General features: G+C 61.5%; 79 protein-coding genes and 2 pseudogenes (1 of these 81 cut by a window edge). 27 read left to right on the plus strand and 54 right to left on the minus strand.

The window, feature by feature from the left end; translation table 11 throughout:
- The 10 genes from ACQKPZ_RS02340 to ACQKPZ_RS02385 form a co-directional block, all read right to left on the minus strand.
- A protein-coding gene (locus ACQKPZ_RS02340; protein ID WP_427535317.1) for a WecB/TagA/CpsF family glycosyltransferase crosses the window boundary here: on the minus strand, positions 1-501 show its 5' portion. It extends 258 nt beyond the left edge of the window; 501 of the gene's 759 nt are visible here — the first part of the coding sequence; its start codon is at positions 499-501; its stop codon lies beyond the left edge, outside the window.
- Positions 501-1688, minus strand: a complete 1188-nt coding sequence (locus tag ACQKPZ_RS02345) for a glycosyltransferase family 2 protein (protein ID WP_427535319.1) — start codon at positions 1686-1688, stop codon at positions 501-503. Before ACQKPZ_RS02345 ends, ACQKPZ_RS02340 begins: the two co-directional genes overlap by 1 nt.
- Positions 1685-2887, minus strand: a complete 1203-nt coding sequence (locus ACQKPZ_RS02350) for a glycosyltransferase (protein WP_427535321.1) — start codon at positions 2885-2887, stop codon at positions 1685-1687. The genes ACQKPZ_RS02345 and ACQKPZ_RS02350 overlap by 4 nt, the downstream gene beginning before the upstream one ends.
- Before the next feature lie 49 nt (positions 2888-2936).
- Positions 2937-3941: a VirK/YbjX family protein gene (locus tag ACQKPZ_RS02355; RefSeq protein WP_427535323.1), complete on the minus strand. Its 1005-nt coding sequence runs from the start codon at positions 3939-3941 to the stop codon at positions 2937-2939.
- 9 nt (positions 3942-3950) lie between these two features.
- On the minus strand, positions 3951-4928 hold the full coding sequence (locus ACQKPZ_RS02360; protein WP_427535324.1) for a glycosyltransferase family 2 protein: 978 nt from the start codon (positions 4926-4928) through the stop codon (positions 3951-3953).
- Positions 4925-5458, minus strand: coding sequence for a serine O-acetyltransferase (locus ACQKPZ_RS02365; RefSeq protein WP_427535326.1), 534 nt, complete (start codon positions 5456-5458; stop codon positions 4925-4927). The genes ACQKPZ_RS02360 and ACQKPZ_RS02365 overlap by 4 nt, the downstream gene beginning before the upstream one ends.
- A gap of 8 nt (positions 5459-5466) precedes the next feature.
- Positions 5467-6423: a glycosyltransferase family 2 protein gene (locus ACQKPZ_RS02370; RefSeq protein WP_391125838.1), complete on the minus strand. Its 957-nt coding sequence runs from the start codon at positions 6421-6423 to the stop codon at positions 5467-5469.
- Positions 6416-7033, minus strand: coding sequence for an acyltransferase (locus ACQKPZ_RS02375; RefSeq protein ID WP_391125841.1), 618 nt, complete (start codon positions 7031-7033; stop codon positions 6416-6418). Before ACQKPZ_RS02375 ends, ACQKPZ_RS02370 begins: the two co-directional genes overlap by 8 nt.
- A gap of 105 nt (positions 7034-7138) precedes the next feature.
- Positions 7139-8605, minus strand: coding sequence for an FAD-dependent oxidoreductase (locus tag ACQKPZ_RS02380; RefSeq protein WP_427535328.1), 1467 nt, complete (start codon positions 8603-8605; stop codon positions 7139-7141).
- Between the two features lie 236 nt (positions 8606-8841).
- Positions 8842-10218 (minus strand): oligosaccharide flippase family protein, encoded by a 1377-nt coding sequence (locus ACQKPZ_RS02385; protein ID WP_427535330.1) that lies wholly within the window; start codon positions 10216-10218, stop codon positions 8842-8844.
- Positions 10219-10313: 95 nt separating this feature from the next.
- Between ACQKPZ_RS02385 and ACQKPZ_RS02390 the strand changes: the two genes are divergently transcribed.
- From ACQKPZ_RS02390 to galE, 3 genes are all read left to right on the plus strand, one after another.
- Entirely contained in the window at positions 10314-11840 is a 1527-nt protein-coding gene (locus ACQKPZ_RS02390) for an O-antigen ligase family protein (protein ID WP_427535332.1), read from the plus strand.
- Positions 11840-14434, plus strand: a complete 2595-nt coding sequence (locus tag ACQKPZ_RS02395) for a cellulase family glycosylhydrolase (RefSeq protein WP_427535334.1) — start codon at positions 11840-11842, stop codon at positions 14432-14434. The genes ACQKPZ_RS02390 and ACQKPZ_RS02395 overlap by 1 nt, the downstream gene beginning before the upstream one ends.
- Positions 14435-14540: 106 nt before the next feature.
- Positions 14541-15506 (plus strand): UDP-glucose 4-epimerase GalE, encoded by a 966-nt coding sequence (galE, locus tag ACQKPZ_RS02400; RefSeq protein WP_427535336.1) that lies wholly within the window; start codon positions 14541-14543, stop codon positions 15504-15506.
- Between the two features lie 117 nt (positions 15507-15623).
- On the opposite strand, the gene ACQKPZ_RS02405 is transcribed toward galE, so the two are convergent.
- The 9 genes from ACQKPZ_RS02405 to ACQKPZ_RS02445 form a co-directional block, all read right to left on the minus strand.
- Complete coding sequence (locus ACQKPZ_RS02405) at positions 15624-16430, minus strand: CpsD/CapB family tyrosine-protein kinase (RefSeq protein ID WP_427535338.1); 807 nt, start codon at positions 16428-16430, stop codon at positions 15624-15626.
- Positions 16431-16441: 11 nt separating this feature from the next.
- The gene (locus ACQKPZ_RS02410) at positions 16442-18004 is read right to left on the minus strand and encodes a GumC family protein (RefSeq protein ID WP_427535339.1); all 1563 of its coding nucleotides are present in this window, start codon (positions 18002-18004) and stop codon (positions 16442-16444) included.
- 19 nt (positions 18005-18023) lie between these two features.
- Positions 18024-19139: a hypothetical protein gene (locus ACQKPZ_RS02415; protein ID WP_427535341.1), complete on the minus strand. Its 1116-nt coding sequence runs from the start codon at positions 19137-19139 to the stop codon at positions 18024-18026.
- 24 nt (positions 19140-19163) lie between these two features.
- Positions 19164-19721: a polysaccharide biosynthesis/export family protein gene (locus ACQKPZ_RS02420; protein ID WP_427535343.1), complete on the minus strand. Its 558-nt coding sequence runs from the start codon at positions 19719-19721 to the stop codon at positions 19164-19166.
- A gap of 264 nt (positions 19722-19985) precedes the next feature.
- Positions 19986-20162: an EPS-associated small membrane protein EppA gene (gene eppA / locus ACQKPZ_RS02425; RefSeq protein ID WP_284353647.1), complete on the minus strand. Its 177-nt coding sequence runs from the start codon at positions 20160-20162 to the stop codon at positions 19986-19988.
- Between the two features lie 250 nt (positions 20163-20412).
- On the minus strand, positions 20413-20955 hold the full coding sequence (locus tag ACQKPZ_RS02430; RefSeq protein WP_427535345.1) for a helix-turn-helix domain-containing protein: 543 nt from the start codon (positions 20953-20955) through the stop codon (positions 20413-20415).
- Positions 20956-21033: 78 nt separating this feature from the next.
- Positions 21034-22452 (minus strand): short-chain fatty acid transporter, encoded by a 1419-nt coding sequence (locus ACQKPZ_RS02435; RefSeq protein ID WP_427535347.1) that lies wholly within the window; start codon positions 22450-22452, stop codon positions 21034-21036.
- Positions 22453-22645: 193 nt separating this feature from the next.
- Positions 22646-23302: a CoA transferase subunit B gene (locus tag ACQKPZ_RS02440; protein WP_016499568.1), complete on the minus strand. Its 657-nt coding sequence runs from the start codon at positions 23300-23302 to the stop codon at positions 22646-22648.
- Positions 23303-23337: 35 nt separating this feature from the next.
- A complete protein-coding gene (locus ACQKPZ_RS02445) occupies positions 23338-24036 on the minus strand; it encodes a CoA transferase subunit A (protein WP_427535348.1) in 699 nt (232 codons plus the stop codon).
- A 140-nt stretch (positions 24037-24176) separates the two neighbouring features.
- Between ACQKPZ_RS02445 and ACQKPZ_RS02450 the strand changes: the two genes are divergently transcribed.
- On the plus strand, positions 24177-25082 hold the full coding sequence (locus tag ACQKPZ_RS02450; RefSeq protein WP_427535349.1) for a LysR family transcriptional regulator: 906 nt from the start codon (positions 24177-24179) through the stop codon (positions 25080-25082).
- Positions 25070-25891: an aldo/keto reductase gene (locus ACQKPZ_RS02455; protein WP_427535350.1), complete on the plus strand. Its 822-nt coding sequence runs from the start codon at positions 25070-25072 to the stop codon at positions 25889-25891. The genes ACQKPZ_RS02450 and ACQKPZ_RS02455 overlap by 13 nt, the downstream gene beginning before the upstream one ends.
- 275 nt (positions 25892-26166) lie before the next feature.
- Here ACQKPZ_RS02455 and ACQKPZ_RS02460 read toward each other — a convergent pair whose 3' ends face one another.
- The 4 genes and pseudogenes from ACQKPZ_RS02460 to lexA form a co-directional block, all read right to left on the minus strand.
- A complete protein-coding gene (locus ACQKPZ_RS02460) occupies positions 26167-29244 on the minus strand; it encodes an error-prone DNA polymerase (protein ID WP_427535352.1) in 3078 nt (1025 codons plus the stop codon).
- Positions 29241-30658, minus strand: a pseudogene (locus ACQKPZ_RS02465) (Y-family DNA polymerase). Before ACQKPZ_RS02465 ends, ACQKPZ_RS02460 begins: the two are co-directional and overlap by 4 nt.
- Positions 30659-30664: 6 nt before the next feature.
- Positions 30665-31285 (minus strand): translesion DNA synthesis-associated protein ImuA, encoded by a 621-nt coding sequence (gene imuA, locus ACQKPZ_RS02470; protein ID WP_391125893.1) that lies wholly within the window; start codon positions 31283-31285, stop codon positions 30665-30667.
- Positions 31285-31902 (minus strand): transcriptional repressor LexA, encoded by a 618-nt coding sequence (gene lexA, locus ACQKPZ_RS02475; protein ID WP_391125896.1) that lies wholly within the window; start codon positions 31900-31902, stop codon positions 31285-31287. Before lexA ends, imuA begins: the two co-directional genes overlap by 1 nt.
- A 92-nt stretch (positions 31903-31994) precedes the next feature.
- Here lexA and ACQKPZ_RS02480 point away from each other — a divergent pair, with 92 nt between their 5' ends.
- A complete protein-coding gene (locus tag ACQKPZ_RS02480; protein ID WP_427535353.1) occupies positions 31995-32651 on the plus strand; it encodes an HAD family hydrolase in 657 nt (218 codons plus the stop codon).
- A gap of 16 nt (positions 32652-32667) precedes the next feature.
- Positions 32668-33579, plus strand: coding sequence for a LysR family transcriptional regulator (locus tag ACQKPZ_RS02485; protein WP_427535354.1), 912 nt, complete (start codon positions 32668-32670; stop codon positions 33577-33579).
- A 115-nt stretch (positions 33580-33694) separates the two neighbouring features.
- Here the strand turns inward: ACQKPZ_RS02485 and ACQKPZ_RS02490 are convergent, their stop codons facing one another.
- From ACQKPZ_RS02490 to ACQKPZ_RS02505, 4 genes are all read right to left on the minus strand, one after another.
- On the minus strand, positions 33695-34468 hold the full coding sequence (locus ACQKPZ_RS02490) for an IclR family transcriptional regulator (protein ID WP_427535355.1): 774 nt from the start codon (positions 34466-34468) through the stop codon (positions 33695-33697).
- Positions 34469-34533: 65 nt separating this feature from the next.
- Positions 34534-35988: an amidase gene (locus tag ACQKPZ_RS02495; protein WP_427535356.1), complete on the minus strand. Its 1455-nt coding sequence runs from the start codon at positions 35986-35988 to the stop codon at positions 34534-34536.
- Positions 35988-37298 carry a citrate-proton symporter gene (locus ACQKPZ_RS02500; protein WP_427535357.1) on the minus strand — a complete coding sequence of 437 codons (1311 nt, stop codon included), beginning with the start codon at positions 37296-37298 and terminating at the stop codon, positions 35988-35990. The genes ACQKPZ_RS02495 and ACQKPZ_RS02500 overlap by 1 nt, the downstream gene beginning before the upstream one ends.
- Positions 37299-37379: 81 nt before the next feature.
- The gene (locus ACQKPZ_RS02505; RefSeq protein WP_427535358.1) at positions 37380-38555 is read right to left on the minus strand and encodes a M20 aminoacylase family protein; all 1176 of its coding nucleotides are present in this window, start codon (positions 38553-38555) and stop codon (positions 37380-37382) included.
- Between the two features lie 240 nt (positions 38556-38795).
- Here ACQKPZ_RS02505 and ACQKPZ_RS02510 point away from each other — a divergent pair, with 240 nt between their 5' ends.
- Positions 38796-41312, plus strand: a complete 2517-nt coding sequence (locus ACQKPZ_RS02510) for an excinuclease ABC subunit A (protein WP_427535359.1) — start codon at positions 38796-38798, stop codon at positions 41310-41312.
- Between the two features lie 37 nt (positions 41313-41349).
- On the opposite strand, the gene ACQKPZ_RS02515 is transcribed toward ACQKPZ_RS02510, so the two are convergent.
- The 5 genes from ACQKPZ_RS02515 to ACQKPZ_RS02535 all read right to left on the minus strand — a co-directional run bounded on the left by ACQKPZ_RS02515 (position 41350) and on the right by ACQKPZ_RS02535 (position 46488).
- A complete protein-coding gene (locus ACQKPZ_RS02515; protein WP_427535361.1) occupies positions 41350-42321 on the minus strand; it encodes a 2-hydroxyacid dehydrogenase in 972 nt (323 codons plus the stop codon).
- A 10-nt stretch (positions 42322-42331) separates the two neighbouring features.
- Positions 42332-43624, minus strand: coding sequence for an MFS transporter (locus ACQKPZ_RS02520; RefSeq protein WP_427535362.1), 1293 nt, complete (start codon positions 43622-43624; stop codon positions 42332-42334).
- A gap of 54 nt (positions 43625-43678) precedes the next feature.
- Positions 43679-44629, minus strand: coding sequence for a sugar kinase (locus ACQKPZ_RS02525; RefSeq protein ID WP_427535364.1), 951 nt, complete (start codon positions 44627-44629; stop codon positions 43679-43681).
- On the minus strand, positions 44622-45401 hold the full coding sequence (locus ACQKPZ_RS02530; RefSeq protein ID WP_427535366.1) for a sugar phosphate isomerase/epimerase family protein: 780 nt from the start codon (positions 45399-45401) through the stop codon (positions 44622-44624). The genes ACQKPZ_RS02525 and ACQKPZ_RS02530 overlap by 8 nt, the downstream gene beginning before the upstream one ends.
- A gap of 67 nt (positions 45402-45468) precedes the next feature.
- Positions 45469-46488, minus strand: coding sequence for a LacI family DNA-binding transcriptional regulator (locus tag ACQKPZ_RS02535; protein WP_427535367.1), 1020 nt, complete (start codon positions 46486-46488; stop codon positions 45469-45471).
- A 296-nt stretch (positions 46489-46784) separates the two neighbouring features.
- Between ACQKPZ_RS02535 and ACQKPZ_RS02540 the strand changes: the two genes are divergently transcribed.
- From ACQKPZ_RS02540 to ACQKPZ_RS02550, 3 genes are all read left to right on the plus strand, one after another.
- Positions 46785-47474 (plus strand): histidine phosphatase family protein, encoded by a 690-nt coding sequence (locus tag ACQKPZ_RS02540; RefSeq protein WP_427535369.1) that lies wholly within the window; start codon positions 46785-46787, stop codon positions 47472-47474.
- A 2-nt stretch (positions 47475-47476) separates the two neighbouring features.
- Complete coding sequence (locus ACQKPZ_RS02545) at positions 47477-48295, plus strand: phosphatase PAP2 family protein (RefSeq protein WP_427535370.1); 819 nt, start codon at positions 47477-47479, stop codon at positions 48293-48295.
- 90 nt (positions 48296-48385) lie between these two features.
- The gene (locus tag ACQKPZ_RS02550) at positions 48386-48607 is read left to right on the plus strand and encodes a hypothetical protein (RefSeq protein ID WP_391125951.1); all 222 of its coding nucleotides are present in this window, start codon (positions 48386-48388) and stop codon (positions 48605-48607) included.
- A gap of 252 nt (positions 48608-48859) precedes the next feature.
- Here ACQKPZ_RS02550 and ACQKPZ_RS02555 read toward each other — a convergent pair whose 3' ends face one another.
- From ACQKPZ_RS02555 to ACQKPZ_RS02625, 15 genes are all read right to left on the minus strand, one after another.
- Positions 48860-49168, minus strand: coding sequence for a hypothetical protein (locus tag ACQKPZ_RS02555; protein WP_427535431.1), 309 nt, complete (start codon positions 49166-49168; stop codon positions 48860-48862).
- Between the two features lie 95 nt (positions 49169-49263).
- Entirely contained in the window at positions 49264-49752 is a 489-nt protein-coding gene (locus ACQKPZ_RS02560) for a DapH/DapD/GlmU-related protein (RefSeq protein ID WP_427535372.1), read from the minus strand.
- Between the two features lie 182 nt (positions 49753-49934).
- Positions 49935-50303 (minus strand): hypothetical protein, encoded by a 369-nt coding sequence (locus ACQKPZ_RS02565; protein ID WP_427535373.1) that lies wholly within the window; start codon positions 50301-50303, stop codon positions 49935-49937.
- Positions 50304-50467: 164 nt separating this feature from the next.
- Positions 50468-50608, minus strand: a complete 141-nt coding sequence (locus tag ACQKPZ_RS02570) for a hypothetical protein (RefSeq protein ID WP_427535375.1) — start codon at positions 50606-50608, stop codon at positions 50468-50470.
- A gap of 361 nt (positions 50609-50969) precedes the next feature.
- Positions 50970-51434 carry a hypothetical protein gene (locus tag ACQKPZ_RS02575; protein ID WP_427535376.1) on the minus strand — a complete coding sequence of 155 codons (465 nt, stop codon included), beginning with the start codon at positions 51432-51434 and terminating at the stop codon, positions 50970-50972.
- 158 nt (positions 51435-51592) lie between these two features.
- Positions 51593-52240 carry a DUF6988 family protein gene (locus ACQKPZ_RS02580; protein WP_427535378.1) on the minus strand — a complete coding sequence of 216 codons (648 nt, stop codon included), beginning with the start codon at positions 52238-52240 and terminating at the stop codon, positions 51593-51595.
- A 93-nt stretch (positions 52241-52333) separates the two neighbouring features.
- Positions 52334-53059: a hypothetical protein gene (locus ACQKPZ_RS02585; protein WP_427535379.1), complete on the minus strand. Its 726-nt coding sequence runs from the start codon at positions 53057-53059 to the stop codon at positions 52334-52336.
- Between the two features lie 481 nt (positions 53060-53540).
- A complete protein-coding gene (locus ACQKPZ_RS02590; RefSeq protein WP_427535380.1) occupies positions 53541-53768 on the minus strand; it encodes a hypothetical protein in 228 nt (75 codons plus the stop codon).
- Between the two features lie 212 nt (positions 53769-53980).
- Positions 53981-54316 (minus strand): hypothetical protein, encoded by a 336-nt coding sequence (locus tag ACQKPZ_RS02595; RefSeq protein WP_427535382.1) that lies wholly within the window; start codon positions 54314-54316, stop codon positions 53981-53983.
- A gap of 109 nt (positions 54317-54425) precedes the next feature.
- The gene (locus ACQKPZ_RS02600) at positions 54426-54905 is read right to left on the minus strand and encodes an Imm50 family immunity protein (RefSeq protein WP_427535384.1); all 480 of its coding nucleotides are present in this window, start codon (positions 54903-54905) and stop codon (positions 54426-54428) included.
- On the minus strand, positions 54898-55410 hold the full coding sequence (locus tag ACQKPZ_RS02605) for a DUF2199 domain-containing protein (RefSeq protein WP_427535386.1): 513 nt from the start codon (positions 55408-55410) through the stop codon (positions 54898-54900). Before ACQKPZ_RS02605 ends, ACQKPZ_RS02600 begins: the two co-directional genes overlap by 8 nt.
- Before the next feature lie 538 nt (positions 55411-55948).
- A complete protein-coding gene (locus ACQKPZ_RS02610) occupies positions 55949-56293 on the minus strand; it encodes a hypothetical protein (RefSeq protein ID WP_427535388.1) in 345 nt (114 codons plus the stop codon).
- Between the two features lie 65 nt (positions 56294-56358).
- Positions 56359-56568 (minus strand): hypothetical protein, encoded by a 210-nt coding sequence (locus ACQKPZ_RS02615; protein WP_391137306.1) that lies wholly within the window; start codon positions 56566-56568, stop codon positions 56359-56361.
- Complete coding sequence (locus ACQKPZ_RS02620) at positions 56562-57836, minus strand: Y-family DNA polymerase (protein ID WP_427535390.1); 1275 nt, start codon at positions 57834-57836, stop codon at positions 56562-56564. The genes ACQKPZ_RS02615 and ACQKPZ_RS02620 overlap by 7 nt, the downstream gene beginning before the upstream one ends.
- Positions 57826-58254 (minus strand): LexA family protein, encoded by a 429-nt coding sequence (locus ACQKPZ_RS02625; protein ID WP_391137272.1) that lies wholly within the window; start codon positions 58252-58254, stop codon positions 57826-57828. The genes ACQKPZ_RS02620 and ACQKPZ_RS02625 overlap by 11 nt, the downstream gene beginning before the upstream one ends.
- A gap of 100 nt (positions 58255-58354) precedes the next feature.
- On the opposite strand from ACQKPZ_RS02625, the gene ACQKPZ_RS02630 reads away from it, so the two are divergent.
- Positions 58355-59074, plus strand: coding sequence for an SOS response-associated peptidase family protein (locus tag ACQKPZ_RS02630; RefSeq protein WP_427535392.1), 720 nt, complete (start codon positions 58355-58357; stop codon positions 59072-59074).
- 28 nt (positions 59075-59102) lie between these two features.
- Positions 59103-59423 (plus strand): hypothetical protein, encoded by a 321-nt coding sequence (locus ACQKPZ_RS02635; protein ID WP_391137277.1) that lies wholly within the window; start codon positions 59103-59105, stop codon positions 59421-59423.
- A gap of 1006 nt (positions 59424-60429) precedes the next feature.
- Here the strand turns inward: ACQKPZ_RS02635 and ACQKPZ_RS02640 are convergent.
- Positions 60430-60831, minus strand: a complete 402-nt coding sequence (locus ACQKPZ_RS02640) for a hypothetical protein (RefSeq protein ID WP_427535394.1) — start codon at positions 60829-60831, stop codon at positions 60430-60432.
- A 716-nt stretch (positions 60832-61547) separates the two neighbouring features.
- Here ACQKPZ_RS02640 and ACQKPZ_RS02645 point away from each other — a divergent pair.
- Positions 61548-62367: pseudogene (locus ACQKPZ_RS02645) on the plus strand (site-specific integrase).
- A 20-nt stretch (positions 62368-62387) separates the two neighbouring features.
- Positions 62388-63974: an ABC-F family ATPase gene (locus ACQKPZ_RS02650; protein ID WP_391137280.1), complete on the plus strand. Its 1587-nt coding sequence runs from the start codon at positions 62388-62390 to the stop codon at positions 63972-63974.
- A 95-nt stretch (positions 63975-64069) separates the two neighbouring features.
- Here the strand turns inward: ACQKPZ_RS02650 and ACQKPZ_RS02655 are convergent, their stop codons facing one another.
- The 6 genes from ACQKPZ_RS02655 to ACQKPZ_RS02680 form a co-directional block, all read right to left on the minus strand.
- Positions 64070-64984 carry a site-specific integrase gene (locus ACQKPZ_RS02655; protein ID WP_427535396.1) on the minus strand — a complete coding sequence of 305 codons (915 nt, stop codon included), beginning with the start codon at positions 64982-64984 and terminating at the stop codon, positions 64070-64072.
- 139 nt (positions 64985-65123) lie between these two features.
- Positions 65124-67382 (minus strand): ATP-dependent DNA helicase, encoded by a 2259-nt coding sequence (locus ACQKPZ_RS02660; protein ID WP_427535398.1) that lies wholly within the window; start codon positions 67380-67382, stop codon positions 65124-65126.
- Positions 67379-69028: a VRR-NUC domain-containing protein gene (locus ACQKPZ_RS02665; RefSeq protein WP_427535400.1), complete on the minus strand. Its 1650-nt coding sequence runs from the start codon at positions 69026-69028 to the stop codon at positions 67379-67381. Before ACQKPZ_RS02665 ends, ACQKPZ_RS02660 begins: the two co-directional genes overlap by 4 nt.
- Positions 69029-69122: 94 nt before the next feature.
- The gene (locus tag ACQKPZ_RS02670) at positions 69123-70478 is read right to left on the minus strand and encodes a GntR family transcriptional regulator (RefSeq protein WP_427535402.1); all 1356 of its coding nucleotides are present in this window, start codon (positions 70476-70478) and stop codon (positions 69123-69125) included.
- Positions 70478-71863, minus strand: coding sequence for a hypothetical protein (locus tag ACQKPZ_RS02675; RefSeq protein WP_427535404.1), 1386 nt, complete (start codon positions 71861-71863; stop codon positions 70478-70480). The genes ACQKPZ_RS02670 and ACQKPZ_RS02675 overlap by 1 nt, the downstream gene beginning before the upstream one ends.
- 463 nt (positions 71864-72326) lie before the next feature.
- On the minus strand, positions 72327-73349 hold the full coding sequence (locus ACQKPZ_RS02680) for a zinc-dependent alcohol dehydrogenase family protein (RefSeq protein ID WP_427535405.1): 1023 nt from the start codon (positions 73347-73349) through the stop codon (positions 72327-72329).
- A gap of 206 nt (positions 73350-73555) precedes the next feature.
- On the opposite strand from ACQKPZ_RS02680, the gene ACQKPZ_RS02685 reads away from it, so the two are divergent.
- The 12 genes from ACQKPZ_RS02685 to ACQKPZ_RS02740 all read left to right on the plus strand — a co-directional run bounded on the left by ACQKPZ_RS02685 (position 73556) and on the right by ACQKPZ_RS02740 (position 88434).
- Positions 73556-74470 carry a LysR family transcriptional regulator gene (locus tag ACQKPZ_RS02685; protein WP_427535407.1) on the plus strand — a complete coding sequence of 305 codons (915 nt, stop codon included), beginning with the start codon at positions 73556-73558 and terminating at the stop codon, positions 74468-74470.
- A 690-nt stretch (positions 74471-75160) separates the two neighbouring features.
- Positions 75161-75982, plus strand: coding sequence for an ABC transporter permease (locus tag ACQKPZ_RS02690; RefSeq protein ID WP_427535409.1), 822 nt, complete (start codon positions 75161-75163; stop codon positions 75980-75982).
- A gap of 4 nt (positions 75983-75986) precedes the next feature.
- Entirely contained in the window at positions 75987-76781 is a 795-nt protein-coding gene (locus tag ACQKPZ_RS02695; RefSeq protein ID WP_427535410.1) for an ABC transporter ATP-binding protein, read from the plus strand.
- Positions 76782-77127: 346 nt separating this feature from the next.
- A complete protein-coding gene (locus ACQKPZ_RS02700) occupies positions 77128-78723 on the plus strand; it encodes an FAD-dependent oxidoreductase (RefSeq protein ID WP_427535412.1) in 1596 nt (531 codons plus the stop codon).
- Positions 78720-79073, plus strand: coding sequence for a 4Fe-4S binding protein (locus ACQKPZ_RS02705; RefSeq protein WP_427535413.1), 354 nt, complete (start codon positions 78720-78722; stop codon positions 79071-79073). Before ACQKPZ_RS02700 ends, ACQKPZ_RS02705 begins: the two co-directional genes overlap by 4 nt.
- A 16-nt stretch (positions 79074-79089) precedes the next feature.
- A complete protein-coding gene (locus ACQKPZ_RS02710; RefSeq protein ID WP_427535433.1) occupies positions 79090-80073 on the plus strand; it encodes an ABC transporter substrate-binding protein in 984 nt (327 codons plus the stop codon).
- A 25-nt stretch (positions 80074-80098) separates the two neighbouring features.
- On the plus strand, positions 80099-81433 hold the full coding sequence (locus ACQKPZ_RS02715; protein ID WP_427535414.1) for an LLM class flavin-dependent oxidoreductase: 1335 nt from the start codon (positions 80099-80101) through the stop codon (positions 81431-81433).
- Positions 81430-82116 carry a peroxiredoxin-like family protein gene (locus ACQKPZ_RS02720; protein ID WP_427535416.1) on the plus strand — a complete coding sequence of 229 codons (687 nt, stop codon included), beginning with the start codon at positions 81430-81432 and terminating at the stop codon, positions 82114-82116. The genes ACQKPZ_RS02715 and ACQKPZ_RS02720 overlap by 4 nt, the downstream gene beginning before the upstream one ends.
- 191 nt (positions 82117-82307) lie before the next feature.
- On the plus strand, positions 82308-84800 hold the full coding sequence (locus tag ACQKPZ_RS02725; protein WP_427535418.1) for a TonB-dependent receptor plug domain-containing protein: 2493 nt from the start codon (positions 82308-82310) through the stop codon (positions 84798-84800).
- Positions 84801-84818: 18 nt separating this feature from the next.
- Positions 84819-85679 (plus strand): TauD/TfdA dioxygenase family protein, encoded by an 861-nt coding sequence (locus tag ACQKPZ_RS02730; protein ID WP_427535419.1) that lies wholly within the window; start codon positions 84819-84821, stop codon positions 85677-85679.
- Entirely contained in the window at positions 85679-87049 is a 1371-nt protein-coding gene (locus ACQKPZ_RS02735) for an LLM class flavin-dependent oxidoreductase (protein WP_427535420.1), read from the plus strand. Before ACQKPZ_RS02730 ends, ACQKPZ_RS02735 begins: the two co-directional genes overlap by 1 nt.
- A gap of 35 nt (positions 87050-87084) precedes the next feature.
- Positions 87085-88434, plus strand: coding sequence for an LLM class flavin-dependent oxidoreductase (locus ACQKPZ_RS02740; RefSeq protein WP_427535421.1), 1350 nt, complete (start codon positions 87085-87087; stop codon positions 88432-88434).
- Positions 88435-88666: the final 232 nt, after the last annotated feature.

Genomic DNA, 88666 nt, shown 5'->3' on the forward strand with positions numbered 1-88666 from the left:
CTTGGGCATGCCCATGCCCAGCACGATCAACTCTGGTTGGTGATCCTTGGCCAGGTTCAGGTAGGTGTCGACGCTGGCAAAGCCATCGTGGACTGAAACCGGTAGCACGCCAAACAGTGCCTCACAGCGTTGCACGGCCTGGTTCAGGTACGGCTGCTGCGTGCCCCAGAACGCAACCCGGCGCCCGCGATAAGCCGCCATGAGGCTGGGAATAAAGTCGGTGCCGTTCATGTTCAGCCCGGGCTCCAGCCCCATACGCCGATACAGGATCGCCATGCCGGAGCCGTCGCGCAGCAGCACGTCGGCCGCCGACAACGCCTGGCAGTACGCAGCGTCGCGCACCACCAGGTTCATCGCATGGGCATTGACGAACCCCAGCACGGTTGCGCACTGCGGGGCAGCCAGCCTGTCGAGCAAACGCTGCGCTGCGCTGCTGTCTGGCACTACCTCGAGCCCGTTGATGATGCCTTGCCAGCGTTTCTGCCATTGCCATGCAGCCATCAGTCGTCATCCCGTTTGGAGCGCACCCATTCAACCTGGCGCTTGATCAGAAACCCCAGGTACAAGGGGATTTTCCTGGCAGCGTAGAATGGCGCGTACAGCAGCACCGAAAACGGTATCAGCTCCCGGCAGAACCGTGCCCACGCCAGCAAAACCGCAACGCCGAGCATGGCCAACGCCGCCAGGGCAATCCACGCAGGCGCCGCAATACCCAGCAGCAGGTACGCAAGCCAGGCCACCACGTTTAGCCCGAGCAACGTCAGCACCAGCAGCGCCAAGGGTGGCACCAGCAAGTCCAGGGTCATGGCCAGCAGGCTGCCATTACGTTGCTTGATGGCTGCCAGCGCACGCTTGGGTGCGTCGGCCAGCATCAACCCCAGGTGGCCATGCTCCCAGCGAGTGCGCTGGCTGTTCAGGCCTTGCTGGCTGGCGGGAAACTGGCTGGTGACCAGCGCCTCAGGGCAAAACAGTGGCGGCTTGCCGTGCTGGCACAGGTCCAGGCCCAGTTTCACGTCTTCCACAAGGTGCCCATTGGCCAGGTTGATCAAGGCAAGATCATGCCAACCGAATGCCATCCCGGCCCCCATCAACTGGCACGGCAGGCCAAGCCGCGCCCACCCGCGCGGACGCACCAGGTTCTTTACCCGCCAGGCAAACTCGGCCACCTGTACTTTCAGCCCGCTGCCTGCGGGCGCGCGCATCAGGTACAGCGCCTGTATCGGGCGTTGTGCCTGCTTGCAACGGCGCGCCAGGCATTCAATTGCCCCCTCGCCTACCTGGCAGTCGGCATCCACTACGATCACCACCTCAGGTGGCTGGCCAGCCAAGTGGCGTACGCCAAAGTCCAGGGCATAACCTTTACCACGCCGCACTGCATCAAAGCGCTCCACCACCTCTGCACCCGCCTCGCGGGCGAGGCGAGCCGTTTCGTCGGAGCAGTTGTCGGCCACCACCAGCAAGCGGTCGCCTTCCTGCAATTGCGGGGTAATGCTCGCCAGCGTCGTGCGGATGATAGCCGCCTCATCATGTGCGGGCACCAGCACCGCAACGCGCGGGCGCACGCCATTGCCCAGGGGCCGCGAACGCGGCGGCAGGCATGCCATGAGCACCTGCACGAAAAACACCGACACCGGCACCCAGGCGGACACCGCCAGCAGGCCCAGCAACCAACCCAGTACACTCATCATGCGGATGCCTTGAAATAGCCGGCCAGCCTGGCCGCCTCAGTGTCTATGTCATGCCGTTGCAATACCCGCTGGTAGGCCGCCTCGCCCATGCGCTGCAGCACGTCGGCGGGTTGCGCCAGGCAGTCGGCCATGGCGGCTGCCAATTCGTCCACAGCACCGGCGGGGAACAGCCAGCCATTCTCGCCCGGGCGCACCAGCTCGGGGATACCCGCTACAAAGGTGGTGAGTACCGGCCGGCGCAAGGCCATGGCCTCCATGATCACCACCGGCAAGCCTTCGGCGAAGCTGGGCAATACCAGCGCGCGGGCGGCAAGGACCTCCTCGCGCACCCGTGCACTACTGATCCAGCCGGTGATCCGCACGTGCTGCTGCAAGCCGTGCCGGGCAATCAAGGCCTCGACCTGCTGGCGCATCTCGCCGTCACCAGCCAGCACCAATTCGAACTCGATCGACTTTGCAGCAAGCTGACGTGCCGCCTCAAGCAGCAGCAACTGGCCTTTCTGTTCACACAGGCGCCCCACGCACACCAGCCGTGGCGCTGACGGCACATTGACCGGCACCACCTCATGGAAGCCCCGCTCAAGGCCACAATGCACCACCTTCACTTTGGCCCAGTGTTCGTGCGCCACCCAGCGGAACAGCTGGCTGCGCCCATAAGAACTGACTGCCGCTACAAAGGCGGCGCGCCGCACCTTTTCGCCCATGTGCAAGAACTGCGGCTTGTCGAACTCTTCCGGCCCATGCACGGTAAAACTGTAGGCAGGCCCGCCCAGCCGGTTGGCCAGCATCACCACCTCGGTGGAGTTGGTGCCGAAATGAGCATGCACGTGCCTTGCCTCACTGGCCTGAAGCCACTGAAGCACCTGGCACGCTTCGGCGAGGTAGACCAGGTGGTAGGGCCAGGCGCGGTCGGCACGCAGGCCAAGGCGCATGGCCAGCCACAAAGCCTGGAAGAACCGCCCGGGCTGTGCACGCAGTACCTGCAACGTTGGCCTCAGCAAGCCCTTCACGCCTGCCTGCAACACATAGCGGGTCTTGCCCCGCTCGGCCGCATCCTCGGCGTCCTGCAACTCGGCATCCCACCCTCGCAGGGCAATGCGTTGCACCTCTACGCCCAGCCGCTCCAGCGCCAGGATCTCGCGGCGGATGAAACTGTGGCTGACTTTCGGGTATTGATTGATGAAGTAAGCAATGCGCATACGAATTCAGATCCCAACCCGCTTGATGACCGGCCTCCCCTGCCAACCTTCACTTCAGGCTGTCGACTACGGGTGGTCTGTCTACTGCCGATGCACTCACAGCAAATGCATCCCCCTGTTTTCCTTGTAGTCCAAGGTTGTGACTGCTGCCCGGCAATGCAGCCTGCAAGCGCAGAAAAACATCGTCCAGCAGCGCCTGGCGACGGCGGTACATTGCGCGTTTCTTTGCCGGAATGTCCTGTTCGGCCCGCTGGGCCGGTGCCAACGGGATGATGAAGAAGTCCTCGCGGTTCGACGCAGTAGCGCCGTTTTCCTGCCAGATGACGTCGTAGTTGGCCGCCAGGTCCTGGGCCTTGTCGCTGCCGAAATACGGGTGGCGATGGTGCCGACAGGCATCGCTGACGGCATACAGGCGCACAACGCCCAGCGTGCGCGCCAGGCACTTCAATGCTTCTAGCAGCAGGCTGCGCGGGCGCAGCCCCTCGAAGTCCTTGGTCAGGTCGCGGTAGATGGCAAGCGAGGTTTCGCTGTCGATGCCCTTGTGAATGCCCTGCACGGCACCGATGAACATCAACAGCTCACCTTGGTGGCGGCACAGGGTAAACGCCAACGACGCCACACGCAGGTCGCCCTGAAACAGGTTCAGTACCAGTTCACCTTCACGCTTGAACCAGATGGGGCGGTCCAGTACCAGTCGGCAGCCCGGCGAATAGCTGGCCAGGTCGCACAACGTCAGGCTTTCGTCCCGCCCCAGCAGCAACAGTGCCGGAAATTCCCCGGCCAGCACTTCAAAGTGCGAAGCCACCACCTCCAGGCGCTGCGGGGCCTCCCAGCATTTGCTGAGGTAAGGCCACTGCACCATGCCGATGCAATCCACGCCCAGCCGCTGCACACCTTGCGGGCCCAGCGCTGCCGTCATGCGCTGCATGAAACCACTCAGCTCAGGCCATTGCCTGGCAATGTGCCGCGTCAACTTGTACTTGTTGTTCAACGCCCGCAACGAGTAGCCCGGTTGCAAGGTGAACACGCTTTTCACGAGGGTGCCGAGCATCATGGGTCTCTCTCACTTGTACTCGATCAAAGCCGATTTGCCGGCCGCCAAGCGGTGGCGCAGGAATTTCAGTTGGCCGAGCATTTCCGGAAACTTGCCCAACACCAGAAACACCGCCTGCAGCCAGTTCTCGCGCGCCGATTTACCGCCGCGGCGCGCCAGGCGCACAGCCTGCAACGGGTAGATCAACAGCAATAGCAAGCCCCAACTACCCAGCAACAGGCAGGCCAGCACGATCACCAGGGGGATGCCCAGGCCCCACAGCCAGGCCCGGCGCGACTCACGCAGCCAGTGTTGTTCAGGCGGCTGGCCATGTAGATAGGCGCCTTCGGCATAAGCATGGCCGGCACGCAGGCTGCGCCGCCACCACTGGCTGAAACGGGTCATGGCCGCGTCGTGCAAGGTCATCTCGGCAGCCAGGCGCCAGACCTTCCAACCCTTGGCCCGCAAGCGCACGCACAGTTCCGGTTCCTCGCCAGCGATCAGCTCGGCGCGAAAACCGCCAACGGCGGCAAAGGCGTCTGCACGCATCAGCGCATCGCCACCACAGGCCTTGGCCTCACCGACCGGGGTGTCCCATTCCAGATCACATAACAGGTTGTAAACCGAATGCTCCGGGAAGCGCTCACGCCGACGGCCACACACCACCGCTACCTCTGGATGTTGGTCGAGAAATGCCTGCGCCGTGGCCAGCCAGTGGGCATCCACCTCGCAATCGCCATCGACGAATTGCACCCATTGCATCGACGGCAATAGCTGTTGCAAGGCGCTAAAGCCTTCGTTGCGGGCGCGTGCGGCGGTGAACGGCACCCCCATGTCCAGCGCAAGCACGTCCACCCCCAGGCTGCGCGCCAGCTGCGGCGACCCGTCGGTGGAGCCCGAATCGACGTACATGACCTTGCCCGCCCCCTGCACCAGCGAACGCAGGCAGCGCTCCAGACGCGAGCCTTCGTTGCGGCCGATGACCACCACGCCGATGCCTGCCGTCATGGTGTTCGCTCGACCGGCGCCGTGGCAGCCGGCACCCTGGTCTTGATGGTGGCCGGTACCCCTACCGCCAGCGAGTTGTCCGGCACATCCACCAGTACCACCGCATTGGCGCCAATGATCACGTTGTTGCCAATGCGAATGCTGCCCAGCACCTTGGCGCCGGTACCAATATCGACGTTGTTGCCGAACACCGGGGCAATGGGCTCGTTGACATTCTTCAAGCCCACCACCACACCGTTGCGGATACGGCAGTCGTCGCCGAACCGTGCATAGCCACTGATGACGATGCCGCCAAAATGATCGATGACAAAGTTGCGCCCGATCACCACTTCGCACGGCAACTCGATGCCGGTGATGATCTGCACGAATTTGAACAACCCCTTGTAGACCAGCGAGCACAGCTTGCGCAGCAGCGCCGGGCGGACGGTATAACGCCAGCGACCAAAGCGATACACCAGCAGTACCCAGAAGCCCTGCGCGCCCCAGTCACCGCCGTGGGCCCGCAGGTCAGCACGAATATTCTCGAACATGGCTCCACCTACCTTGTCGCTTGGCTGGCGTACCGGGTCTTGAACAACAATGACCAGGTCGCCTGGCAATGACGCCAGCAGGCCTGTATCGCGCCCCAGCCGCGTCGTTTCAACAGCGCCTTGAGTGCCAGCACCAGGTCACCCAGGGTAACCAGCAGCATGTGCAGGGCCAGCCCTGCCACCCCATGATGCTTGCGGAAGTACAACAACTCGCTTTCGATCTGGTACGCCGAGATCTGCCGGCTTGCCGCCTCCAGCTCGGCCACCGACTTGGAGCTTTCGCCGCCGATGTGCACCACCGTGGTATGCGGGTAGAACACCACTTTCCAGCCCGCCTCCTTCACCCGTTTGCAGTGGTCCACCTCTTCGTAATAAAGGAAGTAGCGCGGGTCGAACAGCCCCACCTTGTCGAGCACTTCGCGGCGCACCAGGTAGAAGCAGCCGGGCAGCCAGTCACACTCGCGCACCGACGCGTGGTCCCAGTTCATTTCGTCGACCATCTTCAACCCCGGGAAGAACCGCCCCAGCCCGGTACGCCCGACGAACACGTTGAGCGGTGTGGGGAAGTAGCGGCAGCTGGGTTGCAGGTCACCGTCGCGCCCCTCCAGGCGCACCCCCAGCACACCGCAATCTGGATGGGCCTCCATGTAGTCGAGGGTTTTCTGCAGGGAGTCGGCGGCCACGAAGGCATCGGTATTGAGCAGCAAGGCGTACTTGCCTTTCAGGTGCGCCAGCAGCTGGTTGTTGGCCCGGCCGAACCCTACGTTCTGCTTGTTGCTCAGCAGCAGTGCCTCGGGGCACACCTGGGCCATGCGCTGCACCGAGTCATCGCGCGATGCGTTGTCCACCACCAGGTAACTGGCCAGGCGCTCGCTGTCGGCGCGGCGCAGCGCATCGAACATTGGCTGCAGCAGCCCGGCGGTATTGAAATTGACCACCATGACATCCACAGGTTTGCTAGCCATTTTTGCTGTCCCCGAAGAAATACTGGCGCCTTTGCGCCATCAGCTGCGGCTCCACTTGCGGGTCGTAGGCGCCATTGCGCTGCTTGACCAGGTCGATCCAGGGGTAGGCTTCGCAGCGCTCCTCCACCCGCTTGATCAATTGCTCGGTGGTACAGATGAACACGGCCGGGTTGCCCCCATACACGGTGCCCGGCGGCACGTCCTTGGTCACCACCGCGCCTGCAGCCACGATCGACTCCGGGCCGATGGTCACACGGGGCATGATGATGGCTCCGTGGCCGATGAAGCAGTTGTCCTTGATATCGATATACCCGACCGAGTCCAGGTGCTTGCCGAAGCGATGCTCAATCAGCAATACCACCCCGTCATGACCGATCAACGTGCAGTCGGACAGGCCCACGCTGTTACCGATGCGCACCAGCGACGGGTCAAGGAACTTGCAGCCTGTATTGACAAAGAAGTTGGTGCCGACCGAGTGAAAATTGCCCCAGCGGGTGAGGTAGGCGCCCCATTCAAGCCCCGAAGGCCTGCAGAACCGCCTGTAGAACGTGCCCCCCCGCCCGGTTGCATGGGCATAGTGCGCCACTGCCTTGCGTATCCATCCCTTCATACTGCCTGGCCTCGCGATCAAAACCTTCTGGAGTGTCCCTGAGGCGTTCCGGTCTCGTTCTTCTGGTTGCTGACCGCAGCGCTCTCAACCCATGTACAGCGTGCATCACGCCACGGCGCCCCTGGCCGCCGTCATCCTGGCATTGAGGTGGTCGGCCAGCCGCACGGCAAACTGCAGCAGCGGCATGGTCGGGTTGGAGGCGCCGCCCTTGGCAAAAATACTGCTGCCGGCGACGTACAGGTTTTCGGTACCAAACACCTTGCAGTTGGCATCAACCACACCGAATTGCGGCGAAGCGGCCATGCGCGTGGTGCCCATGTGGTGGGCATGGGGTGCCATCTTCAGCGGTATCGATGTGTCGTAGACAAAGTCGTTGAGCTTGACGAACCCCAGGTCCATATCGGCGAACTGCTTGGCCAGTTCGGTGCCGATGCACTTGATGGTATGCCTGTCATCGGCGCTCAGCGCCCAGTTGACATTGACCTTGGCCATGCCCAGGGCATCCTTTTCGTTCAGCAGTGAAATGCGGCTGTGCAGGTTGGGGAACTGCTCGATCATGGTGCTGATCACACCGTCACCGGGGCAGCTGAACTTGGCAACGAAGGACACCTTGCTGGCGAAGCCCCAGTCACAGGCAAGGTTCTCGAGAAAATGCTTGACCTCGGCGGTACGCCCATAGGTTTGCACATCAGCCAGCAAGGCGGCGGTGACGTTGCCTTTACCGGCTTTGTACTCGTCGACAAAGGCATCGGTGGTGTAGTACTGGCGCGGCTCCGGGTCTTGCCCGGACTTGAGGATGAAGGTGCCCAGGTCAATGTTCAGGTGCTCCATGAAGCACCCGCCAACCAGGCCATCCTTGTTAATCACGCCCGCTGCCACCAAGGTTTCACTGTTCAACAGCTGCCGGGCATTTTCGATGGCGCCCGTGGCCAGGATGAAATGGCTGGCCACCAGGCGCTGCCGGTTGCGCTGGTAATCGGACAGCACCACTGCAGCAAGGTGGCCGGAAGCCTTGTCGAACTCCAGGTCCACACAATTGCAGTTGATGAACACGTCCAGGCCTTTGGTCTGCTCGAGCGCCGTGGCGTATTTCTGCGCAAAGCGCGTGGGTGGGCTAAGCAGAAAGCGATCGGGCTCGAAGTCGCCGCCATTGAGGCCGGTATTCATGGCACGAAAATCCGAACCTGGCGGCAGGTCGACGATATCCATGGCCGCAGGCAGATAGCCCTCTATCTCCGAATAGGGAATCGGCCACCCAGGCAGCTCGCCAGGCGGGGCGATGGAAAAGTCCGAAGGGGTGAATGGGCGGCAACGGCCCGCCCAATGGTTGGACGTACCGCCCAGGTAGCGCAGGCGGGTTTCTTCGGCATACAACTCAAGGCCTGTGGAGGTGCATGCATACAAGCCTTGCGAGTGCGGCGCATACTCACGCCCGCCGCCTTCGGCGAGCAACACGCTCCAGCCAGCCGCAGCCAGCCGCAGGCCCAGGGTGATACCTGCCGGGCCGGCACCAATGATGCAGAAATCGTAATGATCACGCAGCGTCTTCTGCTGCTCGAAGTCGTTGATCATGCTTGCTCGTTCCGGAAGTAGCGGGACGGCAATACCCAGCCGTTGATGACCACGAACCCTGACTGTTCAACAGGTTTGCCGGCAACGGTTGCAGAAGTGCCGAACACGGCGCCACCGACGCCCAGCAAGACACAGCTCTGGAGAAACCCCCTACGCCCCACCTGCGCACTACAAAAAGTAAGCTTCCCCATGATCCCGTGACCTGTACTCATGAAAGTTACACCCAGCACGCTGCCTCACAACCAGTTGAAAAAGGCCGTCAGCAACGCCCCGCACAGCGCCCCGACCAGCAGCATCGGCAGCACCACCAGTTCACGTTTGAGGCTGAAGATTCCCAGCTTGCAATTCACATACACAATCAGCACCAGCGTTGGTACGGTATGCAAGGCAACCCCCCAGATCGCCCATTCCACACCACCGATCGCCTGCAACAGCGGCAGCAACGCCCATAGCGAGACCAGGCGGATGATGTTATCCATGGCCTGGTACTTCGTCAGACCCAAGGCAATCCACACCTGATGTGCCAAGGTATAGCGCAATACGATGAACGACAGCGAGAGAATTGCCAGCATCGGCCCTGCTTCGCTGTAGCGATCGTCGTACATCCAGCCGATCAGCAGTGGGCTGGCAGTGAGAAAACCGCCGCAGATGAACAGCACCAGCAGGTCGACCAGCAGGCGGAAACGGTGATACAGCGCTTTCAGGCGCTCCTTGTCATCGGCCCGGGCCGCTTCGCTGAAGGCGGGCAGCGCGACCGCGCCGACAATTTTCATCAATGCCGTCTGCACCGCACCCAGGATCAGCACTGCAATCGAATAAACCCCCAGTTGCGCTGCCGACATACTGGCACCGAACAGGATGCGGTCACCGTACATGGCCAGCACCCCCACCATCGACGACAACAGGATCCAGCGGCCGAACACAATCAGTTCGGTAAGCGCGGTACGGTCCCAGCGCAGGTGATTGTTCGGGCCCTCCAGAGCGGTATGGCCCAGTACGGTCCAGGCAACGGCAGACACCAGCCCGGCAATGACCAACGCCCATATCGAATGGGTCAGCAAGCCCAGAACCAGCATCACGACCAGGCCGGCCGCTTGTGACGCCAGGTCGACCAGCACCACGCGCTTTTGTTGGAAAGTACGCACAGCCACGTCTATCTTGGTGGACTGGAAGCCCCAGATGACTGCCGACAGCCCGGTAAATGCCAACACCATCGGCAACACGGGCGCGGCATACGTGGAATCCGCCGGCCACAACTCTTCCACCTGTGCCACCCAGGCACACAAGGCCAGCAGCAGGGTGAGGCCAAACAGCAAGAAGCCGCGAATGATCTGCACGGTCCATGCAGTATTGAGAAAGTCCGGGTCGTCACCCCGGTGGCTCTGGATGATGTTCTGCCGTAGCCCTACGTCCGACAACAAATGCAGGAGTACCGAGACCGTGGTGGCAATGACCATCACCCCGAACATTTCGGGCAGCAGCAAACGGGCCATGATCAGGTTGCCGCCAAGGCGCATGACCTGTGAAGCCACCTGGGAAACCAGGTTCCATGACCCGGCTCTCATGGCTCGCTTGCGCAAGCTTGCGGCAGCTGACACATCAATCGACGGCATGACTTCAATCTCTGACTGATTGGCTAAAAGTCACTATAGTTTCAATTAGCCACGATGCTAGCCGTTGCCCACCGAGGGAAAGGTGTACATAGCCGATGCCTGAACATTTTCGTGCGTTGATCGTCATTCTGTTTTTGGCGAGCGTGGTCTTCCTGCTGGCGCGGCGCCCTGCCACCGACCTGATTCCGCTCGGTGACTTCAAGCGCCGGCGCAACTTGTGGTTCCTGCTTACCGTGCTGGCCTTCGTATCGCACAGCTTCTGGCTGTACCTGGGCGCGGGTGCCGTGATCCTGTTGATTGCCACGCGCCGCGAACACAACCCCATGGCGCTGTTCTACATGCTGCTGTTCCTGATCCCGCCGGCGTCGGTGCAGGTGCCCGGGTTCGGCGTGGTCAACTACCTGGTCGACCTCAACCATATCCGCTTGCTGACCCTGTGCGTGCTGTTGCCGGCAGCGTTGGAGCTGCGCCGGCAAAGTGACACTCTGCGCTTCGGGCGCACCTGGCCCGACAAGTTGCTGGCGGCCGGCCTGCTGCTGATGAGCGTGCTGTACCTGCGCGAGACCACCCTTACGGATACCCTGCGCCAGGCACTGTACCTGTTTGTCGATGTGTTCCTGCCGTACTACGTTGCCAGCCGTGGGCTGCGCCAGGTCAGCGACTTCAAGGATGCGTTGCTGGCCTTCGTGCTTGCCTCTTTTGTGCTGGCACTGATCGCAGTGGCCGAATACGTGCGCCATTGGCTGCTTTACAGCGCCCTGGTGGATGCCATGGGCGTGCCCTGGAGCATGTCCGGCTACCTGAGCCGGGGTGGTGCGCTGCGTGCCAGCGCCACTACCGGGCAAGCTATTGCCCTGGGTTATGTGATGAGCGTGGCCATCGGCCTGTTCCTGTTCGTGCAGGGTTATGTCCAGCGCCCCTTGCAGCGGGCAATGGGCGCCCTGTTGCTGGCCGCCGGGCTGTTCGCGCCGTTGTCTCGTGGCCCGTGGATAGGCGTGGTGGTGATCGTGGTGGTATTCATTGCCTTGGGCAAAGGGGCCGTCCGGCGACTGACGCTGCTGGCAGCTGCCGGCATGCTCGCCCTGCCCTTGCTGACCATCGTGCCCGGCGGCGAAAAGGTACTGGACCTTTTGCCGTTCATTGGCAACCTGGAAAAAGAAAACATCACCTACCGCGAGCGGCTGATGGACAACTCGTGGATCGTCATCCAGCGCAACCCGCTGTTTGGCTCGTTCGACTTCCGCAACACCCCGGAAATGCAGTCGATGATCCAGGGCGAAGGCATCATCGACATCGTCAACACTTACATCAACCTGGCGCTGCGGGTCGGGCTGGTCGGGCTTGGCCTGTTCGTGGCGTTTTTCGCCGTGGTGCTGTGGGGCATCCGCAAGGCCATGCGCAGCTTTGCCGACAAGGATGACGAGCGAAGGCAGCTGGGGCGGGTGTTGCTGGCAACGCTGATCGGCATTCTGGTCATTATCTTCACCGTCAGCAGCATCACCTTCATCCCGGTGGTGTACTGGTCAATCGGCGGGCTGGGCGTGGCCTACATCCAGATGGTCCGCCGTCTGCACAACAGCCAGGCACCCGAGCTGGCCGAACCCGGCCTTCAACCCAGGTAATGCCCATGAATGTGTTTGCCCTTGTGCGGGTTTCGGTCATGGCTGGCCTGGCGGTGCTGCCTTTGGCCGGCTGGTCATCGGACTGGCAGGTCAGCGTCGAGGAACAGAACGGTTTGCCCATGGTGACCCGCGGCGGCGGGCCGGTGATGAAGGCCAAGTTCGACTTCTGGGCGGCCAACTGGAGCTGGACCGGCTTCTACACGGACTTCAAGGTCAACGGCCCCTACCACTACACATTGCAGGGCAAGAACAAGGAGCTGGATTTCGACCTTACCGCAGACATCCGCAAGCAACAGCCGCAAACCCTGAGCTGGGCCTTCGACCTTGACGCGCATAGCCGCCAGAGCGGGGTCATGGGCGGCGGCATGGTGTTCCAGTTCGACACGGAGCAAATCGCAGAGATGGGCGCCCCGATCTTGCTGCCCGACAACCGTGGCTGGTCATGGGGCAAACCTGACCAGGGCAGGCGCATAGAAATGCGCTTCGAGCCGCCTCTGGCCAACGTGTACTTCGAGCGCGGCAACCCATCCGAGCTGCGCGCATTTTTCTACACAGACCCGATCAGCGCTGGCCGGCAGCAGATCAACGCGGTGCTGAACATTACCGGCGACATCGACCTGGGCCCCACCCCCACCGAACGCTTTGGCCTGGCCGACCCCGCCAGCTGGCCCGACGACCAGCTTGACTGGCGCACTTCGCCTGTGGACCTGTCATTCCTCAACGCTGCGGAAAAACCGGCCGGCAAGCGCGGCTTCGTCAAGGCAGTGGGCGAACAACTGAGGTTCGAAGACAACACACCGGTGCGTTTCTGGGGCACCAACCTGTCTGCCTATTCGCTGTTCAAGAGCCCCGATGAGGAAATCCGCCAGCAGGCCAAGCGTCTGTCGGCGCTGGGCTTCAACCTGGTGCGCCTGCACCACCACGATTCGCCCTGGGTCAGCCCGAACGTGTTTGGCGATGGCACCCTGGTGCGCGATACCCAGCAGCTCAGCGCCGAGTCGCTACGCAAGCTCGACCTGTGGATCAAGGCGCTCAAGGACGAAGGCATCTATATCTGGCTGGACATGCACGTGCAACGCGCACTCACTGCCAACGACAAGATTGAAGATTTCGAGGAACTGCCCAAAAACGATGATCGCGTCGACTTGAAGGGCTACGCCTATGTGAACACCAGTATTCAGCAGGCGATGAAACGTTTTGCCGAGCAATACCTGACCCATGTGAACGAATACACAGGCCTTGCCTACAAGGACGACCCGGCCATCGCCGCGGTGCTGATCACCAACGAAAACGACCTTACCCAGCACTACGGCAATGCCTTGATGCCGAACAAGGATGTGCCCCGCCACAGCGAACGCTACATGGCAGCGGCCAAAGCGTTCGCCCGGCAATACAACCTGCCCGTCGACCAGACCTGGCGCGCCTGGGAGCACGGCCCCTCGAAGCTGTGGCTCAACGAACTGGAGCAGCGCTTCAACGCCGACATGATCGCCCACCTCCGTGGTCTGGGTGTGAAGGTACCGATCGCCACCACCAGCACGTGGGGTGGCAATGGCCTGAGTGCACTGCCCGCGCTGACCGTAGGGGATGTCGTCGACGCCCACAGCTACGGCGCCATTGGCCAGCTGGAAAAGAACCCGTTGACCAGCGACGGCATGATCGACTGGATCGCCGCTGCCCAGGTGGTCGGCAAACCGCTCACCGTCACCGAATGGAACGCCGAGCCATTCCCCCTGCCCGACCGCCATTCGCTGCCGCTGTACGTGGCCGGTACCGCCAGCCACCAGGGCTGGGATGCGCTGATGCAATATGCCTACAGCCAGCAAGGTTTCAACCCGGGCTGGCGCACCGCGGATAACTGGCACGCTTACAACGACCCGGCGATGATCGCCACCTTGCCGGCAGCCGCCCTACTCTACCGGCGTGCCGATGTGAAGCCTGCCACCACCCATTACGTGTTCGCACCGACACCCGCCACGCTGTACAACCAGGAGATCACCCCGCGAAATTCGCCGTTGTTGCGCACCGCCATGGAGAAGGGCCAGCTGCAGATCGCGCTGCCGCAAACACCGGAGTTGCCGTGGTTGAAACCGGCCGCCATTCCCGCGGGAGCGCAAGTGCTGCAAGACCCGGGGCAATCATTGCTGGCCGCTGATGCCACCGAATCGGTGACCGACACCGGCGAACTCAAGCGCAACTGGCAACAAGGCATCTACACCATCGACACTCCGCTGACCCAGGCGGCCACGGGCTGGCTGGGTGGCCGTGCAATCAGCCTTGGGGCCATCCAGGTGCAGACAAAAACGCCTTACGCCAGCGTCGCGGTACAAAGCCTGGACGGTAAACCGCTGGGCCAGTCAAGGGAGCTGCTGTTGTCTCTGGGTACCCGCGCCCTGCCCAAAGCCGATGACAAGACGCCGTTCAACGTCGAACCACTCGAAGGCAGCCTCACCGTCAAGGCGCCCGCGGGGCTGAAACTGTTCGCCCGGGATGCACAGGCACAACTCAAGCCGCTGCCGGCAACGCACAAGGACGGGCATTACCTGATTACGTTCGACAGCAATTACATGTCCAACTGGCTGTTCTTGAAATAGGGCATCTGGCCATCTACGCTCAAGTCACCTGTAGCTGGCCCACTCACCTGTACTTTTCAGGGACGGTTCACTGCGTCTGTAAAACAGCAGGTCACAGGAGGTGCGGATGAAGTTCCTGGTTGTCGGTGGCGCCGGCTATATCGGCTCGCACATGGTCAAGCACTTGCTCGCTGCAGGCCACGAGGTGGTGGTGGCCGACCTGGTTGAACCTGCACCTGGCGTTCAATGGGCCAGGCTGGACATCGCCGACGAGCGCGCACTGGATGTGTTGTTTGGCGTGTGCCGCTTCGATGCCGTGTTCCATTTTGCCTCGTTCATCCAGGTAGGTGAGTCAGTCAGCGCACCTGGCAAGTACTACCAGAACAATGTCGCCGCCACCCTCAGCCTGCTCCAGGCCATGGTGAATGCAGGCATCAAGCATCTGGTGTTTTCTTCCAGTGCGGCCGTTTACGGTAACCCGCTTTATGTACCCATCGATGAAGCGCATGCCAAGGGGCCAATCAATCCGTATGGGCTGAGCAAATGGATGGTCGAGCAGATTCTTGAGGACTTCGACCGCGCCTATGGCTTGAAATCGGTTTGCCTGCGCTATTTCAATGCGGCAGGCGCAGACCCGGAAGGCCAACTGGGCGAGCGCCACGAGCCGGAAACCCACCTGATCCCGTTGATCCTGCAGGCGGCCTCAGGGCGCCGCGAGGCGGTGACGGTGTTTGGCCGGGACTACGACACGCCGGATGGCACCTGTATTCGTGATTACGTGCATGTGGCCGACCTGGCGGCGGCGCATGCGTTGGCGGTGGATTATCTGCTGGCGGGCGGTGAACGTACGGCGTTCAACCTGGGTAATGGCCATGGGTTTTCAGTGCAGCAGGTGATCGATACTGCCCGCGCCGTAACTGGCCGGGAAATCCGCGTGCTCGATGCGCCACGTCGCGCCGGAGACCCGCCCAGGCTGGTGGCGGATGCCGGCAAGGCATTGAGCGTACTGGGCTGGCGGCCGGAGTTCGTTTCGCTGGAGCAGATTGTGCGGCATGCCTGGCAGTGGGAATTGCAATATCCCTGGAGTCGTTGAGCATCCCATGAGCAGCCTTGTGCTGCGAAGAGGCCGGTGGTGACTGCAAATTTCGTGTATGCCAGTGCCGGCCTCTTCGCAGCACAAGGCTGCTCCTACAAGGGTGGGATTTTCAATTCAATAGTAGGTGCGTGGCTGCTCGTCCGCCTTGTTCAACACCGTCCCCACCAGGTTCACTGTCGCCAGGTAATGCAGGCAATCCTCGATTTCCTTCTTGTTGTTCATGCCGTTGGCCACCACCAGCAATACACAATCGAACTTGGGTATCACGGTGATCGCATCGTCAGAGCTTAACAACGGCGGCAAATCGAAAATGCAGATGCGCGACTCATAGCGATTGCGCAACTCGTCGATCAGGGTGTTTACCTTGGGCGAAGACAGCATCTCGGTTGACAACGGCACCGGCACCCGCGTCGGTAGCACCACAAAGCGTGGCAGGGTCGGGTTCACCAGGCAGTCTTGCAGTTCTGCCTTGTCCGTCAGGAACTCGTTCAGTGCCTGCTCCATTGGCAGGCCCAGGCAGCTGCCTACCTTGGGCCGGCGCAGGTCGAAATCCACCAGTAACGCAGTCTTGGTGGTGTGGTGGGCGATACTCATGGCCAGGTTGATCGCCAGCACCGTCTTGCCCGCTTCAGGGGTTGGCGAGGTGATGGCGAGGGTACGCCAGCCGTTCTCGTCCATCATCCTGAGCACTTGCGTGCGCAGCAGGTCGATCGGCCCGTTCATGTTGGAATTCTTGTTGAACGCCACAATGCGATGGCGCTCCAGGTGGTCCGGGCGTAGCGGCACCACTTTGGTGGTTACGTAGTCGAACTGGCCTGGCACTTCCGCCAGCGCCGTACCTGGTGGGGGTGATAATGCCTGGGGGGTACCAGGGGTGACCTGATGAAGATTGTTGCCAACAGCCGGCTTGATCCTGTCCATCACTGCTTTCCCTATGCAAACCGAGATAGGACTTTGAACAACAGCACATCCAGTGGCATGTAGAACACGTGCACCAGCACTACCATGATAGCCGCCAACGCCAGTGCCGCCAGGATCAGCCAGTTACGCCAGCGCTTGCGCCGGGCAACATCGGCCCGGGTATCGATATAGGGCACTGCCACCAGCACCCGTTTGCCCAACAGGTTTTCCAGGGCGCCGACGCCGCGGACACGCTGGTTGAGCATTTCCAGCAGCATCACCAACGCACCGCCGCCTGCCGGTGCCAGCACCAGCCCCAGGGCGGCAATTTTCTTGCGGTTGGGCTTGATCGGTTTTTCAGCCAGCAGCGGTGGTTCCAGCAAAACAAAGCGTTCGGCCTTGTTCTCCTGCTCCAGGCTTTCGGTAATCTTGGCGCCCATTTCCTTGGCCCGGATTTCTTCGTACTTCTTGCGCGCGTTGTCGTGGTCACGCATCAAGGTCACCAGGCCACGCTCGACCTGAGGTGCCTCCAGGATCTCGGCCTCGTAGCCTTCCATCTTCTTGGTCAGTTCGCGCTTTTGATCGGCCAGTGAAGTGATACGTTCCTGGGCAGCGCTCATCTTGGCGCGAACGCGAGCGACGTCGAGGCTCACCGAGGAGGCCGCCGTTGTGCGACCACCGGTGGCTTCCAGTGCCTGGATCTTGCGCTTGATCGCCACCACATCCGGGTGGGCATCCTTGTAGCGGGTGAGCAAGCGGGCGTACTCGGCTTTCAGGCTGGGCAAGTCCTCGGGCTGATCGGCAGTGGCCTGCCGGGTGCCATCAGTGACCTTGGTGGCCAGCCCGGCATTGGCCGCCGACAGCTCCAGCTCCAGGTAGCGCAGCTCTTCCTGGGCAGCCTTGTAGTCACGGTCGACCTCGCGGAACTCCAGCTCCGAACGCGACAACATGTTCATGCGCAGGGTCTGGTGCTCGGGCAAGGCATTGGCATGAGCCTGCTTGAAGTCGGCCAGCTGGTTTTCCAGGCTGGCAAGCTCCGCCCCCAGTTTGTTGGCCTCCTGGGTGAGGAACTCGGTGGTTTCGTTGGCGCGTTCGGTACGCTGCTTGAGGTTTTCGTTGAGGAACAACGTTACCAGTTCGTCGGCCACTTCCTTGGCCACCTGCGCCTGTTTGTGCTCGAAAGATACATTGAACGCCACGGTGGCTTCACCGCGCCCGCGCACGAATGTGGTAAGCGTTTCAACCACGATGGCGTTGCGCATCTGGTCGATCTTGTCGCTTTCGCTCAGGCGCTTGTCAGCGAACAAGTCGTACTTGCCGATGATGCGCAGCAGGTTCTCGCGGGTCATCACCCGCTGGCGAATCACCTCGATGCGCTCATCGGCAAAGCTGGTGTTGTTGGTCGACACCAGCTCGGGGGAAATCTGCTGTGACTCCACCAGGATGGTGCCGGTCGACTGGTAGATCGGCGGCACCATCAACGCGACAGCCACGGTCGCGGCAAGAATGACTGCGGCACTCACCCCTAACACCAGGGCCCTGTCCTTGATAATGGCGATGTAATCTCTGATGGAGAGTTCGTAGTCAGACTTCATGGGGCCACCTGCCTGAAGTTCAGATGTCGGGGTACCTGTACGTCAACGTCAAACCAACGATCGTAGCGGTTGCATCTGCTACATGGTCCTGCTGCCGTTCCTTGTACATCAGCGACAGGCGCAGGTCCCAGTACGGCGAAAACTGGCGGCTGGCCCAAACGCTGTAAGTCTGCAATGTGTTGGGGCTCTGCCCTTTGCTGTCTTGCCAGGCCGCGTTCGCACCTACCCGGTTCAGCTCGCTGACCGCGTAGCTCCACACGCCGCGTACCTGGTCCAGCTCAGCGAAACCACCTTCGGCGCTGGCCACCGTGCTGCGTTCGGCGGTAAAACTGGCGTCAGCGCGCACGCCGGTGTAAAGCAACGAAACACCGCCCTCCCCGCGTCGGCCACCTTCATCGCCAGACACTTCGTTGACGCCTACATGCGCGTCGGCACTCAGGCGCTCGGAGAGCTGGTACTTGATCCCCACCGCCGGGGTGTAGCTGTTGGAAGCCGTGGCAGTAAGGTCTTGCTCGGGCTCGTAGCGCCGGGCGCCAAAACGCGTGTACAGATCAGCCCGCTCGTTCCAGGCGTAGGTCCAGGTAAAGACGTTCGCCAATTCGTCGTACCCCGTCAGCGAACTGATGTCATAACGGGCACGGTTGTAGGTGGTTTCGTTGCTCAAGGTGCTGCGTTCGGTGACCGCCTGGCTCCAGTTGCCAGTCAGCGTATACAGCTTTTGCGTGCCGTCGGTGGTGATGACGCCAGTGTCCAGCACCGTCCCCGACAGGGTCGAGCTTTCGTTGTAGCGTGCCACCAGGCCAAAACGCCCACGCTCGGTCGTGCGTTGCCAGCCCAGGCTCAGGTCGGGGTCTTCACGGTCATCGACCACGTCCGTGTCGGATGAGCGCAACACATGCATGCCCAACCCCAACCTCAATTCGTCACGGTCGAAGGTTCCGATCAAGGTGTAGTCCGGCGCAATGATCGTGCGCGTTACGCCTTTTTCCCCCGAGGTCAGCAACAAGGGGTTGCTGTCGTATTCGACGGATGTCGGTACCACCACCGTAGACTGCCAATTTGCCGCCAGGACCGCGTCCGTAAACGGCAAGACCAGGATTGCCGTTGCAATGCGTGTTGTTTTAAGAAGTGGCATTAAATGTTCTTATTAAAGGCAAGATCAAGGAACGACCAGCGTATCGCCAGCCTGAAGTTGGATGTTGGTGGACATGTCCCGCCCAGACACCAGGTCCTTATATCGCACGGGCAGGATCTTTTGTGAAGCGCCCGTGCCGCGGACCACCTTGATTTCGCTTTCGTCAGCAAACTTGTCCAGGCCACCCGACATGCTCAGGGCCTGAAGTACCGCCGTAGGGCCTGCCATTTGCACGGCGCCCGGCTTGATCACTTTGCCTTGGACATAGACCAGGTTGCCAGCGATGCTCTTGACGACAACGCTGACGTTCGGGTCGGGGAGGAACTTTTCGAGTTTGGCAGCCACCTGTTTTTCAACTGCCGTTACATCCTGCCCGGCAACATTGATGCGCCCCGCCAAGGGGAACGTGATACTGCCATCGGGTAGTACGGTGGCTTCTTGACGCAAGCTGTCTTCCTGCCACACCGAAACCATGACGACATCACCGGGGCTGAGCAGGTAAGTCTCACTGCTCTGGTCAGCGTTGCCCACACCGGACCACACTGTCAGCATGCAGAATGCAGCAATCAATGAACGCTTCATGAGGGTCCCTCCGGCCAAATGGCCCGACAAAGAGCACTGAATGAGAACAGCACACCAACTCTCGCTCCGCTTCACGGCTTATGCCCGCCGCGATGGCCTCGACCTTCCTGGAGGCCTTTGCCTTGACGCTGTAACCTGGGTGCAACGCCCTGCAAACCTGGGCCTTCTTGGGCTACTGGGAATATAGCAACGGCTGGGAAATTCACAAGCCGGGCCCCGGGCTTGCGACAACCAGTATCTACTTACGGGTGGGCTGGTCAGACCTCAGATCTTTCTTCTATTGGCCACCAGCACAAAGCCAACTACGGCAAATGCCATCAACCAGCCTGCGGTTGAAACAGGAATGATACTGTTTTGATTTACATACGAATCTGCGGCGCGCGCAGCACCACTCAGCAGCACGAGCAAAAACATCGATTTGATAATCAGAGTCGTGCGCATACGCCCCTCCAAAAATTCAGGATAATCAATTAGTTATTTGCGTGTTACGGCGGGAGTTGTTTCGCTGTTGACTTGAGCTTATGGGCACAATGACACTACGTCAATGATCCGACACCATAATAAAATTCAATGGGCGATGGGCAGATTCGTCAAAATATCGACATGCAAATTATGCAAGGGCTTGCGGGTTGATGCGGCCTGCGTTTCAGGGCTGAGAACGGTGGGGAGCCGTGCTTGCCCCCCGGTCTATTCATTCTTCTGCGTGGTGAACCACGACCAGCAATTGCGCCGGCTGGGCACCCACCGAGCGTAGGCGGTGCGGTGTCTGGGCGTTGAAATGCAAGGCATCGCCCTGCTCCAGCAGTACCCGTTCGCTCATGAAGTCCACTTCCACCTGGCCGGCATGCACGAACAGGAACTCCTCGCCCTGGTGTTCCTTGAAGGTGGGGTCGCTGAACTCGGACGGCGGCTGGATCAGGAACGGCAACAGGCTGCGTTGCCCGATCTGGCTGGTGAGGGCCGCGTAGCCCGGCCCTTGCCCATCCCCCACCAAGGCCTGGCGTTCGCCATGGCGCACCAGGCTGTAGCGGCTCTGGCCAACCTGTTCTTCAGCGAACAGCTCTTCAACATTCACGTTCAACGCCCGCGCCAGTTTCAACGCGGCGGCGATCGAGGGGGTATTGAGGCCGCGCTCCACCTTGGACAGGTAGCTTTTGGTCATGCCGGTCTTCTCGGCCAGCACTTCCAGGGTCATCCCCAGTTTCTTTCGCAGCAGTTTCAATCGGATAGACATGTGAAGCAGGTTTCCCAGGCTGAGGCAGCCATGATACGCATCTGACGGCTGCCGCCAAGCCTGTAGGCCCACGTTGGGCTACGGCATTACCGGGGGCACGTACTGCAACGTTGTACCCAATGCCCACAGCAACACCAGAACCAGCGGCACATGCACCAGCAACTGCACGAACGAAAAGCCGATCAGGTCGCGCGCCTTCAGCCCCAACACACCCAGTAGCGGCAGCATGTAGAACGGGTTGATCAGGTTCGGCAAGGCTTCGGCAGCGTTGTAGATCTGCACCGCCCAGCCCAGGTGATACTGCAGGTCGTTGGCCACCAGCATCACATAGGGCGCTTCGATGATCCACTTGCCCCCACCCGAAGGAATGAAGAAGCCCAGCACTGCCGAATACACGCCCATCAGCACGGCATAGGTGTCATGCGTGGCGATCTGGGTGAAGAACAGCGAAATGTGATGGGCCAGGGTCTGTTCATCCACACCCTTCACCTGAGTGAGGATGGCCGCGATCGAGCCATACAGCGGGAACTGGATCAACACCCCGGTGGTGGTCGGCACCGCACGCGCAACGGCGTCAAGAAAACTGCGCGGCCGCCAGTGCAGCAAGGCACCGAGCATGATGAACAGCAGGTTGTAGGTGTTCAGGCCAGAAATGGCGGTAATCGCCGGCTTGGTGGCGAACTCCTGGTACAGCCAGCCAGCGGCAAGGGCTACCAGCATCAGGATCAGAATGGGGCTGTGTTCCAGCCACTCCCCCGGGCGGGTGCGCTGCGGTGTGGGTGGCGCGGTGAAGCTGGGGTCTACACCACAGTCTTCGGCGCTACGTGCACTGTTCGGGCCTGGGGCCGTGGCGTAGGCGATCACCAGCGAAACCACCACAAGCGCCCCCAGCATCACGCCGGACTGCCAAAGGAAGATGGTTTCGGTAAATGGAATGACGCCGGTAATCGACAGGATCGAGGGTGGCAGGCTGGCCGGGTTGGCTTGCAGTTGCGCTGCCGATGACGACAGGCCCAATGCCCACACGGCGCCCAGGCCCAGGTAAGCTGCAGCACCGGCTGCGCGGTAGTCCATCTTCAAGTCGGTGCGCCGGGCCAGGGCGCGGACCAGCAGGCCACCAAATACCAGCGACAGCCCCCAGTTGAGCAGCGACGCCAGCATCGAGATCAGCGCCACCCAGCACACCGCAGAACGGCCATTACCGGGGATGCGTGCCAGGCGGTCGATCAACCGTGCAGCAGGTGGCGAGCTGGCCACCACATAACCGCCGATAACCACGAAGGCCATTTGCATGGTGAACGGGATGAGGCTCCAGAAGCCATCGCCAAAGGCCTTGGCGGTGTCGGTCGGTTTGGCCCCCATGGCCAGGGCACCGATACACACCAGCAGTACGGCCAGGGCGGCGAAGACCCAGGAATCGGGGAACCAGCGTTCGGCCCAGTTGGAGCAGCGCAAGGCAAAGCGGGCGGAGCGGCTGTCTTGGATTTCAGCGGCCACAGTTCAATTCCTTTTATTGGTTTTATCGGCTAAATCAGCAAAAACGCAAAAACCCTGTAGGAGCGGCCTTGCGTCGCGATAGGGCCGCAGAGCGGCCCCACGATCTCAGCGTTGATACCGGAATCGTGGGGCTGCTCTGCAGGCCTTTCGCGACGCAAGGCCGCTCCTACAGGGGCAGTGGATAACGGGTGCCTTAGAAGGTCATTTCCTTCACATCATCCGGCACGATCAGCTTGCCGGCGGTTTTCGCGATGATTTCCTCAACGCTCACACCGGGTGCGGTCTCGCGCAGGATGAAAGCGCCGTCTTCGATTTCCAGGTAGGCCAGGTCGGTCAGCACCTTGCGGATGCAGCCGGCGCCGGTCAGGGGCAGGCTGCACTGCGCCAGCAGCTTGGACTCACCGTCCTTGGAGGCGTGGGTCATGGTGACGATGATGTTCTCGGCGCCAGCCACCAGGTCCATGGCACCGCCCATACCCTTGACCAGCTTGCCGGGGATCATCCACGAGGCAATGTTGCCCTGCACGTCTACCTCGAAAGCCCCCAGCACGGTCAGGTCGACGTGGCCACCACGGATCATCGCGAACGACTGGGCCGAATCGAAGATCGAGGCGCCGCGGCGCGCGGTGACAGTTTGCTTGCCGGCGTTGATCATGTCGGCATCGAGGGTGCTTTCGGTGGGGAATTCGCCCATGCCAAGCAGGCCGTTTTCCGACTGCAGCATTACATCCATATCGGCGGGTACGTAGTTGGCCACCAGGGTAGGAATGCCGATGCCCAGGTTGACGTAGTAGCCGTCCTTCAGTTCACGGGCAACGCGTTGTGCCATCTGTTCGCGGGTGAGTGCCATGGTCAGGATCTCTTTGTTGTTCTGGTGGAGGGCGCTCAGGCCTTGACGGTGCGCTTTTCGATACGCTTTTCGAAGGTGCCGACGATGACACGGTCCACGTAGATGCCCGGGGTGTGGATTTCGCTGGGCAACAGCACGCCAGGCTCGACGATCTCTTCCACTTCGACCACGGTGATCTTGCCGGCGGTGGCTGCCAGCGGGTTGAAGTTTTGCGCGGTGTTGCGGTACACCACGTTGCCGTAGTGGTCGGCTTTCCAGCCCTTGACGATGGCGAAGTCACCGGCGATGGATTCTTCGAGGATGTATTTGCGCCCGTTGAACTCGCGCACCTCCTTGCCCTCGGCTACCGGGGTGCCGTAACCGGTGGCGGTGTAGAACGCCGGGATACCGGCGCCGCCAGCGCGCATCTTCTCGGCCAGGGTGCCCTGCGGGGTCAGTTCCACCTCCAGTTCGCCGCTGAGCAACTGGCGTTCGAACTCGGCGTTTTCGCCCACATAGGAGGCGACCATCTTGCGGATCTGCCGGTCTTCCAACAGCACGCCCAGGCCAAAGCCGTCGACGCCGCAGTTGTTGGAGACCACGGTCAGGCCCTTGACGCCAAGCCGCTTGATTTCGCTGATGAGGTTTTCCGGGATGCCGCACAGGCCAAAACCACCGGCCAGTACTGTCATGTTGTCGGTCAGGCCTTCAAGGGCCTGTTCATAGGTTGCAACGCGCTTGTCCAGTCCGGCCATGCTGATCCGCCTTTTGTAGTTGTTGAACCGACGAGGCTGTCGGTGAGCGTGTGCAGACATCTTCACCGCAAGCGACTGATTTGTTAATTTTGTTTTCGTCATCGATTGATAACTTTTGCAAAACAAACAATAGGCCTGTCATGAACGTCAAGCAACTGCGTGCCTTTGTCGCCGTGGCCAAGTACCAGAGCTTCGCCCAGGCCGGTGAGCACCTGCATGTCTCGCAACCGGCGCTGAGCCTGACCATCAAGGCCCTGGAAGAAAACCTGGGCGGCGCCCTGCTCAGCCGCACCACACGCAGCGTCAGCCTGACCGCCGAAGGCGAGGTACTGTTGCCGCTGGCACGGCGCCTGCTGGCCGATTGGGACGATACCGAAGAAATGCTGCGCCAGCGCTTCACCCTGCAACTGGGCCGGGTGGCGGTGGCGGCCATGCCGGCTTTCGCCGGCAACCTGCTGCCCCACTCGCTCAAGGTATTTCGCCAACGTTACCCCAAGGTCAACGTCACCGTGCATGACGTGATCAACGAACAAGTGCTGGAACTGGTACGCCATCGTCGCGTCGAACTGGGCATCGGCTTTGAACCGGACAACATCGATGGGCTGCACTTTCACCCTTTGTACATGGACCGTTTCGTTGCGGTGGTACCCGCAGACTCGCCCTTGGCACTGCAGCCCCAGGTCAGCTGGGCACAATTGATGGCCGAAGACTTCGTAGCCCTGCAACGCCCTTCGGCGGTACGCCTGTTGATGGAGCAGAATGTGGCTGCCCAGCACGGCAAGTTGACGGTGGCCTTCGAGAGCCACCAGCTGGCAACGATTGGCCGCATGGTTGCCAGCGGCCTGGGGGTGAGTGCCGTACCGGCGCTGTGCATCAGCCAGATGCAGGAGCTGGGTGCCCGCTGCGTGACCCTGGTCGAGCCCACGGTCGAGCGGCGTATCGGCGTGATTGCCCTCAGCGAACACAAGCTTTCCACGGCAGCGCAGGCGCTGCTTGAGGTTCTGCTTTCCAACACCCGCCCCCCGGAGGTGACATGCGTTACGTGAAACTGGCAGGTTCGAGTGTTCCGGCTATCGGCCAAGGCACCTGGTACATGGGTGAAGACCCAGGCCGCAAGGCTGCCGAAGTGGCGGCCCTGCAACAGGGTATCGAGCTGGGCCTGAGCCTGATCGACACTGCCGAAATGTATGCCGAAGGCGGCGCGGAAGCGGTAGTCGGCCAGGCCATTGCCGGGCGCCGCGACCAGGTTTTTCTGGTCAGCAAGGTCTACCCGCACAATGCCAGTTCTCGCAGCATGGCAGCCGCCTGCGAGCGCAGCCTCACGCGCCTGGGCACCGACTGCATCGACCTGTACCTGCTGCATTGGCGTGGCCAGCACCCGCTGGAAGAAACCGTCGAAGCCTTCGAGCGTTTGCGCGAGCAAGGCAAGATCAAGCGCTGGGGCGTGTCCAACTTCGACGTCGACGACCTGCGTGAGCTGCACAACCCTGACTGTGCCACCAATCAGGTGTTGTACAACCCGGCCCAGCGCGGCATCGAGTTCGACCTGCTGCCGTGGAGCGAAAAGCGCGCACTGCCGACCATGGCTTACTGCCCGCTGGCCCAGGCTGGGCGCTTGTTGCAGCACCCGACACTGGCAGAAATCGCCGAGCGCCATGGCGCCACTCCGGCCCAGGTCAGCCTGGCCTGGGTAACCCGTACTGATGGCGTGATCGCCATTCCCAAGGCGGTGGAGCCTGAACATGTGCGGCTGAATGCGGCTGCGGGCTCGCTGACATTGACCCGTGAAGACCTGCGGGCGATTGACCGGGCGTTCCCGGCGCCTGCGCGCAAGCAGCGGCTGGCGATGGTGTGACAAGCAGACGGTAAACCACCAGCGAGACTCCAACGTGTTGCATGGCACCGGCTGCGCCGGTGTTCGCGGCTAAAGCCGCTCCCACAGGCATAGTGCTAACTCGAAGCCAGCACAGTTCCTGTGGGAGCGGGCGCGCCCGCGAAACAGGCAACGCAGTGGATGGCACCGGCTTTGCCGGTGTTCGCGGGCTCGCCCGCTCCCACAGAGATTGCGCGAGCTTTAATATTTTAAACAAGACAGTTGCTCCCAGAGCGATCCGCGCAAGGACCGGGGAATTAATGGAAGTCCCGGCTGCGCACATCCAGCCCCTGCAACAATGGGCTCACATCCTCCAGCCGCCGCGCAATCAAGTGCCTTACCCCTTCCTCCTGCTCCAGTCGCCCGCTGACCTTGAGCAACTGCGACCCCACCAGCGCCCGCCGCTGCCGTTCGGCCAAATCCCGCCACACCACCACGTTGACCATTCCGTGCTCATCTTCCAGGGTCACGAAGGTCACGCCGCTGGCAGTCTGTGGCCGTTGGCGCCCTACCACAAGGCCAGCCACGGCAATGTTGTCGCCATGCTCGACACCCTGCAACTCCAGCGAACTCCGACACCCCAGCGCCCGCAGGCGCGAGCGCAACAGGGCCAGCGGATGCGGCCCGAGCGTGGTGCCCAGGGTCTGGTAATCGGCCACCAGGTCCTCAGCCACGGTGGGTACAGGCAGATTCACGGGTAGTTCAGGCGCTGCTTGCACCTCAGCGAACAGGGGTAACTGCGGCTGTACCGCTGCTACCTGCCAACGTGCCTGGTGCCGATCGCTGGCCAAGGCCCGCAACGCCCCGCCATCAGCCAGCCGAGCGCGGGCGCGGGCGTCGAGCCCGGCACGCAGGCACAGGTCTTCGACATCACGCCAGGGCCGCTGCGCCCTCGCCTGCTCCAGGCGTATGGCATCGGCTTCGGCCAGGCCGCGCACCAGGCGCAGGCCCATGCGAATGGCCAGCGCCCCTCCTGCCTTTGGTTCAAGGGTGCAGTCCCAGCCACTGTGGCACACGTCCACCGGGCGCACGTCGATACCCTGGCGACGAGCCTCCTGCAGCAACTGATCGGGGCTGTAGAACCCCATGGGCCAGCTATTGACCAATGCGCAGGTGAAGATGGCCGGTTCATGGCACTTCAGCCAGCTGCTGGCATAGCACAGCAAGGCAAAGCTGGCTGCGTGCGACTCCGGGAAGCCATAGCTGCCAAAGCCTTTGATTTGCTCGAAGATGCGTTCAGCAAAGGCCAGCTCGTAACCATTGCGCAGCATGCCTTGCACCAGCCGTTCGCGGTGGGGTTCCAGGCCACCGTGGCGCTTCCAGGCGGCCATGCTGCGGCGTAGCTGGTCGGCCTCGCCCGGCGTGTAGTCGGCCGCGACCATGGCCAGCTCCATCACCTGCTCCTGGAACAGGGGTACACCCAAGGTACGCTCGAAGACGTCCTTGAGCTGCGGTGAGGGGTAAGTCACGGGCTCCTGTTTCAGGCGCCGGCGCAAGTAGGGGTGCACCATGTCGCCCTGAATCGGCCCAGGGCGCACAATCGCCACTTCAATGACCAGGTCATAGAAGGTCCTGGGCTGCAGCCGGGGCAGCATGGCCATCTGCGCACGCGACTCGATCTGGAACACGCCCATGGTCTCTGCCCGGCTGATCATCGCGTAGGTGGCCGGGTCCTCGCCGGGGATCGAGGCCAGTGTCAGTGCTTGGCCGCGATGGCGTTGCAGCAGGTCGAAACAACGGCGCAAGGCACTTAGCATGCCCAGTGCCAGCACATCGACCTTGAGCAGGCCGACCATGTCCAGGTCGTCCTTGTCCCACTGGATCACCGTGCGCTCCACCATGGCAGCGTTTTCCACCGGTACCAGTTGGTCGAGTGGTTGCTGGGAGATGACGAAGCCCCCCGGGTGCTGCGACAAGTGCCGGGGGAAACCGATCAGTTCGCCAGCCAGTACCAGCAGCCGCCGCAACGATGGGCTGCCGGCCTCGAAGCCGGCTTCTGCCAGGCGTTGGTCATCGGGAATACGGTCGCTCCAGCGGCCACAGCATTTGGCCAGGGCATCCACCTGGTCCGCCGGCAAACCCAGCACGCGCGCCACATCCCGCACGGCACCCGCTGCATGGTAGGTATTGACTACCGCAGTCAGCGCCGCACGGTGTCGGCCATAGCGGTTGAACACGTACTGGATCACTTCTTCGCGCCGGTCGTGCTCGAAGTCCACATCGATGTCAGGTGGCTCGTTACGCTCTCGCGACAAGAAGCGCTCGAACAACAAGCGGTGTTCCATGGGGTCCAGTTCGGTGATACCCAGCACGAAACACACCACCGAGTTGGCTGCCGAACCGCGGCCCTGGCAGAGAATGCGCTGGCTGCGGGCAAAGGCGACGATGTCATGCACGGTCAGGAAATAACTTTCGTAGCCAAGCTCCTCGATCAGCGCCAACTCCTTGGCCAGCACGTCACGCACTTTGCCGCTGGCCCCATCAGGCCAGCGCAACGGCAAGCCCTGCTCGCACAGCTCACGCAACCAGCTCGCCGGGGTATGGCCCTGAGGCACCAGTTCGCGGGGGTACTGGTATTTCAGCTCGCTCAAGTCAAACTGGCAGCGCTCGGCAATGGCCAGGGTCTCGGCCAGCAGGTCGGCGGGATAGAGTTCGCCCAATTGTGCCTGGCTGCGCAGGTGGCGCTCGCCATTGGCAAACAGAAAGCGACCGGCTTCTGCCACCTGGCAATGCTGGCGGATGGCGGTCATGCAGTCCTGCAAGGCACGGCGGCCACGCACATGCATGTGCACATCGCCACAGGCCACGGCGCGAATACCCACTTCAGCCGCCAGGCTTCGCAAGCGTTGAAGGCGCATACCATCGTCACTGCCACGGTGCAGGTGCACGGCCAGCCACAGGTGCTCGCCAAACACGCTGCGCAGCCACGCGCCAGTGGCCGTATCGCTGTGGTCATCGGCGACCCATAACGCCAGCAGGCCATCAGAGTGCTGCAGGTCATCGCGAAGCAGCTGGTACTCGCCCTTGCGTGCTCGCCGCCGAGCCCGAGTGATCAGCGCACACAAGTTCTGGTAGCCGGCCAGGTTCTCTACCAGCAGCACCAGCTTGGGGCCGTCCTGGAGTTGAACCTCACTGCCTACGATCAGCCGCAGTTGGTGCACCTTGGCAGCCTGCCAGGCCCGGACGATCCCGGCCAGGGTACATTCGTCAGTGATCGCCAAGGCCTGGTAACCCTGGTCACGTGCTCGCCGGAACAGCTCGTCGGCACTCGATGCACCGCGCTGGAAACTGAAGTTGGACAAGCAATGCAGCTCGGCATAACCCGGGGTGTTCATGCAAACCAGCCCTGCAGCCACATAGGGCCGGCCTGGCCCAGGTCGCGATAGGCCCAGCCCCGCAAGCCATCACGGGTTTCGATACGGTAGTAGTCGCGGCGTACGTCGCCACCATCCCACCAGCCTGACTCAATCCGCTCGGCATGGCCGTGTACCTGGTAGCCGGCATCATCCAGCGCTACCGGCGCCGGCAGCAGCCAGCCTGGACGGCTGCCCGGGGCAACCGGCATGTTGCCTTGAGCACCCTGCCCGCCAGTTGCCAGGCACATTCGGGGCGGTGATCGGCTGCCGCGGTCAGCCCCTTGACGGCGGTGTCCCCCAGGCGAGCGCGCAGCCGCTCGCGCAGCTGCTCCCAAGGCTGCGCCTGTTGCGCACGTGGGTCGAACAGCGCTTGGTGCTGCGGCACAAAAGGTGGCAGGTCGTCAGCCACCAGCCGCAGGTTGCGCACGGGAGCAGGAATGCGCAGCGGCTCCAGGCGCCCCCGGGCCAGTTCAAACAGCATGCCGGCATCGCGCTCGGCTGCCAGCAGGCCTACCTTGAGCAGGGTGTCCGGCCCATCGGCATGCTCCAGATGCAGGCAAAAGCGTTGCACACCACAGTCACGCCCGGCCAGAAACGCCGCAAGGTCGTTGAGCATGCGCCGCAGCGGGAACAACAGCGCCTGATGCGACTCGACGTCGAAGTTCAGCTCCAGCCGGGTCTCGAAGCGGTCCGGTGGCAGGTAGAAGTCCAGCCCCGGATTGCGCAGGCCGAGTAGCTGGTCGAGGTGCAGCTGTACCTGGGCCGGAAAGCGCCTGGCCAACGTATCACGCGGCAAGGCCAGCACCTGGCTAAGCTGGCGCAAACCCATGCGGTTGAAGGCTTCGGCGGCCTCGGCCGGCAAACCGATACGTGTGATGGGCATGCCTGACAGCGCTGCACGGGTGGCGTCGGCATCACCCACGGCCAGGCCATCATGCCCATTGGCAAGCATGCGTGCCGCCACCGGATTGCTGGCCATGACGATACGGTGACGCAGGCCCAGGCCTGCAAGCTCCTGGCGCAAGCGTGCCTCGAACAAGGGCCAGGGACCGAACAGCTGCAGGCTGGAGCCCACCTCCAGTAGCACCGCACGTGGGTAATGCAGGCTGACCTGGGCGCTGAAGCGATAGGCCCAGGCCGCCAGCAATTGCTGTACCTGTTCGATACGCCCGGGGTCGGCTTCGACACACGCGAAACCATCGGCCAGGGCGCGTGCTGCCGTCAGGGTTTGCCCTGCCCGCAACCCGAGTGCAGCTGCTGCCGGGTTGACTGCTTGCAGAACCCGACGCTGGGTAGGGCCACCCAATAGCGCCAAGGGTGTGTCGGGGTCGTCACGCTCACGCAGGATTGTGTCCAGCGCCAGCTGAGGGAGCAGGATACAGGCCCAGAGCATGGTGCATCAGCCCCGCCCTGAGCAGGCGATGGGCAGCGCTGGTGGCATGCCGCCCCGGCTTTTCAGCACACGCCACTGCGCGGGACGTGTGTCGATGGCAATGCGCAATGCGGCTGGCGACGGGTTGTGCGCCGCTTGATGGGGCCTGCAGGCAAAGGCCAGCGCCTGGCCGGTTTCCGCAGCAACCTGCAAACGCCGCAGGGCTCGGTCATCAGCACGCTCAGGCCAGCACAGCACCGCTGCGCAGCTGCCGGAGCGCAGGCACTGCTCGGCAGCCCACAGGGCATCGGCAGGCTCGGCATCCACCTGTACCAGCCAGCGCAGGTCCACGCCTGCCGCTTGCCACGCAGGGGCGTATGGAATAAAGGGCGGCGCCACCAGCACTAGCCGGCTGGCTTGCGCACTGAGCCGCGCCAGCGTTGGCCACAGCAGTTGCAGTTCGCCGCAACCGGGGCTGGCCAACAACAGTTCGCTAAGTGCCGCTGCCGGCCAGCCGCCTTCGGGCAGGCGCTCGTCAAGGCTGGCATGCCCGGTAGGCTGCAACCCGAGTGGCCGGGCCTGGGCCTGCCGCCCGCGCCATACACGGCGCTGGTCGAGCAGCCTGTCGAGATCGACCACCGCGCCCATCAGTCGCGCCTCAGCAAGCCGCAGAACACGCCTTCGATAAAGAATTCCTGTTCAGGCTTCACATCGATGGGCGCATAGGCCGGGTTGCGTGGCAACAGCCGGTAATTGCTGCCCTGGCGTTGCAGCCGCTTGATGGTCACTTCGCCGTCCAGGCGCGCAACCACAATCTGGCCGTCGCGGGCGTCGGCCTGCTGAAGGATACCGACCAGGTCACCGTCGAAGATGCCGTCGTCGATCATCGAGTCGCCGCGCACTTTAAGCAGGTAGTCGGGTGTACGGCGGAACAGGCTTGGGTCGAGCAGCAACTGTTCGTGGATATCAAGATCCGGGCCGATGGGGGCGCCAGCGGCTACCTGGCCCAACACCGGGACTTCAAGAATTTCCGGCCGACGTAACGGTTCGGCCAGGCGAATGCCCCGCGCCTGGTTGGGCGTGACATCGATATAGCCAGCCTGGCAAAGGGCGGTGATGTGCTTGCGGGCTACGCTGCGCGAAGCAAAACCGAAGCGTGTGGCGATATCGGCCAGGCTGGGGGGCTGGCCATGATCGGCAATGCGCTCACGGATGAACTCGAAAATGGCGCGGCGTTTGGGAGTAAGATTGTCCATGGAGCACATTTGTACTCCTTTCGGAGCACGCTGAACAGCCCCCCTTGTCGCCAGCTTTGGTTATCATCCCCTGGCTCGTGTTTTTCTGATCTGGATATCCCATGCTGACTGCGCTGCTGTTCGACCTCGACGGAACCTTGACCGACACCGACACCCTGCACTTGCAGGCTTTTCGCCAACTGCTGCGTGAGCATGACGGCCGCGAGCTGAGCCAGGCGCAGTTCGATGCCCAGGTAAGCGGCCGCGCCAACGGCGAGTTGTTCGCCGAACTGTTCACAGAGGCCAGTGCCGAGCAGTGCCAGGCATTGGCCGACCGCAAGGAAGCGCTGTTCCGGGACATGTCGCCGCAGCTGGAGCCGATGCCAGGGCTGTTGCGTCTGCTGGCCCATGCCGAGGCCAAGGCTATGGGCATGTGCGTGGTGACCAACGCGCCGCGGCTGAACGCCGAGCACATGTTGAGCGCCATGGGCCTGGCCCAGCGGTTCGAGCATGTGCTGGTGGCCGAAGAACTGGCGCGCCCCAAGCCGGACCCTCTGCCCTACCTCACCGGGCTGCAACGGCTGGGTGCCGAAGCCGGGCAGGCGCTGGCTTTTGAGGACTCGCTACCGGGTGTTGCAGCGGCCAGTGGTGCCGGGATATTCACCGTGGGCGTGGCTACCACCCAAACGCCGGAGCGGTTGCTGGCGGCGGGGGCGAAGTTGGTAGTGAATGACTTCAATGACCCGGCATTGTGGGCGTTGATCGAGCCCACCCAATGACCCTTGAAGGTTGCCCATGCTCATCGACGAAGAACTGACCCTCAAGAAGCTGGAAACCTTCCTTGCCTTCATGCGCACCGGCAACCTCGGCCGTGCGGCCGTCGAACTGTCCACCAGCGCCGTCAGCGTGCACCGCGCCATCCACTCGCTGGAGAGTGCCCTGCGCTGCCCACTGTTCAAGCACGAAGGCCGCCAGCTGATCCCGCTGGAAAGCGCCTACGTGCTGGAGAAGAAAGCCCGGCAACTGATCCAGGACGCCGAGCAGATGGTGCGCCAGACCCGCGAAGCCGCCGGGTTCTATGCCGAGCGCTTCCGCTTGGGTGCGCTCTATTCGCTAACGGTAAAAACCGTGCCCAAACTGGTCATGGGCCTGAAGCTGCGCCGTAGCGAGCTGAACATCGACCTCACCCTGGGCTCCAACGTCGACCTGCTGCAGCGCCTGAAAAACCACGAGCTGGAGGCCATTCTGGTTTCACTCGATGAAAGCGCCAGCGACCCGGCTTGCGAGCAGTTGCCGTTGTTTTCTGACGACATCTTTCTCGCGGTCCCCACTGACTCGCCCTTCGCCGGGCAAGCCGAGGTGGACCTGGCCGACCTGGCCGACTCCACCTTCATCACCCTGACCCAGGGTTTTGCCACCCACCGCGATGGCGCACGGGTGTTCCAGCAGGCCGGCTTCGAACCGAAAGTGGCCATGCAGGTGAACGATATCTTCACCCTGCTGAGCATGGTCAGCTCGGGCGTGGGCTTTGCCCTGCTGCCTGGGCGTATCGCGGCGGTGTATGAGAACCGCGTCAGGCTGATTGCCTTGAAGCCGCAATATCGCTTGCAGCAGCATATCGGCGTGGTGTTTCTGAAAGCGCGGGAGCGGGAGCCGAACCTGCTGGCGCTGCTGGCAGAGTGCCGGATGTACAGCCTGGAGCGCTAAGCTGCCGTGCGGCCTGCCGATACCGGGCCTCTTCGCAGCACAAGGCTGCTCCTACACGAGTGCGCGATACTTGTAGGAGCAGCCTTGTGCTGCGAAGAGGCCGGTACAGGAAAGCTCAAGCCATCATGGCCCGCTGCACATCGCCCACTGTGGTGGCCAGGCTGCTCAGGTGCAGGTTCAGCACCCGCTCGACAGGCGCCTGGTCCACCGGCCAGTGCAAGGCAATACTCCCGGCCAGGCGCCCTTCTGCATGCACCGGCAGCGCAATGGCGCGAATCAGGAACGGCAAGCGCACCGGGTATTCCCAGTGCCCTTCGGTTCGCTGGCCAAAGCCCTTGTGTGCTTCCTCCTCGATATCACGCAGCAGCGTGTCATCGCCCAGGCGCTGATCGGCCGCCAGACGCTGCACTTCATCCCCCGCCAACTCTCCCAGGCATGCCCGCCCCATCGCCGAGTGAAACAGGCTGGCATGGTGCCCGACGATCTGGCAGGTATGCGGATAGCGCTTGCGCAACACATGGGGGATGGCGCTCTCCATTACCTCCAGCCGCTCGCCGTCGAAACACGACAGGTCCACCACCAACCCAGTGCGCTCGCTCAGCTCCAGCAGCATAGGTGCAGCACTTTCCACCAGGCGCCGCTTGAAACGCATCTGCCGGTCACCGAACAGGCGTCGCGCGCACAGGCGATAACGCCGGTCGCTAAGGCCACGGTAGATCCAACCCTGCTCCTGCAAGGTTGCCAGCATGCGCGACACTGTGGCCTTGGGCAGGCCAGTCAGATAATGCAGTTCTTCCAGGCCCAGTGCCTGGTGCTCGCCGAGCAGGTCGACGATGGCCAGCGCCCGCTCAACCGAACGCACGCCGCCACTGTCTGCCGTGATGCCCATGGGTATGACCTCCTTGTAGCTGGATGGTCAGCATAACCAGCAAGAACCGCGCCTGCCCAGTGACTTCATGAAGCCAGCAGGCAAGCTGGCGGGCGCCGCTCGACCCAGCGGGTGAGCTGTTCATGGGCATACGCCAGTTGCAACACGGCGTGGTCGGCCTGGGCCGGGCCTATGATTTGCAGGCCCATGGGCAACCCGGCACTGTTGAAGCCGATGGGTATGCTGATGCTTGGCAGACCGGCCAGGGTCGGGCCGATCACCACTTCCATCCAGCGGTGGTAGGTGTCCATCGCCCGCCCCCCGACGACCGTGGGCCAAGCCTGCTTTGCATCGAAAGGGAACACCTGGGCCGACGGCAACAGCAGGTAGTCGTAACGCTCGAACAAGTCGGCCAAGGCACGGTACCAGTCGCTGCGGTCCAGCGAGGCCTGGTACAGCGCAGCGGCGCTCAGGTGCAAGCCACCTTGCACTTCCCACTGTGCTTCAGGTTTGAGCAATGCACGCTTGGCTGGGTCGGCATAGGCGGCACCGAGGTTGCCATGCACCAGGAAGTGGCGGTGGGTCAGCCAGCATTGCCACAAGCGCGCCGGGTCGTAAGCCGGCTGGCAAGCCTCCACCCGGCAACCCAGTTCGGCGAAATCGGCCAGTGCTGATTCGCACAAGCTCATCACGCCGTCATCCATCGGCAGGTAGCCGTTGTAATCGCCCAGCCAGCCAACCCGCACGCCGCGCAAGTCACGCTCAAGCCCTGCGGCAAAATCGCGGCGGCCCTCGCTCAGTGACAGCGGTACCCGCGCATCAACACCCGCCTGGGTCGACAACAGCCGCGCCACATCCACCACGCTACGCCCCATAGGCCCTTCGGTGGCCAGCTGCTGCACGTACAGCTCTGGCGCAGGCCCATGAGGCACGCGGCCCTGCGACGGGCGCAGGCCGAACACATTGTTGAACGCCGCCGGGTTGCGCAGCGAGCCCATCATGTCGCTGCCGTCAGCCACCGGCAACAGGCGCATGGCCAGCGCGGCCGCCGCGCCGCCACTGCTGCCACCGGCCACACGTTGTGGGTCGTAGGCATTGGTGGTGGTGCCGAACAGGGTGTTGTAGGTTTGCGAGCCAAGGCCGAACTCGGGCACGTTGCTTTTGCCAACAATCAGCGCCCCGCTCGCCCGCACCCGCGCCACGCTGATCGCGTCATGCTCGGGCACCTGTTCGGCTAACAGCGGCGACCCCAGGGTGGTGCGCAGCCCGGCAGTGGCCGCCAGGTCCTTGATCGCCTGCGGCATGCCGTGCATCCAGCCGCGCGAGTGACCACGGGCCAGTTCACGGTCACGCTCATCAGCCTCGGCCAGCAACGCCTCAGCCGGGCGCAATGACACCAGCGCGTTAACGTGCGGGTTGTAGCGCTCGATATGCGCCAGGTAGGCCTGCATCACCTCCCGGCACGATACCTGCCGGGCATGGATGGCCTGGGACAAGGCCTCGGCATCGAGGGCAACGATGGGGTCGATGGCTAGGGGCATCACGGTTTTACTCCAAGGTTCAAGGCGGCAGGCTTGCCCGCTCGGGGGGCCTCTTTCAGGCAATAAGTGCCCAGCAGTGTCAGCAAGCAGGCGAACAGCACGTAGAACGACGGTGCCACAGGGGTGCCGAGCACCTTGCTCAGCCAGGTAACGATCAACGGGGCAAAGCCGCCGAACACCATCACCGCCACGTTATAGGCCACAGACACACCGGTAGAGCGCACCTCGACCGGGAACTGTTCGGCCAAGGCGGTAGGCGCCGGCCCGAAAAAGCCACCAATGGCCGTGCACAGCAGCAGTTGCATCACCAGCAGGCGTTCCAGCGAAGGCGCGGCAGCCACCCACATGTACAGTGGATAGACCATCACGAAAAACGCCAGAGTGAAGGCCATCAGCACCGGCCGACGCCCCACCCGGTCTGACAATGCGCCGGCCAAAGGAATGACCACCGTCATCAGCCCGACGGCGAGCATCTGTATCAGCAGCACCTGATCCAGCGGCAAACCGAGATTCTTGTGAGCGAAGGTCGGCATGTTCACCAGCACCACATAGAACGACACCGTCGCGCCACAGGCCAGCCCCATCGACACCAGCACGCTGCGCCGATGCTCACGCAGCACCTGCCACAGGCTGGGCGACTGGCCCTTGGCCTGCCGGCGCGCCTCGACGAACTCCTCGGGCTCTTCCATGTGCTTGCGGATCCACAGCCCCACCGGGCCGATCAGCAGGCCGAGCACGAACGGGATGCGCCAACCCCAGCTGTCCAGCGCCTCTGGCGAACACAGGTGTGTCACAAGGGCCACCATCGCCGCTCCGGAAAACACCGCCAGGCACTGCCCCACCAGTTGCCACGAACCATACAGCCCCTTGCGGTGCGCGGGTGCGCTTTCCACCAGAAATGCCGTGGCACTGGCGTACTCGCCACCCGTGGCAAAGCCCTGCAGCATGCGCGCCACCACGATCAGCATCGGCGCGGCCATGCCAATGGCCAGGTAGTCGGGAGCAAAAGCGATCATGGCGATGGACACGGTCATCAGGCGGATGATCATCTGCATTGCCGCCTTGCGGCCTTTGCGGTCGGAATACATCCCCAGCAACACACCGCCCACCGGGCGCATGAAAAAGCCGACGCCAAAGGTGGCCAAGGCCATCAGCAGCGAGGCGTACTCGTCGTCGGACGGGAAGAACTGTCGGGCGATGATGCTGGCCAGAAAGCCGTACACGATAAAGTCATACCACTCCAGGGCGTTGCCAATGACGGCAGCCACAACCTGCCGGGTGCGCGACACGCCGGTGCTCGAACTCTGCATAGAAACACTCCACACGATGATTGGGTGATCGCCCAGGCGCGGTTGCGCCCGGGTTCCAGCGGCAGTGGTAAAAACGCAAGGTCAGGCGGGCGCGAGCCAGCGCTCTGTCAGCGCGCCCCAATAGGCGGCGCCGGTCAGCAGGATGTCGTCGTTGAAGTCGTAGGCCGGGTTGTGCACCATCGGCCGCCCCACGCCGTTGCCGATGAACAGGTAGGCGCCCGGGCAGCGTTGCAGCATCCAGGCAAAGTCTTCGCTGCCCATCAGCTTGCGGGTGTTGCCATCCACCGCTTCGGCACCCAGCAACTCCACCCCTACCTGGGTTGCAAAGGCGTTCTCCGCTGCATGATTGACCAACACGGGGTATGCCGGGCGGTGCTCGATGGTGGCACGGCAGCCAAAGCTTTCGGCCTGGCTGACGATGATCGCCCGCACCCGCGCCAGGGTCTGCGCCCGCACCTCGGCATCGAGCGCACGCAGGCTCAGGCGCAGCAGCGCCTGTTGCGGAATCACGTTGGCTGCTTCGCCAGCCTGCAAGGCGCCTACCGTAACCACGGCAGCCTCCTGGGCATCGATGTTGCGCGCCACCACGGTTTGAAGCGCCATCACCACACTGGCCGCCGCCACCAGCGGGTCCACGGTCAGGTGGGGCATCGAGCCATGCCCGCCAACCCCGTCGAGGGTAACCGTCATCAGGTCTTGCGAGGCCATCATCGGCCCCTCGCGAAAGCCCAGCTGCCCGGCCGGAAGCCCCGGCATGTTGTGCATACCGAACAGCGCATCGCAGGGGAAACGCTCCAGCAGCCCATCGGCCAGCATCGCCTCGGCGCCACCCTGGCCCTCTTCGGCCGGTTGGAAAATCAGCGTAAGCGTGCCGTCGAACTGCCGGGTTGCCGCCAGGTACCGGGCAGCGCCCAGCAGCATGGTGGTGTGGCCGTCATGGCCGCAGGCGTGCATGCAACCCTGGTGCTGGCTGCTGTAGGCGGCGCCAGTCGCTTCGTGGATGGGCAGCGCGTCCATGTCTGCGCGCAAACCCAGGCGGCGTGAGCTACTGCCATTGCGCAGCACGCCCACCACGCCGGTCTTGCCGATGCCGGTGTGCACCTCATAGCCCCACTCCTCCAACAGCCGGGCGACCAATGCAGAGGTGCGGCTTTCTTCAAAACCCAGTTCGGGGTGGGCATGGATATCGTGACTGATAGCGTGCAGGTCGCTGGCTACATCGTTCAGCCAGGCTCGGATGTGCTGATGTCGGGACATGTACAGTCTCCTCGCGCGGGTGGTTTCCCGTTCTTGTTGTTCGCCTTGAGGTCACGACGGGTAAGGCAGGTCGTGCTTGGCGACAGGTAACCGCGAGCAGGCTGGAAGCACAATCTAATCTGGTTTCACACGGTGGAACCGAAAGTACCCATGCGTGTTGGCGTAGCCTGCTTCGCTGACTCCAGTGTGTTTTTGCTGTTAACGTGGGCGCACTGTTCAATTGCTGCAAAGGACCGCGCCATGCCCCCACGCCAAACGCCCCCGACCGGTTTCGTCCGCGTGCGCGGGGCCCGCGAGCACAACCTGAAGAACATCGATGTCGATATCCCTCGCGATGCACTGGTGGTGTTCACAGGCGTGTCTGGTTCAGGCAAGTCTTCGCTGGCCTTTTCAACGCTGTACGCCGAGGCCCAGCGCCGCTATTTCGAGTCGGTGGCGCCCTATGCCCGACGCCTGATCGACCAGGTTGGCGTGCCGGACGTGGATGCCATCGAAGGCTTGCCGCCTGCGGTGGCCTTGCAACAACAACGTGGCACGCCAAGTGCGCGTTCCTCGGTGGGTAGCGTGACCACGTTGTCCAGTTCCATTCGCATGCTCTATTCCCGAGCCGGCCACTACCCGGCTGGCCAGGCGATGCTGCATGCCGAAGACTTTTCGCCAAATACACCGCAGGGCGCCTGCCCGCAATGCCATGGCATGGGCCGGGTTTACGAAGTGACCGAAGCCACCATGGTCCCCGACCCGTCGCTGACGATTCGTGAACGTGCAGTTGCGTCATGGCCGATGGCCTGGCAGGGCCAGAACCAGCGAGACATCCTGGTGACGCTGGGCTATGACGTTGATATCCCCTGGCGTGATTTGCCTCAGGCACAACGTGACTGGATTCTGTTCACCGAAGAAACCCCAACCGCCCCCGTGTATGCCGGCCTGACCCCGGCGCAGACCCGCGCCGCCCTCGAACGCAAGCAGGAGCCCAGTTACCAGGGCACGTTCATGGGCGCGCGCCGCTATGTGCTGCACACCTTCATGCATTCGCAAAGTGCACAGATGCGCAAGCGTGTGTCCCGGTTCATGCGCCCCAGCCCCTGCCCGATGTGCCAGGGCAAACGCCTTAAGCGCGAGGCACTGGGGGTGACTTTTGCCGGGCTGGATATCGCTGAACTGTCGCACCTGCCGCTGCAGGCATTGGCCGAGGTATTGCGCAACGTAGCGGCAGCGGACTACCTGCAGCAGCAGCAGGAAGACCTGACCCTGGAAAAACGCCTGGCCGCCCAGCGCATCGCCAACGAGCTGCTCGAACGCATCGATACGCTGCTTGACCTGGGCCTTGGCTACCTGGCGCTGGAGCGCAGCACACCGACCCTGTCCTCCGGTGAGCTGCAACGCTTGCGCCTGGCCACCCAGCTGAATTCGCAGCTCTTCGGTGTGATCTACGTGCTCGACGAGCCCTCGGCCGGCTTGCACCCGGCCGACAGCGAGGCCTTGTTAGAAGCCCTGCAACGGCTGAAGCTCGCCGGCAACTCGGTCTATGTGGTTGAGCATGACCTGGACACCATGCGCCGCGCCGACTGGCTGGTGGATGTGGGGCCTGCTGCCGGTGAGCACGGCGGCACCATTTTGTACAGCGGGCCACCCGCAGGCCTGGCGGGGGTCGAGCATTCGTCCACCCGCGCCTACCTGTTCGATGCAACGGCCCAGGCCACGCGTGCATCACGCCAGGCCCTGGACTGGCTGAAACTGGAAGGCATCACCCGCAACAACCTCGTCAACCTCAGCGCAGAATTCCCCCTGGGCTGCTTCACTGCCGTGACCGGTATTTCCGGCTCGGGCAAGTCCAGCCTGGTGAGCCAGGCGCTACTGGAACTGGTTGGTGCGCACCTGGGCCATGCCGAGCAACGCAGCGAACCCGAAGAGCAGAGCCTGGAAGATGAACCTGAACAGGCCGGCAGCGGACAGGTAAGCGCTGGCCTGGGCACCATAAAACGCCTGGTGCAGGTCGACCAGAAGCCGATCGGCCGCACGCCACGCTCCAACCTGGCCACCTATACCGGCCTTTTCGACCATGTGCGCAAGCTGTTTGCCGCTACCGAGCAGGCCAAGGCGCAAGGCTTCGATGCCGGACGCTTTTCTTTCAACGTCGCCAAGGGCCGTTGCGCCAACTGCGAGGGTGAAGGCTTTGTCAGCGTCGAATTGCTGTTCATGCCCAGCGTCTATGCGCCCTGCCCGACCTGCCATGGTGCCCGCTACAACCCGCAAACCCTGGCAGTGACCTGGCAGGGCATGAACATTGCGCAAGTGCTGCAATTGACTGTCGACCATGCTCTGGAAGTGTTCGCCGAGCAACCGGCGGCACGTCGCTGCCTGCAAGTGCTGCAGGATATCGGCCTGGGCTACCTGCGCCTGGGCCAGCCTGCCACCGAGCTGTCCGGCGGTGAAGCCCAGCGCATCAAGCTGGCCACCGAATTGCAGCGCATGGCCCGCGGGGTGACGCTGTATGTGCTGGATGAACCTACCAACGGCCTGCACCCACAAGACATCGACCGCCTGCTGGTGCAGCTTAACCGCCTGGTCGATGCCGGGCACAGCGTGGTGGTGGTCGAACATGACATGCGGGTGGTGGCGCAAAGTGACTGGGTGATCGATATCGGCCCGGGGGCCGGGGATGCCGGGGGCCAGGTGGTGGCCAGTGGCCCTCCCCGGGAGGTGGCTGGCTGCGCGCAAAGCCGCACCGCAGCGTTTTTGGCCAAGGCCTTGTAAAGCCGTCAATGGGCCGCAGGGCGACCCGTTGATCTCATCACCCACGCACCTCGTTTACAAGGTTTGCAGGCCGCTCACCCGCCAACGCGGCCAGCAGGTTGTCCACGGCGCAACGCGCCATGGCATGGCGGGTTTCCTCAGTGGCAGAACCGATATGCGGCGTTGCCACTACGTTATCGAGTTGCAGCAGTGGCGAGCCCTGCGATAACGGTTCTTGCACGAACACATCCAGGCCGGCCGCACGGATGCGCCGGGTGCGCAGCGCTTCGATCAGTGCGGGTTCATCTACCACGCGCCCACGTGAAATGTTCACCAGGATCGCCTCAGGCTTCATCAATGCCAGTTCCCGGGCGCCGATCAAGCCTTCGGTTGCGGCACTCAACGGCACAGTCAGGCAAACAAAGTCCGCCTGTTGCAGCAGGCCAACCAGGCTACACTGGCGTGCGCCATAGCGTGCCTCCACTTCAGGCTTGGTACGCTGGCTGTGATACAGCACGCGCATGCCAAACCCGGCGGCGGCACGCCGGGCCAGCGCCTCACCGATGCGGCCCATGCCGATTATCCCCAGCGTCTTGCCATGCACATCGCTGCCAAAATGCGCCGGGCCGAGGTTGGCCTGCCAGTGGCCGTCGCGTACCCAGTTTGCCAACTCCACTACACGCCTGGCGGTGGCCAGTATCAGGGCAAAACCGGTGTCGGCGGTGGTCTCGGTGAGCACGTCGGGCGTGTTGGTCAGCATCACGCCACGCCGGGTGAGTTCAGGGATGTCGTAGTTGTCCACCCCTACCGACACGCTGGCAACCACTTCCAGCGTTGGCGCCAGATCGAGCAGGCTGGCGTCCAGGCGCAGGCTGGCCCCCAGCAGCCCGTGTGTACCGGGCAAGGCATCGCGCAGGCGGGCAAGCCCATCGGCCTGGGCAGTGTCCACCCACGTCACCTCGACTTGCTCGCGCAAGCGTGCCATCAGGTCGTCGGACAAGCGTTTGTACAAGACGATTCGTTTCTTCATTGCAGGGTTCCTAAGGGTTCATCGCCAAACGCGAGCCGCCGCGCTTGGCCTGGCCAGTCGTCTGGGACGTATTGAGTGCGGCGGTAAGCACCACCGCCGTCAACAGCGCACCGCACATGAACAGGTAAGAGGCACCCGGCCCGCCCGTGGCGCCGTTGAGGTAGCCCACCAGCCATGAACCACCGAACGAGCCCAGCGCACCCATGCTGTTGATCAGTGCCATGGCGCCGCCCGCGACATTGGCCGGCAGGATCTCTGGCACGATGGCGAAAAACGGGCCATAGGGGGCGTACATGCAAGCGCCGGCCACCACCAGCAGCGCGTAGGACAGCCAGAAATGATCGCTGCCCAGCGCATACGAGCCATAGAACGCCACGGCGGCGACCAGCAGCGGCGGCCAGACGAAACGCTTGCGCTTTTGCAGGCGGTCGGACGCCCAGGACACGCTCACCATGGCCAGCACTGCGGCCAGGTAAGGCACCGAAGCCAGCCAGCCGGCCTGCACGATATCGACGTTGGCCGCCTGCTTGAGGATCGAAGGCAGCCAGAGCACGAAGCCATACACGCCGATGCTCCAGCAGAAGTACTGCAGCGCCAGGATGATTACCTGCGGCGAGCGGAACGCCTCGCGGTAATTCTTCACCGGTTTGATACCCTGCTGTTCGGCCGCCAGCGCCTGCTGAAGGGCTTGCTTTTCCTGTTCGCTCAGCCAGCTGACCTGGGCCGGGCGGTCATCCACCAGGCGCCACCAGAAGAACGCCCAGATCACGGCGGGCAGGCCTTCAATGATGAACATCCAGCGCCAGTCGTAATGCTTGATGAGGTAGCCCGAAACCACCGACATCCACAGGATGGTCACCGGGTTGCCCAGCATCAGGAAGGTGTTGGCGCGCGAGCGCTCGGCGCGGGTGAACCAGTGGCACAGGTAGACCAGCATTGCCGGCATGACTGCGGCTTCGACCACCCCCAGCAGGAAGCGGATACCGATCAGCATGTAGACGTTGCTGACCATGCCCGTCAGCGTGGCCAGGCCGCCCCAGAGGATCAGGCAAACGAAGATCAGCTTCTTCACACTGCGCTTTTCGGCGTAAATGGCGCCAGGCACCTGGAAGAAGAAATACCCGAGGAAGAACAGCGCCCCCAGCAGCGAAGACAGCACGGGCGTGATGTGCAGGTCTTCGGCCATGCCGGACGCTGCGGCGAAACCGTAATTGGCCCGGTCCAGGTACGCCAGGCTATAGGTAAAGAACACAATCGGGATGATGTACCACCAGCGGCGCGGTGCCAGACTTTGGCTTTGCATGGTTTGTGCCTCCTGAGCTTGTTGTTTTTGTGGCAACAGGTGTTTCGGGGGGGTTCACGCACTCGTGCGCAGGTGAGTGGCGTCCAGTTCATGGCGCAGCGGCAGCCCTTCCATGTCACCACGCGACTGCACGGCGCGGCTGCCGCACCAGTTGCCGCGTGCTACCGCTTCGGCCACGGCACGGCCCTCCAGTAGCGCGCTTAGTACACCCACGGCAAACGCATCACCGGCACCGACCGTGTCCACCACACGGCTGACCGGTACCGGCGCCACCTGCCCTTCGCCCTTGGCGCTGCGGAAGTAGGCACCCGCGTCTCCCAGTTTGATCACTACCAACTCAACGCCCTGGTCGAGGTAGAAGCCAGCGATGTCCGCGGGTGAGCGCTGACCGGTCAGCAACCGGCCCTCCTCCAGGCCCGGCAAAACCCAGTCAGCCTTGGCCGCCAGGGCATTGATTTCGCGCACCATGCTGCCTTGGTCTGGCCACAGGGACGGGCGCAGGTTTGGGTCAAAGGAAATGCTTTGCCCGGCGGCGCGCATGGCGTCTACCAGGGCATGCGACAATGCGCGACACCCCTGGGACAGCGCCAGTGGGATGCCGGTGGCGTGCAGGTGGCGGGCTTGCAGCCAGTCTGTGCGGATGTGCGCGGGCGACAGCTGGCTGGCCGCCGAACCACGGCGGAAGTACTCCACCACCGGGTCGCTACCATCATCGCTGCGGGATTTGAGCTGAAAACCCGTAGGGTAACTGCCATCGACCTCGACGCCGGAGCAGTCCAGGCCTTCGCGGCGCAAGCTTTCGAGCACAAAGCGGCCCAACGAGTCGTCACCCACCCGGCTCAACCAGCGGACCTTGAAGCCCAACCGGGCGAGGCCAACGGCTACGTTGCTGTCCGCGCCGGCGATGCGTTTGCCGAACTGGCTGACAGTGGCCAGGCCCCCTGCCTGCTCGGCGACAAACATGGCCATGGTCTCGCCGAAACACAGCACATCATGCTCATGCATGGCTCACCCCCTCTTCTGCGCCCAGTGCAGACAGGCTGCGCACCTGGGCGCGGGTCAGCGCCAGCAGGTCGTCACCTGCCAAGGGGTACTCGACGGCGCGCACCACGCCGGGGGCGAATTCGGCCATCATCACTGACCACGCCTGGAGGTCTGCCGCTTGCGGGGGTATGGCGACCAGGCGACCATCAACCCGCCGCTGCACAGCCTTGCAGTGCACATACCGCACCCAGCGGCCAAGCTGTCGTGCGGCTTGCCGAGCAGACTCGCCCTGCCACTGCCAGTTACCGATGTCGAAGGTCATGCCCAGGCGCAGCCCAAGCACCTCGGCACGCTGAAAGAAATCCAGCATCGGCTGCAGCCTGCCACCTTGTGCGGTCTGGTCATTTTCAACCAGCAGCAGCGGACCATCGGCGGGCAGTAGCGCCGCCAACGCCGTTACATCGCAGCGCTTGCCATAGTGCCCCAGGGAAACCTTCAGCGCGACCGCGCCAAGCGCCCTGGCGATTTCCAGCTTGTGCAGCAGCAACGGGTCGGGGATACCTTGCTCGGTCCACAACTCAAGGGGCGTGGAATACAGGCATTCCAGGCCTAGCGCAGCAATGACCGCCCCCAGCGCAGCGGTGTCCGGAGCGCTGGCGAACAATTCTTCGCGCAATTCCACACGGCTGACGCCAGCGGCTGACAGCAGATCCAGAAATTGCTCTTGGCCAGTTTGCCGCACAAAGTCGGCGCCGTAGCTTGAAAGGCTGATGGAAACGGGGTTCGGGTGCATTGTTCTTATCCTTATGAAACCGGTTTCATTTTTAGAAAACAGCAGGCATGCAGCTACCTGCCACTGATTAACGTGGGTGGGTTGAACCTCGGATGATCAGGTCGGCCTTGAAGTCGATGCGCCGCGCGGCCCCGCTATCACCGCGCAAGCGACCGAGCAGGCTTTCGAAAGCCGCCACACCGATACGTTCGGTGGGCTGGGCCAGCGCAGTGATGCCATTGCCGACCAAGGGGTACCAGTCGAGATCGTCCAGGGCAATCAGCCCGACGTCCGCGAACATGTTGCGCCCTGCCTGGTGCAGGGCCTTGGTTACCGCCAGGGTGGCGACGCCGTTGAAGGTAAAGATCGCCTGCGGGCCATGGCCATTGGCGCAGAGGAACGAGGCCAGTTGGCCGTCTAGCCGGGCGCTTGTTTCCAGCACTTGCTGGCGCATACCGACGCGACGGCTGACCGACGCGCCGAACGCCTGCACCCGCTCAAGGCGCGAACTGGTGCCGTCGAGGGGTTCGGTGACTGCCAGGATATCGCGGTAGCCCTGGGCCTGCAGGTGGTCCAGGGCCTGCTCGACCGCGTCGGTATTGTCCAGCCCAACCAGATCCACATTCAGTTCGGGCAACTGGCGGTCGACCAATACCATGGGGATAGTGCGTTGCAGGTTGAGCAGTTCTCCGGGGTGGTGACCGAGCGTGTTCACGATCAAGCCTTCAACGTTGTACGACTGCAGGGCTACCAGGTGCTGGCGCTCCTGCTCGTCGTCACGGTCGGTGTTGCACACCACCAGGCTGTAGCCATGCTGACGGCAAGCGGTTTCCACGCCATGCATCACGGCCACCGAATAGGGGTTGAGGATATCCGCCACCAGCATGCCGATCAGCCGCGTCTGGCCACGTTTGAGCCCGCGTGCCATCTGGTTGGGGCGATAGCCGAGGCGTTCGATCACCTCTTCCAGGCGCTTGGCGGTGGCTTCAGCCAGCAACTGACGGTCGCCACCGATGTAACGGGAGACGGTGGCCTTGGAAACGCCAGCGACACGCGCTACTTCGCTGATGGTGACCCGTTCGCGGGCATGGGCAGGCGCGTCGGTCATGGGCAGTCCTTATGATTATTGTGATAGCGATGAAACCGGTTTCAATACAGCAAAACAAAATCCGTTCGTCAACCTGCTGTTGATCATGGCAGGTTGAAGAACAGGACTATCAACATTAGATATCTGATTCATCTTGTTGATATATATGACTTCATAAGCTCAAAAAAAATGTGAGGCCCCGTTTGCCCGCGAATGCAGGCCCAAGGCATTTTTCACATTCAGGTCACTCTCTGCTCACATCCCGCTGCCTACAGTGCCGGCGCTCGCCAACAGAACGAGCTGACAGGAGTGGTAGCATGCTGCAAGGCGTCATCGTCAAATCCCCAAGCCTCAGGGCTAGCCAGGCCTTGCGCCTGCCTTCGCGCAGCGTGCTGATCGCAGTGTTGTGCGTGTTGCTGGCACTGGCCGTGACTGCGTCCTGGGCCCACACCCGCGCGGCGCTTCCCGATCTTGGCAATCCGCAACAACTCCAACGCAGTGGGCTTCATGCCCAGTGGTCGAAAGGTTCGGTCATTGTCGTGCTGCGCCATGCCGAACGCTGCGACCGCTCCCGTGGCGCCTGCCTGGGCGACCCCAGCGGTATCACTGTTGCGGGCAGCCGCACGGCCTCCGATGTAGGCCTCGGCCTGCAACACCTTGGCCTGGGCACAGCCGATGTATGGGCCAGCCCAGAGGTGCGCACCCGGCAGACGGCACAAGCCATGTTCGGTGATAGCATTGCCACGCAAGACTGGCTTGCCCAGTGCGACGGCCACTTTGCAAACAACGCTTTTGCCCACAAGCGGAGCGGCCATAACCTGGTGCTGGTCAGCCACAGCGGCTGCATGGAGCAGTTGGAACAGGCGCTTGAGGTACCTGACAGTGCCCGTTCCAACAGTTATGCCAGCGCCCTGTTCATCACCCAGGGTAGCGATGGCAAAGCGAAGCTCCTGGGCCAGATGGATGCCAGCCAATGGCGCAAACTTGTTGATGCGAAGGAACTCTGAACATGCCCCGCCGCGCCACCTTCTACCGTAACAACCTGATGCTGCCATTATTGCTGGCGGCCATCGTATTCGTGGCATTCGACCTGACAGAACTCGACCGCTGGATCAGCAACCTGCTGCTTGACCCCGCCACCGGCCAGTTCCCGCTACTGCACGATCAATGGTTCGAGAAAGTCACCCACAAGTGGCCACGTATACTGCCGGACTGGACCGGTGAACTGGCAGTCGTCGGCAGCTTGCTGTCCTTCATCTGGCCACGCCTGGCAAACCGCCCCCAATTGGGCGTGACCCGGCTGCTGGAAAAAACCCGCGTCGCCCCAGTGCTCCGTTTTACAACCCTGCACCGCCGCGATCTGCTGTTCGTCGTAGTGGCGTTCGCGCTGAGCACCACCGTCATTCATTACCTGAAAAGCCATACCAGCGTGTACTGCCCGGTAGAAACCACCCTGTACGGTGGCCAGCAAGCCCGGGTGGAATGGTTCGAAAACTTCTCCTGGTGGAGCAAGGCTGGCGATGGCCGTTGCTGGCCAGGTGGCCATGCTTCCAGCGGCTTTACCTTGCTGGCCCTGTATTTCGTAGCACTGCGCCATCGCTGGGTGCATGCCCGCAAACTGCTGGTGGCCATTTTGCTGGTTGGGTTCGTGTACGGTACTACCCGGGTGTTGCAGGGCTGGCACTATATGTCTCACACGTTCTGGGCCGGTATCTTCGTGTGGCTGACCTCTTGGGTAACCGCGATGTTCTTCTATGGCCGTAGTGCCCTGCAGGCACCGGCAAACAGCCCTACCCCGGCTGGTACGGCTGTTCCACAGCTGTTGTAGTTTCGGCCACAAAAAGGTTGCGTTTTGCCCTGGCCTGCGGCGATGCTCTCAGCACCGTTGAAGTGACGATCAGGGAAGGCCTTTATCAGCATGGAATCGCTTCATAGCATCAAGTCAGACCTGGTCAGGACAGCTGACCACCTGGACCAACTCAGTCAGGCCATGAGCGGCCACGCCAGGTTCATGGAAGCCCGTGGCACCTCGCAGAGCGAAATCGATGTCACGGCGCATATCAAGTCCATTGATGTAGTGGCCGATGAACTACGCTCTGTCGCCGCAAGGATCGACGATATTGACGGTGCTCGCAAATGAACGACCCGAGCGGTTTGGCCATCCGACTGCTTTGATGCCTTGACCCGACTCAGCGCCCCCAAACATGGGGATCAGGGCCTGGCGCCCCGGTAAAGCCTGAGGGCCGCAACATCCAGGGCCAACACGCTGGAAACCAAGAAAAACATGACGTAAAGGTCTTCAGGAAGCATTGCCGTATCCCCCAAATGCACCGGTTTTCAATGGATCAGCAATTTCTGTTCCATTGTTTACCTCAAGGGACTGGGCAACTAATCAACTGAACTTGAGCTTTGCCACTTTGCTCAGCGCCCACCCACTGAACACATAAAACGCATCCAGATAGAACAGGCCTTCGTAATTGGTCAAAGGCGCGTTGTTCAGCAGCACCTCAGGTGCCGGAGCAGGTGGAAATAGGGCATATAACCCGTTGGGCAGCACCGCCAGAACAAGCAACAACAGGTAGGTGAGGACCTGCAGCAGGGTGGCACGACGAGGGTATTTGCCGGCCCATTTCAGGCCGTAGAAAGCAACCAGGCCGGCAACTGGCAACACCCAGAAATGCGTCGGGATCCCGATGAACATTTCAGCAACAACGCTTCTTGCTTCCACCCGCTGTACTCCATCCAAATGCCCGGATTATTACGGGCGGGGCTGGCAAAAGCAAAAAGAGACGCAACTCACGCCACCTCTGGTGCTACCAGCCACTTCTTGAACTTCGCCGGTGAACCGGCGTAGAGCGCGTTCGGCGGCACATCCTGGGTCACCACGCTGTTTGCGGCGACTACGCTGTTGTGGCCGATACTGATACCTGGCAAAACCACGGCACCGGCACCAATCCAGGCATTGTCGCCTACCGTGATCGGGGCAATGTAATCATTGTCCTTGCGCCGCTCGGGGTTGAGGTCATGGCTGGTCGTACACAAGCGTACTTGTGGGCCAAGCATGGCCATACGGCCGATGCGGATAGTGGCTTCATCCAGGAACACACAACCGCTGTTGATGAAAGCGCCCTGCCCCAGCTCCAGGTTGCCACGTTCGAAGTAGAACGGCGGCCGAATGACCACATGGCTTTCAGTGCGAACACCGGTTTTGGCCAAGAGGCGGTTGACCTGCTTCTTGCCCAGGTCATGGGTATCCAGCAAGCGCATGAACTGACGCGCAGACAAGGTTCTTTTGAGTTTTGCGACGAATAAAAGCAAGCGAGTAACCCGACTGTGGTGATGGCTTGGGTTGCGTCATCGTGACATACGGAGCAGGTTATCGGCGAACCCTGTGGTTTCTTGAACCGGCACCCGCACCAAAAGCCCGCTCTCGACGGCGGGCTCTTGGTGTCATAGGGTTTAGTGAGTCACGCTTTGGAACACATCAACGCGGCGTCCAGCAACCTGCCATGGTCGTACCAGGCATCGCGTTGATAGGCCGTGAACTGGTGCTGGGCTCCCGTGCTGCGCAGTTCGACCAGACCATCTGCCTTGGTGGGGTCGGTACTTTCGATGAACAGCCTGACCGAGTTGTCGCCGTCGACCTCGTAGGCTTTCACATTGCCTGGAAGTTCGCCCTTTACGCACCCCAGGTAGGCGGGTGGACTTTTCGCGGTGGAGCCAGAGGTATAATCATGGCCGTCTCGCACGTCACGGTTTTGTGCGCAACCGGCCATGAGCAATGTGGCCAATGCGGGAAAAAGTACTGCACCTGCTAGCGATCTTGAGCTCTTCACGCGACACGCTCCTGCTGCCCCCATCGCGAACCTGGGAAAGTGTTGCCAAGCCCTTTTTTAGTTTTCATTCGCCCATATTACTGCCCAATCACGGGCAGGCCATATGTTTGTTTGCTATATGGTTTCAGGGAGAATTTGTGGTGCCCTGAACGTAATCTACAGCATCAGTAGCGGCGGTACTCCTGACCATGATGGTCGCTGTCATAGTAATGACGGTGATGCCTGCCATCGTGCCAATACGGCCAGCATCCACTGAGCAACAGCAACCCTGATACCACGACGACCCATGCAGTCTTGCGTTTCATGTGCGTACCTCCGGCCAGGTGAGCCCAGGCCTTGCATACGTTGGACTGCACAAGGGCTGGATGTTCAGCCGGCGGGTAGCCGCTGGTCTTCTTCACTACAAGATTTCATGTAGCGGTCGTCATGCGCTGATGGCAAATAGCCCCAACTTCGCGTACTGCCGAGCCCACTATCGGGGTCAGGTGATAGCCCTCAGAAACACCAAAGTCGCCGCCAGGTCCAGGACCAGCACGGCAACCACAACGAAAACCATGTAATAGCGGTCATCCTGAGTCATTTTGGCGCTCTCCGCGTGCTCAATGTCTCAGGGTTACAGCAATAACTGTTCCAGCACCCTGGCGTTTTCGGGTGCTGTCACTTTTTTCATGTTTCGCTCAATGGCTTGCGCAATTCGACCTCCAGCTTTCGGCAGACGTCTTCGATGACGTGCTTACCCAGCGCCGGGCCAGAATAGCTGTCCGCCTCCTCGTGGCATCCTTCCACTGCCTTCTGGACCTCAGCATCTTCATTGCTTTGCGACGTGTTGCCGAGATAGAGCCCGAACGCCACGCACAAGACCACGGCAACAAAGAACCCAGTAATGACTCTGTTGCCGAAGCCCTTTTTGGCTTGCGCCTTCGGCGATTCCAGCTGACTGGCTCGGTTGCCATTCGCCACGGACATGAAGCTACCAACGATGAAAACGCTGGCAGGCCCAATAAGCCAACCTACGCTTGTGCCGGGGCTCACTACCGGCACGACAATGCTGGCTGCGTACAAGGTAACGCCTGCCCAGAAACGCCTCCGTGGCGTCATCCACTCCCGAACAGCTTCCAGCCTTTTGCCCATTACCACGTTCCCTGTCTGGTAAACGGCGGAGTTTATCACAGCCGAGACCCTGCTCATCGGGCACCTGGCCGCCCTTGCACTTCATTTATCGGCCAACAATTTCCATTGCCTGGCCATTTCAGGCAGATGCGTGAATGCCAGGAAAGTGACTGTGCCCCTTAGTTTTCTACCCTGCGATTAGATACACCTGTTAGACAGGGCAAAAACTCGCGATATTCGTTCTGAACCTCTTTAAGCAGCTCGTCAAAGTCCGAGCTCCCTGTCAGGACGAAGCCGAGCTGAAGTGTCATCATATTGAGACCATTGCTATTAGCTACAGCATCCTGAATGAGCTTCACAGGATAGCCTTCGGCATGGCGCCGCAGCGGGTGAATACCACTATGAACATAAGAATTCATTGCGTGATAATTCACATCCTTGAAGTTCAGCAGCATCATGGATGCTGTGACAGGCGCCTTCTCCACGACCTGCGTTAGAATTTTTGAGAACATGGGCATTTTTTTGGCTGCCTGTTCGGAATTTACTGTCAGTGGCGAAGCGAGAACTTCAATGTCGGAGTCGGTAGCGGCGTACAGAAGCCAAACCCCTCTCGCCAGTGCCTCATACTGTAAGCGAAGCATCGAAAACGCTGAGGTGTAACATCGTATCCTAACCATACAACGAAGGCTTAGCGCATGCTCGACCGCTAAACCACAGGCCGTCAACGCTAGCTCATGACGTATCCCCGGATACACCTCGATTTCTTGCAGCAGATCTACAATCTGTGCATGCAGTTCATCCGAGCCATCCATAAATTTTTCCAGCATTCCCTTGCCTCCTCACTCAAATTCGCCGCCGCGCTGATTCTAGCAGCTCTAATCAATTGGTATCGCTCGCCTCACATCCGCAGCTCATCAACTTTACGCCCTGAAATCAAAAGCCTCTGGCGATTGCGTCGTCACATAGTGCGCCAGGTAGTTGTCCAGTACAGTCTCTGGATCATCGAGCAAACGATAACCGGCCAAGTCACCGTTCTTCACGTGATAGACCTTTCCGTCGCACTTGCCTTCGTCAAGAAACAGGGCATCACCCGCATCAGTCAACAGCCAGCATAGCAGGTAGTGCTCGGAGCTCGCCTGGATGCTTTTGACGAAATCCCTGACCAACGTCTTTTTTACCCCGCGCAGTACTCGATAGCGCTCGATTGTCAGACGTCCGCTGTAGGAAAACGGGGAGTTGGTCCAACCCATGGACTGATAGGAATGTTCGGTCAACATAAAGGACCAGAAATAGCGATACAACTCCTTCCATCGGGGCGGTAGCATCGCGCAGTCTCGCTCGAATTCAGGTCCCTCTGTTTCATATACAACAGGCGCCAGATAGAAGAACAGGTTCAGTCCCCGCCCTTCAGCCGCGAGTGATCCTAGCCAGGTGCCCTCAAAAAATCTGAACAGCACTATCGGCTTGGCATACTCACGCTCGATAGCGGCCACGGTGCGAGGAAAGGCTGCTGCGAAGCCAGGAAACATTTTGCCAACTGATGCGCCGAGCCCATCGACCACTACGCTGTTCAGGCGCGGCCTCTGTGCGTCACCAAGATCAGCTGCGCTCGTGCACACCAAATCAAACCTGTCCTTGTCAAGCATCATTTCTCCCTATTTGAATTCCATCTTCAGAATGCCTGTATCGGCCGGACAACGCTTTTCTCTAGCAGGACTTACTCCCTCTAATGATTGCGGCCTCAAGGATTTTCACCCACTAAAACCGAAAGGTTTTTCAAACAGCTTTAGGCTGTCTGGCGTTCTGCCGACCATAATCCGTCCAGGGCCTCCACATACACCCACCTCCCACAGTCTGCTATCGACCCATTGCAGCCGGTGAGCCGAACAGCAATCACTGTGGGAGCGGGCGCGCCCGCGAAGAATCCAATGCGGAGCCTGGCACCGGCTGCGCCGGTGTTCGCGGGCACGCCCGCTCCCACAGAGTGTGCGTCGTGCTCACGAACCCAGTAATTTTTCAGTGTCTGCTATGGGTTGAAAGCGCCGGTCGTTAATGACCGCTTTCGACCCTCAGCCGTCTTTGGCGGAGGGCAGCCAACGACCATTGGCTATCAGTGGCGAAAAGCGTTCACGGCTGAGTCTGTACGGCAACGACAACAAACTCGCTGCCCGCTAAATCAATAGACTTTCTCCAAGCGTATTTGATGTTGGGGATGGCAGGAAATTCGGCTAAATGTGCTTTTCTTGCCAGGTCTCGATGCAAAGCGGGCGTAAGCCCGGGGAGCGCACCGGCAGGGAGGTTGGTGCACCATGCATCAATGAAACCTTTGAAATTGCTATGGCTACCTTGGGTCACGTGTGTCGACCCCTTGTACGAAACTACGTAGGTATAAAGAGGCACAAGAACGTCCTGTCGGATGTTTGAAAGAGGATTTCGTTTTCGTTAGGTAACGTCGATCTTAACGCGTAGCGTCCTTATGGATCAAAGAGGCCTGTGACCTGCTGCTTCGGGTAGAGAGCTGCCAGCAATTACTGAACGCTTCGACACCCGTTTGCCGCTTGCGCAGTTTAGGCTGTTTGCGCATCGTCACTGTTTTTTTCTGAAAATGACTCAGCGATCAGTTTGGTAACGTACTCATGCATCCAAGAGTTGCCGCCAGCGTACTCAAGTTCATCCTCTCGAATGGAAAAGGTAAGCACCGGGTTCACGTTCTCAGCATTTACATTCAAGCTAGAAACACCATCAATCAAAGCCGTTATCCCAAACGCAATATCTTGGGTTAGATCACGAACCAAATCGCTTGGCGCTTCTGCGCGTTCCAAAGCGCATCGGATCTCCTCGATAATCCGACGTGACATTTCTTGTTGATAATCATCGAATCGTCCGTTGCTTACTAATTTCATCGTGGGTTTCCATAGGAGTTGAGAGATAATTCAAGGGCAATGTAGCAGTGAATAAAAACCCCAGATAATCACCGAGATGACGGCTGCAGCTATAGCGAGTGAACCGACCTCAGAGCAGTATGGTCACGTCACTGATTTCTACGCTCGTGCTGCGGATAACACCTCCTACTCCATAGGTGGACTCAAATTCCACTTCGATTGATGGGGCCTCCAATTGCTTAAACCTGATCGACTTAATGACATTCTGGTGATTAAAGCCCTCAATGGAAAGAAATTGAAGATCCGTGAAGAAAAACTCGATCAGCACGCTTTTACAGCAGACTATTTCGTAATCTGCGGTGCCGACCCCGACCTCCCTGTACTGGCAAACGTTAACGCAAAGGTGAGCGGAGGTTTTGCCTAGCTGGCCGGGGGCAGCACGAGCGGCAGAAAACGAAATGACTTCAGCATCATGAAAACTAGGCCAGTATCCAAGTGCATTAGTCACTTTTTTGGTATTGCAGATATAGGCTGGGCATTCGATGCTTGATAAATGCCCCGATGCGGACAACCCTCCCTTGTTGGAGGAGCCGGGCTTCTTCTTAACCATGGAGCGCCGCCTCGATAATGCTCTGTACTTGGGTCATCGTTATACCGGTGTGTTGCTCTAAAGAAAGGGGGTGAACTGTATAATCAAACAAGATAAGCGGACGCTCACCCAAAGGCATGGTTTGAACTTGAATTTCAAGACCCAACGTTGACGGCTCGTAGGGCAAATTGCTCTGTAGGCACCCGGAGTACAGCGGTTCGGCTTCCCGGCCATCAAGTTCCCAAAGCTCACACATTCGAAGAAAATTTCTTTCGCTCAATGAGACCCATGCCAACCAGGCAAATGGACCGACGCCGTCGGTTACCGGGATGAGAATACGGCCCAGGACGAAGAAATGCTTGCCATCTATCACGCATTGATCAGATGACAATTCGCCTCGTTCATCTCGCTCGGTCTCTGGTATTGAGTACCAGAGGTCTGGCGCGCTCGGGCCAAAGCACATCGGCAACTCATCGTGAGGCTTGCCGCAGGTGTTACATATAAAACCGCTCACAGTGACTTCCATGTTTGTAGAGAACCCAACGGGTGAATACCGCACCAGAGCGTCATTCAGCGTGCTCGCAAGCCTACACGGGTAAACCTGACTCGTGAACGGATTTATTTCCGGCCGTCAGCGAATAACTGTTGGTTCAGGAACAGCCTTGACCTGATGCCCTCTTTCGCTGCCAGGCGATGACTATCGGCAATCGATGGCGGGTACTGCTCCGTTATGACTGCTCTTGGTCGACAGGTGTCCGCGATGACCGTCCGCTTAGAGTCGTTAGCGGCCAGTTACGGCCGACAGCTTTCGACCCAAAACAGTCGCTGAAAAATAACCCGTTTCGGGGGCGCTACACGCACACTGTGGGAGCGGCTTTAGCCGCGAACACCGGCAAAGCCGGTGCCAGCCACCGCGTCGCCTGCTTCGCGGCTAAAGCCGCTCCCACAGGAGTCGAGGATAGCTTGCAAGCGGTATTTGATCGGTGGTAGCTGAGGGTCGAAAGCTGCCGGCCGTAACTGGCCGCTAACGACCCATTACTGACATTGATTAAATCGAGTCTGGTTTAATCCGGGAGCGAGTACATGAGTTTCAACTGTAAAGGGGTCAGCTCATCAAGCTTTCGCTTGCGGCTCGTACTGATCCAGTGCTTGTCCGTACGTATCTCAGGTGGAGAGTAGCTGGTGCTGTATTCGAAGTTTCCCTCGCAGCTCTGCACAAGCCACGCCCCGCTTCGGAAACCGTTCACCGCAGTGGTAGACAGGTATTCGTCAAGCCGGATCACGCATCCTTGTGGAAAATCCGTTTTTATCAAACGCACCCACTCCTGAGTAATGTCATTGTCGGCTGTGCAAACAGTTGAGACGAGGAATAGGAGCGAAGCCACGATGGACTTGTTGAATGTCAGCATGGCGGTAATTCTTGTCGCGCGTGAAATGAGAGAGCACCAATATTTATTCGTAACCATTGAGCGGCTCAAGCTGCCTCTTCATCCTCAATCAGCGCCCACAGCCTGGCCGCCTCGGCAAACTCCAGCATGTCGGCCAACTGGCCTGCATCAACGTCCCCGCGTCGGTGCGCAGAAATCGCGAGCTCGGCAAGCACCCCGGCTCTACCATCCGGATCGGCCACCAGAGCGGGCTGATCATTGAGTTCGGCCAGCCAGCCCGGTGGCAGGCTCAACATCTGACCGTCCATAGCTCGTCGATCCGCGTCGTATAGGATTGGCTCATCATCTCCCTCCTCATCCCCCAGTCCGGCGTTGCCGGCACGCTGGCGGACCGCATCGTCCCCCTCCCCCAGCGCTCGTTGATGTCATCCATCACCTGCATCAGTCGGTCACACGCCACCGATTGCTTGAGCGCAAACAAGTCCTCTGAAAATTCACCTGCTTGCCGCAGGTCCATCAGCAGCACCTCTGCCTTGCTGTAGCGGAACCCCGGCCTGAAAATCTGCCCGACCGCATCGGTGGCCAGTCGGGTCATCAGCAGCGTGTCGCAGGTCGGGTATGGCAGTTCCACCAGCGCCCCTTGTGCGTGGTGCGCCTCATCCGGGTTGAACATGCCGGTGCGGATGCTGACGCGCATGCGCTTGCACACGGAGCTCTGGGCCCGGAGCTTTTCCGCTGCCCGACCAACGTACGTGGCCACTGCCTGCTTGATGGGCGCCAGCTCTGTCAGCCGCTTGCCGAACATCCGGCTGCAGCAGATTTCCTGCTTCGGGGGCTCGGCCTCGTCCAGTTCCAGGCACGGCGTGCCAGCCAGCTCGCGGGCAGTCTTCTCCACCACCACACTGAATTTTTGCCGCAGCGTCCAGGCATCCGCCTTGGCCAAGTCCATCGCCGTGTGAATGCCCATCGCTTCGAGGTGGGCGGTCATCCGCCGGCCAACGCCCCACACCTCCTTCACTTCCGTGTTGCGTAGCACCCAATCGCGCTTGAACGGATCAGTAATGTCGACCACGCCCCCGGTCTGTGCCAGCAGGCGCTTCGCCATATGATTGGCCAGCTTGGCGAGCGTTTTTGTGCCGGCGATACCGACACCCACGGGAATACCGGTGCACTGCAAGATCCTGGACCGCAGCTTGCGCCCGAACTGGGTCAGGTTTTCCTGTACGCCGGACAGGTCAGCGAAGCACTCGTCGATGCTGTAGACCTCGGCGGCGGGCACCATCGATTCGATCAGGGTCATGACACGCTCGCTCATGTCGCCGTACAGCGCGTAATTACTGCTGAAGGCCATGATGCCGTGCCGGCGCAGTTTGTCCTTGGCCTGAAAATACGGCTCGCCCATCTTCACGTAAGGCTTTGCGTCGTACGACCTGGCAATCACGCAGCCATCGTTGTTGCTCAACACGACGATGGGGGTCTTGGCCAGGTCTGGCCGGAATACGCGCTCGCAACTCGCGTAAAACGAGTTGCAGTCGATCAGCGCAAACACCTGGTCACTGCGCATGGTCGCGAACGCTGTAACGCACCACACCCCAGATGACGAGCTCATCGCCCTCCATGATGTACCGCGGTGGGTAGGCCGGATTCTCCGATTTCAGGATCACCACGCCGTCGCGCCGGTGGAGACGCTTGCACACAGGCTCGCTGTTGACGGCCGCAATCACCACATCGCCATGCTCGGCTTCGCGGCCGCGGTCTACGATGACGATATCGCCCGAGTAGATTCCCGCCCCTTGCATGCTGTCGCCCTCGATTTTCACCAGATACACATGGGGCGCACGGAGGTCGAATAACTCATCCAGGGAAATATGGCCTTCCAGGTGGTCCGCAGCAGGCGAAGGGAACCCGGCCGGGACGTGAAACGAATAGAGCGGTAGCGGTTCGGTATCGCCGGTGGGCGTACCCAGGAATGTGATGGTCATGGTGGAAGGTCCAATGCAAGCTGTATGCATATACAGTAAATCCGGCATCGGCTGCCCGGTCAATCCTGGGCGATGAAAATTCTGACGGGCGAGATGGAAAATGTGCGGACGCTACTCGATGTACGAGTCGATGGATCTCTACCTGCGCCAGCTGTCGCTGGATCTGGTCATTATCAATGGATACGACCACGAGCCAATCGGCCGCTATAACGTGGCGCCATCGACCCGCGTTGAAGTCTTACGCCAGGTAGAAGGCGGGCTGAGTGTGGATCGGGTCAAGTGGGGCTGGTCGCCGTCTTGGGCAAAGGGGAAGCGACCTGACCCGATAAATGCTCGGGCAGAAACGGTTGTTACAGGAAAGTTCTTCAAAGGCCTGTGGCCACATGGCAGAGCCCTGGCACCGGCAAATGGGTGGTTCGAGTGGGTGCCCGACCTGGCGGATCCGAAGCGAAAGCAGCCGTACTACATCACCAGCGCCGACGGAGGCCCGCTTTATTTCGCTGCGCTTGCAGAGGTCCATCAGGACATCGAACCGGACCAGCGCGATGGATTTGTGATCATCACCGCAGCAGCGGATCAAGGGCTGATCGACATCCACGACAGGAAGCCTTTGGTGCTGGCCCCTGCCCTCGCCCGGGAATGGATCGACCCAGCTACATCGCCGGAGCGAGCTGCGCAGATCGTGGAACACGGTTGCATGCCGGCTGCGGAATTTCGGTGGTATCCAGTCGGCAAGGCGGTGGGGAATGTCCGGAATGAGGGTCAGGCGTTGATTGTGCCGATAAACGACGAAAATCCTCAGGGTCAGCTAAAGTTTTGATGAGTACAGGCACCGCGAGATAACGATCATGCTAAAACAAGAAGCAGACGACGTGATTGAGCGCATCAGGGACGATCTGAAAAGGCACGGAGTGCTCATCGGCTACGACCCGGAACTTTGCACAGCTGAATTTGGATGCGATCTGGACCATCACGTTGCTCAAGTAAGAGAAGACCCGAACAACCGTGTGGTGGGTATCGCGATACATGATGAAGGCTTGTGGGCCCAGCTTCAGCAAGGAACGGTGTATCGCTGTGTGGTCAGCGATTGTCGAGGGAAGCTCTTCGGCATTCCGATCACGATTGAACCGAGAACGGATGAGTCCTACACCATTCTGTACAAGCTTTAAAGCATCAGGAGGGTAGCCTGCCGTCCGGGTTGCCCTCCCGGTGAGCCCTTTTGTGTTCCAGCCGAGCAAAGATGGGCTGTGGATCCACGAACCAAGTGGCCTAATAGCTATCGCTAACCGTCCGCTATCGACTCAAAACTGTCCTCTGTGGTGATCAGCAACTACCCACTCAAAGGGAGACTCACGGAGCACTAGCTTTCCTGTCTTCTAAGCTATCAGGCATGGATCTGAAAGCTAGGGCAGGAATGACAGTGACCCGTAGAGATGATCTTACCTATTCAATCCTGATGATCACTGCCGTTCTCCTTTACGCCAGCATGGGTGCCGACCCGCTGTACATAGGTCCTGGGTACCTCCTCGCAGTGCCCGCCGTGATCCTTATACCTGGCTTGATCTTGCGATCGCCCGCTTTTTTTCTTACCGGAACGACAGTCACAGCCATCGCCTGGACCACACCGAAGGAATGTTGGCGCTTGGGCATATGTTTTCCGTGCCCGGCATGTTGATTGGTGCAAGCGTGTCAGCCTGGCTGTTCAGGGGGCGGGTGAAAACACGCTTGCCATGGATCGTCGCGGGTGTTGGTGCTCTGGGTGCCGCCGTGGGATTCATGGTCGCCCAGATGGTTGTATGCAATACCCTGATGTACTGCGGTGCGCTGTCGCTTGGGGTGTAACACTGAAGCCCAGTGCCCGCCTCTGGCCGTTGCGACTGACAGCGGACTTTGTGGGAGCGGGTTTACCCGCGAACACCGGCACAGCCGGTGCCATCCACCGCGGCGCCTGCTTCGCGGGTAAACCCGCTCCCACAGGGTGCGCGTAGCGCTCACGATATCGTTTCTTTTTCAACGGCAGCTATGGGTCGATAGCTGCCGGTCGTGGATGACCGCTATCGACCCGAAGCGGACGATCCTCAAGGGCCGATGGTGAGAAGAAAGCTCATGACAAGTCGACCAATTGAAGCGGTCAGCGGCAGCGTGATTACACGCACCTAATTCATGCTGGGCCACTTACTCGATATCTAGGTCAGCTTGAATGCGGGCCGCCACAGATGGCGCCCAGTTCTGTCCGGTCAATTGATAGGTGGAGCGCGTCTTGCTCACGATGTGAATCGTATAGCGGTCTGAGGTTTTGGTAGCCGGGGTGATGAAAAGGCCTACTACCTCGCCCCAGGTAGCCATACCGGCAGGCGCCTCCGACTTGATAACGCCAGCTCTCTTGTCCATCTCAACAATTGCCAGGTTCGTGCTCATCGCGTTGACCGAGGACTTCCAAACCTCCGCATATGGCTTGTTGTTGACCTCCAAGGTGATCCCGCTGTCGGTTGGCTCCAGGCTATCGATCGTCGAGCAAGCAGTAGCTCCTGCAGCCAATACACAGATTCCTATGGTTCGCAGCCAGCGTTTAATCACGTCCTGATTTCCTATCTGATCGCCTTCAAAAGGCGGGAAGCACGCACAAAAAAGGCACCTGCCTCGCAGATGCCTGATACCGGATTAAGCGGGGGAAGGGCCCCGCTCCGGCCTGATGAGTAAACAGCATACCAAACCAAATTGCCACCATGCCGCATCCGGCCACGGAGGGCGGCGCAAGCATGGAGAAAGCCATGAACGACGAACAACGCCACCAAGAATGGATCGCCCAGCGCAAAGCGGAAGAGGCCAAGCGCCGCGAGCGTGCCGCCGAACTCTTCAACTGAAGGCTTGGCGCTGCAAAGCCCCGCGCACCACCTGCAACGCCTTCGACATCCTGATCACCCGCTTCGGCATTGCCACTGTCGGCGACATCGACGGCCTGACCTTCAACGCGGGTCTCTCCTCCAGAATCGAAGCTGCCGCTCAAGGAGTGGGAGGTACTCACCAGCTGCATGTACGACTGGGATGACGTCCAGTACATGCTTGATGGTGCCCGCCAGCGCCTCATCGCTTGTCGTGAAGCTCCGGCGGCCAAGCGCTGAAGAGCATGTACACACCTGGCCCACCTATCCAAGCCCAATTGATGCCTGGCCACACTACCGTCGCAGCGATCCATGCGACGATCAGAGTTACCCCAGTGCCCCGACGGCGCCTTGGAGTCAGCCATTCCTGCAAAGCCTTATGCCTCTCCCGCAACCCCATTACCACTCTCCTTGTTTGGTAAGCGGCGAAGCATACCAGCGCTGCCCGCCAGTGCCTTCCCCTATCCCCCGACACAAAAAGGGATCAAGGCTGTATCCAACCTTCGCGATCAGGTAGCCAGACTTAACAAACTCGGCCTGCTTGCCCAAGACAAGTACGCAGAGCTGTTCCCACGTTCACAGGCTGCGGTCGGCGGAAAGCCGACCTTCGGCAAGTATGCCCAGCTCTGGCTCGACGGCCGGGCATTGGCCGAGCCTCATCTACGCCGCCTTGTTCGAGTTCATGTTCTTCACCGGCCTCCGCCTGTCGGAGGCCTTAGCCGTGCGCTGGGATGTGATAGATCTGGAAAGGAGGACAGTACATGTCAGGAGGACCGTCGCCTTGGGCGAGGTTGAGGAAAGGACGAAAACCGGCAGGGACCGTGTTGTGCTACTGAACGATCGGGCCTTGCGGGCGATCCAGTTCGCCAGGCAGTACGCGGATCGCCGCAGGGATGGCAAGGGGGCGGTTACCGAAACACCGTTCCTGTTCCCACCGTCGAAGAACGCCGAGTGCGTGAACCAGACCTCCGATCTGCACAAACAGTGGATGCCGGTGCTGAATGAATTGGGGATCAGGCGCCGCCCCCCATACAACTGCCGTCACACCTATGCGACAATATGCTTAATGTCTGGTCTCAACCCCGCATTTATCGCCCAACAGCTCGGGCATAGCGTGCAGATGCTCTTATCGACTTATGCGCGCTGGATTAACTCGTCCAACGACTGGCTGGAGCTGGAAAAGCTCCAAATTGGTCCGAAATTGGTCCGAAGCTGCGAAGAAGCCACGTAAGTTATTGATAGGTAAGCTCCTTGATCTCCACCGCTAACATCACCATGCAGTTCGGCTCCAAGCCGCTGTTCGAAAACGTTTCCGTAAAATTCAACAACGGCAACCGCTACGGCCTGATCGGCGCCAACGGTTGCGGCAAGTCGACCTTCATGAAGATCCTCGGCGGTGACCTGGAGCCTTCCGGTGGCCAGGTCATGCTCGAGCCGAACACCCGCCTGGGCAAGCTGCGCCAGGACCAGTTCGCCTATGAGCAGTTCACCGTTATCGATACCGTGATCATGGGCCATGGCCAGCTCTGGAACGTCAAGGCCGAGCGCGACCGCATCTACTCGCTGCCGGAAATGACCGAGGAAGACGGCATGGCCGTCGCCGAACTGGAAACAGAATTCGCCGAAATGGACGGCTACACCGCCGAATCCCGCGCGGGTGAACTGCTGCTGGGCCTGGGCATCCCGCTGGAGCAACACTTCGGCCCGATGAGCGAAGTGGCACCGGGCTGGAAGCTGCGTGTGCTGCTGGCCCAGGCACTGTTCTCGGACCCGGATGTGCTGTTGCTCGACGAGCCGACCAACCACCTGGACATCAACACCATCCGCTGGCTGGAAACGATCCTTACGGCGCGTAACAGCACCATGATCATCATTTCCCACGACCGCCACTTCCTCAACAGCGTCTGCACCCACATGGCTGACCTGGACTACGGCGAGCTGCGCCTGTTCCCGGGCAACTATGACGAGTACATGACTGCCGCTACCCAGTCGCGCGAGCAGCTGCTGTCGGACAACGCCAAGAAGAAAGCCCAGATCGCCGAGCTGCAGACCTTCGTCAGCCGCTTCTCGGCCAACGCCTCGAAGGCCAAGCAGGCGACTTCGCGTGCCAAGCAGATCGACAAGATCCAGCTGGCCGAGGTCAAGCCTTCCAGCCGCGTCAGCCCGTTCATTCGCTTCGAGCAGAACAAAAAACTGCACCGCCAGGCGGTTGTCGTAGAGAAAATGGCCAAGGCCTTCGACGACAAAGTGCTTTTCAAGAACTTCGACATCACCGTCGAAGCAGGCGAGCGCGTAGCGATCATCGGCCCCAACGGTATCGGCAAGACTACCCTGCTGCGCACCCTGGTTGGCGAAATGGCCCCGGATGCGGGTTCGGTGAAGTGGACCGACAGCGCCGAAGTGGGCTACTACGCCCAGGACCACGCTCACGACTTCGAAGACGACGTTACCCTGTTCGACTGGATGGGCCAATGGACTTCCGGCGAGCAGGTAATCCGCGGCACCCTGGGGCGCATGCTGTTCTCCAACGACGAGATCCTCAAGTCGGTGAAGGTGATTTCCGGTGGCGAGCAAGGCCGCATGCTGTTTGGCAAGCTGATCTTGCAGAAGCCGAACGTGCTGGTGATGGACGAGCCGACCAACCACCTGGACATGGAATCGATCGAGGCGCTCAACCTGGCGCTGGAAAACTATCCGGGTACCTTGCTGTTCGTCAGCCACGACCGCGAGTTCGTGTCGTCGCTGGCCACGCGCATCATCGAGCTGTCGGCAGATGGTGTGGTGGACTTCAGCGGCACCTATGACGACTACCTGCGTAGCCAGGGCGTGCTGGTCTGATTGAAGAAGGCCCGGCCAATTGCACTGGCCGGGCCTTCCTGTTTACGGGTAACCCCTTTCCACACGTACTGTGAATGCCACCGACGCTGTGGGCTTCAGTAGTCGAAACGGTCCACGGCACGGCGTCGCTCGTTGTCATCGCGCCGGTCATAAATGGCCGTGGTCTGGATATTGGCGTGATGCGCCAGCTTCTGCGCAATCGACAGGTCATGTTCTTCGATCACCCGGGTGATGAACGCCCGGCGGAAGTCGTGCGGCATGATCTTCACCCCTACCTGCGCGCCGCGCTGGCGGGCGATGTAGTAGATCGCGTGCTTGGTGATCCGCGCCCGGGTGATATGGCTGCCGCGGCGGATACGGTTGAACAGGAACGGGTCGTCCTCGGCCCCTGCCGGCAGGTCCAGGCGACGCAGGTCGAGCCACGCCTGTAACTTCTCGAACGCCCATGGTGGCGCATACTTGATGAGCTGGTGGTTGCCTTTGCCCACCACCTGCAAGCTGCGCGCCTCGAAATCGACCTGGTTCAGGTCGATGTCTACCGACTCCGACTTGCGCATACCGGTGCCGTACAACAACGCAATAATCGCAGCATCGCGCACGCCCTGGGGCCGTGGGTCGGCCGCACATACATCCATCAGCTCGCGAATCAGGCTGCGCCGCAAGTTGCGCCCAGGCGGCAGGCGCGTGCCAGTGGCCGGCTTGACCTCGCGAATACGCAACAACTGCTCCTGGTCGATCAGGCCCTGGCGCCAGGCCTCGTTCATCACCCCACGAATGGCGTTGACGTACAGCGACGAACTGTTGGGCGCGTAACCGTCGGCACGCAAAGCCGAAACCAGGGCGATCACATGGCCGGGCTCAAGCCGATGCCAGGGCACATCGACAATGTTGCAGTCGACAAAGCCAAGGCGGTCGGCGGCGTCCTGAAGGATGTAGCGCATGGTTTGCTGGCTGGATGGGGCCAGGCGGGCCATGTACTGCAGCAGCGGATTTTTCGAGAGATCGGACAAAGCGTGAATCCTGTAGCGAAGCGTTGGCCGGCAATGGTCCGGCCAATGTCTGAAGCAAGTCGAAACGACAACGAGATCAGGATGTTACCTCATTTGGCGTGTCGTCAGCCGCCCTTACGACGCTTGGTTTGGGCACCGACTAAATGGCCTCTGGCCACCAACCCGGGAACATTTGTTGAACCCGAGGCTCGGCAAAGCGCTCGTCGATCAGCACGAGCACGCCGCGATCCTGGTCCCCACGGATGACCCGCCCCGCCGCCTGGATGACCTTGCGCACCCCAGGGTAGAGATAGGCGTAATCGAACCCCGCTCCAAACTGCCTCCCCAAGCGCTGCTTGAACTGCTCGTTGACCGGGTTGACCTGAGGCAACCCGAGCGTGGCCACGAAAGCACCGATCAGCCGCGTGCCCGGCAAATCCACCCCCTCGCCAAAAGCCCCGCCCAGTACAGCAAAGCCAACGCCGCGCCCGTCGGCGACAAAACGGTCGAGAAACCCTTGGCGGGCCGCCTCGTCCATACCGGGTTCCTGGGTCCAAAGCGGAATCTGCGAGTGCCGTTCGGCCAGCAAACCGGCAACCTGCTGCAGGTACTCGAAACTGCTGAAAAACGCCAGGTAGTTGCCTGGCATGCGCGCAAACTGCTCGGCAATCAGCTCGACGATCGGTGCCAGCGAGGCATGGCGCTGCTGGTAACGGGTGGATACCTGGCTGGCGATACGCACTTGCAATTGTTCGGCGCGAAACGGCGCGGCAACCTCCAGCCAGGCGGTGTCGGCCGGCATACCCAGCAGGTCACTGTAGAAATGCCGCGGGCTGAGCGTGGCAGAAAACAGCGTCACGCTGCGCGCCGCCTGCATGCGTGGCGCCAACAGGCGCGCCGGGGTGACATTACGCAGGCACAGGGTGGCCAGCCGGCGATTGCGCGGGCCTTGCCGCAGGCTGATGTCGAACAGAAAGTGCTTGTCGAACAGCTCGGCAACCCGGCTGAACTGCAGCGCCTGGAAGAAGAACTGCAACACCTGCGGGTCCATGTGCGCGGGCGCTTGGTTCATCTGTTCCTGGATCAGCCCGATGCATTGCTGCAAGGCCTTCAGCAAGCCTTCCGGCAGCACATCGCTGGCCTGGTACGGCGCACGTTGTTCTTTATAGAGCGCGTTCCACTGCCGATTAAGCCGGTCCAGCGCACTGATCAGCCCCTGCGGTTTGCTTTGGCGCAGCGCCATCAACTGGCCTTGGTCCAGGCTGGCGCTGTACATGCCGCGCCCGCGCTCGACCAGGTTGTGCGCTTCGTCCACCAGCACCGCCACCCGCCACTGGTTGGCCTGGGTCAGGCCGAACAGCAAGGCATGGGCATCGAAATAGTAGTTGTAGTCCGCTACCAGCACATCGACCCAGCGCGCCATTTCCTGGCCCAGATAGTACGGACATACCTGGTGCATCAGGGCCACTTCGCGCAGGTTGGCTCGGTCGAGCAAGGGCAGCGCTGCGGCTGCCTCGCGCGCGGCCGGCAAGCGGTCGTAGAAGCCGGCCGCCAACGGGCAGGACTCGCCGTGGCAGGCCTTGCCTGGGTGCTCGCAGGCTTTGTCGCGGGCGATGAGTTCCAGCGTACGCAGGGCCGGTTGCGCCGTGTTATCGGTGACCTGACGCAGGGCGTCGAGGGCCAGCGCCCGGCCCGGCGTCTTTGCCGTGAGAAAGAACACCTTGTCCAACTGCTGCGGCACCATGGCTTTGAGCAGCGGGAACAAGGTGCCCAGGGTTTTGCCAATGCCAGTGCTGGCCTGGGCCATCAGGCAGCGCCCCGTACTCACGGCCTTGTACAACGTCTCGGCCAATTGCCGCTGGCCCTGGCGGAACTGCGCATAGGGGAAACCTAGCGCCTGCAGGCCTTGGTCACGCTCTGCCAGGCGTTGCTGCTGGTACTGAGCCCAGGCGAGGAAGATCTGGCACTGGGTTTCGAAAAAAACCTGCAACTCGGCAGCTGTGCAGTGTTCGCTGATGAGCGTCTGGCTGTCGCTGTCCACATCCAGGTAAACCAGCGCAACCTCGATGGCCGGCAATTGCCGTGCCTGGCACAGCAGCCAGCCGTAGACCTTGGCCTGCGCCCAGTGCAACTGACGGTGGTTGGCCGGCTGGCGCGCCAGGTCGCCACGGTGGGTCTTGATCTCTTCCAGGCGGTTGCGGGCGGGGTCATAACCATCTGCGCGGCCACGCACCGTCAGGGTTTCGAACTGGCCTTCGAGGGCGATTTCCGCTTCATAGCCAGCTGCACGCCGCGCCACCACCCGCTGATGGCCCTCGATCCCCTCCTGGGCAGTGGGTGATGGCGTAAAGCGCAGGTCCAGATCGCCAACCTTGGCGCTGAACTCACACAAGGCGCGTACCGCCACCCGATAACTCAAGGCGCTTCGCTCCAGCGCACGTGACACACGGCAACGGGCAGGCCGTGGGCCCGACAGAACTCCAGCCAGCGCAGCTGGTTGTCCTGCAGGCGATCACCGGGGCCCTTGACCTCGACCATGCGGTATCGCCCCTGCCCAGGCCAGAACTGGATCAGGTCGGGCATGCCGGCGCGGTTGCTGCGAATATCCTGCAGCAGGCGCAGGAAGCACTGCTTCAGCTGGGCGGCTGGCAGGCAGGCCAAGGCCTGCTCCAGCAGCTCCTCGCTGAGCATGGACCAGAACACGAACGGTGACTGGAGACCTTGTTTGGCAGCGTAACAATCAAGAATTGCCTGGCGATGGCTGCCATCATCGAGCCGCCCCAGGCAGTGCTCGAACAACGCGCTGCGCCGCTGCTGGAAGTCATTGTCATGCAGGTCCTGGGGGCCGGCCTGGAAGGGGTTGAAAAACGCACCGGGGACCGGGGCGAAGATCGCCTCCCAGCACAGCAGGCCAAACAGGCTGTTGAACAGCGTGTTCTCCACGTAATGCACCTGCCCACCCTCTTGCGCCAGATGCTGACGCACGGCCTCTTCCACGCCTAGCGCGGCGTGCTCGCGAGGCAGTTCGAGTTCAATCAGTTCCAGGGGCGCGGTACGTTGGCGCCGTTGTGGCGGCCCACCGAGCTTGCGCGCCAGGCGTGGCAGCATGCGTTCCAGTGCCTGCACCTCCAGGGCATTGGCCGGCGCCGCTGCCAGTTGCAGTGCCAGCGCATGGGCTTGTGGCCATTGCTCGCAGCGCTCAAGTACCCGCACCTGGCGGATGCGCGCCTGGGCATGGCTGCACTGGCTGTACACAGCCATGGCCTGATCCCACTCGCCCAGGCGCTCGCACTGCTGGCCCAGGGCGAACTGCAGCCGCGCATGGCGCCGGGCCAGCCAGGGGTTGTCGCTGTGCAGGCCTTGCAAGGCCGCCAGAATCGAAACGGGGTCGTCGCCCTGCTCCAGGCGCTCGGCGCACTGGTGCAAGGCCATGGCCAGGTCCACTTCGGCGCGTTGCTGGAGGGCGCGCGAGCCCGTGTTGAACGGCACCTGCTCGTAACGCAGCACACCGAGGTCGGCGAGCACGAAATCTGACCAGTCCTGGTGCAGGTTGCCGAAGAACAACAGGCGCATGCGGTCGCACAGAGGTTGCAGGCACCACTGAAGAATGCGCACCTCACTGGCTGGGTACCACTCGGCCAGTGAACGGGCGGCTAGCCCCAAGGGTTGCAGTTGCAGCAGCAGGTCGTGCTTGGCGGCGCGGGGGCGGCTCAGATGGCTGGCGAAGCAGTGGGCCAACTCGTCCTTGCGCAGCAACGTAAACAACTGCTCGAGTGCCAACTGCTCGGGTTCCTGCACCCACCGCAGGGCCAGCAAGGGTTGCAGGGCTTGCCCGGTATCACCAATTTCGATGTACTCCAGCCGGTCACTGCGAAACAGCTCGCCCTTGCGCATGACCATGCGCACCATCAGCGCCTGGGATGGCGCCTGCAATAAGCTGAACGTCTGGATGAACGCCAGTTCCTGATCGTCGAGCAGGTCCTTGTAGCGCTGTTCAACCCACAGCAATACCTGCCTGAAATTGTGCAGGTAGTAGAACGGGTCGTCGACGGAATGAGCGATCACGGAGAGGCGCAAGCAGCGGAAAAGGGATACTGTTTATACATACAGACCCGTAGGCCTGGCAAGTGCCGTGGGTCTGGTAGAAGCCCCTTGGCACTTAACGTATAACGCTGGCAGACCGCCCACGGCGTGGCTCCAGCGCTTGCGCCAGGCGCTCAACTGCCTGCTGCAAGCCCTCCAACTGGTCACCCAGCCACACAAGCGCCAGATGCTGCGTGTAGCGCCCTTGCAGGCTGAACTGCCAGCCCGGCAGCGCATGCAGAACGGAACCTGCCAACGCCGCAGCAATGCAATCCCACAACAGGGGTTGGCGAAAGCGTACCCACAGCATTCGCCCGCCCTGGGGCATCTGCAACGCCACCCGCTGGCCGAACTGCGATTCCAGTGCACGCGCCAGGCATTCTGTGCTCCGCTGCATCTCGGCACGCAGTTGCGCCAACTGCATCTCGATCGGCCTTTTACCTAGCATCTGCGCCAATGCTTGCAGGCGCAGCGGTGCAAGCCGATACTCGCGATCGGCAAATGCGCTGGCCAGCGCGGTAGCATGGCCCAGTACATAGGCGTAAGGTGCCTCGCCCCCCACTGCTGCCTCGAATGCTCCCATCACCAACAACCAGCGGGGCTCAACCCAGTCGCGCAGGCGCGCACGTGGCGGCCCGCGATAACAGACCTCACTGTCCAGATCGTTTTCCAGCAACCAGACAGGGTGCTGACCAAGCAACTGTCCCAACTGCCGCTGGTAGTGCGGCGACACCAGCCGCCCCTGCGGCATACCAAGGCAAGACGGCATGACCAGCATGCACACCGGCTCGCTCCCCAGCAAACGGGCCATGGCGCGCAGGTCCGGATTACCCCGGTTGTCCACTGGCACCTCAAGCACACGCATGCCTGCACGCGCCAGGGCGCGCAACACCTGCCAGCAGCAGGGCGATTGCACCAGCACCGTTCCGCCCTGCAAGGCCAGCCCAACGAGCAGCGTGTCCAGCAGCGCCTGCACATCAGGGGCCAGTTGAACGTTCTCGGCACGCCAGTACTGGCTGGAGGAGCGGGTATAACGCTCAGCCAGGGCAGTGCGCAAGCGGGTGCGGCCGAGCGCTTCCCAGGGTGCAAGGCTACTTGCACGCTGGCGGGCCAACCGCCGCTCCTGGCCCAGCATCATCTGCTCCAACATCAGCTGTGCCGGCAAGGGTGAGTGCCGCGCAAGCATGGCTGGCTCTGCCCTGCCAGTAACCTGAGCGTAGTAGCCAGACCTCGGCAAACACTGCACCCGCCCCTCTTCCTCCAGCAGGTGGTAGGCACTCTGCACGGTAGCCAATGACACCCGCAACAGCCGGGACAGTGCGCGCAATGACGGGAGCTTGCCTGAGCCATCGATTGCGCCCTGCTCGATCAACGCTTCCAGGTAGCGATACACCTTGCGATAGGCGAACTCGCCGCTTTCCCGTTGATCCATCAATACGGCCCCGGCAACTTACGCCGCCGCCCCAGCGACGCCCCCGGTAGCAACCTCAGTTGCACATCACGCCTGGCCAGGGCGCTTTGCAAGCGCCAGGCGGTGAGCGATACGCGCCCTTCATAGATCGCCCGCAGTTGCCCCAACGTCAAGCCACTGGTATTCACCAGCCAGTCCCTCACCCCATCAGGACAGGGTTTGCCCTGCAGGGCCCGATGCAGGTAAGGCAGCGCAACCAGCATGTCGGCATGCCGGCACTTGAGAAAACGCTCGAGGTACTTGCCCTGCCTGGCGAACGGGCTGAACAACAGGCACAGCAGTTGCGTCTGGTTGATGCCGTAGGCTTTGGCCAACTGCAACGTGTGCTCCTCGCGCCACTTGCTGTCGCCCTGCTGGCCAGCCAGCCGCAGCGCCGGGCGACCGGCCTTGGGCGCCTGAGCGCACGCGCGTAATTCGTGCAGTTGCGCCGGTGCCTGCACATCGGCGAACGCCGCCAATGGCCAGGCATCCTGAGCAGCTTCGAAGCCACCACCCAGCATCACGTCAAGTTGCGGCCCGTCAAGCAGATGCGGCAACAGGTCATCAAGGGCAATTACACGCAGCGGAGCATCCTGCGCGACAGCCGCGTGGGTCGGCTCCGCCAGTTTGCCCCGCGCCATGCCGATGGCATCGTGCAAACGACTCAACCCCTGAGCCAGCGACGCCGGACAGTGATGCCACACATGCGGGCCACGCGCCCCCATCAGGCGCAGGCTACGCCGGGCCCAGGCCAGGTAGCGGCGCCGCTGGCGGGCGGGAATGGCAGTGATCAATGCGTCGGCTGCTGTCGGTGACTGCAACGCAATACCCACTGCGTCTGCCAGCTCCAGGTGCAGGCGGCTACCCAACAAGGCTTCGGGCCTGGCATCCACCAGGTGACCGAACACCAGCATGGCATTTCTTGCCTGCAGCCAGCGTTCCGGTACTGCCGAAGGCCGACGGCTGAAAGGCACCACCTCGCGCCCTTCGATCATCTGCAGTTGAACCCGCGTATCGTCCTGCAAGAACAAGGCGCTGAAACTGCGCTCGTGGCGCTCAAGCGTGGCACTGGCGGCTACTGGCAGGTTGACTACCAGCACCCGCAACTGGAACGTTACCGACGCACGCAGGGCGATGCTCAGTTGTGCCGCACGCAGCATGGCCAGCAGCCGGTCACTACGGCGATCGCTGCCTTGCAGTACCAGTACACGGTACGTGCCAATGTACTCCGGCCCACCTGCTGCAACGAGCATCCGCTGTATCAGTAGTTGCAAAGATGCCCGCTGCGCCTGGGTCATGTGGCCCAACAAGCGCTCGAGCACTTGCTGGTAAACATAATGCATTGCCTGATCATGAATAACCGTCACGAAATCACCTCATCATCTTCATCCAGAAGAAACTTCCTATATCCAAACTGAAGTAATGTCGTAACGCATCACCGTCGCCAGACCTTCAAGAAATCTTCACCCTTGCGACGGCCTACCGCTGCCTCACGCAGCCCCTCCTCAGGCACAGCCATGCTCATTCCACGCTCCTTGCGCAAATATCACCGGGCCATTATCGGGGGATGCAGAGCGATTAAAAGATACAGATCAGGCCAAAAAAACCATTCAGCACGATTGCGCAAACACACTGAGTGCCAAGCTGAAATAGTTCAAGGCTGAATAGTTGGCGGAATATTTCCATGAAGCCCCGATTCGGCGACCCATATGTAGTCCGCATCTGTGTATGTTGTAGGAAGGTTCTTTTTTAGTTGCTGTTCAAACTACCCTGCACAACAAACAAAAAACCCGGGACTCGGCCCGGGTTTGTCGACATTGCAAATGGCGGTCAGTGCTGTGCCATGTCCAGCACCACCCGGCCTCCGCAAGGGCATTGGTCCATGTAACGATGGGCCTCCACCACTTGCTCGAACGGATACACCTTGATGATCTGCGGGGTCAGCAGTTGGTCGGCAGTAAACTGGTTGATATCGCGCAGGGCCCGCTGCAGTGCCACCTGATCCTGGCTGATACCAAGCTCGGGCTTGCCGGTGAAATTACCGATGCAATGCACGTAGAACTGGATGTTCTTCTGGAACGCGGCACAGGCCGGGAACGGCGTCTGGTTACCGCCTTGCAGGCCATACAATACCAGGCTGCCACGCGGTGCCAGCACATCGCCCAGCAGCGACATCTGCGGCCCGCCCATGCCATCGAGGACCATGTCCACGCCACGGCCATCGGTGTACTTGCCTACCTGCAGCAGCAAGTCCTGCTCTTCGGTGACAATCACCTTGTCGGCGCCCAGGCCCAGCAGGTAATCACGCTGCTCTGGCTCTTTGGTGGCCGCAAACACCTTCAACCCCAGCGCCTTGCCCAACTGTACGAAGGCGGGGCCGGCACAGTGGCTGGCATCGGTAACCAGCGCGGTTTGCCCCGCCTTGGCACGGGCCAGGTCGACATAGGCAAAATAGGCGATCAGCAGCGGCGTGTAGTGCACGCTGGCCTCGATCGGGGTGAGCACATCCGGGTAGCGGGTAATGGCGGTCCGCGGCAGCACGATGACATCACCGTATACCGGGTGGTCATTTGCACTGGTAGCCGGGAAGCTGGCAACCCGGTCGCCCACCGCAATGTCTTCGATGCCTTCACCGACCGCAGTCACCACCCCGGCCATCTCATGGCCGATACCCGCCGGCAGGCGTGCCTGGGACGGCGCCAGGTTCTGGCGCCAAAGCACGTCATACCAGCTGACGCCAACCGCCTGGACGCGGATCTGTACCTCGTCGGCTGCGGGTGACGGTTCGGCCTGCTCCTCGCAACGGAGCACATCGGCAGCGCCGAACTTGTGGAAACGGATCATGCGGGACATCGCATACCTCGCCTTTGTGAACCTCTAATTACCACTGACTCTATCCGGGCTTTAGCCGTTAGACCATCAGCGGTCATTAATAGTCGACATGCTTGTCATCGATTGGGCACCTGACTTTCCATGCGATTGGTACCCCTAAACCCGTGCAGGGTAACAGCCTTTGGCCTTAAGATTCACCCCTGCCCCACTTTAGGCGAAGCGCACCGATGAATCGTAACGACCTGCGTCGCGTAGACCTCAACCTGCTGATCGTGTTCGAAACGCTGATGCACGAGCGCAGCGTCACGCGTGCTGCAGAAAAACTGTTCCTCGGCCAGCCGGCCATCAGCGCGGCCCTCTCGCGGCTGCGCAACCTGTTCGACGACCCACTGTTCGTACGCACCGGCCGCAGCATGGAACCTTCCGCACGGGCCCACGAGATCTTCGCCTTGCTGTCCCCGGCACTGGACTCGATTTCTACCGCGGTCAGCCGTGCTGCCGAATTCGACCCCGCCACCAGCAAGGCGGTGTTCCGCATCGGCCTTTCGGACGACGCCGAGTTCGCCCTGCTGCCGCAGTTGCTAAAGCGCATCCGCGCCGAAGCACCAGGTATCGTGCTGGTGGTACGGCGGGTCAACTATCTGCTGATGCCCACATTGCTTGCCTCAGGCGAGATTTCCGTAGGTGTCAGCTACACCAGTGAACTGCCGGCCAACGCCAAGCGCAAGGTACTGCGCCGCAGCATGCCAAAGCTGCTGCGGGCCGACAGCGTGCCTGGCAGCATTACCCTGGACGACTTCTGTGATCGGCCGCACGCACTGGTGTCGTTTGCAGGTGACCTTTCCGGGTTTATCGACGAAGCGCTGGAAGAGATTGGTCGCAAGCGCCATGTGGTGCTGGCAGTGCCACAGTTCAACGGGCTGGGGAGCTTGCTGGCCGGGACAGATATCGTGGCGACGGTGCCCGACTACACGGCCGATGCGCTGACTGCGGCGGGTGGGTTGCGGGCCGAAGACTTGCCGATACCCGTGCGTAGTTTCGAGCTGCACATGGCTTGGCGTGGGGCGCAGGACAACGACCCGGCGGAGCGGTGGTTGCGGTCGAGGATACAGATGTTCTTTGGGGATCCTGATAGCCTGTAGGCAGCTTCGGCAAGGCTGTTCATCTAATCATTTCTGCTTTTTCATAGAGCATGGAGAATCATCCACTACCAGAGGATGAGGCTCCCTGGGGCGTGTCTGAGCGCGTGCCATCCCCCTGCCCCCGTATCTTTGCCTCAGGTCATCGGGATCGCCACGCATGTCGACAACTGCTCGATCGACTCACCGACGGCTCGTCCAGTGGCTCGCTGCGCCTGGGCGTACCCCAAACCATCAGTGATGTGCTGCTAATTGATGCCCTGCACCAGATCCGAGAAAGCTTCCCAGCGCTTAAAACCCAAGTGGTGAACGGTTGGGGCAGCAACCTGATCCCGCGCATGGAAACGGCAATGTAGCGGCGCAATGCCGGCAACCCAATACACTCATTAAAATTCTATTAACGCATAACGTAGCTTACGTTAATTCAATAAAACTGATAATTAGCTTAGAATCAAAAATACTTTTACAGCTAGCATTCATAAGAATACGGTCTCACAAAAGCTACCTCTCACACTGGGGCGCTACAGAACCCCAACAGGCTAACGCCTGCCATCTGCGCCCGTGATGAGAGCCCCATGACGCAACCTGCCGATACCCTCGCCTTATCCTGTTGTTCGCCAACCGCACCCTGCTCGACTCAGCTGCCGCCGCCCCATGGGCAAAGCTACATCTACTGATCTCCGGGGAGTTTTCATGACGCACACCACGACTATCCAGGTCAGCAAGCCCGCGCATCGCTCAGCAAAAAAGTGGTCAGCCCCAGACGTTTTACTGCGCCTGTTAAGCCCGCTGGCCATTTTGCTGATCTGGGAAATTGCCTCGCGCGCCGGGCTGATTCCAGCCCGGGTGATCGCCGCGCCAAGTGAAATCGGCGGCACGCTGTGGGAGCTGATCCGCAGCGGTGAACTGTTGCGACACCTGCTGGTATCCCTGCAACGGGCGGTCACCGGGTTAAGTATTGGCGTGGCCATCGGCGTGACGGTAGCGCTGATTGCCGGCCTGTCGAGGCGCGGTGAAATCGCCCTCGACTCACCGATGCAGATGCTGCGCACCATTCCGTCGCTGGCCCTGGTGCCGCTGTTCATCCTCTGGTTCGGCATCGGCGAATTCACCAAGGTAGCGCTGATCGTCATGGGCACGACCTTTCCGATCTATCTCAACCTGTTCGCCGGCATTCGCAATATCGACCCGAAACTGGTCGAGGCCGCCAACACCTTGGGGCTTAGCCGCCGCGAGTTGATCTGGCACGTGATCCTGCCTGGTGCCCTGCCGTCGTTTTTCGTTGGCCTGCGCTACTCGCTGGGCATTTCCTGGCTGGCCCTGGTGTTCGTCGAGCAGATCAACACCACCGCCGGCATCGGTTACCTGGCCAGCGACGCCCGCGACTTCATGCGCACCGACGTGATCGTCATCTGCCTGCTGATCTACAGCGTGCTTGGCCTGCTGATTGACGGCCTGATTCGCACCCTTGAACGCCTCGCCCTGGCCTGGCGGCCCTCTTTCGTAAGGACCTGATGCGATGAATGCGCAAAGCCAGTTCAACTATCAGCCAGCCGTGAGCCTACGCGGCGTAGTGCGCCAGTTCGGCGAAAATCGTGTCATCGATGGCCTCGACCTGGACATCGCGCCTGGCGAATTCGTCGCCCTGCTCGGTGCTAGCGGCTCGGGCAAGACCACCCTGCTGCGCGCCTTGGCTGGCCTTGATGCCATTGATGGCGGTGAACTGAACGCGCCGCAGGCACGCTCCGCCGTGTTCCAGGAACCGCGGCTGATGCCTTGGAAGCGCGCTTGGAAAAACGTCACCCTGGGCCTGCGGGTGAATAACCCCAAGGAGCGCGCCGTGCAGGCGCTTACCGAAGTGGGCCTGGCCCATCGCCTGGAGGCATTTCCAGCCACCCTTTCTGGTGGTGAATCGCAGCGCGTGGCGCTGGCGCGCAGCCTGGTGCGCGAACCCAAGCTGCTGCTGCTCGACGAACCCTTCGCGGCGCTCGATGCCCTGACCCGCATCCGCATGCACCGGCTGATCATCGACCTCTGGCAGGCCCATACCCCAGCGGTGCTGCTGGTTACCCACGACGTCGACGAAGCCATCCTGCTGGCCGACCGCATCATCGTGTTGCAGCACGGGCGCATCGCCGAAGAACTGCGTGTCGATCTACATCGCCCCCGGGACAACGGCCAATTGGGTTTCAACGCTATCCGCACACGCCTGCTGGCCTTGCTCGGTGTTGATAAGGACGACCCGGACGGCCTTGGCCGTGACCACAACCCGTTTATCGCGCCGGGCTATCCACTCAGCGCGATCGCCATCTAGCCGACACTTCCCCGGACAGACTTGCTGGCATCCCAAGCGATCCACTACCGCCTTGTCGCTGCTACGCACTGCCTTACACCGCACACCTGCAAACAGCTAGGTTCAAGCGGCGGCACCCATCAGACGCACAAACCCGTGCCTGCCATGCCCTGAAGGCATGAAGAAAACGCAATCGTTAAATGCTTCTCTCTAATATTAGATATTTGATTAAATCAGTTAATTACATAATTAGCTTAGAGCCAAAAAGACTTTCACAGCCGTTTCTTAGAAAGATATGGTTGATTTCAGACCGACCCCATTCCTGGCGGAGGACGTCCTTACGACCCACTCCAGGAGCAAGCAGCCCATGAAATCCCCGCTCACCACCAGTGCCCCAACGCTACAGATCGACGCCGACGTGCTGGTGATCGGTGGCGGCCTGGCGGGCACCTGGGCTGCGGTCGCAGCAGCCCGGGAAGGCGCGCGCGTGGTGCTCACCGAAAAGGGGTTCTGCGGCACCAGCGGTGTAACCGCCACGGCAGGGCCGGGGCATTGGTGGGTGCCGCCCGAGCAGCGTCAAGCGGCCATCGACAAGCGTATAGCCAGGGCCGCCGGGCTCGGCGATGCCAACTGGATGGCGCGCATCCTGGACACCACCTGGCAAACGCTACCGAGCCTCGACCGCCTCTATCACTTTCCAGAAAACCCGCAAGGCGAGAAGCAGTACCGCGCCCTGCGTGGCCCGGAATACATGCGTGCCATGCGTCAATTGGCGCTGGAGCATGGCGTCATCCTGCTCGACCACAGCCCTGCGCTGGAGTTGCTAAAGAACGGCAACGGCGAGCTGGCCGGCGCCCGAGGCCTGCAGCGCCAGCAGCAGCGTGAATGGGAGGTGCGGGCCCCTGCGGTGGTGCTTTCCACTGGTGGCTGTGCCTTTCACTCACGCCTGCTGGGCAGCCAGAACAACACCGGCGACGGCTACCTGATGGGCGTCGAAGCCGGTGCCGAGCTGTCCGGCATGGAGTTCTCCAGCTACTACTGCATTGCCCCGGCTGGCAGCAGCATGACCCGCTCGATGGTTTACACCTTTGGCCGCTATTTCGATGCCAGCGGCCGCGAATTACCGATCAGCCAGGGGCCCGATTTCAACGAATCGCTGGCCCGCGCCCTGCTTGAAGGGCCAGTGTATTGCCGCCTGGATCGCATTCCTCACGACATTCGCGCACGCCTGCCCTATGTGCAGCCGAACCTGATGCTGCCGTTCGACCGCTTAGGGATAGACCCCTACCGCGACAAGTTTGCCGTGACCCTGCATGGCGAGGGCACAGTCCGTGGCGTCGGCGGCCTGCGCCTGGTCGACGAACATTGCCAAACCCGCCTGCCCGGCCTGTTCGCCGCAGGTGATGCAGCCAGCCGCGAAAAAGTGACAGGCGCTATTTCTGGCGGCGGCGCGGTGAATTCGTCATGGGCGCTGTCCAGCGGGCAGTGGGCTGGCCGTGGCGCTGCGCTGCATGCCCGTCAACACCCGCTACGCACCGGCAACTGCTACGGCACCGCACGCGTCGGCCTGCTGCCTCTTGGCGACGACCGCCAAGGCAGTAGCGATCTGGTCAGCACCGTGCAGAACGAAATGCACCCCTACGACAAAAACCTGTTTCGTACGGGTACACAATTGCAGCGCTCCCTGGCCGAGCTGAGCAACAGTTGGGACCGCCTGCGTGAACAGCGTGGCGCCCGTGATCCAGCCGCGCAACTGCGCTGGCGGGAGACCGCCGCCATGCTCGCCAGTGCCCGCTGGTGCTATGGCGCGGCGCTGGAGCGCAAAGAAAGCCGTGGCATCCATCAGCGCAGCGATGTGCCCCAACAGCTTGCAAGCTTTGACCTGCATTTACGCAGCGGTGGCCTGGATGCGCCCTGGGTACGCCGCGATCCGCTGCAGGCCCACGCGCAGGTGCCGGCATGATCGAACTGATCCTCAGCGACCGTTGCGACGGTTGTAATCAATGCGTGGTCGCCTGCCCGACAGACGTGCTCGCGGTGGGTATCGACGGCCTGCCGACCATCGCCCGCCAGGCCGACTGCCAGACCTGCTTCATGTGCGAGTTGTATTGCAACAGCGACGCCATCTACGTGCACCCCGCCAGCGACCACGCGGTCACCGTCGACCCCGCGCAGATCCGCGCCAGCGGCCTGCTCGGCCAGTACCGGCGCGACTCTGGCTGGCACGAGTGGGCCGATGACCCGCGCTACACCAACCAGCACTGGCGCATGGAAGAAATCTTCGTCCTCGCCCGCAGCTTTTCGAAAAACTGACAGGAGACATTCCATGCTGATCCGCACGTTCATGACCAGCCTGCTCAGCGCCAGCGTACTGCTTGCAAACCTTGCCAGCGCCGCAGACCTGGAACCGCTGCGCGTGGCAAACCAGAAGTCCTCGCTCAAGGTGTTGCTCGAAGCCGCTGGCGAGCTGAACGATGTGCCTTATCGCATCGACTTCTCCGAATTCGCTGCCGCCGCCCCCCTGGGGGAGGCATTGAATGCCGAGGCCGTCGATATCGGCGCCCTGGGCGACGCGCCCTACGTGTTCGCCCTTGGTGCCGGCGCGCCACTGAAGACGGTCAGCATCACCCATGCCGACGGCCGCTTCAGCACCTCGATCCTGGTACCCAAGGATTCCCCCCTGAAAAGCGTGACCGACCTCAAGGGTAAACGCATCGTCACCAACCGCGGCTCCATCGGCCACTTCCTGGTGATCCGCGCACTGCAGGACGCCGGCCTGAAAACCAGCGACGTGACCTTCGTCAACCTGCTGCCCACCGACGCACGCAGTGCGCTGGAAAGCGGCAACGCAGACGCCTGGTCGACCTGGGACCCGTACACCACCATCGCCATCACCCAAAACGGCGCGCGCATCTTGCGCAAGGGTGACGACCTGCTGACCAACCACCTTTACCTCGCAGCCACCAGCAAAGCCATTGCGGACAAACGCCCGCAACTCGACGACTTCGTGCAGCGCATCGACCGCGCCTGGAGCTGGGTCAACAGCCACCCACGCGAATACGCCCAAGCGCAGGCCAAGGTCACCGGCCTGCCGGTTGAAGTGCATCTGGCCTCGGCCAGCAACACCGATTTCCAGCCCGTGGCCATTACCGACGCGGTCATCGCCAACCTGCAGAACACCGCCGACACCTATCTGGCCGAGGGCGTACTGACGCGGCCAGTGAATGTCAGCCAAGGTTTCGACAAGAGTTTCAACGCCAGCCGTCACCTGCAGGACAAGCAGCTGGCAGCCTCGACACAGAAGCAGCAATAAGCCTATTCAAATTCGGAGAGCCCGCATGAGCAAACGACAGATCAAACTCGGTGCAATGATTCACGGTGTCGGCCATGGTTGGGGCGAATGGCGCCACCCGGACGCGCTGGCCGATGCCAGTGTCAACTTCGGCTTCTACAAGCAGCAGGCGCAGTTGGCCGAGGGGGCCAAGTTCGACTTCGCCTTCATCGCCGACAGCCTGCATATTCATGCCAAGTCCAGCCCGCACTACCTCAACCGCTTCGAGCCGCTGACCGTACTGTCGGCGCTGGCGGCAGTGACTGAGCACATCGGCCTGGTCGCCACCGTGACGGTCAGCTACACCGAGCCGTTCCAGGTCGCCCGCCAGTTCGCGTCGCTGGATCAGATCAGCGGCGGTCGCGCCGGCTGGAACGTGGTCACCTCGTGGCTGTCCGGCACTGCCGACAACTTCGGCAAGGCGGAGCACCCACCGCATGCCACCCGCTACCGTATTGCCCGCGAGCATGTGAACGTGGTCAAAGGCCTGTGGGATTCCTGGGAAGACGATGCCTTTACACGAAACAAGCAAAGCGGCGAATTTTTTGACCCGGAAAAACTCCACGCCCTTAACCATCAGGGCGAGTTCTTCAAGGTCAAAGGCCCGCTGAACATCCAGCGCTCGCGCCAAGGCCAGCCGTTGATCTTCCAGGCAGGCACCTCCGAGGATGGTCGCAATTTCGCCGCGCAGAATGCCGATGCGATCTTCGTCAGCCCGGAATCCTTCACCGACGCCCGCACCTACTACGCGGACCTCAAGCAGCGTGCCGCCAAGGCCGGCCGCAATCCGGACGAGCTGTTCATCCTGCCCGGCATTCGCCCGATCATCGGCCGCGATGCCGAAGAGGTGGAAAGCCGCTACCAACAGGCTGTCGAGCTGGTGACCATTGAAGACGCCATCGTCGCCCTGGGGCGCCCGTTCAATGATTACGACTTCTCCAAACACGATCTGGACGCCCCCTTCCCCGACCTCGGCGACTTGGGCAGCAACAGCCAGAAAGGCGGCTCTGACCGCATCAAACAGCAGGCCCGAGAGGAAAACCTGACCCTGCGTGAAGTAGCCCTGCACTTTTCACGTCCGCGCCGTGATTTCGTCGGCACGCCAGAGGAAGTCGCCAACGCCTTGCAGGACTGGTTCGAAGACGGGGCAGCCGACGGGTTCATCATCAACTCGCTGCTGCCCGACGGCCTGGCTTATTTCGCCGAATACGTGGTGCCATTGTTGCAAGCCCGTGGCCTGGTACGACGAGAATACGACGGCAGCACCCTGCGCGAAAGCTTCGGCCTGGCGGTGCCCACCAACCGCAATACCCTGCGCCGTGCACAAGGAGAAGTGGCATGAGTGAATCGCTCAATGGGCTGCTGGCCGAACTGCACGCCGAGCGCGTGCGCACCTGGGCACCTGAAGCGCTGAAAGTGAACATCGACCAGCGCCAGACGCTGGTCGATGAAGCGCGCCATGACCAGTTCGTCAGGGCCGGTGACAGCATCGCGGCGTTCGAGATGCTCAAGGTCGAAGGCGGCTCGCTAAGCCTCGACCAACTGGTCGCCGATGGCCCTGCCGTGCTGGTGTTCTTCCGCTTTGCCGGCTGCCCGGCGTGTAACATCGCCATCCCCTACTACGAGCGCAACCTGCAACCGGCGCTGCAGGCGCGCGGCGTACCCCTGGTGGCAGTCAGCCCGCAGGTGCCGGAGCGTCTGGTTGAAATCAAGACCAGGCACAACCTGAGCCTGCAAGTCGCCAGCGACAAGGACAACGCCCTGGCCCGGCGCCTTGGTGTGCTCTATGAGTTCGACGAGGCTTCGCGCCAAGCTTCGTTGAGCAAGGGGCTAGGGATCGGCGAAGTTACCGGCACCGGGACGTGGGAGCTGCCGCAGCCAACCGTGGTGGTTATCGGCACGGACAAGCGCGTGCACTTTGCCGAGGTCAGCCCGGACTGGCTGGTGCGCAGTGAAGCGCAGGTGATTATTGATGCGGTGGATAGGGTGCTGAGTGTTAACGAGAATGTGTCGAGACGCGCCTGATTTGCGGGGATGGCACCGGCTTGGCCGGTGTTCGCGGGCAAGCCCGCTCCCACAGGGGAAAGCGCATTTTCTGTGGGAGCGGGCTTGCCCGCGAAGGGCTGCACAGCAGCCCCATTAGCTCCCCATAAGGCTTAACAGACTGGCATCTGCCCGATAACAAGCCACTCCCTCAACTGAAAAGGATGCGGCCAATGCGCGCGCAAGGATTCGTTCGTCCCGAAAATCGTCTTCCCTACGCCCTGTCGCTGCTCTGCCTGGCACTACCAGCAAGCTCCTGGGCCGAGGACACCGTACTCGACACGGTATCGGTGATCTCCACCGGCAACCGCAGCAACACCCTGACCGTGGCCGACAGCCCATCGCCCATCGATATCATCAGCGGCGAGCAAATCCGCAATACCGGCAAGGCCAGCTTGCGCGAGGCCCTTGGGCGTATCGTGCCATCGTTCAACGCACCGGCTCAGTCAGGTGGCGGCACCTCCAACTCGGTGCGCCCGGTGTCGATCCGTGGCCTGTCTGGCGACCACCTGCTGGTGCTGGTCAACGGCAAGCGTCGTCATAACACCGCCGTCTACAACAACTTTGCGCGTATCGCCAGCGGCAGCGTACCGGTGGATCTCGATCTGATCCCCACCTCGGCCATCGAACGTATCGAATTGCTGCGTGACGGCGCCTCGGCGCAATATGGCTCCGACGCCATCGCCGGGGTGCTCAATATCATCCTCAAAAGCCAGGCCAGCGGTGGCAGTGCCAGCGTCACCGTCGGCCAGCAGGAGGACAAACCCGGTGACCTGACCCAGACCGGCATCAACAGCGGTTTCGGCCTTGGCGACAACGGCGGTTTCTTCAACACTTCGCTGGACATCCGCCTGCAAGGGCCCTCCTATGCCGCTGGCGATGCCCAAGGGGCGTGGTACTACCCGGTACTCAACGGCCAGTCAGTGCCGTTCGGTACGCCAGGCGCAGCGGCCGACCCGCGCGAGGATTCGGTCGATCGGCTGCTGGAGAAAGGCTATGGCCGCTCCAACCGCGACGAAGTCTACAACCTCTCCTACAACGCCGAACTGCCCATCAACGATGACCTGACGCTGTACTCGTTCTCAACCTACAGCGACCGCAGCATCGTCGACACTCGTGGTAGCTTCCGCGCCACCAGCGTCTCGTCGATCCCGCAGATCTACCCAGACGGTTTCCATGCACAGCGGCTGATCGACGAAAAGGACTTCCAGGTCGCCGTTGGCGGCAAAGGCGACCTCGCCGGCTGGGCCTACGACCTGTCCACCACCTACGGCAAGGATGATGTGCGCCTGGGCGCGCAAAATACCCTCAACGCGTCCATTGGCCCGGCCAGCAAGACCTCGTTCTACCTCGGCGCCCAGGAGTTTCAGCAGTGGACCACCAACCTCGACTTCACCCGGCCCTTCGAGATTGGCTTGCCCAAACCCCTGCAACTGTCAGCGGGTATCGAACACCGCTGGGAAAAATACCTGCAAGGCGCCGGCGAACCTGATTCCTACCGCGACGGCGGCTACGTCTACCCCGTTGGCCATCCACGCGCAGGGCAACAGCCCTCGCCGGGCCTGCAATCGTTCACCGGCACTGCGCCTGGCGATGCCGGCTCACTGGACCGCGACAGCTACGCCTTCTATATCGACGCCGGCAGCAACCTCACCGAACGCCTGTACACCAGCGCCGCGTTTCGCTTCGAGCACTACGATGACAGCTCCGGCAACACCGTCAGCGGCAAGCTCGCCAGCCGCTATGAGTTGGCGCCAGGCCTGGCCCTGCGCGGCACCTTCAACACCGGCTTTCGCGCGCCGTCGCTGGCCCAGCAAATTTTCTCGGTCACGCAGAACACCGGCGTGCTCCAGGCCGACGGCACCACCCGCATCATCCAGGCCCGCTACCTGCCACCGGGCAGCGCCGAGGCTCAAGCCCTTGGCAGCAAGGACCTGGAGCCGGAGAAGTCGACCAACTTCAGTATCGGCCTGTCCTGGGAGCCGACTCGCAATGCCCGCGTCGCCCTCGATGCCTACCGCATCGAAATCAAGGATCGTATCGTCAAAAGCGAGATCATCCAGGTCAGCGACGCCTACTCCGCGCAGTACAACCTCAATGGCGTCGACAGCCGAACCGATGGTATTGACCTGGTCAGTGAACTGCACAGTGACTACGGCCGCTTTGGCCAGGTGCGTTGGTCGGCGCTGTACAGCTACAACCGCACCACCATCCGAGACATCAAGGAAAGTGGCGCGGCGGCCCTGCTTGGTAGCAACTACGTGACCTTCGGCCACCAGGCACAAACCGACCTGACCGAGGGCAGCCCGCGCGACAAGCTGGTGCTCGGGAGCAACTGGCGTGTCGGCGATTTCATCACCGACCTGCAACTGACCCGCTACGGCAAGTACACCGAGGCTGGCACAACGGCTGCGGCCGACAAGCAGTTCAGCGCCAAGTGGATCACCGACCTCGATATCACCTACCTGATCACCGACAACCTGTCGGCCGCTATTGGCGCCAACAACCTGTTCGGCGTACGCCCCGACAAACAATCGCCAAACCTGGTGCGGACCAACCTGGCGGGTAACCCAACCGAAATCAACAACCTCGATGAGTACGGCGCATTCAGCCCCTACGGCCTCAACGGCGCCTTCTATTACGCACGCCTTTCCTACGACTGGTAACCACAAGAGGACAGCAACATGCCTGCAGAAAACGTTGTCGCACTCACCGAAGCACTCAAAGTCACCCAATTGGAACCCACCGTCGGCGCCGAAATCAGCGGCGTCGACCTGAGCAAGCCGCTCTCCCCGTCGCAGCGCGATGAAATCCACGCCCTGCTGCTCAAGCACAAGGTGCTTTTCTTCCGCGACCAGCACATAAACAGCGAACAGCAGATCGCCTTCGCCGCCCAGTTTGGCGAGTTGTACGAACACCCCACCACCCAAAAGCACGACAGCAACAAGCCCCAGGCCCACCTGATCCTTGCCAAGGAAGCGCGTGAGGCTTACGGCAACGCACCCAAGGGCCGCTGGCACACCGACACCAGTTGGCTGCTCCAGCCGACCTACGGCGCGGTGCTGCGCGCGGTATCGCTGCCTGAGCTGGGGGGCGATACGGTCTGGGCCGATGCAGGCCTGGTCTACCGCGGCCTGTCCGATGAGCTCAAGGCGCGCATCGACAACCTCTTCGTCACCCACAACTTCAAGGCGTCGCTGGACAAGGTCGGCTATGCCTACCCGATCCTTGCCCACCCACTGGTGCGCACCCACCCGGAAACCGGCGAAGACGCCCTGTTCATCAACTTCTCCATGTCACCCCAGGTGATTGGCTGGTCGGTTGAGGAAAGTCGCACGCTGGTCGCCGAGCTGCTAAAGGCGTTCAGCAACCCCGAGTATCAGGTGCGTTTCAAATGGACGCCAGGCACGGTCGCCTTCTGGGATAACCGCGCGCTGCTGCATTACCCGGTCTACAACTACGGCGACTTCGAGCGTGCGATGGAGCGGGTGTTGATCGCCGACAACGACATCCCCCATCGCGTGCGCAAGCAGGAGGCCGTGTGATGGGGCGAAAGCTGCACTTGGCGCTGTTCGTCACTCAAGCGGGCTCGCACCTGGCAGGATGGCGCCATCCCCAGGCCGAAATCGGCAATGCGCTGGATGTTCGCTACTACCAGCGCATTGCCGAGCAGGCCGAGGCCGCCAAGCTGGACATGCTCTTCGTCGCAGACAAACTCGCGCTGGACGACATACACGGCGGTAATTTCGACGCCGCCGTGACCTGGCGCCCCAATGGCTCGCCAGAACCGTTGGCACTGCTCTCGGCGCTCAGCGTGCTGACCTCACGCATCGGATTGGGCGCGACCATTTCCACCAGCTACCACCCGCCATTCCACGTCGCCCGTCAGTTCGCCACGCTGGATCATTTCAGCCATGGGCGGGCGGCGTGGAATGCGGTGACCTCGGTCAACGATGGCGAAGCGCGAAACTTCAGTCTCGATCAGCACCTCGGCCATGCCGAACGCTATGCCAAGGCCGAGGAGTTTCTCGATGTGGTGCGCAGCCTCTGGGACACTTGGGCAGACGATGCCCTGCTACTGGACAAAAGCAGCGGGCGTTACGCCGACGCCAGCAAAATCCACTACGCCGAGCACCGAGGCGAGCACTTCAAGGTGCGCGGCCCGCTTAACCTGCCGCGCCCGCCACAAGGCCATCCGGTGCTGATCCAGGCAGGCGTGTCGTCGGCATTCCAGTCCCTGGCGGCACGTAACGCCGAGGTGATCTTCCCGGTGCAGTCGACCCTGGAGAAAGCCAAGGCCTTCTACCGCGAGTTCAAGCAGCAGGTGGTGGCGGCGGGCCGCAGCGTCGAGGCCGTCAAGGTGCTGCCTGGCTTGTACCCGATCATCGCTGACACCGATGAGCAGGCCCAGGCGCTGGCCGCCGAGCTGGACGAGTTGGTCCTGCCCATCGCCGGCCTGGCGTTCATGTCGGCAAGCATGAACTACGACCTGGCGCAGCACGACCCGAAAGCACCGGTGCCGGATATCCGCGAGCATATCCGCGGCAGCAAGGGCCGTTTCGACGTGGTGATCGGCAATGCCATCGAAGCCGGGTGGAGCCTCGAACAGCTGGGCCGCTGGTACGCCTCCAGCCTCGCCTTCGCCAAGTTCATCGGTTCGCCGCAAACCGTCGCCGATCAGATCCAGCAATGGTTCGACGAACACGCCGCCGATGGCTTCGTGGTGATGCCGCCGTACATGCCCGGTGGTGCTGAGCGCTTCCTCCAGCAGGTGGTGCCGGAGCTGCAGCGGCGCGGGATATTCCGTACGGAATACCAGGGCAGCACCTTGCGAGATCACTTGGGTCTGGAAAAACCCCAACGAACAGGAGCTGCGCATGGTCATGCAGCTCTCCGGCGCGGCCAGCCTTGCTGACATCCGCACCACACCTCTGAACAAAGGATAACCACATGACTCAGCGCAAACTGCACCTTGGCGCCATTCTCACCGGCGTGGGTACTACCCAGCACGAATGGCTACACCCAGAGATACCTGGCGATGCCAGCATCGATATCGACTGGTACAAGCAACAGGCGCGCGCCGCCGAAGCGGCCAAGTTCGACTTCGTGTTCATCGTCGACAGCCCGTACATCACCCCCGAGTCGGCGCCGCACTTTCTCAACCGCCTGGAGCCGTTGACCCTGCTGTCGGCGCTGGCGGGGGCCACCGAGCGCATTGGCCTGGTCGCCACCCTGACTACCTCATACACCGAACCCTTCAACGTCGCTCGCCAGTTTGCCTCGCTGGACCATATCAGCCATGGCCGCGCCGGCTGGAATGTGGTCACCACCGGCCTGGAGGGTGCCGCCGGCAACTTCGGCCGCGAGCAGCATATCGACCACGGCGAACGCTACCGCCGCGCCCATGAACATGTCGCCGTGGTGCAAGGCTTGTGGGATTCCTACGAGGATGACGCCTTCCCCCGCGATAAAGCCAACAAGCGCTTCCTCACCGCCAGCAAACAGCATCGCCTGGACCACCAAGGCGAGTTCTTCTCGGTCACAGGGCCGTTGAACATTTCCCGCTCGCCCCAGGGCCAGCCGGTGATCTTCCAAGCCGGGGTTTCTGAATCGGGTCGTGGCCTGGCGGCGCAGATCGCCGAAGGCATCTTCGCGGGCGTCGACAACTTCGAAGACGCGGTCGAGTACTACGCCGACATCAAACGGCGCACCGCCGAGGCTGGACGCAACCCCGATCACGTGCTGTTGTTCCCCGGCATCGACCCGATCATTGCCGATACCGACGAGCAGGCTCAGGCCATCGAACGCGAACGCAAGGGCGAGCTGGACCTCCACAAGGCGCTGGTGCAACTGGGCCGCCCGTTCAGCTACCACGACTTCAGCCAGTACGACCTTGACGCGCCCTTCCCGCAACTGGGCGACCTGGGCAGCAACGGCTACCGTGGCCACGCTGAGCGCATCAAACGCGTGGCTGCCGAACAGAACCTGACCCTGCGCCAGGCGGCCCTGCGCTTCGGCCAGCCCTACTCCAACTTTGTCGGCTCACCGCTGACCGTGGCCAACGAAATCGAACGCTGGTTCCGCGAGGGTGCCGTGGACGGCTTCAACATTCATGTGGGCGCACCGAGCGACTTCGCCCGTTTCACCCACGAGGTGCTGCCGATCCTGCGCGAGCGCGGGCTGTTCCGTAGCGAGTATGAGGCCCGTACATTGCGCGGGCATCTCGGGCTGGAAGTACCGCAGAACCGCCATGCGTCATCGCCTCAGCACACCAACGAACGCATTGGGGACACGGTGTGAGCCTTATGCTATCCGCTTTCGCCCGCTCTCATAGAACTTCAGGTAACTAACTGATTTAGCAGGGACCCTGTGGGAGCGGGCGTGCCCGCGAACACCGGCGCAGCCGGTGCCATGCACCGTGTTGGATTCTTCGCGGGCGCGCCCGCTCCCACAGGGTATGCGGGCCGCTTGCGAACTCAGTTCTCTGCGCTGTCGCGCAGAGAACTGATGCTGGCAGGCGCTCCGCGTACCC

The organism is Pseudomonas sp. NPDC089547 (assembly GCF_050280665.1).
In the GTDB taxonomy this organism is placed as follows: Bacteria; Pseudomonadota; Gammaproteobacteria; order Pseudomonadales; family Pseudomonadaceae; genus Aquipseudomonas.

Excerpts from the sequence above, each read along its gene's own strand:
- ACQKPZ_RS02625 (WP_391137272.1), bottom strand. The coding sequence starts at position 58,254 with ATGACCATCACATTCCTGGGTACGCCCACCGGCGATACCGAACCGCTA.
- ACQKPZ_RS02705 (WP_427535413.1), top strand. The coding sequence starts at position 78,720 with ATGATCGAACTGATCCTCAGCGACCGTTGCGACGGTTGTAATCAATGC.
- ACQKPZ_RS02525 (WP_427535364.1), bottom strand. The coding sequence starts at position 44,629 with ATGCATGAGCATGATGTGCTGTGTTTCGGCGAGACCATGGCCATGTTT.
- ACQKPZ_RS02620 (WP_427535390.1), bottom strand. The coding sequence starts at position 57,836 with ATGCGCAGTGACCAGGTGTTTGCGCTGATCGACTGCAACTCGTTTTAC.
- ACQKPZ_RS02480 (WP_427535353.1), top strand. The coding sequence starts at position 31,995 with ATGCTGACTGCGCTGCTGTTCGACCTCGACGGAACCTTGACCGACACC.
- ACQKPZ_RS02630 (WP_427535392.1), top strand. The coding sequence starts at position 58,355 with ATGTGCGGACGCTACTCGATGTACGAGTCGATGGATCTCTACCTGCGC.
- ACQKPZ_RS02740 (WP_427535421.1), top strand. The coding sequence starts at position 87,085 with ATGACTCAGCGCAAACTGCACCTTGGCGCCATTCTCACCGGCGTGGGT.
- ACQKPZ_RS02485 (WP_427535354.1), top strand. The coding sequence starts at position 32,668 with ATGCTCATCGACGAAGAACTGACCCTCAAGAAGCTGGAAACCTTCCTT.
- imuA (WP_391125893.1), bottom strand. The coding sequence starts at position 31,285 with ATGGGCGCGGTGGTCGATCTCGACAGGCTGCTCGACCAGCGCCGTGTA.
- ACQKPZ_RS02715 (WP_427535414.1), top strand. The coding sequence starts at position 80,099 with ATGAGCAAACGACAGATCAAACTCGGTGCAATGATTCACGGTGTCGGC.
- ACQKPZ_RS02345 (WP_427535319.1), bottom strand. The coding sequence starts at position 1,688 with ATGATGAGTGTACTGGGTTGGTTGCTGGGCCTGCTGGCGGTGTCCGCC.
- ACQKPZ_RS02585 (WP_427535379.1), bottom strand. The coding sequence starts at position 53,059 with ATGCTTGACAAGGACAGGTTTGATTTGGTGTGCACGAGCGCAGCTGAT.
- ACQKPZ_RS02695 (WP_427535410.1), top strand. The coding sequence starts at position 75,987 with ATGAATGCGCAAAGCCAGTTCAACTATCAGCCAGCCGTGAGCCTACGC.
- ACQKPZ_RS02505 (WP_427535358.1), bottom strand. The coding sequence starts at position 38,555 with ATGTCCCGACATCAGCACATCCGAGCCTGGCTGAACGATGTAGCCAGC.
- ACQKPZ_RS02395 (WP_427535334.1), top strand. The coding sequence starts at position 11,840 with ATGCCCATGAATGTGTTTGCCCTTGTGCGGGTTTCGGTCATGGCTGGC.
- ACQKPZ_RS02735 (WP_427535420.1), top strand. The coding sequence starts at position 85,679 with ATGGGGCGAAAGCTGCACTTGGCGCTGTTCGTCACTCAAGCGGGCTCG.
- ACQKPZ_RS02410 (WP_427535339.1), bottom strand. The coding sequence starts at position 18,004 with ATGAAGTCTGACTACGAACTCTCCATCAGAGATTACATCGCCATTATC.
- ACQKPZ_RS02600 (WP_427535384.1), bottom strand. The coding sequence starts at position 54,905 with ATGGTTAAGAAGAAGCCCGGCTCCTCCAACAAGGGAGGGTTGTCCGCA.
- ACQKPZ_RS02355 (WP_427535323.1), bottom strand. The coding sequence starts at position 3,941 with ATGATGCTCGGCACCCTCGTGAAAAGCGTGTTCACCTTGCAACCGGGC.
- ACQKPZ_RS02385 (WP_427535330.1), bottom strand. The coding sequence starts at position 10,218 with ATGCCGTCGATTGATGTGTCAGCTGCCGCAAGCTTGCGCAAGCGAGCC.
- ACQKPZ_RS02350 (WP_427535321.1), bottom strand. The coding sequence starts at position 2,887 with ATGCGCATTGCTTACTTCATCAATCAATACCCGAAAGTCAGCCACAGT.
- ACQKPZ_RS02500 (WP_427535357.1), bottom strand. The coding sequence starts at position 37,298 with ATGCAGAGTTCGAGCACCGGCGTGTCGCGCACCCGGCAGGTTGTGGCT.
- ACQKPZ_RS02490 (WP_427535355.1), bottom strand. The coding sequence starts at position 34,468 with ATGGGCATCACGGCAGACAGTGGCGGCGTGCGTTCGGTTGAGCGGGCG.
- ACQKPZ_RS02415 (WP_427535341.1), bottom strand. The coding sequence starts at position 19,139 with ATGCCACTTCTTAAAACAACACGCATTGCAACGGCAATCCTGGTCTTG.
- ACQKPZ_RS02440 (WP_016499568.1), bottom strand. The coding sequence starts at position 23,302 with ATGGCACTCACCCGCGAACAGATGGCACAACGCGTTGCCCGTGAACTG.
- ACQKPZ_RS02550 (WP_391125951.1), top strand. The coding sequence starts at position 48,386 with ATGGAATCGCTTCATAGCATCAAGTCAGACCTGGTCAGGACAGCTGAC.
- ACQKPZ_RS02580 (WP_427535378.1), bottom strand. The coding sequence starts at position 52,240 with ATGCTGGAAAAATTTATGGATGGCTCGGATGAACTGCATGCACAGATT.
- ACQKPZ_RS02365 (WP_427535326.1), bottom strand. The coding sequence starts at position 5,458 with ATGTTCGAGAATATTCGTGCTGACCTGCGGGCCCACGGCGGTGACTGG.
- ACQKPZ_RS02575 (WP_427535376.1), bottom strand. The coding sequence starts at position 51,434 with ATGGGCAAAAGGCTGGAAGCTGTTCGGGAGTGGATGACGCCACGGAGG.
- lexA (WP_391125896.1), bottom strand. The coding sequence starts at position 31,902 with ATGTGCTCCATGGACAATCTTACTCCCAAACGCCGCGCCATTTTCGAG.
- ACQKPZ_RS02615 (WP_391137306.1), bottom strand. The coding sequence starts at position 56,568 with ATGTTGAGCCTGCCACCGGGCTGGCTGGCCGAACTCAATGATCAGCCC.
- ACQKPZ_RS02430 (WP_427535345.1), bottom strand. The coding sequence starts at position 20,955 with ATGTCTATCCGATTGAAACTGCTGCGAAAGAAACTGGGGATGACCCTG.
- ACQKPZ_RS02570 (WP_427535375.1), bottom strand. The coding sequence starts at position 50,608 with ATGAAACGCAAGACTGCATGGGTCGTCGTGGTATCAGGGTTGCTGTTG.
- eppA (WP_284353647.1), bottom strand. The coding sequence starts at position 20,162 with ATGCGCACGACTCTGATTATCAAATCGATGTTTTTGCTCGTGCTGCTG.
- ACQKPZ_RS02375 (WP_391125841.1), bottom strand. The coding sequence starts at position 7,033 with ATGAAGGGATGGATACGCAAGGCAGTGGCGCACTATGCCCATGCAACC.
- ACQKPZ_RS02445 (WP_427535348.1), bottom strand. The coding sequence starts at position 24,036 with ATGGCCGGACTGGACAAGCGCGTTGCAACCTATGAACAGGCCCTTGAA.
- ACQKPZ_RS02610 (WP_427535388.1), bottom strand. The coding sequence starts at position 56,293 with ATGCTGACATTCAACAAGTCCATCGTGGCTTCGCTCCTATTCCTCGTC.
- ACQKPZ_RS02545 (WP_427535370.1), top strand. The coding sequence starts at position 47,477 with ATGCCCCGCCGCGCCACCTTCTACCGTAACAACCTGATGCTGCCATTA.
- ACQKPZ_RS02690 (WP_427535409.1), top strand. The coding sequence starts at position 75,161 with ATGACGCACACCACGACTATCCAGGTCAGCAAGCCCGCGCATCGCTCA.
- ACQKPZ_RS02670 (WP_427535402.1), bottom strand. The coding sequence starts at position 70,478 with ATGGATCAACGGGAAAGCGGCGAGTTCGCCTATCGCAAGGTGTATCGC.
- ACQKPZ_RS02405 (WP_427535338.1), bottom strand. The coding sequence starts at position 16,430 with ATGGACAGGATCAAGCCGGCTGTTGGCAACAATCTTCATCAGGTCACC.
- ACQKPZ_RS02730 (WP_427535419.1), top strand. The coding sequence starts at position 84,819 with ATGCCTGCAGAAAACGTTGTCGCACTCACCGAAGCACTCAAAGTCACC.
- ACQKPZ_RS02495 (WP_427535356.1), bottom strand. The coding sequence starts at position 35,988 with ATGCCCCTAGCCATCGACCCCATCGTTGCCCTCGATGCCGAGGCCTTG.
- ACQKPZ_RS02725 (WP_427535418.1), top strand. The coding sequence starts at position 82,308 with ATGCGCGCGCAAGGATTCGTTCGTCCCGAAAATCGTCTTCCCTACGCC.
- ACQKPZ_RS02685 (WP_427535407.1), top strand. The coding sequence starts at position 73,556 with ATGAATCGTAACGACCTGCGTCGCGTAGACCTCAACCTGCTGATCGTG.
- ACQKPZ_RS02460 (WP_427535352.1), bottom strand. The coding sequence starts at position 29,244 with ATGAACACCCCGGGTTATGCCGAGCTGCATTGCTTGTCCAACTTCAGT.
- ACQKPZ_RS02635 (WP_391137277.1), top strand. The coding sequence starts at position 59,103 with ATGCTAAAACAAGAAGCAGACGACGTGATTGAGCGCATCAGGGACGAT.
- ACQKPZ_RS02700 (WP_427535412.1), top strand. The coding sequence starts at position 77,128 with ATGAAATCCCCGCTCACCACCAGTGCCCCAACGCTACAGATCGACGCC.
- ACQKPZ_RS02555 (WP_427535431.1), bottom strand. The coding sequence starts at position 49,168 with ATGTTCATCGGGATCCCGACGCATTTCTGGGTGTTGCCAGTTGCCGGC.
- ACQKPZ_RS02595 (WP_427535382.1), bottom strand. The coding sequence starts at position 54,316 with ATGAAATTAGTAAGCAACGGACGATTCGATGATTATCAACAAGAAATG.
- ACQKPZ_RS02515 (WP_427535361.1), bottom strand. The coding sequence starts at position 42,321 with ATGAAGAAACGAATCGTCTTGTACAAACGCTTGTCCGACGACCTGATG.
- ACQKPZ_RS02535 (WP_427535367.1), bottom strand. The coding sequence starts at position 46,488 with ATGACCGACGCGCCTGCCCATGCCCGCGAACGGGTCACCATCAGCGAA.
- galE (WP_427535336.1), top strand. The coding sequence starts at position 14,541 with ATGAAGTTCCTGGTTGTCGGTGGCGCCGGCTATATCGGCTCGCACATG.
- ACQKPZ_RS02720 (WP_427535416.1), top strand. The coding sequence starts at position 81,430 with ATGAGTGAATCGCTCAATGGGCTGCTGGCCGAACTGCACGCCGAGCGC.
- ACQKPZ_RS02530 (WP_427535366.1), bottom strand. The coding sequence starts at position 45,401 with ATGCACCCGAACCCCGTTTCCATCAGCCTTTCAAGCTACGGCGCCGAC.
- ACQKPZ_RS02455 (WP_427535350.1), top strand. The coding sequence starts at position 25,070 with ATGCGTTACGTGAAACTGGCAGGTTCGAGTGTTCCGGCTATCGGCCAA.
- ACQKPZ_RS02680 (WP_427535405.1), bottom strand. The coding sequence starts at position 73,349 with ATGTCCCGCATGATCCGTTTCCACAAGTTCGGCGCTGCCGATGTGCTC.
- ACQKPZ_RS02420 (WP_427535343.1), bottom strand. The coding sequence starts at position 19,721 with ATGAAGCGTTCATTGATTGCTGCATTCTGCATGCTGACAGTGTGGTCC.
- ACQKPZ_RS02520 (WP_427535362.1), bottom strand. The coding sequence starts at position 43,624 with ATGCAAAGCCAAAGTCTGGCACCGCGCCGCTGGTGGTACATCATCCCG.
- ACQKPZ_RS02370 (WP_391125838.1), bottom strand. The coding sequence starts at position 6,423 with ATGGCTAGCAAACCTGTGGATGTCATGGTGGTCAATTTCAATACCGCC.
- ACQKPZ_RS02450 (WP_427535349.1), top strand. The coding sequence starts at position 24,177 with ATGAACGTCAAGCAACTGCGTGCCTTTGTCGCCGTGGCCAAGTACCAG.
- ACQKPZ_RS02360 (WP_427535324.1), bottom strand. The coding sequence starts at position 4,928 with ATGACGGCAGGCATCGGCGTGGTGGTCATCGGCCGCAACGAAGGCTCG.
- ACQKPZ_RS02510 (WP_427535359.1), top strand. The coding sequence starts at position 38,796 with ATGCCCCCACGCCAAACGCCCCCGACCGGTTTCGTCCGCGTGCGCGGG.
- ACQKPZ_RS02605 (WP_427535386.1), bottom strand. The coding sequence starts at position 55,410 with ATGGAAGTCACTGTGAGCGGTTTTATATGTAACACCTGCGGCAAGCCT.
- ACQKPZ_RS02390 (WP_427535332.1), top strand. The coding sequence starts at position 10,314 with ATGCCTGAACATTTTCGTGCGTTGATCGTCATTCTGTTTTTGGCGAGC.
- ACQKPZ_RS02540 (WP_427535369.1), top strand. The coding sequence starts at position 46,785 with ATGCTGCAAGGCGTCATCGTCAAATCCCCAAGCCTCAGGGCTAGCCAG.
- ACQKPZ_RS02380 (WP_427535328.1), bottom strand. The coding sequence starts at position 8,605 with ATGATCAACGACTTCGAGCAGCAGAAGACGCTGCGTGATCATTACGAT.